100 protein-coding genes, 2 tRNA genes, 2 pseudogenes and 1 riboswitch (1 of these 105 only partly in view) are annotated in these 115,343 nt (G+C 60.6%); of the genes and pseudogenes, 49 read left to right on the top strand and 55 right to left on the bottom strand.

The genetic code is table 11. The features are described 5' to 3' along the window. Positions 1–1,977 precede the first annotated feature (1,977 nt). Together QKE19_RS03300 and QKE19_RS03295 are read right to left on the bottom strand one after the other, a co-directional pair. Positions 1,978–3,051 (bottom strand): trypsin-like serine protease, encoded by a 1,074-nt coding sequence (locus tag QKE19_RS03300; protein ID WP_101687433.1) that lies wholly within the window; start codon positions 3,049–3,051, stop codon positions 1,978–1,980. Positions 3,052–3,053: 2 nt separating this feature from the next. After that, positions 3,054–4,010, bottom strand: coding sequence for a DUF418 domain-containing protein (locus tag QKE19_RS03295; protein ID WP_069359292.1), 957 nt, complete (start codon positions 4,008–4,010; stop codon positions 3,054–3,056). 211 nt (positions 4,011–4,221) lie between these two features. Between QKE19_RS03295 and QKE19_RS03290 the strand changes: the two genes are divergently transcribed. Beyond that, positions 4,222–4,728 carry a hypothetical protein gene (locus QKE19_RS03290; protein ID WP_048733884.1) on the top strand — a complete coding sequence of 169 codons (507 nt, stop codon included), beginning with the start codon at positions 4,222–4,224 and terminating at the stop codon, positions 4,726–4,728. Here the strand turns inward: QKE19_RS03290 and QKE19_RS03285 are convergent. Further along, positions 4,725–5,153 (bottom strand): low molecular weight phosphatase family protein, encoded by a 429-nt coding sequence (locus QKE19_RS03285; RefSeq protein ID WP_347890360.1) that lies wholly within the window; start codon positions 5,151–5,153, stop codon positions 4,725–4,727. The genes QKE19_RS03290 and QKE19_RS03285 overlap by 4 nt on opposite strands. 15 nt (positions 5,154–5,168) lie before the next feature. Further along, positions 5,169–6,236 carry an ACR3 family arsenite efflux transporter gene (gene arsB / locus QKE19_RS03280; RefSeq protein WP_347890359.1) on the bottom strand — a complete coding sequence of 356 codons (1,068 nt, stop codon included), beginning with the start codon at positions 6,234–6,236 and terminating at the stop codon, positions 5,169–5,171. Positions 6,237–6,306: 70 nt separating this feature from the next. Between arsB and QKE19_RS03275 the strand changes: the two genes are divergently transcribed. Next, positions 6,307–6,645, top strand: coding sequence for a metalloregulator ArsR/SmtB family transcription factor (locus QKE19_RS03275; protein ID WP_016423238.1), 339 nt, complete (start codon positions 6,307–6,309; stop codon positions 6,643–6,645). A 42-nt stretch (positions 6,646–6,687) separates the two neighbouring features. Here QKE19_RS03275 and hisN read toward each other — a convergent pair whose 3' ends face one another. Continuing rightward, positions 6,688–7,488, bottom strand: a complete 801-nt coding sequence (hisN, locus tag QKE19_RS03270; protein WP_049172187.1) for a histidinol-phosphatase — start codon at positions 7,486–7,488, stop codon at positions 6,688–6,690. 10 nt (positions 7,489–7,498) lie between these two features. After that, a complete protein-coding gene (locus QKE19_RS03265; protein WP_070549407.1) occupies positions 7,499–8,359 on the bottom strand; it encodes an inositol monophosphatase in 861 nt (286 codons plus the stop codon). A 47-nt stretch (positions 8,360–8,406) separates the two neighbouring features. On the opposite strand from QKE19_RS03265, the gene prfB reads away from it, so the two are divergent. After that, on the top strand, positions 8,407–9,519 hold the full coding sequence (prfB, locus tag QKE19_RS03260; protein ID WP_038626269.1) for a peptide chain release factor 2: 1,113 nt from the start codon (positions 8,407–8,409) through the stop codon (positions 9,517–9,519). A 2-nt stretch (positions 9,520–9,521) separates the two neighbouring features. On the opposite strand, the gene QKE19_RS03255 is transcribed toward prfB, so the two are convergent. Then, positions 9,522–10,877, bottom strand: coding sequence for an HNH endonuclease signature motif containing protein (locus QKE19_RS03255; protein WP_347890357.1), 1,356 nt, complete (start codon positions 10,875–10,877; stop codon positions 9,522–9,524). Between the two features lie 421 nt (positions 10,878–11,298). Between QKE19_RS03255 and ftsE the strand changes: the two genes are divergently transcribed. The 4 genes from ftsE (at position 11,299) to QKE19_RS03235 (ending at position 15,156) form a co-directional block, all read left to right on the top strand. Then, positions 11,299–11,988 (top strand): cell division ATP-binding protein FtsE, encoded by a 690-nt coding sequence (gene ftsE, locus QKE19_RS03250; protein WP_016423233.1) that lies wholly within the window; start codon positions 11,299–11,301, stop codon positions 11,986–11,988. A 48-nt stretch (positions 11,989–12,036) separates the two neighbouring features. After that, a complete protein-coding gene (gene ftsX / locus QKE19_RS03245; protein ID WP_016423232.1) occupies positions 12,037–12,939 on the top strand; it encodes a permease-like cell division protein FtsX in 903 nt (300 codons plus the stop codon). Between the two features lie 83 nt (positions 12,940–13,022). After that, positions 13,023–13,928: a polyphosphate kinase 2 gene (gene ppk2 / locus QKE19_RS03240; protein ID WP_049172194.1), complete on the top strand. Its 906-nt coding sequence runs from the start codon at positions 13,023–13,025 to the stop codon at positions 13,926–13,928. A gap of 100 nt (positions 13,929–14,028) precedes the next feature. Further along, positions 14,029–15,156 (top strand): 3-hydroxyisobutyryl-CoA hydrolase, encoded by a 1,128-nt coding sequence (locus tag QKE19_RS03235; RefSeq protein ID WP_070595379.1) that lies wholly within the window; start codon positions 14,029–14,031, stop codon positions 15,154–15,156. 11 nt (positions 15,157–15,167) lie between these two features. On the opposite strand, the gene QKE19_RS03230 is transcribed toward QKE19_RS03235, so the two are convergent. Together QKE19_RS03230 and QKE19_RS03225 are read right to left on the bottom strand one after the other, a co-directional pair. Continuing rightward, a complete protein-coding gene (locus QKE19_RS03230) occupies positions 15,168–16,124 on the bottom strand; it encodes a MinD/ParA family protein (RefSeq protein ID WP_347890354.1) in 957 nt (318 codons plus the stop codon). 51 nt (positions 16,125–16,175) lie between these two features. Beyond that, positions 16,176–16,970, bottom strand: coding sequence for a YwiC-like family protein (locus QKE19_RS03225; RefSeq protein ID WP_065419938.1), 795 nt, complete (start codon positions 16,968–16,970; stop codon positions 16,176–16,178). 109 nt (positions 16,971–17,079) lie between these two features. After that, positions 17,080–17,249, top strand: a riboswitch (FMN riboswitch). 19 nt (positions 17,250–17,268) lie between these two features. Between QKE19_RS03225 and pnuC the strand changes: the two genes are divergently transcribed. Together pnuC and QKE19_RS03215 are read left to right on the top strand one after the other, a co-directional pair. Beyond that, on the top strand, positions 17,269–17,979 hold the full coding sequence (pnuC, locus tag QKE19_RS03220) for a nicotinamide riboside transporter PnuC (RefSeq protein WP_224783741.1): 711 nt from the start codon (positions 17,269–17,271) through the stop codon (positions 17,977–17,979). A 10-nt stretch (positions 17,980–17,989) separates the two neighbouring features. Next, entirely contained in the window at positions 17,990–18,649 is a 660-nt protein-coding gene (locus QKE19_RS03215; protein WP_016423226.1) for a hypothetical protein, read from the top strand. On the opposite strand, the gene QKE19_RS03210 is transcribed toward QKE19_RS03215, so the two are convergent. The 3 genes from QKE19_RS03210 to QKE19_RS03200 form a co-directional block, all read right to left on the bottom strand. Next, positions 18,646–20,346, bottom strand: a complete 1,701-nt coding sequence (locus tag QKE19_RS03210) for an FUSC family protein (protein ID WP_070642137.1) — start codon at positions 20,344–20,346, stop codon at positions 18,646–18,648. The genes QKE19_RS03215 and QKE19_RS03210 overlap by 4 nt on opposite strands. 24 nt (positions 20,347–20,370) lie before the next feature. Next, a complete protein-coding gene (locus QKE19_RS03205) occupies positions 20,371–22,017 on the bottom strand; it encodes a peptide chain release factor 3 (RefSeq protein ID WP_147719308.1) in 1,647 nt (548 codons plus the stop codon). Positions 22,018–22,115: 98 nt separating this feature from the next. Then, positions 22,116–23,009: an HAD family hydrolase gene (locus tag QKE19_RS03200; protein ID WP_049172207.1), complete on the bottom strand. Its 894-nt coding sequence runs from the start codon at positions 23,007–23,009 to the stop codon at positions 22,116–22,118. A 183-nt stretch (positions 23,010–23,192) separates the two neighbouring features. Between QKE19_RS03200 and QKE19_RS03195 the strand changes: the two genes are divergently transcribed. Continuing rightward, positions 23,193–24,644: a glyceraldehyde-3-phosphate dehydrogenase gene (locus QKE19_RS03195; RefSeq protein ID WP_049172209.1), complete on the top strand. Its 1,452-nt coding sequence runs from the start codon at positions 23,193–23,195 to the stop codon at positions 24,642–24,644. Between the two features lie 77 nt (positions 24,645–24,721). Beyond that, positions 24,722–25,033, top strand: coding sequence for a hypothetical protein (locus QKE19_RS03190; protein ID WP_070605756.1), 312 nt, complete (start codon positions 24,722–24,724; stop codon positions 25,031–25,033). A 96-nt stretch (positions 25,034–25,129) separates the two neighbouring features. Here QKE19_RS03190 and QKE19_RS03185 read toward each other — a convergent pair. After that, positions 25,130–25,886: pseudogene (locus QKE19_RS03185) on the bottom strand (transposase); the annotation flags it as partial. 183 nt (positions 25,887–26,069) lie between these two features. Between QKE19_RS03185 and QKE19_RS03180 the strand changes: the two are divergent. The 11 genes from QKE19_RS03180 to QKE19_RS03130 all read left to right on the top strand — a co-directional run bounded on the left by QKE19_RS03180 (position 26,070) and on the right by QKE19_RS03130 (position 45,239). Further along, positions 26,070–26,651 carry an ECF transporter S component gene (locus QKE19_RS03180; protein ID WP_187400548.1) on the top strand — a complete coding sequence of 194 codons (582 nt, stop codon included), beginning with the start codon at positions 26,070–26,072 and terminating at the stop codon, positions 26,649–26,651. A gap of 107 nt (positions 26,652–26,758) precedes the next feature. Continuing rightward, positions 26,759–28,960 carry an ATP-binding cassette domain-containing protein gene (locus tag QKE19_RS03175; RefSeq protein WP_347890349.1) on the top strand — a complete coding sequence of 734 codons (2,202 nt, stop codon included), beginning with the start codon at positions 26,759–26,761 and terminating at the stop codon, positions 28,958–28,960. A 174-nt stretch (positions 28,961–29,134) separates the two neighbouring features. After that, a complete protein-coding gene (locus QKE19_RS03170) occupies positions 29,135–30,907 on the top strand; it encodes an AMP-binding protein (RefSeq protein WP_347890347.1) in 1,773 nt (590 codons plus the stop codon). A 10-nt stretch (positions 30,908–30,917) separates the two neighbouring features. Further along, the gene (locus QKE19_RS03165; RefSeq protein ID WP_347890345.1) at positions 30,918–37,250 is read left to right on the top strand and encodes an amino acid adenylation domain-containing protein; all 6,333 of its coding nucleotides are present in this window, start codon (positions 30,918–30,920) and stop codon (positions 37,248–37,250) included. Beyond that, the gene (locus QKE19_RS03160) at positions 37,243–38,421 is read left to right on the top strand and encodes a saccharopine dehydrogenase (protein ID WP_239660040.1); all 1,179 of its coding nucleotides are present in this window, start codon (positions 37,243–37,245) and stop codon (positions 38,419–38,421) included. The genes QKE19_RS03165 and QKE19_RS03160 overlap by 8 nt, the downstream gene beginning before the upstream one ends. Further along, a complete protein-coding gene (locus QKE19_RS03155) occupies positions 38,418–39,461 on the top strand; it encodes an ATP-binding cassette domain-containing protein (RefSeq protein ID WP_049172221.1) in 1,044 nt (347 codons plus the stop codon). The genes QKE19_RS03160 and QKE19_RS03155 overlap by 4 nt, the downstream gene beginning before the upstream one ends. Continuing rightward, positions 39,458–40,210, top strand: a complete 753-nt coding sequence (locus QKE19_RS03150) for an ABC transporter permease (protein ID WP_016423213.1) — start codon at positions 39,458–39,460, stop codon at positions 40,208–40,210. The genes QKE19_RS03155 and QKE19_RS03150 overlap by 4 nt, the downstream gene beginning before the upstream one ends. Further along, positions 40,207–40,944, top strand: coding sequence for an ABC transporter permease (locus QKE19_RS03145; RefSeq protein WP_048733945.1), 738 nt, complete (start codon positions 40,207–40,209; stop codon positions 40,942–40,944). The genes QKE19_RS03150 and QKE19_RS03145 overlap by 4 nt, the downstream gene beginning before the upstream one ends. Positions 40,945–41,050: 106 nt before the next feature. Then, positions 41,051–41,734, top strand: a complete 684-nt coding sequence (locus QKE19_RS03140) for a class I SAM-dependent methyltransferase (RefSeq protein ID WP_069359276.1) — start codon at positions 41,051–41,053, stop codon at positions 41,732–41,734. Next, complete coding sequence (locus QKE19_RS03135) at positions 41,731–43,509, top strand: ABC transporter ATP-binding protein (protein WP_347890342.1); 1,779 nt, start codon at positions 41,731–41,733, stop codon at positions 43,507–43,509. Before QKE19_RS03140 ends, QKE19_RS03135 begins: the two co-directional genes overlap by 4 nt. Next, entirely contained in the window at positions 43,506–45,239 is a 1,734-nt protein-coding gene (locus tag QKE19_RS03130; protein WP_016423209.1) for an ABC transporter ATP-binding protein, read from the top strand. The genes QKE19_RS03135 and QKE19_RS03130 overlap by 4 nt, the downstream gene beginning before the upstream one ends. 179 nt (positions 45,240–45,418) lie before the next feature. Here the strand turns inward: QKE19_RS03130 and pth are convergent, their stop codons facing one another. The 5 genes from pth to QKE19_RS03105 form a co-directional block, all read right to left on the bottom strand. Beyond that, complete coding sequence (gene pth, locus QKE19_RS03125) at positions 45,419–46,027, bottom strand: aminoacyl-tRNA hydrolase (protein ID WP_049172234.1); 609 nt, start codon at positions 46,025–46,027, stop codon at positions 45,419–45,421. 128 nt (positions 46,028–46,155) lie between these two features. Then, a complete protein-coding gene (locus QKE19_RS03120; protein ID WP_038626221.1) occupies positions 46,156–46,797 on the bottom strand; it encodes a 50S ribosomal protein L25/general stress protein Ctc in 642 nt (213 codons plus the stop codon). Positions 46,798–47,047: 250 nt separating this feature from the next. Then, the gene (locus QKE19_RS03115; RefSeq protein WP_016423206.1) at positions 47,048–48,025 is read right to left on the bottom strand and encodes a ribose-phosphate diphosphokinase; all 978 of its coding nucleotides are present in this window, start codon (positions 48,023–48,025) and stop codon (positions 47,048–47,050) included. A gap of 7 nt (positions 48,026–48,032) precedes the next feature. After that, entirely contained in the window at positions 48,033–49,523 is a 1,491-nt protein-coding gene (glmU, locus tag QKE19_RS03110; RefSeq protein WP_049172238.1) for a bifunctional UDP-N-acetylglucosamine diphosphorylase/glucosamine-1-phosphate N-acetyltransferase GlmU, read from the bottom strand. A gap of 87 nt (positions 49,524–49,610) precedes the next feature. Continuing rightward, positions 49,611–49,681: transfer RNA gene (locus QKE19_RS03105), tRNA-Gln, on the bottom strand. A 110-nt stretch (positions 49,682–49,791) separates the two neighbouring features. Here QKE19_RS03105 and QKE19_RS03100 point away from each other — a divergent pair. The 9 genes from QKE19_RS03100 (at position 49,792) to QKE19_RS03060 (ending at position 59,898) form a co-directional block, all read left to right on the top strand. Further along, entirely contained in the window at positions 49,792–50,484 is a 693-nt protein-coding gene (locus QKE19_RS03100; RefSeq protein WP_101687444.1) for a TetR/AcrR family transcriptional regulator, read from the top strand. A gap of 44 nt (positions 50,485–50,528) precedes the next feature. Further along, positions 50,529–54,155: a transcription-repair coupling factor gene (gene mfd / locus QKE19_RS03095; RefSeq protein WP_347890341.1), complete on the top strand. Its 3,627-nt coding sequence runs from the start codon at positions 50,529–50,531 to the stop codon at positions 54,153–54,155. A gap of 7 nt (positions 54,156–54,162) precedes the next feature. Then, the gene (locus QKE19_RS03090; protein ID WP_049182369.1) at positions 54,163–55,203 is read left to right on the top strand and encodes a MazG nucleotide pyrophosphohydrolase domain-containing protein; all 1,041 of its coding nucleotides are present in this window, start codon (positions 54,163–54,165) and stop codon (positions 55,201–55,203) included. A 71-nt stretch (positions 55,204–55,274) separates the two neighbouring features. After that, positions 55,275–56,135: a lytic murein transglycosylase gene (locus QKE19_RS03085; RefSeq protein ID WP_049172246.1), complete on the top strand. Its 861-nt coding sequence runs from the start codon at positions 55,275–55,277 to the stop codon at positions 56,133–56,135. An 85-nt stretch (positions 56,136–56,220) separates the two neighbouring features. After that, complete coding sequence (gene eno, locus QKE19_RS03080; protein ID WP_048733955.1) at positions 56,221–57,495, top strand: phosphopyruvate hydratase; 1,275 nt, start codon at positions 56,221–56,223, stop codon at positions 57,493–57,495. Between the two features lie 112 nt (positions 57,496–57,607). Then, on the top strand, positions 57,608–58,144 hold the full coding sequence (locus QKE19_RS03075; protein ID WP_048733957.1) for a septum formation initiator family protein: 537 nt from the start codon (positions 57,608–57,610) through the stop codon (positions 58,142–58,144). 138 nt (positions 58,145–58,282) lie between these two features. Beyond that, complete coding sequence (locus QKE19_RS03070; RefSeq protein ID WP_049182367.1) at positions 58,283–58,819, top strand: DUF501 domain-containing protein; 537 nt, start codon at positions 58,283–58,285, stop codon at positions 58,817–58,819. Beyond that, positions 58,820–59,809, top strand: coding sequence for a Ppx/GppA phosphatase family protein (locus QKE19_RS03065; RefSeq protein ID WP_049172251.1), 990 nt, complete (start codon positions 58,820–58,822; stop codon positions 59,807–59,809). Positions 59,810–59,821: 12 nt separating this feature from the next. After that, positions 59,822–59,898 (top strand) — tRNA-Leu (locus QKE19_RS03060). A gap of 62 nt (positions 59,899–59,960) precedes the next feature. Here QKE19_RS03060 and QKE19_RS03055 read toward each other — a convergent pair. Next, entirely contained in the window at positions 59,961–61,544 is a 1,584-nt protein-coding gene (locus tag QKE19_RS03055; RefSeq protein ID WP_049190697.1) for a succinic semialdehyde dehydrogenase, read from the bottom strand. Positions 61,545–61,615: 71 nt separating this feature from the next. Then, a complete protein-coding gene (locus QKE19_RS03050) occupies positions 61,616–61,948 on the bottom strand; it encodes a hypothetical protein (RefSeq protein ID WP_048733964.1) in 333 nt (110 codons plus the stop codon). Between the two features lie 235 nt (positions 61,949–62,183). Between QKE19_RS03050 and QKE19_RS03045 the strand changes: the two genes are divergently transcribed. Then, complete coding sequence (locus QKE19_RS03045; protein WP_048733966.1) at positions 62,184–63,011, top strand: Bax inhibitor-1/YccA family protein; 828 nt, start codon at positions 62,184–62,186, stop codon at positions 63,009–63,011. A 249-nt stretch (positions 63,012–63,260) separates the two neighbouring features. On the opposite strand, the gene greA is transcribed toward QKE19_RS03045, so the two are convergent. Continuing rightward, positions 63,261–63,773, bottom strand: a complete 513-nt coding sequence (greA, locus tag QKE19_RS03040; protein WP_049192847.1) for a transcription elongation factor GreA — start codon at positions 63,771–63,773, stop codon at positions 63,261–63,263. 173 nt (positions 63,774–63,946) lie between these two features. Then, positions 63,947–64,414: a DUF4307 domain-containing protein gene (locus QKE19_RS03035; RefSeq protein WP_048733970.1), complete on the bottom strand. Its 468-nt coding sequence runs from the start codon at positions 64,412–64,414 to the stop codon at positions 63,947–63,949. A gap of 261 nt (positions 64,415–64,675) precedes the next feature. On the opposite strand from QKE19_RS03035, the gene mca reads away from it, so the two are divergent. The 4 genes from mca to QKE19_RS03015 all read left to right on the top strand — a co-directional run bounded on the left by mca (position 64,676) and on the right by QKE19_RS03015 (position 68,071). After that, positions 64,676–65,530: a mycothiol conjugate amidase Mca gene (gene mca / locus QKE19_RS03030; protein WP_347890340.1), complete on the top strand. Its 855-nt coding sequence runs from the start codon at positions 64,676–64,678 to the stop codon at positions 65,528–65,530. A gap of 27 nt (positions 65,531–65,557) precedes the next feature. Further along, positions 65,558–65,842: a hypothetical protein gene (locus tag QKE19_RS03025; protein ID WP_048733974.1), complete on the top strand. Its 285-nt coding sequence runs from the start codon at positions 65,558–65,560 to the stop codon at positions 65,840–65,842. Between the two features lie 313 nt (positions 65,843–66,155). Further along, positions 66,156–67,247 (top strand): 3-deoxy-7-phosphoheptulonate synthase, encoded by a 1,092-nt coding sequence (locus QKE19_RS03020; RefSeq protein WP_101687446.1) that lies wholly within the window; start codon positions 66,156–66,158, stop codon positions 67,245–67,247. Between the two features lie 38 nt (positions 67,248–67,285). After that, a complete protein-coding gene (locus QKE19_RS03015) occupies positions 67,286–68,071 on the top strand; it encodes an isoprenyl transferase (RefSeq protein WP_016423188.1) in 786 nt (261 codons plus the stop codon). Positions 68,072–68,101: 30 nt separating this feature from the next. Here QKE19_RS03015 and coaA read toward each other — a convergent pair whose 3' ends face one another. Beyond that, positions 68,102–69,037, bottom strand: coding sequence for a type I pantothenate kinase (coaA, locus tag QKE19_RS03010; RefSeq protein ID WP_042388837.1), 936 nt, complete (start codon positions 69,035–69,037; stop codon positions 68,102–68,104). 150 nt (positions 69,038–69,187) lie between these two features. Between coaA and glyA the strand changes: the two genes are divergently transcribed. Beyond that, positions 69,188–70,489: a serine hydroxymethyltransferase gene (gene glyA / locus QKE19_RS03005; RefSeq protein ID WP_016423186.1), complete on the top strand. Its 1,302-nt coding sequence runs from the start codon at positions 69,188–69,190 to the stop codon at positions 70,487–70,489. A gap of 71 nt (positions 70,490–70,560) precedes the next feature. Here the strand turns inward: glyA and QKE19_RS03000 are convergent, their stop codons facing one another. Then, positions 70,561–71,778 carry an HNH endonuclease signature motif containing protein gene (locus tag QKE19_RS03000; protein ID WP_246815947.1) on the bottom strand — a complete coding sequence of 406 codons (1,218 nt, stop codon included), beginning with the start codon at positions 71,776–71,778 and terminating at the stop codon, positions 70,561–70,563. A 158-nt stretch (positions 71,779–71,936) separates the two neighbouring features. Further along, positions 71,937–72,518 (bottom strand): GNAT family N-acetyltransferase, encoded by a 582-nt coding sequence (locus QKE19_RS02995; RefSeq protein ID WP_347890339.1) that lies wholly within the window; start codon positions 72,516–72,518, stop codon positions 71,937–71,939. Between the two features lie 80 nt (positions 72,519–72,598). Between QKE19_RS02995 and QKE19_RS02990 the strand changes: the two genes are divergently transcribed. Next, positions 72,599–73,357 carry an enoyl-CoA hydratase-related protein gene (locus QKE19_RS02990; RefSeq protein WP_048733985.1) on the top strand — a complete coding sequence of 253 codons (759 nt, stop codon included), beginning with the start codon at positions 72,599–72,601 and terminating at the stop codon, positions 73,355–73,357. A gap of 42 nt (positions 73,358–73,399) precedes the next feature. Here QKE19_RS02990 and metS read toward each other — a convergent pair whose 3' ends face one another. From metS to QKE19_RS02965, 5 genes are all read right to left on the bottom strand, one after another. Further along, a complete protein-coding gene (gene metS / locus QKE19_RS02985) occupies positions 73,400–73,567 on the bottom strand; it encodes a methionine/alanine import NSS transporter subunit MetS (protein WP_048733989.1) in 168 nt (55 codons plus the stop codon). Positions 73,568–73,572: 5 nt separating this feature from the next. Then, complete coding sequence (locus QKE19_RS02980) at positions 73,573–75,183, bottom strand: sodium-dependent transporter (protein ID WP_070438236.1); 1,611 nt, start codon at positions 75,181–75,183, stop codon at positions 73,573–73,575. 295 nt (positions 75,184–75,478) lie between these two features. After that, positions 75,479–76,651, bottom strand: coding sequence for an acyl-CoA dehydrogenase family protein (locus QKE19_RS02975; RefSeq protein WP_005510658.1), 1,173 nt, complete (start codon positions 76,649–76,651; stop codon positions 75,479–75,481). 634 nt (positions 76,652–77,285) lie between these two features. Then, on the bottom strand, positions 77,286–78,059 hold the full coding sequence (locus QKE19_RS02970) for an alpha/beta fold hydrolase (protein ID WP_016423180.1): 774 nt from the start codon (positions 78,057–78,059) through the stop codon (positions 77,286–77,288). 50 nt (positions 78,060–78,109) lie between these two features. After that, positions 78,110–78,502: a DUF5997 family protein gene (locus QKE19_RS02965; RefSeq protein WP_042389451.1), complete on the bottom strand. Its 393-nt coding sequence runs from the start codon at positions 78,500–78,502 to the stop codon at positions 78,110–78,112. A gap of 40 nt (positions 78,503–78,542) precedes the next feature. Here QKE19_RS02965 and QKE19_RS02960 point away from each other — a divergent pair, with 40 nt between their 5' ends. Together QKE19_RS02960 and QKE19_RS02955 are read left to right on the top strand one after the other, a co-directional pair. After that, on the top strand, positions 78,543–79,295 hold the full coding sequence (locus tag QKE19_RS02960; RefSeq protein ID WP_070605738.1) for a LysR family transcriptional regulator: 753 nt from the start codon (positions 78,543–78,545) through the stop codon (positions 79,293–79,295). Positions 79,296–79,359: 64 nt separating this feature from the next. Further along, the gene (locus QKE19_RS02955; protein WP_016423177.1) at positions 79,360–79,992 is read left to right on the top strand and encodes a GNAT family N-acetyltransferase; all 633 of its coding nucleotides are present in this window, start codon (positions 79,360–79,362) and stop codon (positions 79,990–79,992) included. A gap of 31 nt (positions 79,993–80,023) precedes the next feature. Here the strand turns inward: QKE19_RS02955 and QKE19_RS02950 are convergent, their stop codons facing one another. The 5 genes from QKE19_RS02950 to glpX form a co-directional block, all read right to left on the bottom strand. After that, positions 80,024–81,622: an MDR family MFS transporter gene (locus QKE19_RS02950; RefSeq protein ID WP_049172271.1), complete on the bottom strand. Its 1,599-nt coding sequence runs from the start codon at positions 81,620–81,622 to the stop codon at positions 80,024–80,026. Then, complete coding sequence (locus QKE19_RS02945; protein ID WP_049172273.1) at positions 81,612–82,307, bottom strand: TetR/AcrR family transcriptional regulator; 696 nt, start codon at positions 82,305–82,307, stop codon at positions 81,612–81,614. The genes QKE19_RS02950 and QKE19_RS02945 overlap by 11 nt, the downstream gene beginning before the upstream one ends. A 192-nt stretch (positions 82,308–82,499) precedes the next feature. Further along, a complete protein-coding gene (locus QKE19_RS02940; protein ID WP_224783732.1) occupies positions 82,500–83,795 on the bottom strand; it encodes a TIGR01777 family oxidoreductase in 1,296 nt (431 codons plus the stop codon). A gap of 227 nt (positions 83,796–84,022) precedes the next feature. After that, positions 84,023–85,423, bottom strand: coding sequence for a class II fumarate hydratase (locus QKE19_RS02935; protein ID WP_016423173.1), 1,401 nt, complete (start codon positions 85,421–85,423; stop codon positions 84,023–84,025). A gap of 163 nt (positions 85,424–85,586) precedes the next feature. Further along, positions 85,587–86,612 (bottom strand): class II fructose-bisphosphatase, encoded by a 1,026-nt coding sequence (glpX, locus tag QKE19_RS02930; RefSeq protein ID WP_005510610.1) that lies wholly within the window; start codon positions 86,610–86,612, stop codon positions 85,587–85,589. Between the two features lie 370 nt (positions 86,613–86,982). Here glpX and QKE19_RS02925 point away from each other — a divergent pair, with 370 nt between their 5' ends. After that, positions 86,983–87,612 carry a DUF4245 domain-containing protein gene (locus QKE19_RS02925; protein WP_005510716.1) on the top strand — a complete coding sequence of 210 codons (630 nt, stop codon included), beginning with the start codon at positions 86,983–86,985 and terminating at the stop codon, positions 87,610–87,612. A gap of 118 nt (positions 87,613–87,730) precedes the next feature. Here QKE19_RS02925 and QKE19_RS02920 read toward each other — a convergent pair whose 3' ends face one another. From QKE19_RS02920 to QKE19_RS02905, 4 genes are all read right to left on the bottom strand, one after another. Next, a complete protein-coding gene (locus QKE19_RS02920) occupies positions 87,731–88,021 on the bottom strand; it encodes an exodeoxyribonuclease VII small subunit (RefSeq protein ID WP_005510689.1) in 291 nt (96 codons plus the stop codon). A gap of 61 nt (positions 88,022–88,082) precedes the next feature. Continuing rightward, a complete protein-coding gene (gene xseA, locus QKE19_RS02915) occupies positions 88,083–89,318 on the bottom strand; it encodes an exodeoxyribonuclease VII large subunit (protein WP_016423170.1) in 1,236 nt (411 codons plus the stop codon). Between the two features lie 106 nt (positions 89,319–89,424). Further along, complete coding sequence (locus tag QKE19_RS02910; RefSeq protein ID WP_256881192.1) at positions 89,425–90,513, bottom strand: DUF6542 domain-containing protein; 1,089 nt, start codon at positions 90,511–90,513, stop codon at positions 89,425–89,427. Between the two features lie 146 nt (positions 90,514–90,659). Beyond that, positions 90,660–92,210 (bottom strand): AI-2E family transporter, encoded by a 1,551-nt coding sequence (locus QKE19_RS02905; protein WP_070595525.1) that lies wholly within the window; start codon positions 92,208–92,210, stop codon positions 90,660–90,662. A gap of 93 nt (positions 92,211–92,303) precedes the next feature. Here QKE19_RS02905 and ychF point away from each other — a divergent pair, with 93 nt between their 5' ends. Then, positions 92,304–93,383 carry a redox-regulated ATPase YchF gene (gene ychF / locus QKE19_RS02900; protein ID WP_042389448.1) on the top strand — a complete coding sequence of 360 codons (1,080 nt, stop codon included), beginning with the start codon at positions 92,304–92,306 and terminating at the stop codon, positions 93,381–93,383. A gap of 92 nt (positions 93,384–93,475) precedes the next feature. Here the strand turns inward: ychF and QKE19_RS02895 are convergent, their stop codons facing one another. Further along, positions 93,476–94,117: a DUF998 domain-containing protein gene (locus tag QKE19_RS02895; protein ID WP_070834065.1), complete on the bottom strand. Its 642-nt coding sequence runs from the start codon at positions 94,115–94,117 to the stop codon at positions 93,476–93,478. Positions 94,118–94,143: 26 nt separating this feature from the next. Here QKE19_RS02895 and QKE19_RS02890 point away from each other — a divergent pair, with 26 nt between their 5' ends. After that, entirely contained in the window at positions 94,144–94,773 is a 630-nt protein-coding gene (locus QKE19_RS02890; RefSeq protein ID WP_083321929.1) for a TetR/AcrR family transcriptional regulator, read from the top strand. A gap of 26 nt (positions 94,774–94,799) precedes the next feature. On the opposite strand, the gene QKE19_RS02885 is transcribed toward QKE19_RS02890, so the two are convergent. Further along, positions 94,800–95,012, bottom strand: coding sequence for a hypothetical protein (locus QKE19_RS02885; protein ID WP_347890338.1), 213 nt, complete (start codon positions 95,010–95,012; stop codon positions 94,800–94,802). A gap of 508 nt (positions 95,013–95,520) precedes the next feature. Further along, complete coding sequence (locus QKE19_RS02880; RefSeq protein WP_347890337.1) at positions 95,521–95,868, bottom strand: VOC family protein; 348 nt, start codon at positions 95,866–95,868, stop codon at positions 95,521–95,523. A 206-nt stretch (positions 95,869–96,074) separates the two neighbouring features. On the opposite strand from QKE19_RS02880, the gene QKE19_RS02875 reads away from it, so the two are divergent. After that, a complete protein-coding gene (locus QKE19_RS02875) occupies positions 96,075–97,049 on the top strand; it encodes an NAD-dependent epimerase/dehydratase family protein (RefSeq protein WP_347890336.1) in 975 nt (324 codons plus the stop codon). Between the two features lie 265 nt (positions 97,050–97,314). Here QKE19_RS02875 and QKE19_RS02870 read toward each other — a convergent pair whose 3' ends face one another. Next, a complete protein-coding gene (locus QKE19_RS02870; RefSeq protein WP_347890335.1) occupies positions 97,315–97,665 on the bottom strand; it encodes a VOC family protein in 351 nt (116 codons plus the stop codon). A gap of 113 nt (positions 97,666–97,778) precedes the next feature. Between QKE19_RS02870 and QKE19_RS02865 the strand changes: the two genes are divergently transcribed. The 4 genes from QKE19_RS02865 to QKE19_RS02850 all read left to right on the top strand — a co-directional run bounded on the left by QKE19_RS02865 (position 97,779) and on the right by QKE19_RS02850 (position 104,078). Further along, positions 97,779–98,504 (top strand): TIGR02391 family protein, encoded by a 726-nt coding sequence (locus QKE19_RS02865; protein WP_347890334.1) that lies wholly within the window; start codon positions 97,779–97,781, stop codon positions 98,502–98,504. 498 nt (positions 98,505–99,002) lie between these two features. Continuing rightward, positions 99,003–103,358 carry an ATP-binding protein gene (locus QKE19_RS02860; protein WP_347890333.1) on the top strand — a complete coding sequence of 1,452 codons (4,356 nt, stop codon included), beginning with the start codon at positions 99,003–99,005 and terminating at the stop codon, positions 103,356–103,358. Between the two features lie 143 nt (positions 103,359–103,501). Then, positions 103,502–103,783: a type II toxin-antitoxin system RelE/ParE family toxin gene (locus QKE19_RS02855; protein WP_049189367.1), complete on the top strand. Its 282-nt coding sequence runs from the start codon at positions 103,502–103,504 to the stop codon at positions 103,781–103,783. 34 nt (positions 103,784–103,817) lie between these two features. Then, positions 103,818–104,078, top strand: coding sequence for a HigA family addiction module antitoxin (locus QKE19_RS02850; RefSeq protein ID WP_049189394.1), 261 nt, complete (start codon positions 103,818–103,820; stop codon positions 104,076–104,078). A 54-nt stretch (positions 104,079–104,132) separates the two neighbouring features. Here QKE19_RS02850 and arfB read toward each other — a convergent pair whose 3' ends face one another. The 10 genes and pseudogenes from arfB to QKE19_RS02800 all read right to left on the bottom strand — a co-directional run bounded on the left by arfB (position 104,133) and on the right by QKE19_RS02800 (position 113,059). Beyond that, complete coding sequence (gene arfB, locus QKE19_RS02845) at positions 104,133–104,576, bottom strand: alternative ribosome rescue aminoacyl-tRNA hydrolase ArfB (protein ID WP_010187974.1); 444 nt, start codon at positions 104,574–104,576, stop codon at positions 104,133–104,135. 31 nt (positions 104,577–104,607) lie between these two features. After that, a complete protein-coding gene (locus tag QKE19_RS02840) occupies positions 104,608–105,198 on the bottom strand; it encodes a putative glycolipid-binding domain-containing protein (protein ID WP_180950653.1) in 591 nt (196 codons plus the stop codon). A 157-nt stretch (positions 105,199–105,355) separates the two neighbouring features. Beyond that, a complete protein-coding gene (locus tag QKE19_RS02835) occupies positions 105,356–105,520 on the bottom strand; it encodes a hypothetical protein (RefSeq protein WP_160310014.1) in 165 nt (54 codons plus the stop codon). A 205-nt stretch (positions 105,521–105,725) separates the two neighbouring features. Next, positions 105,726–107,618, bottom strand: coding sequence for a cation-translocating P-type ATPase (locus QKE19_RS02830; protein WP_049189368.1), 1,893 nt, complete (start codon positions 107,616–107,618; stop codon positions 105,726–105,728). Then, positions 107,615–107,974, bottom strand: coding sequence for a metalloregulator ArsR/SmtB family transcription factor (locus QKE19_RS02825; protein ID WP_347890332.1), 360 nt, complete (start codon positions 107,972–107,974; stop codon positions 107,615–107,617). The genes QKE19_RS02830 and QKE19_RS02825 overlap by 4 nt, the downstream gene beginning before the upstream one ends. A gap of 82 nt (positions 107,975–108,056) precedes the next feature. Further along, positions 108,057–109,123 (bottom strand): annotated as a pseudogene (locus QKE19_RS02820) (LLM class flavin-dependent oxidoreductase). Positions 109,124–109,482: 359 nt separating this feature from the next. Beyond that, complete coding sequence (locus QKE19_RS02815) at positions 109,483–110,025, bottom strand: DUF488 domain-containing protein (RefSeq protein WP_347890331.1); 543 nt, start codon at positions 110,023–110,025, stop codon at positions 109,483–109,485. Between the two features lie 192 nt (positions 110,026–110,217). Further along, positions 110,218–111,927 carry a SulP family inorganic anion transporter gene (locus QKE19_RS02810; RefSeq protein ID WP_347890330.1) on the bottom strand — a complete coding sequence of 570 codons (1,710 nt, stop codon included), beginning with the start codon at positions 111,925–111,927 and terminating at the stop codon, positions 110,218–110,220. Between the two features lie 287 nt (positions 111,928–112,214). Next, entirely contained in the window at positions 112,215–112,523 is a 309-nt protein-coding gene (locus QKE19_RS02805) for a hypothetical protein (RefSeq protein WP_347890329.1), read from the bottom strand. Between the two features lie 260 nt (positions 112,524–112,783). After that, complete coding sequence (locus QKE19_RS02800; protein ID WP_347890328.1) at positions 112,784–113,059, bottom strand: amphi-Trp domain-containing protein; 276 nt, start codon at positions 113,057–113,059, stop codon at positions 112,784–112,786. Between the two features lie 371 nt (positions 113,060–113,430). On the opposite strand from QKE19_RS02800, the gene QKE19_RS02795 reads away from it, so the two are divergent. Further along, complete coding sequence (locus QKE19_RS02795; protein ID WP_347890327.1) at positions 113,431–113,925, top strand: 2'-5' RNA ligase family protein; 495 nt, start codon at positions 113,431–113,433, stop codon at positions 113,923–113,925. Between the two features lie 47 nt (positions 113,926–113,972). On the opposite strand, the gene QKE19_RS02790 is transcribed toward QKE19_RS02795, so the two are convergent. Together QKE19_RS02790 and QKE19_RS02785 are read right to left on the bottom strand one after the other, a co-directional pair. Next, positions 113,973–114,857 carry a hypothetical protein gene (locus tag QKE19_RS02790; protein ID WP_347890325.1) on the bottom strand — a complete coding sequence of 295 codons (885 nt, stop codon included), beginning with the start codon at positions 114,855–114,857 and terminating at the stop codon, positions 113,973–113,975. 146 nt (positions 114,858–115,003) lie between these two features. Then, on the bottom strand, positions 115,004–115,343 hold the end of the coding sequence (locus tag QKE19_RS02785) for an MFS transporter (RefSeq protein WP_224783735.1). It continues 833 nt past the right edge of the window; 340 of the gene's 1,173 nt are visible here — the last part of the coding sequence; the start codon falls outside the window, past its right edge — the gene reads right to left on this strand; its stop codon occupies positions 115,004–115,006.

The raw sequence follows: 115,343 nt of genomic DNA, 5'->3' as shown, positions 1-115,343 counted from the left end.
AATTGCGTTGCGCGTGTAATTGAGATCAGTCCAGTTGTGTCTGACGCGGTGTAGCGTGTGGTGGTTTGCACGCTGGCGTGGCCTAGCGCCTGTCGAATGGAGAGCAGGTCATGGGAGGCCTGATATCCGACGGTGGCGAACCTGTGCCGCAGTGGGTGAAGCGTCCAGGTGCCGGGAAGCGCTCGTGAGGCGAGTTTGCTGATGTACCGGGAAGATAAGTGCCCATCGATTCGGCCTGGGAAAAACCAGTATGAATTGACTTGGTGGGATCTTCGGCGCAGCATTGCAGCCAGCTTGGCGGGAACAGGAAGGATTCGCTCTCTGCCACCTTTGCCCTCGACGGTGAGGTTCCAAATGCCCGAGGGGGAGGCAGCAAAGCGGTCTGTGCGTAGTCGTGCGATTTCTCCTGCTCGAAGTCCAAGCTCAGCAGCCAGCCGTAGGATAAGTTCGGTGCGGTCAGTAACCTCAGCAAGTACTTCGGCGAGGATTTCCTCGGGGATCGGACGCGGAGGGGGAACTGGGCGTTTAACACTTGGCAGCGTTGGCAACTCCGGACAGTGAGAGTCCGTTGCAAACCAGCGCAGAAACGTCCGTACGCTCGCGTGATATGCGTGCCTGGTTTCCGGATGCCAGTTTTTCTCACCGCTCCAGGCAGTGAGGGCTGATTCAGTAACTGTGCTTGGTGTTGGCGCGTGAAGTTCACGGGCCAAACGTCGAACATGGCGGATACGGGTATCGATTGTGGCCGGTCGCATTCCTTGCGCTCGTAAGTGAATTTCCCAGTTTCGGAGAGGTAATTCCCACCCAGCGGGAATAGGTGCAAGGTTCGCGCGATCACTGATAAGCATGAGTTCATTGAATTCTTTTGTTTCCTTTAGTGTTATATAACAGTAATCTTTAGGAAATCTAGCGTTCAGTTAGGGGCTGTCTTGTGGTCGTGCGGTCATATTTGCGTTACCGCATGTGGTCGCGCGGTCATGCCTACATGCGGCCGTCCTGCTGGCGCTGTATCGAGCGTGATTGCTTGTTTAAGCGCGATACTCTGTTTGCCGCTCGCAAGTCCAGCAATGCGGGCATGTCCTCATGCGGGCATGACCGCAATTGGGTATGCGGGTGTGCGGTCTTGGGGGTCAAAAAAATATGTTGTGCCTGCCACGAGCCATTTTTGTAGCGCCAAAGCGAACCATGCCAGGTGTTAATCTTGGCTACTGACCCAGAGGTCGTTGGTTCGAATCCAGCCCCCGCCACTAAGAAGAGACCCCTACCGGTGTAAACGCTGGTAGGGGTCTTCGTTATTCGGGGGTCAAATCACCGTTTGGGGGTTAAGCCGTTGGGCAGTCGTTGGGTCTGACGAACTCGCGCACTTCACAACCGGGCATTGAAGGACGGTCGTCAAAATGCAGCGTGAGGCGCTGCTCGATTAGTCGGCCTGAAGGTACTTAGCTTGAGGAGGTGCTGGGTTGATTCTGGTCGATTTGCCTCAGCTCATGTACGCGCTGCTAGCTTTCGGTTTCACATATCGATGAGTTATTCACTTATGGATACGCTGGAGCGCATCGATGGGTGAATCATGCATCGATAAGTGAGCGCAATACTGGCAAAACGGTGGGCAGACAGCTGGCAGACAGCTGCCAGACAGGCTTGGACTCCCACGGTGGGCTCGAAATGTGGGCGGATGTGGAGTGACTCGTTCCTTTTTTCGCCCCTTCATAAAGAACTCTACGAAGTCTTGGCTTTCGATTTTTTCAGCCAGATCATTGGCGGAATCAACAGAGCCAGGCCACCGATAGGTGCGACCCCACCGAATCGTCGATTCTTAGAAAAATTGGAATAAAACCATAGGATTACCTCACGATTGTACGTCAGTTACCGAGAGATTTTGTGGCTTCGGTCACGATTAAGTTCCTCGCATGCACGATAAAAGCCGCCTACCCAGTACTTTCCGGGGAGGCGGCTTGTGGTTGTGGTTAGACGGTTCTACTGTCGGCCATTCCTAATGCGCGGCCAGGCTGCTGCGACAACCAGGCCAACGCACGCGATGGCGAGGTAACCCCACATGTGATCGGCGCTGGTCTGAATGGTCTTTGGCGGAGCAGGAGTGTTCTCCGCGGTCAGCACGCTTTCTGTGTCTCGGCCAGAGGTGATGTCATCGATCCAGTCAGCCGTGCCAGCGAGGGTGGTGATAGCTGCGCTGGGGGAGGGTAGGTCAGGATCGCCATTGGAGGTTCCGGCAGTAGCCAGGCCCGCGAGCTTGCCGTCGACGAAGAACGGGCCGCCGGAGTCACCGCCCTGCATACCCGCGCCAGAGACGGAATGTGCGTCCAGGATGGCGCTTTGAATCATTGGCATCATGGCAGCGTCGGCTGGGATGCTTTCCGTTCCTGCGGGGATCGACTCGGTTTTGGAGTCATCTGGCTTTACTACATCCGGCTTAACTGCACCCGGCATTGCTCCGCCTGGCTGCATCTCCATTGATTCCATGGCATCGCCCGGAACAGCTTCGCCTGGAGTAGCGTCACCCGGAACAGCACCACCAGGCGCAGCCTCACCTGGAGTTCCTTCAGTCGGCCCGCCGCCCAGCAGCTCATTGACGACCATCTTGGTCATCGGAAGCTGCCCGGATCGTGCCATGGACGAGCTGCTGCTCCAGCCGTAGAGAGTTCCCGTCTGTCCAGGTGTGGGGATATCGCGGGAGACCTTCGCCGGGGTTGCGTCGGTGACCTTTTCGGTCAGGTGAAGCAATCCCGCATCAGACATTGGAGAAAGCGCCCAAGAATCGGCATCGTAGACCTTTCCACCGATGCGGGCCTGGGTCCCTTCGTTGTTCACAGACTCCAGGCAGTGGCGTGCGGTGAGCACCCACTGGTCGGCAACCAGCGTGCCGGTGCAGTCACCGAAATTACCGATTTTGCCAATCTTTAGCGCGGCCACAGAACTGCTTTCAGCATTGGCGGGTGCGGGTTCGCCGTTTTCCAATGCAAGAGCTGGAGTCGCAGATAGAAGCAGGGTGCTGCTAACAATTGCTGCGATGGAAAAAGATGTTTTCTTCACGGTTATTTCCCTTTCCCAGAAGGAACAATGCCCTTGATTGCGGTGGCAACGAGTTTTTCGGCAGGGCCCTGTCCGACAAATTTCTTCCAGAGGCTAGCGATGACGAGGAAGAATACGATGAAACCTGCTGCAGACAACGTGGAATGCAATGCAACATTCTGCTGCCAATAAAACGCGGTGAGAACGTGCAGGATGTAGATTGTCAGCGACATTGTTCCCATAGCCGCGAATGGGTAAACCACAGCTGGGAAGCGATCGCCTATGAAAAGGCACAAGTGCAGGACAATGGCGGCAACTGCGACGGAGAGAATGATTTCTCCGAAGACGCCAGTGTGTCCGGTAAAACGGAGCCAGCCAGCAATCTCGGGATCAAATCGGAAGTACATGCCGACGGCCGTGATGACAGCACTGACAGCGGTGACAATCCAGCTCAACCGAGCATTGGCGCTGTTCTCAGAGGTGGAAGTGTCTTGCAGGCGACGGCGTAGGTAGACGTCGTAAAGCAGCATGCCGCCGATGAAATATGCGATCCACGCGAGTAGCGGATAGATCTGCGGCAGCGTCATAGGCGCGTACTTAATTGTGGCGGCGATGGTGGCGGCGATGAAGAAGCCGACTCGCCACCAGGTTCCGAGCGCTGGCATCCAGGAAACCAGCATCATGACCAGGCCCATGATGACGAGGACCACCTGAATTTCTCCACCCACCGGCAATAGCGCCAGGCCGATGAGAATGATCAGGGCACCGCGAGTGATCAGGCGCAAGAAGGTAGTGCTGCTGTAATTGCGGCCGATAATCATCATTGTGGCGCCGGCGATAATGGCGAACAGTGATGAGGGTAGGCCAGAGAGCACAACCTTTGTGCTCCAAAGTAGTGAGGCCATATGGACAATGATCATGCCGATGATGGCGAGTGAGCGCGCTATATCGAGCCCCACAATTCGGGTAGGTTTATTCACCCCGGATTTCTCCTTTACTACAACTTATAGGGAGGTGCTCTTTGGTAAAAAGCACTCTCTACAAACGGCGTATTGAAAACGACTTTTTAGTTGTAGCAACCGAACCTGACAATACATTAAGTGACTATGTGTAAATCATGGTGTTTCGTCTGTGTTTTTACTGGGAAACTAGCGCGCTCAAAAAGCTAAGAGGCAGGCGTAACCTGGTGGCATGACATCGATGCTGACGAGTTTCACCTGGGCAGAGGTGCCAGGCGTCTTCCTCGCGTACCTATTAATCATTGCCATCCCCACCGCTCTCGCATGGGTGGGTGCCGCATGGTTGGCCAAAAAATACGGCGAGCGTATCGCATTTGGGCACACGATTTTCGTCTTTGTCGCAGCATTCCTAATCTGCTTTTGTACGCTCGCGTGGACACTTGAGGGCGAATACGACTACTCGCCGTGGCAGGTTTTCTGCAGCGGCTTTGCGATGGTCATCCTCACTGCCTCTGCCATGATGCGCGTGCCCGCCCCAACTCTGAACCTGCTGCCCACCTGGTGGGCTGCCGTCGCCGGCTACGCCCTGTGCTGGAGCATCATTGCCGGCACCGACGACACCACCGGGCTCTGGGCAGTCGGCCTGATGTTCCTGCTCCTCGGTCTCATCGCAGGCGTCGGCGCAGTCGTGTGGCTTACGCTGGCGATAAGGCGGCTTTTGTTGGATTCTGCCGCTTAGGGATTCTTAGTGGAACGGAGTTCGACAGCTAACTCGTCGATACGGCGCTCGAGGTCATCGCGAATCAGGTCCATGCGTTCTTTTCCGTCGATGCCTCGTTTTGAGGGCTCGTCAGTAAGCCAACGCTCGAGTGAGCCTTGAGCGTCCGAGGGGAGCTCTACATGAGCGGCATCGCCGATGATGACAACACGATCTGCAGTCCGGAGAAGCGTGGGGGCAATGGGCTTTGGTGATGCACTGTCCATAGAGGCGCCGATTTCTGCAACTGATTTGGCTGCAAGCGCATTGGTAGTAGTTTTGGGGTTCGTTCCTGCTGAAAGGGCGATGAACTGCGTGGCATATTTTGCACGCGCAATGGCCTCGGCCATCTGGGATTTACCGGCATTTGCCACGCAGATGAAAAGTACCTTCGGGATTTCCTTCATTTCAGAATCCTTTTTCTATAGTTTGTCCGGTACGGAAAGGTCATTAGGGAAAAGGCGCGGCCCGAGCCAGCGGGTGACGTAGACAAGTGCAACGAGTACGGGTACTTCAATAAGTGGTCCAATCGTTCCCGCAAGTGCTTGCTGGGACAATGGGCCGAAGGTGCCAATCGCAACCGCAATTGCCAACTCGAAGTTATTTCCGGCGGCCGTAAAGGCAATCGATGCGGAGGTTGCGTAGTTCATGCCCGCGGCCTTGGCCGAAGTGAGAGCGATCGCGAACATGGCGAGGAAGTAGATCACTAGTGGTAGTGCCACTTTCGCAACGGTCCAGGGATTCTCAAGAATCTGCTGTGACTGAAGCGCAAAGAGCAACACGATTGTGTATAGAAGGCCGGCAAGTGCCAATGGTGAGATTTTGGGCAAGTACTCATTTTCATCCCAGTCGCGACCACGGGTGCGTTCACCAATTATGCGTGATGCCGCGCCAGCCAGAAGCGGAATACCGAGGAATACCACTACAGATAGTGCGATTGCCCAAAAAGAAAAGGTGGCGGAAGTGGTTTCCAGTCCCAACCAGGAGGGCAGAATCTGCAGGTAGAACCACCCTAGAGCGCCGAACATGAAAATTTGAAATAGCGAGTTGACGGCCACCAATACGGCAGCGACTTCAGTATCGCCGCAAGATAGGTCGTTCCAGACCAAAACCATTGCAATGCAGCGGGCGAGACCGACGATAATCACGCCAGTGCGCAGTTCTGGACTATCGCTGAGGAATATCCAGGCAAGGATGAACATCAGTGCGGGGCCGAGAATCCAATTGAGGAAGACTGTGATGCCCATCAGCTTCCTTGATGTCAAAATTTCGCCCGTTTTGTCGTATCGAACCTTTGCGAGCGGTGGGTACATCATGACCAGCAAGCCGATGGCGATTGGTACGGAAATTGTCGCAATTTTTGCCTCTGCCAGCCAGTTCACAAATGACGGTGCAATTTTTCCGAGAATGAGGCCAATTGCCATTGCAGCTGCAATCCATAGCGGCAAGAAGCGATCTAGGAAGCTGAGTGACTTTGTAGTCTGTGTCATAGTTTCCGGTGTAATCAATATATCGATGATTGTCAATATATTTAGGGGGGGGCGTGTAGCCTCAACAGGTATGGACGAAATCTCAGAATGCTGTGCACTTGGCGGTCGGCCTCTCGACGCGGCGGAAGCGCAGGCTGCGGCAACGCTCTTCAAAGCGCTGGCGCAACCGGCGCGCCTGCAAATTTTGTCTCAGCTCGCTGCCGCTGGCTGTAGTCCGATGACCGTAGGGGAGCTGGCCGCTGTTTCTGGGCTTAGTCAGCCGACGGTGTCGCATCATTTAAAGACCATGGCGGATGCCGGGCTGCTAACTAGGTCTAAGAGTGGACGGGTGGTAACCCATGAGGTACGCCCTGAGGTATTTGCTGAGCTGCGACGTATCCTGGATATCGGTCACGCGGACGGGAGATAGTGAGCCGCTCGTCGCAAATTGCGATAGGTTGGAAAACCCTGTTTACCCGCCCAGGCGCTTGACGACGGCGTCGTGAAGCACCCCATTCGTCGCAACTGCGTCCCCGCCGTGCGGCCCGTCGACTCCCACTAGGGAAGTGAAGTGGCCGCCAGCTTCCTCCACCAGGATCGCAAGCGCTGCCAGGTCCCACAGGGAAACCTCCGGCTCTGCGGCGACATCGACCGCACCCTCGGCTACCAGGCAGTAGGAGAAGAAGTCGCCATAGCCACGCAGGCGCCAGGCGTCATCGGTGAGACCGATGAAGTTGTCGCGCAGGTCGCGCTCGGCCCAGCCGGTGAGCGAAGAGTTGGAAATTGAGCAGTCCGCGATGTCTGCCACCTTCGAGACCTCAATGCGGCGCTGAGCGGCTTCCCGGCCACCGACGTGGGTGCGCTTGAATGCGCCGTCGCCCTTGGATGCCCACCAGCGACGGCCCAGTGCTGGGGCAGAGACTACGCCGACAACCGGCTTGCCGTCCTCCAGCAGGGCAATCAAGGTGGCCCAGACCGGGACATTGCGCACGAAGTTCTTGGTGCCGTCGATGGGGTCGATGACCCACTGACGGCCCTCAAACACAGCTTCGCCGCCGAATTCTTCGCCGAGAACTTCATCGCTCGGGCGCTTGTCCGACAGAATCTCGCGGAGCAGCTTCTCGCACGCGATATCGGCATCGGAGACCGGAGTCAGGTCGGGCTTGGACTCGACGATTAGATTGGCCGCCTCGAAGCGGGACATCGTGAGGTCGTCGGCTGCGTCGGCAAGCGAGAGTGCGAGGGCGAGATCTTCGGAGTAAGAGGTGGTCATGGCCGAAATTCTAGCGCAGAACCTCACTCAGCTCTGCGACCTGGCCACTCGAGCCCGCAAGCTTCCAGCGCCCCACCGACGTACATTCGCCGCCTGCGCCCGAGATAAGCGCATACCCAGGCAGCCAGTCCCAGGCTGCGACGTCGCGCTGGAACCATACGCCGATGCGGCCGTCGGCAACGCCTGCCATATCCACCGACGCTGAGCCCAGCATGCGCCAGGTAGCGCTGCGGGACACCGCATCCAGCCAGGACTTTGTAGCCGTGGCCTCGGATTCCTCGCTCGAGCTCACCACCGTGGTGTGGAGGTAGGTCGCTGCGCAGACTTCCGAGAGGGGGCGGTCAGTGACCCGGAGGTCATCAACAGTGCCATCGAGGTTGATACGAGTGGTCGGGAGATTGGGGCCACCAATCCAGCTCTCGCCCGTTGCCGGGCGGTGCACCGCGCCGAGGACGACCTCATCCGGATTGTTCGCATCGCCCATAACCAGCGCCAATGCGCTGCACCAGTAGTCCGAACCAGTGGTGAAGTTGTAGGTGCCATCGACAGGATCGATCACCCACGTGCGACCAGACTGGGACTCCTTCGCGGACCCTTCCTCGCCAAGAATGCCGTCCTCCGGGCGGAGCGCGGCCAAAGCCTCGACGACGAATTTCTCCGCTGCGCGGTCGGCCGCGGTGACGACGTCGGAAATCGATGTCTTGTACTCCGTGACCAGGCCTTCGTCGCGCATACGAGCGGCAATGGTAGCGGCACGCTTCACGATGGCAACCGCAACGCTGGTATCCGATGCCACAATCGACTCGGATACTTGGGAGAGAAAGAGTTCTAGGTCTTGGCTGGAATCTTGGCTGGCGGTGGATTCAGACATACGTCCTATTGTGCACCGAAACAGGCGGTATAGCTAAGGTAGTACCCGTGAACCCGGATCTGAATGCTGACCTCAAAGAACTCGACGCGACGCTGACCACCATTGAGAAGGTGGTCGATGTCGACGAGCTTTCCGACCGGATCAGGGAGTTGGAAGCCCAGGCCGCCGACCCGTCGCTGTGGGATGACCCCGACCACGCGCAGCAGGTCACCAGCGCACTATCGCAGGCGCAGGCGAAGAAGAAAAAGATCGACTCGCTGCGCGGGCGCCTCGACGATCTCTCTGTGATGTACGAACTCGCGGAAGAGGAGGGCGACCCCGACGCCGTCGAGATGGCCGATGCCGAACGCGCTGAGCTGCGTGCCGACATCGAATCCCTCGAGGTCACTACGATGCTTTCGGGGCCTTACGACGAGCGCGAGGCGGTCATCAACATCCGCTCCGGTGCCGGTGGCGTGGATGCCGCTGACTGGGCCGAGATGCTCATGCGCATGTACCTGCGCTGGGCCGACAAGCATGGGCATAAGGTCGAGGTTTACGACACGTCCTACGCTGAAGAGGCCGGCATCAAGTCCGCTACTTTCGTCGTCCATGGCGAGTACATGTACGGCACCCTCTCGGTCGAGCAGGGTGCGCACCGTCTGGTTCGTATTAGTCCTTTTGATAACCAAGGGCGCCGCCAGACTTCCTTCGCTGAGGTCGAGGTGCTGCCAGTTGTGGAGGAAACGGATCACATCGACATCCCCGAGTCAGATTTGCGTATCGACGTCTACCGCTCCTCCGGCCCAGGTGGGCAGTCGGTGAACACCACGGACTCCGCGGTCCGACTTACGCACGTCCCAACCGGCATCGTGGTGACCTGTCAGAACGAGAAGTCGCAGCACCAGAACAAGGCATCTGCCATGCGTGTTCTGCAGGCGAAGTTGCTGGAGAAGAAGCGCCAGGAAGAGCGCGCGGAGCTGGACGCTCTCGGCGCAGGCGGCAATGCCTCGTGGGGTAACCAGATGCGCTCCTATGTGCTGCACCCGTACCAGATGGTCAAGGATCTGCGTACCGAATACGAAGTCAACAACCCACAGTCGGTCCTCGACGGTGACCTCGACGGTTTCATTGAGGCCGGTATTCGCTGGCGCATGGCTCAGCAGTCCGAAGGGGAGTAGCCCTAGAAGGGCGGTTCGTCTTCGAGTGCTTCCGGTGTGGTGGGCTCGTCGGCTTCTGATTTTCTCTTGTTTTTGTTCATTCCCAGTTCTTCGCGAGCCTGATTTGTCAGCTCCTGTGATTCGCGGAGGTTTTCCAACCTCTGCTCGTTGTACTCCTTGAGTGTCTGTGCTTTCTTTGTCTTGCGCAGGTCGAAGGAGTAGCGACCGTGGCCGGAGAGCGGCCCTGATTCTGTGCTGATTAGGGCAGCTTTTTCAGCGCTCTGATCAGTGGCGGAGGTCCAGTACTCCACGCCGTCGATATCGCGCACGACATTCCAAAGACCGGCCGTTTTTAGATTGTGGTGGCGACGGCATAGGCAATGGAGGTTGGGCGTCTCGGTTTGGCCACCTTCGTCGGGATTCTCGTGGTTATACGGCTGAATGTGGTCGATGTCGCACTTCGTCGCATCGACATCACATCCGGGAAAGCGACAGGTGCCGTCTCTACCTTGGATGTAAGTACGCTGTCGCTCTGTTGGCGAGTACTTTTCCGTTTTCTCGTCCGCTAGTAGCCGGATGCTAGTGACCCGATCGAGCCAGGATTCAGCGGCGATTTTGTTGATCCACCCTAGGCCGCCAATCCAGGCTTCTTGGGGCTTGTCTTGGGTAAGCGGGCAGTACAGATTCAGTGTGGCGGTGACCTGAGCAGTCCCGTGCAGAAGGTGTGAAAAAGCCTCGACGAAGTCGCAGTCTTGATCAGCGGTGATTTCTTCCAAGACCTTCTGAAACTCAATTGCCCGCTCAGGCATCAGTTCCATGGTGACTTCAGTGAGGGTGTCCTTTAACTCGAACTTTATAGATTCGCCAGCTTTTTGTTCGATGCCTTTTTGAAACGAAGTGATCGGCGGGTCGTACTCATTCTTCGGGCGCAATAGCGGGCTGACTTCATCAATAAGTCGCTGAATATTCTGTTGAAGGCTCCGAACTCCGCGAAGAACTTCACCATTGACTCTCGGCGTGATCAGCTCAAGGAGATGGTCTTCGAAATATCTCACAGCCGAGGGGTCATCCAATGGGAGGATGGCCGTGGCAATGACCCGCATGTGGGGAAGCGGTAGCTGTGCGCGTTTGAGCAGAAGCTCTTTTAACCGCGGGAGTCGCTCTAGTTGCATTCCGACATCGATGTACTGGAGTGTTCTCCCACGTGACATGCCAAGAGCTGGAGCGATTTTGGCGATGTAATCTTCGACATCTTTTGTTGAAGAACAGGGAACACAAGCAAGGGCAAGCTTCAAGTCAGCTCGATTGCGGTCAATTCCAAGACGTGCTGGTGCTGTTTGAGAAATCTCATGGTGAAAGCGTGGCGCTGTTGCTTCCATCGCCGCAGTGTAAGTGCGTTTGCGTGGTATATTTTCCCCGCTGGCCATTGTTGAATCCCCCTGAAAGATAAGGCCTGGACGTTGAAATGTTGGAATAGGGAAGAGGTAGGGAAAGTATTTTCGACTAGCTCTGAGTGTTAACTTTCCGAGCTTCAAGCAGCTCGGCGATGCTATTCGGTGTTTTTAATCCTCGTGTTTAATCTTTCATGGCTCATTGTAATCGAACAGGCAAGCGAATTAAAGGGGTATTTAAAGATTTTTGGGGAAAATAATTTCGAATGCCGCTATGGCGTGAGCTTTCGTGCAGTCGCGCGCTCTGGGGTAGCGTTCGACGCCGCCTGTTCCCGCAATCCCGTCACGGCGACCAATTCCACGCATTCCAGAGTGACTTGAGTGGCTTAAGTGATTAGAGTGTCTACTTATGATCACTTTCGACGGGGTTACCAAGTCCTACTCGACTTCTAGCCGACCAGCTCTCGACGACGTTTCAGTCCACATAGATAAAGGTGAGTTTGTCTTTCTCATTGGACCGTCGGGCTCTGGTAAGTCGACCTTCCTGCGCCTTATGGTGCGTGAAGAGAAAGTGGATTCAGGAAAACTGACGGTTGCAGACCAGGATCTAACCAAGATTTCTCGTCGCAACATCCCTAAATTGCGTCAAAAAGTGGGGTATGTCTTCCAGGACTTCCGCCTGCTGCCAAAGAAGACGGTGTACGAAAATGTCGCGTTCGCGTTGCAGGTAATTGGCAAGCCGAAGGCGAAAATCGACAAGGCAGTTCCGGAAACGCTCGAAATGGTCGGGCTCTCGGGCAAGGAAAACCGCTACCCGCACGAGTTGTCTGGTGGTGAGCAGCAGCGCGTCGCCATTGCTCGCGCCTTCGTCAACCGCCCGCTCATCTTGCTTGCCGACGAGCCCACCGGCAACCTCGACCCAAGCACCTCCGGTGACATCATGCTCCTGCTTGACCGCATCAATCGCATGGGCACGACCGTTATTGTGTCGACTCACGACAACGATGCCGTGGACTCCATGCGTCGCCGCGTGCTGGAGCTGGAGCTGGGGCGTCTCGTGCGTGACGACGCCACGGGTGTTTACGGCCTGAACAACTAGCAGACAGTCCATCGGTAGAAGAACTCATTCGAAAGGTATTACTGACCTATGAAGACTCGCTTTGTCCTCGGTGAGGCTTTCTCCTCCTTGGGCCGAAACATCACGATGACCATCGCGATGATTATTACGACTGCGGTGTCGTTGGCGCTGCTTGCGACGGGCATCCTGGTTACTGAGCAGACCAGCCGCACGAAGGATCTCTATCTCGATCGAGTAGAAGTGCAGATTGAGCTGAATGAACAAATCTCCGCCGAAGACCAAACTTGCTCCTCGCCGGAGTGCGCTGACGTCGTCGGCAAGCTTGAAGAGGCTGACGGCATTGATTCGGTGACCTTCCGAAATCGTCAGCAAAACTTTGACCACTTCGTGGAGATGTTCAAGGACAGTGACCCCGTGCTCGTGGAAAATGCGACGCCGGAGTCGCTGCCGGCTGTCGTGATGGTGCGTTTGAGCGATCCGACCGATGTCAGCCCGCTCGATCCGATTCGGGAGCTGCCACAGGTCGACCACGTTACTGACCAGCATGAAGAGATCGGTACTGCAGCTCAGAACTTGGATTCGGTGCGAAATGCGACCTTCCTGCTGGCTGCGGTGCAGGCCGTTGCCGCTGTGTTCCTGATTGCGAACATGGTGCAGATTGCGGCGTTCTCGCGTCGTAAGGAAGTTGAGATTATGCGCATGGTCGGTGCCAGCCGTTGGTTCACGCAGGCGCCGTTCGTCCTCGAGGCTGTGATTGCGTCGCTGATTGGTGGTGTGCTGGCCATTGGTGCGCTGTTCCTGGGCAAGGCGACGGTCATCGATCCGGCGCTGAGTAACCTGTACAAGGCACAGCTCCTGGCGCCGCTGACCAACGGCGATATCGGTGTGGTGGCGCCGATCGTGGTCGTTATTGGCATGGTCTTCGCTGGGCTTGTTGCGCAGGTCACGCTGCGTCTTTACTCACGCGACTAGGGTTGCAAAAAGGTTAGCTATTAGGCCCCGCGGTTAAACCCGGCGAATAGGGTCGTCGCGCCCTGCCGGGTAAACTGTGGACTATGAATAATGACGACGTCCAGCGCCCACCGAAGCTCGACAAGAAGGCTTATGAGGCCGAGCTTAAAAAGCTCCAGGCAGAGCTCGTCGAAATGCAGCAGTGGGTAGTAGAAACCGGTGCCCGAATTGTCATCGTGATGGAGGGGCGTGACGCTGCCGGCAAGGGGTCGGCCATTAAGCGCATCACGCAGTACCTGAACCCCCGTACCTGCCGTGTTGAGGCTCTGCCGGCCCCAACTAGCCGTGAGCAGGGTCAGTGGTACTTCCAGCGGTACGTCGAAAAGCTGCCGACTGCTGGTGAAATCGTGATTTTCGACCGCTCCTGGTACAACCGTGCCGGCGTTGAGCGGGTCATGGGCTTCTGCACCTCCCAGGAGTACCGTCGCTTCTTGCATCAGGCGCCGATTTTTGAGCGTCTGCTGGTCGAAGATGGCATTATCCTGCGTAAGTACTGGTTCTCTGTGTCGGACGAGGAGCAGGTTGCCCGCTTCAAGTCCCGCCGTGAGGATCCGCTGCGCCGCTGGAAGCTCTCGCCGATGGATTTGGAGTCCATCACCCGCTGGGAGGATTACTCCCGTGCAAAGGATGAGATGTTCATCCACACCGATATCCCGTCCGCACCGTGGTTCACGGTTGAGTCTGAGGATAAGAAGCGTTCGCGTATCAATGTCATCAACCACCTGTTGACGACCATTCCGTACGAGCGCATTCACCGCGATGTTCCGGAAATCCCGGAGCGTCCGGAGTCGGAGGGAAGCTACGAGCGTCCGCCGCGCACGGAGTTCCGCTATGTGCCGGACGTTGCCGCCAATCTCGAGGCTGACCGCGTAAAGGGCGCAGGCAAGTCCGATAAGAAGGGCAAGAAGCACAAGAAGGGCAAAAAGGACAAGAAGAGCAAGAAGAAGTAGCTCCTTAGTCTCAGTGAGGTTCTGGTCGTCAGAACCTTCGCAGCAGAACCTTCCTGTTAGGACCTTTCCCTGGTTAGTTATCTGTGTCACACTGGGTGACATGACTGCTACTGATAACGGTTCTGGCACTGCACGCACCGAGGTCGATGAGCCGAAGGTGCTGCGAGAAGTCCACGGGCGATCTGGTCACCTTCGGCTGAATAGGCCGAAGGCACTTAATTCGCTCGATTTGGATATGGTCACCGAGGTCGTCGAGGGGCTCCGCGCATGGCGTGACGACGACTCGGTGGACCACATTGTTGTTTCATCCGGTCACCCCAAGGCGTTTTGTGCCGGTGGTGATGTGCGCGCAGTTCGGCAGGCTGTGCTCGATGGCGTTCCGGAGCAGGGGGAGGAGTTTTTCCGGGATGAGTACGAGATGAACGCGATGATTGCGGAATTCGCGCAGTCCAAGCCATATATCGCGATTATTGATGGCATCGCTATGGGCGGTGGCCTTGGTGTTTCCATGCACGGCTCCCACCGAATCGTGACCGAGCGTGCCAGCGCTTCCATGCCAGAAATGGCAATCGGCTTTATTCCCGACGTTGGCATTACCCACTTTTCGCAGCATGTGAACACGCGGTTAGGAGGGCCCTCGTCGGCAATCGCGAGGTTTACCGGGCTGACCGGTTACCGCCTAACTGCGGCGGACATGCTGTGGTCTGGATGGGCGACACATGCGGTGCCATCCGCGCAGCTGGACGAGTTTGTTGCGGCTCTGGACCGCGATGGAATTGATTCGGCGCTCGCGGAGTATGCGCTCGATGTGGACTCAGCTGAGGCTCGTGATCTGCTCGGGGATCCGCAGTTGGCCGAGTGGAGCGACTGCATTGAGGCTTGCTTTGGGGCTGATACCTGGGCGGAGATTGAGCGAGCTCTCAACGAAGCCGCTGAGGCGGGCTCTTGTGCATCGTCAACAGTGGAGACTTTTCGCGACCTGCTGGCACCCGCCAACCCGGAAAGTCTCGTAGCGGCCGTGGAACTCTATGCGGCTAACTCGGCCCACGAGGTCACCTTGCAGGAGGCGCTAGACCGGGAGATGAAGCTTGGCGCTTACATGCGTCAGCACCCCAATTTTGCCGAGGGCGTGCGGGCAGTGTTGGTGGATAAGGACCGCGACGCCGCCTTTAAGCCCGCTACCGTGCAGGAAGTTGATGTCGAAGAGATTCGACAGCACCTTCGTTAGCTGGCTATGCGTTAGACAAAGCTGTGGCGGCCAGTCGTCGGCGCGAAATCATCGGCAATCATGGCCGCCAATTCGAGATAACTCTGGGTGGTGGCGGGCTGGAGATTGTCCAGCTCGATATTGGCACCATTCGCGATATGCGGATCGTAGGGGATGACCTGTACTGCGCGGCAGCGCTGGGCAAATAACTCGTGCACGGTCTCTGTGGACAGTCCCTGTTTATTTAGCTCGTTGACCACCACGACAGTGGTAGAGACCAGCCGTTCGAAGCCGTGCGCTGAAAGCCAGTCCAATGTCGTCCAGGCGCTTTTCACGCCGTCCAGTGCAGGCGTGGTGACCAGCACCAGACAATTGGCCGCAGACAGAATCGAAGCGGAGATGGGCTGCGTCAGGCCGGTACCGCAGTCTGTCAGACTCACGTTGTAATGCCGCCGAAGGATGTCGAGGGCCGCGCAGTATTCGCCGTCGGAAAGCGCGATCGTCGATGTCGGATTTTGGTCGCTGCCGACAACCTCCAGCCGTGACGGCGTGTGTGATGTATATGCGCGGACCTGCGCATATTTGTCCGTATCCGGGGCTCGGAGCAGATCGCGAATTGATGCGGGATTGGCCGCGGTGACGCGTGCGCCGAGGGTACCAAAGTCCGGATTCGCGTCGATTGCGACGATTCGGTCACTGCGCAGGCTTGCAAGCGTGGCGCCCAGGCACATGGTTGTCGACGTCTTGCCGACGCCACCTTTCACGCTGACAATAGCGATGTTGTAGTCACCGTAGATAGGCTGTCGCACCCGCTCTATCAGCTCGCGTTGCTTGCGTGCCGACGATGATTCCCGCGGCGAAATTGCGCCCCAGGTGGCCTTATGAACCCAGCTGCGCCAGCCCGACTGTGGTGCCTGCCGCGAGTTCAGGCTAACCGCCAAGTCTGAGACGGAAACTGCGTGATTGACTGCGTGTTTGGTGGAAGCCATAGACTTCATCCCCTCCCCAAAAATCCCCAAAGTATGTCCCCGCCGTCGTTTTTACCACGCAGCCAGGACGACGGCGACTCCAAAGAAGGCATCGAGAATTCCGACCTGTTTCGGAGTCCACGGCCGAGCGCGGCGAGCGCCGGAGATTGGCATGGTAAAAGACCTGATGAGAAGCCCAATTGCGACGATGGGCACACCGATGCTGATGAGGTTCCGGTCGTGGAGGAGGAGCCACCCGATGATGGCCACGGCGGTAATGAGAACGTGATACGTGACCGAGCCAATGAGCCACTGGCGGTTGCCGCGCTTGCGAATCATAGTTTTTACATAGGGCACGGTGCCGACGAAATATCCAGCGTAGATAGCCGCAATTGCCCAAGCTTTCGGGGTTGGTCCGGCGATGATAGGCACCATGAGGCTAGCGGCCAGAACGGTGGAGACACCAGAGAGAAGTGAGCGCGGTCGGCGGCGGTAGGTCTCCCAAATAGCGATAGCGGCAAGAGGGGCAATGAGGGCGACCCAGGTGAGGAGGGAAACGTCGGCAAGCAGTGTGATGCAGCCGGCGACGGCAGTGAGCGCGGTGTACGTGGCGGCGGGTGCGAGGTGGCGGCGTTGGCGACGAGAGCGGAGCCAGACGCTCACGGCGAAGAATGCGAAGTAGCCGAGCAGCCAGGTCGCGGTGACGGCAAGGCCTGTCCATGTGGGGGTGAGGGCGAGAGCGGTCAGCGGGGGAATGGTGACCATGAACCAGGCGCCGTGCTGGTCCGGAACCCAGCCAGCGGAGCGCTTGTGATGGGAGCGGCGGGCGGGGCGGGGAGGACGTGGTTGGCGGGGCTTTTGGCTCATACTACGCATTGTAGATGCGTAATTATGTCGGGGCTGTATTAGAACCTCATATTGAAACCTCATTGAATAAAATGCACATGCGCGCAAGGCGACAGTGCTAACGTTGAACTCGCATTCTCAGGGCGAGGTGAAATTCCTCACCGGTGGTGATGCTGCGGCTGACGCAGACAAGTCCACGAGCGCCCTACCTGTGGCCAGAAGGGTCGTCAGGTAGGGGACAAGCAGATTTCGGTTGGAATCCGAAACCGACGGTCATAGTCCGGATGAAAGAGAAGGAGTTGAATAATTCGTGGAATACGTGTCGGATTTTTTGGTGGGTTTCCTCACTGCACAGCTCAGTGTGGCGGGAGCACCAATCTTGATTCGTGAAATTGTCGGTAACCTCTTTGGCCTGGCGTGTGCCTTCCTAGGTATGAAACGGAAGGTATGGGCTTGGCCGGTCGGCATTATCGGAAATGCCTTGCTGTTTACCGTCTTCCTCGGCGGAGTTTTCCACACGCCACAAAATCTTGATCTCTATGGCCAGGCTGGGCGTCAGGTCATGTTTATCGTCGTCAGTCTCTACGGGTGGTTCAGCTGGGTCAAGAGCCGCAATCAGAGCGGTGACGAGGTCGCAATTGAGCCGCGGTGGGCGACGGCATCGGAACGCATTGGGATGATTACCGTGGCTATCTTCGCCACTGTGATTTGTGCCAATATCTTTGAGATGCTGGGCTCGTGGGGGCCATGGGCCGATGCCTGGATTTTCGTCGGTTCGATGTTGGCGACCTGGGGTATGGCCCGCGGGTGGAACGAATTCTGGCTAATTTGGATTGCCGTTGACGCCGTGGGAGTGCCGTTGCTGCTCAAGGGTGGCTACTACCCGTCGGCGGCGCTGTACCTCTTCTACGGATGCTTCGTTATTTGGGGCTTTGTCTCCTGGGTTCGCCTCGAGCACCAGAGCGACAATGACCAGCAGAAGAGCTCCGCGACCGACCAAGTACCGGCTTTGGCAGCAGCCGAGCGGTAGGATAGTCCAGGTGAGCTTCCGACCAGATAACTCCCGTACCAACCGCGCCCATCAAGCCGAAGAGCGTGCCCGCAGTCTCGTGCAGGACGTCCTCGACCGCGAGGAGCGGGTACGCAACAATCTGGCCAGCGCTGATGTCGACCCGTGGACGATGCGCTTCGTCGTCGATGAGTCGATTTCTGAGGGCGCAATCATCACCTGGCGCAATGAGGCCACTCGTGCCCGCCGCATCATGCGCCGCTATGACATTCAGCGGGGCTACCGCGAGAAGTTGCGCGAAGTTGAAAAGCGCATCGATGCCATGTTGCACCTCGCGGAATCGCTGGAGGAGTCGTGGGACGCCGCGGCACACGCCTCGAAGAGGCTTTCCGACGCGGAGGCCCGCGATGTCGCCGCCTTTGAACGCGAGCGCGAGCGGCAAAATGACGCGGCAGAGACTAAGCGGCAGCGTGAGGAGAAGGTCCGCAAGTTCCGTCGGAAAGCGGAGAATATTGCTACCGACGCGTGGGACGCGGGCCGTGACGCGCTGGAGAAGCTGCCGCCGCTGTCGTCTTCGCTGAAGGACATCGCGGCTAAGTTCCGTTCGCGGGGCTCGGAGGAGGAACCGCGCGAGGTACGGCGGGCAACAGCCCGCGACCTGCGCAAGGAGCCCCCGCTGCCGGAGGACTAGCGCTCCTCAGCTTTAGCTGCCTGGACTACCTCAACGAGCTTGGAAATCTCCTCGTGAGAGGGGCGGATATCCGGATGCGTGCGACAGTAGTCCAGCAACAAATAGCCAGCTGTGCGAATGCGACGATGCCCATCCCAGTGTGGAGTGGCGATTTCGGGGTCGTTGGTGGCCAAAGACGAGATGGCCTGGCGCTCACTGAGCAGCTCGTACTGGAGATCTCGACGAATATCGAGCGCCTGATTCGGAGTACCGGTTAGCAGCGCGCCGAGAAGAGCGCCCATCTGTCGATAGCAGCGCGGAATATGACGCAGGTAGTGCTTTTCAATGCTCTCGGTTGGCCAGAAGTGCAGGACAGCGAGAGCCAGCGCGCAGGCGATACCGACTTCCAAGACACGATCGGTCACAATCGGTGCGAGTTCGCCAGCGACGTTTCCGCCCAGCAGCAGAGCCAGCGGAGTGGTGACGATTGTCGTCAGCGCATAGTTCTTCACCACGAGAACCTCCGCGCCGAATTGGCAGGCTGCAAGCGCGATAAGTAGCGTCCAGCTGTCCAGGCCAAAGGAAAAGAGCAGCGCATAGAGGAAAATGCCGATAATCGAGCCCACCATGCGGTGAATCCCTCGGATCGAACCAGCGGTGCGGTCGGGACCCCACTGCAGAGTCATCAATGCGCTGACCACCGCCCAGTCAGGCCGGTCGAGACCGATTAGCACGCTGATGAGGCCGGCTAAGCCACCGGTAATAGCAACCTTTGCCGCAGTCATCGACGCATGGGAATAGCGATCGAAAGAGCGGAAGATTCGGTAACTCACGCTTGGTCGCGCGAGTGGAATGGTTGTCTGCGTCTCGTCGAAGAGGTTAGGTGTGTCCACGATGTCCACAGCGCTGCCGTGCACGCCCAAGCGTCCGCGGATAGCAATCAGCCGCTGATGAGCAGCAATGACACGGTTGACCAGTTCCGTGTGGGAGGGCTTAACGATTTTGCTGCCACGGATGATGCCTGCGTCGGCAAGCGATTCCCATGCGTCGGTGAGTGCAGTTTGCGCCTGGTGATGAACGGCGAACGATGTCGAGTCTGACTTTTCCATCGCGTCGATGGCTGATTCAAGGGATTCGACAGCCGCCATCTCGGGGCCATGCGGATTCCACAACCGCGGTGCCATTCCGATGACTATCGCGGAAAGCACACCAACGGTAGCCCACATGGCGGTTTCCACCGGGTTGAAGCCGAGGCGGGCGACCATTGTTGTGCCGCCGGAGACCATCACAATGAAGAATGAACCTGGCGGTGGCAGGCGCAGTGCGTTTTGAATAAAAGCGCCGATGGTGGCCAACGCCGTGGTAAAAAGTGCGATGAGCAGCAGCCATAGATTGCTGCCGCCGGAAGCGATCTCACCGTGGACCACTGATCCGACAAAACTGCCGGACATAACTCCGGCGATCAGGCATAGCCCGGCGATGGCCATCACGCGCAGACGACTGCGGTAGGGGTGGCCTTCGCCATAGATGACCACGCACCCACCAGCGGCGATAAGGAGCATCTCCGAGCCATGTCCGGTGAGAAGTGCCACGGCACCCGGCAGGAATAGCGCGAGTGCTGCGCGGAGGGCACCTGGCCATCTCTGCGCACGGGAGTGGAAGGCAGTAAAAAGTTGCCATGCACTTGGTTGTGGAGGAAGCTCAACCGTTTGGCTCAATGTTGGTGAAATCTCCTTAAAACTCTAGTCAGCGACCAGCGTCTCGAGCGTGAACTCCGGGTGCTCCTTCTCAATGAAGGACAGCTTCCACTTGTCGCCGAAGAGGGCGATGAGGGCGCCGTCGGAACGCGTGAAGATCTCCACGCCGCGCTGCTTTGCCAGCTCAGGCGCGGTCTCTTCGTCCGTGCGGCGGGCGACGGAGTAGGGGATGGGCTCGGCGATGGTCTCGACGTTGTACTCGTTTTCCATGCGTGCCATCATGACCTCGAACTGCATCGGGCCGACCGCGGCCATCACCGGGGCGGCATCGCCGCGGGTATCGTTGCGCAGAATCTGCACCACGCCCTCGGCATCGAGCTGATCGACAGCCTTACGGAACTGCTTGTACTTGCCCAGGCTCTTGGCGCGCAGAGTGCGGAAGTGCTCGGGCGCGAACTGCGGCATCGGCTTGAATTGAACCTTGCGGCCCTCGTAGATCGTGTCACCCGGTGCCAGTGAACCCGCATTGACCAGGCCGACAATGTCGCCCGGGTAAGCCGTCTCCACAGTCGAACGTGTCCGGCCGAAAACGGTCAAAGCATACTTTGTGGAGAAACTACGTCCCGACTGCGCATGCGTGACCTGCATGCCGCGGTCAAACTCGCCAGAGACAACGCGCATGAATGCCAGCTTGTCGCGGTGGTGCGTATCCATACCCGCCTGCACCTTGAACACGACGCCCGAAAAATCATCCGTCGGTTCGCGCTTTTCGACGATAGCCCCCTGGCCGCCAGCCGCTGCAGCGGCAACGGCAGCCGGGTCGGACTCGCGGGCACCAGGTGCCGGAGCCAGCTCGCAGAGAGTGTCCAGGATCTGGTGGACACCCCAGTTCAGCATGGCGGAGGCGAAAATCACCGGAGAGGTGTCGCCAGCGAGGTACATCTCCTGGTCGTGGTCAGCGCTATCGGCGGAGAGTAGCTCGGACTCCTCGGCTGCCGTCTCCCAGGCGTCGCCCTGCTCTGCGGAGGCCTCATCTGGGGTGAGGTGACGCTCAGCGGCGATAGTGGCGCCACCGGCAGTGCGCTCGAAGCCAATGAACTGCTTGGCCTGGCCGTCCTCACCACGCTCCAACAGACCGCGGAAGTCGCCGGCCTCACCAACTGGCCAGTACAGCGGAGTCGGTTGCAGACCAATCTCCGCGACAATCTCATCCATCAACTCCAGGGGAGCCTTACCCGGGCGGTCCCACTTGTTGATGACGGTGACGATGGGAATTCCGTTGGACTTACAAACCCGGAACAGTTTCAACGTCTGAGGCTCGAGACCCTTGGCACCGTCGACAAGCATGACAGCGGCGTCGACAGCGGTGAGCACACGGTAGGTGTCCTCGGAGAAGTCAGCGTGACCAGGCGTATCGACGAGATTGATCATGTACGGCTCGCCGTCGTGCCCCTCTGGCTGGTACTCGAACTGCAGCGCGGAAGAGGCAATCGAGATGCCGCGATCCTTCTCCATGTCCATCCAGTCGGACACAGTCGACTTACGGCCGGCCTTGCCGTGGACAGCACCGGCTTCGTTAATGACATGAGCATGCAGCGCCAGCGCCTCGGTGAGCGTGGACTTACCGGCATCCGGGTGTGCGATGACGGCGAATGTGCGGCGGCGTGCGGCTTCTTCGGCGAGAGTGGTCACAGGGAAACTACGCTTTCCTTAAAAAGAAAATCGGAATAAGGGAATCGGGTTCAACCTTTCTAACTTACCGCTCCAGTGGGGTAAGGGGTCAATTGCAGTTAGAGGTTGAACAGCTCGCGCAGCGTCGTGATGACGCCTTCCTCCGCGTTCGACGGTGAGATGTCGGTGGCGCGGCGTTTGATTTCCGGGTGACCGTTGGACATGGCAAACGAACGGCCTGCGTGGTCGATGAGCTCGAGATCATTCAGGTAGTCAACGAAGCAGACAGTTTCGGCAGGAGAGACACCTAGGGCCTCCTGCAGGGCGGCGAGTGCCGTGCCCTTGTTGGTGTTGGCATCGATGAGGTCGACCCAGTGGGCACCGGAGACTACCGCGCGCAAGTGCGAGCTTTGGGAACGCAGGTAATCGGCCGATTCCTCTTCGACGGAGTAAGGATCAAAGGCGGCAATTTTGACGATGCCGTCCTCGGCGGCAGCGGCGATGACATCATCGACCTTCTGCAGCTTCAGGTAGTACTTGGCGGCCTCGTTGAACTGCAGCTGCTGAACTTCCTCCGGAATATTGAAATGCGGCGGGAAAAACTCCACGTATGCGCTGGCAGCGCCGCAGATAATAACCGACAGGGGAGTACGGCCCGCCGCCACACGGTTGTCGTTGAACTGGCGGATCGCGTGTACCAACTGAGTGACGATGTCGTGGTCGATACTGGTAACCGAAACCACCTCGCCCGCATCCGCGACATAGTTGCCGTTTTCCGCAATGATTGGGATGCGGTGTGCAATGGGGGCGAACTGGTCGGCCAGAGTTGCGTACTGGCGGCCCGACGCGGGAGCGAAGTGGACACCGCGGTCGAGCAGCTCCGTGACTACCGGCCAAAAGGACTCCGGGATTTCCTTGTCTTCATTTAGTAGAGTCCCGTCCATATCCGTGACTACAAGGCGGTATGGCGGCTGGGCGGGAGATTGCTGCTGGATATCCAGGGGTTCCGTCATGGCTCTTATTCTAACGGGTAAGTAGGGTTCAATTTTCTTCCTTGAGGTGTCTCCCGGTGTCTCCCCCGATTGGGTGAAAGCTGGGCCACAATACGGGGTACCCAGTTGAGGGCGATAGCCGGTGAATAGCGTGTGCGGGGTATTTTGAGGGGGAACTCATACTCATTTAAGCCAGGAGGATTTATGTCGGATTCGGCCCCCATCAAGCGCAATGACTGGAATGAGCGCATCAGCCTTGCAGAGCAGATGATCCCCCTCCTGGGACAACTGCGCCGCAACAATGATGTCGTGACTTCAATCTTCGGCCGCCGACTGGAAAACGTTACCGAGACCGGCATCATTAAGTCGCACCGCTACGCCCGTCGCATCACCTCGCAGGAGCTGCCCCTGAGTCAGACCCTGCCGATTCTGCAGGAACTGGTGAAGATGGATCTCGGCACCGCCTCCATTGACCTGGGCGCCCTGGCTACCAGCTTCGAAGAGGAAGGCGGCGATCTGCGCGCATTCCTCGAGCGTGAGCTTGCCGACGTCATCGGTGCCGGGACACAGACCCCGAAGACCGACATTGTCCTCTACGGTTTCGGCCGCATCGGCCGTCTGCTGGCTCGCATTCTGCTGGCTCGTGAGGCACTGTTCAACGGCCCGCGCCTGCGCGCTATTGTGGTTCGCCAGAATGGTGAGGACGACATTGTCAAGCGTGCTTCGCTGCTGCGCCGTGACTCCGTCCACGGTGCATTCGACGGCACCATCTCGGTTGACCGCGAAAACAACATTATTTGGGCAAATGGCACCCCGATTCAGGTCATTTACTCCAATGACCCGGCAACTGTTGACTACACCGCCTACGACATTAACGATGCGATTGTCATCGACAACACCGGTCGTTGGCGTGACCGCGAGGGACTGTCACAGCACCTTCAGTCCAAGGGTGTTTCCAAGGTTCTGCTTACCGCGCCGGGCAAGGGCGATGTGAAGAACATTGTCTACGGAATCAACCACAACATCATCGAGGAATCTGACAACATTTTGTCGGCAGCTTCGTGTACTACCAACGGCATCACCCCGGTGCTGAAGGTCGTCAATGACAAGTGGGGTGTCGAGTTCGGTCACGTCGAGACCGTCCACTCCTTCACCAATGACCAGAACCTGATTGACAACTTCCACAAGGGTTCCCGCCGTGGTCGCGCAGCCACCCTGAACATGGTTCTCACTGAGACTGGTGCCGCAAAGGCCGTCGCCAAGGCTCTGCCGGAGTTCGAGGGCAAGCTGACCGGTAACGCCATCCGCGTTCCCACCCCGGACGTTTCCATGGCGGTGCTGAACCTGACCCTCGACACTGAGGTCGACCGCGACGAAGTCAACAACTACCTGCGTGAGGTTTCCCTCAAGTCCGTTCTGCGCCAGCAGATTGACTACATCCACTCCCCGGAAGTGGTTTCCACCGACTTCGTCGGCTCCACCCATGCTGGCATCGTCGATGGTCTGGCTACCATCGCCAACGGTAAGCACCTGGTGCTCTACGTCTGGTACGACAACGAGTTCGGTTACTCCAACCAGGTCATCCGCATTGCTGAGGAGATCGCAGGCGCTCGTCCGCGGGTCTACCCGAAGCGCAAGCACATCGACGAGCTCTAAGGCGGCGGACCTGAGCTTGAGCTGCTGAGCCCTCGAACGCCCTCTTCCCCCCCTCCAAAACCACGGGGGTTGAGGCGATGGGGAGGGCAGGGGAGGGGGACGGGGAGATTTTTCTGTCCATCGACGACGACCTGGATTCCGCGTATGAGCCGTTCGAGTTGGTGAGGATTGTGATCCTGCCGGAACTGAGCGACGAGGATCTGGTTTTCGGCCTCCAATTCCGGGCCTCCGGCGACATCGAGCACGGGCGGGGGATGAAGATTCGGGAAAGTGATTTCGGGATCGTCGAATACGGCTCGGCGGAAGTGGCCCTGTTCGGCGCCTTGGTGGCGGCGTCCGGCCGCCACTCGGTTCCAATCCGCGTGGGGCCCTATGTGGATTGTCAATAGTCAGGCGAGACTTTCACGTACATCGTATGGGAGGGGTGTAGCCATGACTGATCGCCGGGCCGCATCGTGCGGGCCGGCGGTGATCAGCGCAGCGGCCTACGCAGCCGTGGCGATGGTTCTAGCAGGGATTTCTCGGAAGAACTCACGCCGAGTCAACAGGGCATAGATGTCGTTGCAGCGGCTTCGGGCAAGCCACATCACCGCGGCGTTGTGCTTCTGTCCTTCAGCCCGTTTACGCAGGTAGTAGTCGCGCGATGCGGGATGGCAGTGCGACGCGATCCACGCCGATCGAAACATCGCGTTTTTCAACTGTTTATTGCCGGCCCTGGTGGGAAACTCGCCGCGGACCGACGTACCCGACTGCCGGGTGGTCGGCGTAAGCGGCTAAGTGTGCGGCGTCGGCGAAGTCCTGGCAATCGCCGATGGACAACACGATGTTAGAGGCGGTCTTGATGCCTACGCCGGGCATCGACATCAAGACCTGGGCAAGAGGGAACGATTCGAGCATCTCCTCGACTTGTCCGGCAATCGTGTCGCGCTGTGCTTGAAGCGCTTTGATGTTCGCCGCCAGCTGGGGAATGACCAATTCTGCTGCCGCAGTGCCGGGTACCGTGACAGTTCGCTCGGCAAGGGCGGCGAAAATTGCGTCAACCAAGGCAGCAGGGTCCTTCTTGGCGCGGTTGCGCATCCACTTCAGGCCCCGGCCTCGACCTGCGGCGGCCAGTTTTGTCGGACCTTCGTAGTGGATGAGCGAGTCCAGCACCAGCGTGCGGGAGAGAATCTCGCCTGCAAAGACGCGCTCGAGTACGGGGCGAATCTCTGTGAGCACGCTGGGAAGGCGGTTTTTCGTTCGGGGGGGGGCGGGGGTAATTTCAGTAAATTGAGCCTGGCGTAATCCGATAAGCATTGCCTAACCTAATACTGTTTCAGGTGGTGTTCCCGATCGGGAATCGGCAACGGAAGCGAGGCGGCGACGATGAACGGAAAACGTGGATCGACCGGAGAACCCCTCTCCGGAGGGGGAGCCGGGGACGCGGTGGCGTCGCAGACGGATGACGGGCGGTTGGTGCACGTCGCACCGGTCGCAGCTGGTGGCCGACCATCCACCCGCGACATGCTCGTCGCCGCCGCGATCGGCGTCGCGGGGTCTCTCATCATCGTGCCCCTGACCTACCTGCAGGTGTTCGCCGGCATCGCCCACGTTTATCTCGTCGCGGCGACGCTCGGGCTGTGGTTCCTGCAGTGCGTTGTTCCCCTCATCGTCGTCCGCAAGCCTGGCGCGAGCCTTATCGCGTGCCTTGCCATGGGCGTCGTGTCCGCGGCGACCACCCCGTTCGGCGTCGCCGCAATCGGGGCGCTGACTATGGAAGGATTGCTCATCGAGCTTCCGTTCATGGTCACCCTGTACCGGCGGTGGACGCGTCCCCAGTTCGTGGCGTCGGCGATGTTGTTCTCCGCGCTGATGGGAACGATGGCCCCGCGCGCAGTCGGCGTCGACTCGCCGACCACGCCCATGACCCTGATTAGCTTCGCCGTAGCCTTGGCATCGAGCCTGGTGTTTTTGGTCCTGGGCTTTGCCGTCGCAAAGGGGCTTCGCAGCCGCGGAGTCACCCGGTGACCGGCGGAGCACCCGCGTGCGCCGGTGCGACACGCGGGACGGCCCCGGCCCGGTTACGGGTTAGTGGCGCGGGCGTCCGGCACGCCGATGGGCGATGGGCACCCGACATGGTGGATCTCTCCTTCGATTTCGGCACGATCAACGCCATCACGGGACCCGTGGGATGCGGAAAGACGAGCCTGGCCCACCTCATCGCTGGACTGATCCCCTCGCACATCCCCATCGACCATGCCGGATTCGTGCACATCGTCGATGCCGACGGCACCGAACGCTCCGTGGACGGGGACCGGGTCACCTTCGTCGGGCAAGACCCGTCGACGCAGGTGCTCACGCTCCGAGTCGTCGATGACGTGTCGATGGCCCTCGAGTTTTCCCTCGTGGAAGCCGGCATCGTCGCCAAGCAATCAGCCGAGGCCCTATCGGAGCTCGGGCTGTCAGAGCTCGCGGAGAAGGATCCGTGGGCTTTGTCGGGTGGGCAACGCCAGCGGATGGCCATCGCCGGTGCTGTGGCCAGGGCGCCGGAGGTCATGATCTTCGACGAGCCCGCGGCCCACGTTGACGAGGACGGTCGTCGGTCGCTGTTCGCCGCCATCCGTGATTTGCGGGCCCCGGGGCGCGTTATCCTGCTCATCGAGCACGACCTCCGCCCGTTCGACGGGTGGGTCGACACGGTGACAATCCTCGATGCGGACGGGAGCGTCGCCGCGCACGGAGCACCGGAGGGCATCGCGGTGAAGGGCATTGCGACGTCGGCCGCGCCCGCCGGAGCGCCGGACGCCAGTACGCCGGGCACGGGGGCACCGGACCGTCCCGATTTGGAATCGGAGGCGGATGCCGTTCCACTGCTGGCCTTGACCGGAACCCACGTGGCCCGAGGCGGGGAGAGGATTCTGGACGGGGCCGATCTGACACTGGAACGGGGCGAGATTCATGCCCTAGTCGGCGCCAACGGAGCCGGTAAGTCCACCTTGCTGGCGGTGCTGTCAGGCCAGATGAAGGCGGGAGCGAACTTCCGGATCGACGGCGCGTCCGCCCGGCGCGTCCCCGACGCCTTCGCGTCGTGGGCGTTCCAGAACCCCGAGCACCAGTTCACCCGCGCGACCGTCGCCGCGGAAATCGACTCCGCGCTGGCCGGCACGGACCCGCACGGACCACTCGGCGCCGATGAGCTGCGGAAACTGCGGGAAGCCCTGTGCCCCAGGGCACTTGACCCCGTCTCGCCGTTCGTCCTGTCGGGCGGACAGAAAAGACGGTTGGGCATCTTCCTGGCGGTGGCGGCCAATCGCCGTTTGCTGCTTCTCGACGAGCCGTTGGCGCACCTGGATTCGCCGAGCTCGCGCATCGTACTGGATGCGCTAGCGGAATACGCCGGGGCCGGCGGAACCGTTGTGTTCACGTGCCACGACCGCCGTGTCGCGCGAACGTGGGCAGATAGGGCGAGCATCGTCGCCGAAGGGAAGGTCGCCTGGTCCGGTCCCGCAGCCGACCTGCCGGCTTCCCCGGAGTCGTCCCGGCGGGATCGCCCACTGCCCGCGGCCGGCGCACGGACGTCCTTGGACGAAAGCCCCTGGACCAGTGAATCCGCCGCTCGAAGGCGCGCGGGGTTGAACGCCATCACGATTGTCGCGGCGGTGATGTTCGTCCTCGTCGCCGCGCTGCTCTCCGGCGGAGACGCCGTTCTCGCCCTGACGGTGGTCGCGTTCCTCGCACTCGCTGCGATCGCGGAACGCGACGTTCGGGCGACGGCGGGGAAGGTCCTTCTTGTCCTGTTAATCGGGGTGTTCTTCGGCCTGCTCGGGTGGCGCTCCGAGTTCTACGGAGGTGGGGATGCGTCGGAAGCCGTCCGCCACGGCATCCATCACGGACTGCTGTTGATGGCCGTGTTCGCGGGGACGGTCCTGGTCTCCGCGTGCATGCGCGTCGAGGAGCTTTTCGACGCCATGGTGCAACGCCTCCGGGTGCCTTACACATGGTGCACCATAGCGATTTCCGGGGTGAGCATCGCAGCGTTCCTGCGCAGTGAAATCCCCCAGCTGACATGGGCGATTAGATTGCGCTCGATGCGACCGGAGCAGTCTTTCCGCTCCGGTTTCATTCGCGCGACGACGCCCGCGCGCATCGCTTTCCCGTTGTTCGTCAGCGCCGTGCGCTGCGCCGAAAAGCTGTCCCTGACCCTGGCGATGCGCAACTTCGGCCTCTATCCGCGGCGTACCTTCCGCACCGATCACCCCTGGCGAGTGCGTGACGGGTTCGCGGCCGTAGCGTCCGCCGCGGTCTTCGTCGCCGCCCTGGTGTTCGCAGTGACTTGACGGGCGCCTGGAACCGGCGGGTCCCGGGCCCGCGAGCGTTTCTGAGCTTGTGCGGAGACGCGCCCCACCCAGTTGCTTCACCCTTTCAACCCTTCAGACACATCCTCCGGGTCACGCCATGCGGGCCCGGTCCGCCTGGCACCGGCATGGCGCCGACAACCGAAAGAGGTACCAATGAACACGATCCGGACCATCAGCGACGTGCTTCGGGACAAGGCCGATGAGACGAAAAAGGGGATCACCTTCGTCGAGAATCGGCGGGACGTCTTCGTCCCGTATGGCCGGGTCCATGCGGAGGCGGTGGCGGCTGCGACTCGGTTGGCCGAAGCCGGCATCGGCCCCGGCGATCGCGTGATCTTCCAGGTTTCAGAGAACCGTGGGCTCATCCGGGCGTTCTGGGGCTGCGTCTACGCCGGCGCGGTTCCGGCGCTTGCGCCGCCGGTGTCGGGCCCGGTTGACGTCGACAGGGTGCGGACGCTCTCGGACATGATGCCCGGGGCCCCGATTCTGGTCGACGAACGCAGTCACACGCTGCTCACCGGCGCAAACGGTGCCGTGGTCGTGGGCGAGGACCGGCTGCTCGACGTGTCCATCGTCAATGACGCTGCCGCGGAACCGAGTGCGGCGATGCCGGGTGATGTTGAATCGGACTTCTCTCAGGCGGGGGACGTGGATTCCGGGGATGGCGCCGGGGCGGTCCCCGCGTTCCCGGTGCGAGGTGGGACGGCCGGCGAAGCCCTCATCCAGTTTTCGTCCGGCTCCACGGGGTCGCCAAAGGGCGTCATCGTAACCAACGAGTCCGTGCTGAACGGGCTGCGCGCGACAATCCCACGCCACGCGCACCGGTACGAGAACAAGATGCTCACGTGGCTGCCGTTGACCCACAACCTTTCGCTGATCGGCTTCCACGTCTATGCCCTTTTTCGTGGGTACGACCAGGTGTTGCTGCCGGTTTCCGAGGTGGTCGCCGATCCCCCGAGGTGGTTCGAGGCCGTGACCAGGCACCGGCCGACGGTGACAGTGTGCCCGAACTTCGCGTTCAAGCATTTCCTGCGCCATCTCGAGCGCCGGCCCCTCGGGGATGACCACGGTTACGACTTCTCCAACGTCCAGAAGCTGATGAGCGGTTCTGAGCCCATCGACGCTCCATTGGCCCGGAGGTTCCTCGCGGCGATGTCCGCCGTGGGCCTCCGGGAGGATGCCCTGACCTCCGCCTACGGAATGTCCGAAGCTTGCCTGCTGGTCACGACCCGGGATATCTACTCGGGTCTGTCCACGGTGCGACTTGACCGGACGGGCATCGCCACGGGGCAGCGTTTCGAGGACATCGAGAGCGAGTCCGGAGCTGAGTTCGTCGCCTTGGGCAAGGCCGTCCCGGGGATTTCCTTGACCATCCGCGATGACGGGGGCGGGGTCCTCGGCGACGGCACCGTCGGTGAAATCCACATCGCCGGCGCTCCGATGACCCGCGCCGCGATCACAGCAGAGGGGATCGTGGAGCACGAGCTCACCGATGATGGGGCGTTCGCAACGGGGGACATGGGCATTCTCCGCGACGGCGAGTTGTTCGTCCTCGGCCGGAAGAAGGACATCATCTTCGTCAACGGCCGGAATTACTATTCGGCTGATTTGGAAGCCGTGCTGGAGAATGTGCTTGACCGCGATGTTGCCGTTCTCGGCCGGAGCAACCCAGCCACGGGCGAAGAGGAGATCGCCGTGTTCTTGGCCAGGCGGACCCCGACCGATCGTAAGGCCGACGATGCGACCGGTGCCGGGCAATCGGACGGGGATGAGCCTCCGATCGATGAACAGGCGGTGGCCCGGTCCGCGACGACCGAGCTGATGCGCGTCGCCGGGGTGCCCGTCTCCAGGGTTCTGTGGGTCGACGAGCTGCCCGTCGCGTCGAACGGCAAGAAGCTCCGCCGCAAGCTCGAGGCTCTGCTCTGAGGCGATGACGATGACCAATGAAACGATCGCGCCGGCCGTCGCATCTACCGCCGTGGGAAGAGCCCGCACCGGGGCTCGAGTCGCCCCCGAACGGCTGTCGGAGTCCATCGCCGACGCCATCGGCGTGCACCTGGATTCGGCGGACGTGAAACTCCGCGACCACATCCCGAACTCCCTGACTTTCCTCCAGATGCTGCTGGCGCTGGAGGACGAGTACGGGGTCACCATCGATTACGCGGCGATGGACACCGGGGTCACGGTCGCTGATTTGGCGGCCGTCATCGACGCCGCCCGGGGTGGCGCTGATGCCGGATCTGCCGCAGGCGCCGCTGCCGGGGCCGATCCCGCTGTAGCGACGGGTGAGTCGGATGACGGCTGTGCCGGCAAAAATGGGGCTGGTCCCGCGGATGCGGTCCCGCTCAATCCAATCCAGACCGCCTACCTGCTCGGCGCGGACGAGGACATCGAGCTTGGTGGCCAAGCGACGTACATCTACGCGGAATCCCGGCACGACTATTCGTTGCCGCAGGTGGAGGAGGCCGTGCGGGCGGTCTTCGGGCGTCACGACGTGCTGTTCCATCGGCTCGACGTCGATGCCGGGGTCTTGAGCCCGACCGGCGTGTGCCTCGCCACCGTCGAGGTAGTCGGGTCCGGCGACGATATCGACGCGGCGGTGGGGGAGATCCGTCGGGACATGCGAACCGCGGCGCGATCGTCGAACGAGGACGGCCCCATGGTCGCCGCGAGGCTGCTCGCAGATGCGGGCGGGTGCAGGATGTTCATCTACTTCAACATGATCGTCATGGATGCGGGTTCGGTGTACCTGTTCTTCGACGAGCTCGAATCCCTGCTGGCCGGGGAGCCGCCGGCTCCGGCTTCCAGATATGGGGATGCCCTGGCGGCAATCTCTGCGCGCCGGCGCGACGGGAAACGGGCCGAGGACCTCGCCTACTGGGAGAAGAAGGCCGCAGATCTGCCGCGGCGTCCGGAGTTCCCGGCGGCCGTGGGGGGTGGCGACGATTGGTCGACCCGGCGCTTGGGCACGGTGCTCGACGCGGAGGTCACCGCCAAGCTCAGCGAACGTGCCCGCCGCATTGGAGTTACCCTGTCGTCGCTGGTGATGGCCGTCAACGCCGCCGTCGTCTGCAGGTGGCTGCCCGAATCCGCGTTGACGGTCAACGTGACTGTCAGCGAACGCAGCGGCCTCGCCGCGGGCACGAGGGTGATGGGAGATTTCACTTCATCGATGCTTGTCGGCGTCGACGCCGGGAGAGCCGCGACCATCGACGGGTTGGCGGAGGCGATCGACCTGGACATCCGCGAAGGGCTGTCCCACCGCTGCGTTTCCGGTGTGGAGGTGCTACAGCGATTCCTCCGGGACGCGGCCAATCAGTCCCAGGCCACCGCTCCGGTGGTGTTCACCAGCTACCTCGGCGGCGAGCGGGGAAGCGGGCGCAGCCCGGTCATCGAACGCGTCTACACGCAAACCGCGCAGGTGTGCCTCGACATCCAGGTGATGCCGGCATCGGGCGGGATGGCGTTGTCGTGGGACGTGGTCGACGATTACTTCCCTGCGGTAGATGCGATGTTCGGAGCCGTTGCGGAGGCCCTGGACGTGGTGGCGGAGGGGGGAGAGGCTCTGCCCATCCGTCATGCGGAGACGGAGAGGGCCGTCGCCCGCTACAACGACGCTGCGGGCCCGATCCACGATGACACCCTGGTTTCGCTTGTCGAAGCCGCATGCGCGGCGACTCCGGATGCGCCGGCCGTGCGCCTCGCCGCCCGTGGCATCTCGTACACCTACGCCGAGGTCTGGGCCAGGGCCGGACGCATCGCCCGCCAACTCTCGGATTCCGGCGTCGGGGCGGGGGATGCGGTGATCGTGCGCTACACCAAGCATCCCGACGACGTCGTCAACATGGTCGGCGCATTGCGTGCGGGAGCCGCATTCGTGCCTGTCGACGCGGGCATGCCGGCCCAGCGACAAGAATACGTAGTGGAAGCCTCAGGTGCGGCGGGCCCGATTCTGGACACCGGCGTGATCGATGAACTGGACCAAAGCGGAGTAGCGGGCGTCGGCAAGCCCGCAGCCGCGGAAGTCTGCGACCGCGCGAGCAGCGCAGGTGCGCACTCTTCGCCCGGCACTGCCCCTGACGACCTTGCCTACGTCATCTTCACCTCGGGGACCACGGGCCGGCCAAAGGGTGTGCGGATCAGTCATCGCAACTGTATCAACACCATCCTCGACGTGAACCGGCAGTATGGGGTCACCTCCGCCGATTGCATCATCGGATTGTCGTCGCTGGGCTTCGACCTGTCGGTCTACGACGTGTTCGGTGCGTTCGCGGCAGGCGCGACGGTGACGATGGTCGGAGACGAACGCGACGCCGATGAAATCCTCAACGTCTTGCGGGAAGAGCGGGTCACGCTGTGGAACTCCGCGCCCGCCCTGTTGGAGCTCGCCCTGGTCCGGGCGGCGGACGACGACGTGTTCCCGGATGTGCGCACCGTATTGCTCAGCGGCGATCGCATCGCAGCGGGGCTTCCGGCTCGCGCCATGTCCATGTTCCCGAACGCGTCGATCAATAGCCTGGGCGGTGCGACCGAAGGAAGCATTTGGTCCATCCACTACCCGTTGCAACGCGATAGCCTGGAAAACCGCATTCCCTACGGGTACCCGCTGGCGAACCAGGGCATCCACGTGCTCGCGCCCGACGGGGTGCATTGCCCTGTCGGGGTGCCGGGGGAAATCCACATCAGCGGTCTCGGCGTCGCGCAGGGGTATGCGGCCGATCCGGAGCGGACCGCTGCCGCCTTCGGGTATGTCCCAGGCATCGGTCGCTGCTACCGGACCGGAGACGTGGGCGTGTTCAACGCGGAGGGTTTTGTGGAATTTCTCGGCCGCCGCGATCGACAGGTGAAAATCGCGGGCTTCCGCGTCGAACTCGGAGAAATCGAGTCGGTCCTCGAGCGGTCCGGCCTGGTGACCGCGTCGATGGCGGCGGTCGTCGAATCGGGCGATCGGGGACTACTGGCGTGCCTCTACGTTCCGGTGGACGATATGACCGGCTCGCGGGATGCCGTCCGGGCCGAGCTTGCCCGATGCTTGCCAGCGTACATGGTACCGACGGTCCTGCTGCCGGTGGCGCACCTGCCCGTTACCGTCAACGGGAAACTGGACCAGGAGGAAATTCGTAGGCACGTCGGCGCCGCGGGCGGCGGGGCAACGGCCGATGGCGAGGTCGCCGGGGCGGGGGCCGGAGCCGTGGGCTCGGCTGGTTCCGTCGCCGACCCCGGGGCGATCGAGTTGGTGTCCGGAGTCTTCGACGAGATTCTCGGGGAAGCCCCGTCGACGGGTGCCGCGGATTCGGCGTGCGGCGCGGGAGAGTCCTTCTTCCGCCGCGGCGGCGATTCCCTGCAATTCCAGGTTATGATTCGCGCAATCCGGCAGAAGACGGGAGTCCGGCTCCGTTTCCGCGACGTCATCGTCGACCCGACCATCGCGCACATCGCCGGCCTTGTATCGGAGGCCATGCGGGAGTCCGGGGCCGAGTCTGAAGCCGTCGCCGAGGCAGTGCCTTCCCCCGATTGTGCCGTCGGTGCCGGTTCAGCCGCAGGAGGCGCCCGAGAATGCTCCGCGAGTGCCCACGGAAAGGATCCGGTGGAACAATTCGGGGATGACCCCCACGCGCCGTTCCCCTTGACTGACATGCAGAAGGCCTACTACGTTGGCCGGAACTCTGGGTTCGAGCTGGGCGGCGTCACCGAGCACTACTACATCGAATCCGTCACCGAACCCGGTACCGACATCGATCGCCTGGAAGACGCCCTCGACAAGCTAATCCGCAGGCATCCGATGCTGCGCGTCGTGTTCACCGCACAAGCCACGCAGCGGATCCTGCCGGAGGTTCCGCGCTACCGTATTGATGTCGCCGACTACCGGACCGCCGATGAGGCGACCGTGGTCGAGGCGGTGCGGCGCAAGCGCGATGAGCTGAGCCACCAGGTATTCGATCTGGGCAGCTGGCCCTTGTTCCATCTGTCGGCGTTCGCGCTCCCGGACGGGCGGCACCGCCTGTTCTTCAGCGTGGACATGATCATCGGAGACGGGGCGAGCCAGCGGATTTTCATCGACGACCTGGACAAGCTGTACCGAGGAACGGAGCTTCCGCCCGTCACTGGCGACTACCGCACGTACGTCTTGGAGATGAAGCGTCGGGAAGCTTCGGCGGTCGGGCGGGGCGAAGAGACGTTGACTCGGACGGTGGTCGAGGAATTCCCGCCCGGCAACACCCTTCCATCAAGCGGTGCGGCCGCGGACGTGGATGTGCCGCGGATGCGTCGCCTGTCGTACACGTTCACCGCTGAGGAAACCGCACTGTTGCGGGAAAGGGCCAGCGCCGCCGACGGCAGCGTGTCCGCACTGCTTCTCGCCTGCTATGCGACGAGCCTGTCGCTGTGGTCGAAGGGGGATTCGGTCGGCATCAACATCACCACGTACAACCGTGATTCCGAAATCGCCGACGTCGCCGGCGTCTTCGGTGATTTCACCGGCGTCATTCTGATGCCTGTAAAAGCGGCCGCCGACCATGATCTCCGTTGGTGGACGGCGGAACTGCGCAACCGGCTGCTCGGGCACATGGCGGCCGGGTACTCCGGGGTGTCGTTGCTCGGCACCATCGCGCGCCACCGGGGTCTGCCCGTCGGACAGGCCATAGCGCCGTTCGTGTACACCTCGTTGCTGTTCGGCGAGGGGGCCGCGGCAGGCGATGGCTCGGGCAAGGATGCCCACGTCCTGGGAGACGTCGATTACGCCATCTCCCAGACTCCGCAGGTGCTGTTGGACAACCAGGTGATGGAGGTCGACGGGCGTATCAACGTCGCCTGGGATTTCGTCGAGCAGATCCTGAAACCGGAACTGGTGGAGGACATCTTCGACCATTACATCAGGTCGGTGTCGGGCTTCGCCGGGGGCTGCTCCGAAGCGGCGCCGCTGAGCGTCGGCCAGGTTCGGCACCTGCGCCTGGCGGTCGGGGGCACTTCTTCCGGCGGTGGGGTGATCGACGACGGCGTCGCGGGCGTGTTATCGGCAGAGCGCGACAGGGCGGGCGCGATCTCGAGGATCGCATCCGGGGACCTGATGGGCCGAGTTCGCGGATACCTGACGGTCATCACTGGGATAGTCCGGGCCGACCTCGGCGGCGCCGAAGCCGGCGCGGACGACAACCTGTTCCTCCTCGGCTACGACTCCCTGGGATTCGTGAAACTGATGCAGCGGATCCAGGACATCACCGGGGCGTCGGTGCCGCTCGCGGAAGCGCTGGCCAAGCCGACGCCACGTGGCGTGGCAGAGCTCGTCGGCCAGTCGACGGCCACGCCGACCGACCGGCGGGACGCGGATGACCCCGGCGCGTCGGCCACGGACCGTTCGCTGGTTCTATTGCGCAGCGGTGATGAGGCGCGCCCGATCTTCCTCGTCCACGGCGGATTCGGCACCGTCGACATCTACCGAGACCTGGCACTCGCGATCCCCGGTGGCGGGCAGGTGTGGGGTGTCGGCTTCGCGGAGTTCGAGAGACCATTCCCCCACGCTATCGGCATCGGCGATATCGCGGCCCACTACTCGGGCCGGGTCCGCGAGGTGCTCGTCGACGGTGCCGCCCCTGCGATCGTTGGATGGAGCCTCGGCGGCACCATCGCGGCCGAGATGGCGCTCCGTTTGGCCGATCTCGATCCTGCGCTGGTGTTTCTCGACAGCCTGGCTCCGGGGATCGCGGTCGACGTCGGGGATTTCGACGCGGAATCCGAAAAGGGGCTGCTGTCCCGGGTGATGCCCTCGATCGCCGATCTCCCGCACGGAACGCCGGTTGCCCGCCTCTGGGCGGAGTTCGGCGGGGTCGACGAGACCGATGAGGAACGAGGGGCCCGCCTGCGTGCCCTGGCCGCAGCGGTCGCACCGACGCTCCTGGAGGACCTTGGGCTTTCCGGCGACCGGGTGACAGCGACGGAGTTCAACTCGCTGCGCTCGCTCATCGATGCCCGCACTCGGTACCGGCCCGAGGGGCGGGTGAGGGAGGCGCTGTTCGTTTTCCCCGATGACGGCGAGGCTCACAACCACGACCAGTGGCGGGACCACCTCGTCGATGACCTCTGCGTCGCCGGCGTCGCGGGAAACCACTATTCGTTCGTCCTCGGAGAGGATGCCGCGCTGACTGGGGCTCTCATCGGGGAGTACATCGAACACCGGCGCCGGGCGCCGGAAACGGACGACAGGGCAGTGGACCCGTCGTCCGATGGAATCGACCGGTCGCGGGACCGGGGAAACGAGATGGAAAGTGACTGATCGACGAAACGGCGGGGAAGCACGGGACCGCGACGCGGGCGAACCTGTGAAAGTGCTGGTGGCCGGAGGTACCGGCGTCACCGGACGGCTCGTCCGGGGGATGCTCGGCGCCGTCGACGGGATCGAGCTGGCCTACACTTCCCGAAAGAAACCGGACGATGGCCCGGGGCGGCACTTCCCGCTGAGGATCGCCGCCGGCCACAACGAGATCTGCAGGGTATTCCGCAAACACGATTGGGTGGTCAACTGCACCGGCCCGTTCGAGGTGCACGCAGACTCACTCGCCCGTGCTTGCATTGACTCAGGCACCGGATACATCGACGTCAACGATTCGATCGACGCCCGCCGCGCAATCATGGCCCTCGACGGGGATGCCCGGCGGGAGGGGGTTCCCGTGCTCACCGGGTTCGGCCTGTGCCCGGGCTTGTCGACGGCACTGTTGATTCTCGGGGCCCGCGCTGCGGGGGTCGAAGAGGTCCGCGATGTGCGGGTCGATCTGAGAATCGGCGCCGACCAGGAATCCGGGGCCGCGTCGGTCGAGTCGATGTTCCGGACCATTCGCGGCGGATACCGCGCGATGCTCGGCGGCGCCATTGTCGAAGTGCGGCGCAACCCGGTGTCGTCGCAAAGCGGAATCGGCTACGAATGCCCGGACGTCGACGTCGTACGCGAGGTGTGCCCCTCGATCCGTGGATATTCCTACCACGTCGCCTTCGATGCCCTCCCCGATGCGTTGGTGGAGAAGATCTGCACGTCGAGACTGTACGCGATGCCCGTTGTCTCCGGTCTGCTCGCCCGTCTCGGGGCGGCCGTGACATCGCGGAAGGCGCGGGCGAAGGGCACTCCGCAACCCGCCGAGCTGGTCGCCGCACTGTCGTCCGCCGGCGCGGGCGATGCGGGGCCGTCGGCCGAGACGACCGTCGTCCGGGCGACCGGCCCAGGTTCCTACAAAATGACCGCGGCGATTGCTGCCGCCACCGTTGTGGCGGTGGCGGGGAAGCCGGTCACGCCGGGGTGCCGGGATCTCGTCGGCCACCCCCGGCTCCTCGAACCGGTCCTCGCCTTCGCCCGCGATGCGGGCATCCATATCGAGGTGCCGCATGACAACCCGACCACGGGGCCGCTGCCGACAGCGGCCCACTGCGATACCAAAGAAAAGGGGAAACGATGACGGAGAAAGCTGAACGAGGTGCGGCGATCGTCGTCCGCAACCTCACGAAGAGCTACCCGATTGCGGGCAAAGCGGGCACCGCGCCCGAAGGCGGTGCAGGTGCCCCGCCGGACGGCGGGCGTAAGGGAAAGCGCGGTGCCCGGATGCGCAAGCATGTGCTCGACGGCGTGAGTTTCACCGTGCCCGCCGGGGCGATTGTGTCGTTCCTCGGCCACAACGGCGCAGGCAAGACCACTCTCATCCGAATCCTGTCGACGCTCATCACCGCAGACTCCGGCGAGGTGAGCATCTTCTCGCGCGATGTGAAAGAGGATCCGGTGGGCGTGCGCGCCGACATTGCCACCACCGGCCAATTCGCGGCGATCGACGAGAACCTCACCGGCCGGGAGAACCTGGAGTTCTTCGGGCGGCTGCGCGGACTCGACCGCGCCGACGCGGCCGCCCGCGCGACGGAACTACTCGCGCAATTCTCGCTCGCAGACAGTGCCTCGACGTTGGTGTCGGCCTATTCGGGTGGCATGCGGCGGCGCCTCGACATCGCCGCGTCGCTGTGCGTCGTGCCCAGGCTGCTGTTCCTCGACGAACCCACGACGGGGTTGGACCCGGTCAGCCGCGAAGAGCTGTGGGGCTTCATCCGGCAGCTGCGGGACGACGGAATGACCCTGGTGCTGACCACCCAGTACCTGGAAGAGGCGGAGGCGCTGGCAGACCACGTCCATCTGCTCAAGGACCGCCGCATCGTCGCCAGCGGAACGCCGGAGGAATTGCGCCGCGACTTCGGGTCGCACGTGCTCCGCGTGTCCTTCGCCACCGCCGCCGGGGCGGAGGCGTTCGCCCGCTGCCTCGGGGGAACGTGCCTGGACCGCGCCCGCGTCGCGGGGAAGTCGGTGTCCCTCGACGTCGACCCCGGGCCACGGATCCTCGAGGCGGTGGCGCGGGCGATGGAGGCCTCGGAAGCGTTGCCGGATTCGCTGAGCGTGTCGCCGCCCACCCTCAACGAGGTGTTCATATCGATGAACGCAGGGGGTGCGGCGCGATGAGTGCGACGTCGGTCGCGGCGTTTCTCCGTCGGGATCTGCTGCTGTTGCGACGCAACACCGCGTCGCTGATCTCCATGTTCGTAGTTCCGCCCCTCTTCCTGCTGTGCCTGTACGCGGTGTTTGGGTACTCGGCGGGGCAATCCGGCTTCGGGTACCTGCGTTTCGTGCTCGGCGGCTGCCTGTTCCAGGCGGCGATGTTCACCGCCGCGGCGTCGGCGATGGCGGTGGGACAGGACGTCGAATCCGGGCTTGTTGACCGCGTGCGCGTGTTGCCCGGGGCCACAGGCGGCTATGTCGCCGGCAGGCTCGCCACCGATTTGCTGCGGATGTCCGCGTCGATCGCGGCGCTGCTGGTCGTCGCGTGGGCCTGTGGACTCGACATGGCTGTCGGTGACGTCGCGTGGACTGTCCTGTGGTCGCTGCTCGCCGCGGCGGTCCTGTCCCTGGTCACGGACGGGGTGATCCTGATGGTGCCCGCCCCGGTGTCGACGGCCTCATCGATCCAGGCGCTGGAAATGCTGCTGCTTATGTTCTCCACCGCGTTCATTCCGGCGACCGCTTTGGACGGCTCCCTGCGCGACGTCGTACGTCACATGCCGTTTTCGCCGATGATCGAGGTGATCAGGGCGGCGTCCCCGGACGCCTTCCCGGATAGCGCCGGGGAAGAGGCAGCCCTGTGGCTCGGCGTCGCGGTGGTCGCCGGAATCGTCCTGTTCATCCGCCGGTTCACCTCGAGGAGCGAATCATGATCGACGCCGTCTCCGTGCATCTGCGGCGCATCGTCCACATTTGGCTGCGGCGCTCCGACTTCTGGTTCATGACGTTCATTGCTCCGCTCGTGTACCTGTTCATCGTCAACCGCATGTTCGGTGGCCTGGTCAGGCAGCTCACCGGAGAGTTCGAACTCCGGAACGCGGTCATCCTGGTCGTGACGGCGTGGGCGTTCATCCTGGCCATCACGGGATCGTCCACCGTGTTCGTTGAACGCAGCAATGGCTTCCACGAGCGGTTAATCACCATGCCGTCACCGTACGCGGCCGTGCCGGCCGCACGGATTATTGCCGAGTTCATCCGGATCATGGCGATGACGGTCGTCGTCGCGGCGGTGGCCGCCTTGCTGTCCGACGGCCTCCCGGAGGTGTCCTGGTGGTGGAGGATCGCGGTGACCGGCGCGATGGTTGCCGCGGCGGCCGCATGCACCGGCACGTACATCGCGTTCTCCATCACCAGCCCCCAGGGTTCCGTGGCTCTCATCCCGTTAATCATCGTTGCGATGTTCGTCAACACGGTGCTCATGCCCGCCGACCACTTCCGTCCTCTCCTGCGCGGAATCGCCGGGCACACCCCCGTATCCGCGGCCGGCGAGGCCGTCAACGGCACCGGGGCTGCGGGTCTGGTGGTCTGCGCGGCCTGGTTCTTAGGCATCGCCGTGCTCGCGGCGTGGGGCATCGCCGTGAAAATCAGGCCGGGGGAGTCTGCATGACGGGCACGTCCACGGGGGCGGCGCCGCCGATGACGGCCCGCGAACCCGAGCACCTAACCCGAAACCGCCGCGTGGACGCGGCCCACACACCCGGAGACAGAACCAGATGAAGTCGATTGCCCAGATCGTCCAGAACAACCGCAGACTCCTCGCGGCCTACGAGGACAAGGTCCAGCCGAGGTTCCTCAGCCGCTATGCGCGTGAACCGATGGACGCCGCCGCCGTGTATCGGAAGCTCCGTGCGCTGGATCCCGGGCCGGATGCGCCAGCCCGGGTTCTCGACCTCGGTTGCGGAACCGGGTGGCTCGCTCGCATGCTTGCCGCCGAGCCTCGCTATCGCAGGGCGAACATCGTCGGCTACGACCTGTCGCCCAATGCGATCCGCATCGCCCGCGAACGCGCCGCCGTCGAAGGGCTCGGGGCCCGGACGGAATTCCACGTCGCCGACGTCCTCGCGCCGCTCGCGGGAGAGCCCGGCGGGACCGATGAAATCTGGGTGTGCGGCGCGCTCCACCAAATGAAGGATGCGGGTGCTGTGCTCGGCAGGGTCGCCGGGCTGCTCGCCGACGGCGGCATCGCTTACGTGCAGACGTTCGCCGAGGATCCCGACGTGAACGAGCGGGTCGACATGGCCGTCATGGCGAAGATGGGCCACCGGGTGTTCCGGGGCAGCGAGCTCGAGGACCTCGCCGAAGCCAACGGGCTGAAGCTGGGCGGAGCCTCACGCGCCGGCATGGTGTACTTCTGCACTCTCACGAAGAAAAGCACGATCGGGGAGGCGGGCAAGTGAGCGCCGTGGACGGGACCGTAAGCCCGTGGTCGCTGCTCGCCCCGATCCGGACCCGGATGCGTGCGGTGGTCGCGTTATCCGTCCTGTCGTCGGTGGCTACCGTCGCTTCGCTGGTCGGCATCATCGACATCGCGATGACGTACCCGGAGGCCCCGGAGCATCGGACGTGGTTGGCCGTGGCTGTCATCGTCGTCGCCGCAACGGTGCGCATGGCCGCGGACGGCGCCGCCGGTATGCTCTCGCACCGGGCGGATAACGACCTGCAGCTCCACCTCCGGCGCCAGCTGGTCGCCCAAATCCGGAAGTTGCCGCTGGGCTGGCTGGACGCCCGGCGCTCGTCGGGAATCATCGGGTCGGTTGAGAAGGACGTCGCGGCTGTCCACCAGCTCATGGGCCACACCGTCGGTGAGACCGTGGTGGCGGTGCTGGTTCCTATGCTTTCCCTCATCGCGCTCGTTGCGGTGGATTGGCGGATTGCGGCGGTGGCGGTCGTCCCGGTGCTGGTCACCTTCGCCCTGATGGGCGTGATGATTTCACGCGGAGCCGGTCTTCAGCGCGACTACGAGCGAGCCTCCGAAGGAGTGACGGCCGCGGTCATCGAGTTGGTGCGCGGTATCCCAGTGATGAAGTCCTTCGGACGCGCCAACCAGGGCGCGGGTCGCTACGATGCCGCGGCGCTGTCGTTCGTCCGCGCGTGGTCTGCCTGGTCCCGGCAGTCGAACATCTATCTCGGGGTCATCGACGTGGTGACGTCCCCGATCACAGTCCTCGCAGTGGTGTGCGGGGCCGGCCTCGCTCTGACGGACGCCGCGGGAGGTCTACCGGAGGGGCTCGTTGCCGGGCTGGTTCTCGGCCTTGGACTCTCCGCGGCGATCGTGCGGGTGGCCATGAACTCCGAACCCATCATCGCGGGGATCGCTGCCCTGAAGTCCATCGCGGAGGTGCTGGGCACGCCGCCGATCGTCGAGCCCGCCGATCCGGTGCCCGTGCGCGGAGGCGCGCTCGAGGCCCGGAACCTGGTCTTCGCCTACGGCGATGGGCCGCGGGTCCTCGACGGGATGTCCGCGACGTTCGAACCGGGGACCCTCACTGCGCTGGTGGGGTCCTCCGGTTCCGGAAAGTCCACCGTCGCCCGGCTGTTGGCGCGTTTCTACGACCCCGTTGAAGGCTCGGTGCTGCTGGGCGGCGCCGATCTTCGCGACATTGCCGTGCGCGACGTGCACCGCTCGGTGTCGGTGGTGTTCCAAGATCCGCAGTTGCTCACGCTGCCGTTGCGGGAGAACATCCGGCTGGCCAGGAGAGACGCCACCGACGGCGAAATCATGGCGGCCGCGAAGCTCGCGAACCTCGATGCGGTCATCGCGGCGCTGCCGAAGGGCCTGGATTCGGTGGTCAACGTCGACGTGACCTTTTCCGGTGGTGAGGCGCAGCGCGTGGCCATCGCGAGGTCGATCGTCACGGACGCGCCGGTGCTCATCTTCGACGAGGCAACCGCTTACGCGGATCCGGCTTCCGAGGCCCTCATCCAGTCCGCAATCGAGCGTTTGGCCCGTTCACGGACGGTGATTGTGATCGCGCACAGGTTGAGCACGATCCGCAACGCCGACCGCATCCTCGTTCTCGACGGGGGAGCGGTTGCGGAGGCGGGTACTCACGACGAGTTGCTTGCGCGCGGTGGCCGCTACCGGGATTTGTGGCGCGCGTTCGCGCTCGACGACGAACCATCCGCCCCGCGGGGCACTGAATTAGACGATGAAAAGGCGGGGAACCGATGATTCGGGACTTGTGGTCGATGACGGATCGGCGCTCGAGAATGACGCTGGCGTGGCTCATTGCGTTGGCCGCGCTTGCCGCGCTGGCTCAGGGAGCGGCGTTCGTCGCGCTGCTGCCGCTGCTGTCGGCTCTGGCCGAGGGAGATGATGCGACGGCGTGGCGTTTCACCGGCGTCATCGCCGGCCTCGCGGCCGCCCATGCGGTGCTGTCTCTCGCCGCGGGGACGGTCGGCAGGGCGAATTCCGCAGCGGTGCTGTCGTCCCTACTGCGTTCTCTGGGCGAACGCGTGCTGACGTTGCCACTCGGGTACGTCACCAAGTCCACGGCCGGCCGCTTTTCGGAGATGGCATCGTCGGGTATCGCGTTCGCGGCGTCCGTGCCGCACGTGATCCTGCGGCCTGTCATCGCCGCGGCGGTTGCGCCGACCGTCATCGCCTTCGGAATTCTGGCGGTGGATTGGCGCGTCGGTTTGGTTCTCGTCGCGTCGGCGCCGGTGATCTTCTTCGCCTACCGGGCCATTGGTCGCGTCGGCGGGGAGTCGGACGAAGCGCATGCTGACGCCGTCGCTGCCGTCTCCGGCAGGCTGATCGAGTTCACCCGCTGCCAGCAGGCGATTCGCGCCGCGGGCGACGGTTCGGCGGCGGACGCGATGGTGGATGAGGCAATCCGGGCCCAACACGATGCGTTCGCGAAGGCGACGTCGACGCAGGGGGCGGCCATCGGACGGCTGGGTTCGGTCGTCCATGCGGTGTTCACGGCGGCGGTGATAGTCGCCGTGGCAGTCGCCGCGACGGGCGGGATGGCGCCGGCGCATTTGGCGCCGATGCTCATCGTGGTCGTCCAGTTCACCGGACCGATCACCACGGCGGGAGCGTTGTCCGGCGGTTTCGGTGCGGGCCGCAACACGTTGGCTGCGTTGCGTGACCTGCGGGCAATCCCCGCCCTTCCCGAACCTGCCGCACCGGAGCTGCCCGACGGGCATGACGTGGAGTTCCGCGACGTGAGCTTCGGGTACGGGGATAAGAAGGTTCTCGACGGCGTCAGCTTCCGTGCCCCTCAGGGAGCGCTGGTTGCCGTAGTGGGACCGTCGGGGGCGGGCAAGACGACGGTCATGCGGCTGCTGTCGCGTTTTCATGATCCGGACTCGGGGGAGGTCCTCATCGGCGGGGTACCCTTGCCTCGGATTGGCACCGACGGCGTGAACTCGCTGGTGACCCCGGTGTTCCAGGAGACGTTCCTTTTCGACGCGTCCGTGCGGGACAACGTGGTCTTCGCCGATCCCGGATTCGGTTCCGAGCCCGGTGACGGGGATCGCTTGCGCGAGGCCGCCCGGCGTTCCGGGGTGGACCGCATCGTGGAGCTGCTGCCTTCCGGGTGGGATACCCCGGTGGGGGAGGAGGGGACGCTGCTGTCGGGAGGCGAGCGGCAGCGCCTCGCCATCGCCCGGGCGCTTCTGAAGGATTCCCCGGTGGTGCTTCTCGACGAGCCGACGTCCTCGCTGGATGCGGCCACTGAGCGGGCGATCGTCGGCACGATGGAGGCGTTGCGCGGCGATCGCACCGTGATTGTCGTCGCCCATCGCCTGCACACCGTTCGCGATGCCGACCTCATCGTCGTGCTTTCGGAGGACGGGACGGTCGCAGAACGGGGCACGCACGATGAATTGCTGGCGAAGGGCGGCCGCTACGCCGAGTCGTGGGCGTGCCGGACGGGGAGCTCCTCGGGCGCCTGATCCTCATCACCTGGTCGATGCCCTCACGGGCGCCCTGCCGCAGCTTCCTGAATCCCACCGCCAGGCGCTCGGTGGACAGAGCGAAAACGCCGACGAAAACGCCGAGCAGCACGAACACCGACGAGCTGTAAAGACTGAAGCTCCCGGGAACGTGAAAATAGCCCCCCCTCCCGCTTCTGCTACCGCCCGTGAATCTGGTTCTGCGCAATCTCCAGCCCGTGGCTGGCGATTAGCTCCACCGCCTCCGCCGCAGTGGGCAGAGTGAAAGCGAGCTCCTCGCGTTCCTTAGCATTGAAGTTACGCAGCACGTAGTCCGCCGGATCTTGGCGGCCCGGAGGACGGCCAATGCCAATGCGCACGCGCATGTAGTCCTTCGTGCCCAACGACTTCGTGGTCGAGCGCAGGCCATTGTGGCCATTCTCGCCCCCGCCGCGCTTGAGGCGCACCACGCCCGGGTCCAGGTCCAGCTCATCGTGGACTACCACGACGTCGGTAGGTGCGACGTTGAAGAACTTTGTCAGCGCCGCGACCGGTCCACCCGACAGGTTCATGTACGTCCGGGGCTTAGCCAGAATCACCTGCCGCTCGCCACCGTCGGAAGTCTTGAACCGAGTCTGGACTATCTCAGCATTCGACTTCTTGTGCACGCTAAACGACGACGGCATCGGAGAAGTGCGGCTGGCTAGTTCATCTAGCACCAGATGCCCGACGTTATGGCGGGTGAGTTCATATTTGGGCCCAGGGTTGCCGAGCCCCACGACAAGCAAAGGTGTGGTGGAGGCGTTCATGAGTTCAATCTTGGCACACAGCGCGCGGTCTGTTGGCTTCGGGGAGTTTCAAGAACAAAAAAGGGACGGACCAGAGTGTCCGTCCCTTTTTTTACTTAGCTGTGGTAGCTAGGCCTGCGAGTTCATAATTACTCAGCGGATTCCTCAGCTGGCTCATCCGGGGTCTCAGCCTCGCCCATGCCCTCGATGTCGGCATCGACGTCACCAGCCGGCTCTTCCTCCGGCTCGACAATGTTGAAGATGAGCAGGTCAGCGTCGTCGGTGAGGACCAGGCCCTCCGGCAGGGTAACGTCGCCGGCGTGAACCATGGTGCCGACCTCTGCGCCCTCGACGGAGACCTCGATCTCTTCCGGAATAGCCAGAACCGGTGCGTTGACCAGAATGGTTTCGGCATCCTGCATGAGCAGGGCGCCCGGAGCGAGCTCGCCAGTCGGAACGACCGGAACCTCAACCTCAACCTTCTCGTCACGGTGAATGGCGAGCAGGTCAGCGTGGTCGATGTCGAGGGTCAGCGGGTTCTGGTCAACAGCCTTGACCATGGACAGCTGGGACTCGCCCTCGATGTTGACGTCCAGAACAGCATTGACACCGTGGTTACGGATGACAGCGTGGAAATCCAGAGTGTCAACGAGGATGTGCTTCGGGGCATCCAGGTCAGCGCCGTAGATGACAACCGGGATGTCGCCAGCAACGCGGGCACGGCGAGCGGCACCCTTGCCGAACTCGGTGCGGTTACGGGCATCAATCTTGATGATGTTGGGCTTTGCCATGAAAATGGACTCCTAAACGATTCGATATTGAGTCGTCGAGTCGAGCACGTGCCGCATCCATGCCACCGTGGGCGCAAAAGTTGGGCTGCGAGCGTCGCGTCGATAACGGCAACCACCTACTGTGGCCGCCCTCGCCGAGACTTACCGGAGAAATTGTAGTGGACTAACAGGTCAAACAGCAAACCCCGCCACCACCAGCAAAACTAGGTTGCTGGTCGCGGCGGGGTGCCCGTCGGCAAGCGGAAAGAACTTATGCCTGACCCTCGAAGAGGGTGGTGACGGAACCGTTTTCGAAGATCTCGTGGATCGTCTTAGCCAGCAGTGGTGCGATTGGCAGGACGGTCAGGTTGTCCCAGCCCTCGGTGGACTGCGGCAAGGTATCGGTGGTGATGACCTCGCGGGCACCGCACTTCGACAGGCGCTCGCGAGCTGGGTCGGAGAAGACGCCGTGCGTGGTAGCGATGATGACATCCTCAGCGCCAGCCTCACGCAGCACCTTGACAGCGCCGGCGATGGTGCCGCCGGTGTCAATCATGTCGTCGATGAGCAGACAGGTCTTACCGGAGACCTCGCCGACCACGCGGTTGGCGACAACCTGGTTTGCGACATCGACGGAACGGGTCTTGTGAATGAAGGCCAGCGGGGCGTCGCCCAGGGTGTTGGCCCACTTCTCGGAAACCTTCACACGGCCGGCGTCAGGGGAGACCACGACCAGGTTGTCCAGGGAGTAGTTCTTCTTGATGTACTCCGACAGAATCGGCATGGCGTGCATGTGATCGACCGGGCCGTCGAAGAAGCCCTGAATCTGGTCGGTGTGGAGGTCCACGGAGACGATGCGGTCAGCGCCTGCGGTCTTGAGCAGGTCAGCGACCAGGCGAGCGGAAATCGGCTCACGGCCACGGTGCTTCTTGTCCTGGCGGGCGTAGGGGAAGAACGGCAGGATAGCGGTGATGCGCTTGGCTGAACCGCGCTTGAGCGCGTCAATCATAATCAGCTGCTCGATGAGCCACTTGTTCAGCGGTGCCGGGTGCGCCTGCAGTACGAAGGCATCGGAACCGCGGACGGATTCCTCGTAGCGCACGAAGATTTCGCCGTTGGCAAAATCACGAGCGGTCATCGGAGTCAGCTCTGTGCCGAGCTCCTTGGCAACTGCCTCGCCCAATTCCGGGTGTGCCCTTCCGGAGAAGAGCATGAGGTTCTTTTGGTTATCGATCCACTGGCCGGTCATCTGCCGTCTAGCCTTCCTGGTCTTCCTTGTTGTTGTCAGCGTTGTCAGCTACCTGCGCCGCCTGCGCTGCCTCAGCAGCAGCGGTACCTGGACGCTTCCGCTCGACCCATCCCTCGATGTTGCGCTGACGGCCACCACTGACCGCCAATGCTCCCGGAGGAACGTCGTCCTTAATAACAGTACCTGCACCTGAGTACGCACCATCACCCACGGTCACCGGAGCGATGAACATGGTGTCGGAGCCGGTGCGAACATGCGAGCCGATAACGGTGCGGTGCTTGTTGACGCCGTCGTAGTTCACGAACACGCTGGAGGCACCAATGTTGGAGTGCTCGCCAATCTCCGCATCGCCGACGTAGGTCAGGTGCGGAACCTTCGAACCGTTTCCAATCTGCGCGTTCTTCGCTTCTACGAAGCCGCCGAGCTTCGCGCCGACACCGAGTTTGGTGTTCGGGCGAATGTAGGTGAACGGTCCGACCGTCGCATCCTCGCCGATCTCCGAATCGGAACCGTGTGTACGTACGACGCTGGCGCGCTTGCCGACGACCATGTTGGTCAGCGTCGTGTCCGGTCCCACGGTGGCCCCGTCGCCAATCACGGTCTTGCCGTGCAGCTGCGTGCCCGGCAGAATCGTGACGTCGCGGCCGATTTCCACCTCAACGTCAATCCACGTGGTGTCCGGATCGACGATAGTGGCGCCCCCGCGCATAGCTGCCTCGCAGGTGCGACGGTTGAGCTCGCGGCCAAGGGTAGCCAGCTGGACGCGGTCATTGACACCGGCGACGACGGTGGCGTCGGCGAGGCGGTGACCGCGTACTGAGCGGTCGGCCTCACGGGCGATGCCGATGACATCGGTGAGGTAGAGCTCGCCCTGGGCATTGTTGGTGTCCAGCTGCTTGAGAGCGTTTGCCAGGGTCTCGGCATCAAATGCGTAGACACCGGAGTTGACCTCGGTAATCTCGCGTTCCTCGTCGGAGGCATCCTTTTCCTCCACGATGCGCAGAACTTCGCCGTCGGCGTTGCGAACGATGCGGCCGTAGCCGTGCGGGTTGTCAGCAGTGGAGGTCAGCACAGTCACGGCAGCGCGTGGCTTGCGGTTGTGCTCTTCGAGCAGTGCCTGGAGCGCTTCGGAATCCAGCAGCGGAACATCGGAAGTGGTTACCAGGATGGTGCCATCGAAGTTCTGCAGCTCGGGGTGCTCCAGCGCGCACTGAACAGCGTGGCCGGTACCGTTTTGCTCGTCCTGGTGGGCAATGACGACACCGTTGGAGTGCTCGGTATCCGAAGCCCAAGTCCCGATGGCGTCGATTACCTTTTCGCGCTGGTGGCCAACGACAACAGCAATCTCATCCGGATTAATGCCCTTGGCGGCATAGAGCGCGTGCTCCAACATGGTACGACCGCCGATAGCGTGCAGCATTTTCGGCGTATCGGATTTCATTCGGGTGCCTTGACCCGCGGCGAGAATGACCACAGCGGTGGCCGAACCGTTTGACATGAAACTTGCTACTCCTCGGTCAGGGTGCATCACGGTCACGGCGGGGCGAAAAGTCACTTCTTAATTAAGGGGCCGGCCCCCCGCTTGCTCTCCCACCAGGACTCGAACCTAGAATGCCGGTACCAAAAACCGGAGTGTTGCCATTACACCATGGGAGAATGGGGCAAACGCGAAAAATTGCATGGCTGATTCGACGCTGATTCGACTCAGCCAACTCGCTTGCGCCTGCGATATACGATAGCAAGACTTTAGCCACTAATCTAAAAGCATGGCCTCCAATTCTCCGAGACGACGTATGACCGGTCCACAGCGCAAAGCTCAGCTGACAGAAGTCAGCCGTGGAATCTTTGCCGCCAAGGGGCTTGATGCCGCCTCAATGGAGGAGATCGCTGCCGCAGCTGGGGTATCAAAGCCGGTTGTCTACGAGCATTTCGGTACCAAAGAGCGGCTCTACCAGGCAGTCGTCGACCAGGAGATGAAGACCCTGGAGGCCACGATTAGGGAAGCGTTGTCCCTGGGACGCTCGCGTTACCGCATCGAACAGGCGGTGTTGGCACTGCTGACTTATGTGGAGGAAAACCCGGAGGGATTCTCCATTATTTCTCGCGACCCCGGCGTGGCGGGTGGCTATGAGACGCTGCTGAATAATGCCACTGAGTCGATTACGCCTATCCTTGCCGAGGCTTTCAAACGCGCCGGCTTCGACCCGGCCATGTCGGTGCTCTACGGAAACTGCATGGTCGGTATGGTTTCGCAGACCGCTCGCTGGTGGATGGAGAAGCGCAGTCCGGATAAGGAGACGGTGGCGGCGCACATCGTGAACCTGTGTTGGAACGGGCTGGCCGGCATGGAGGGTTCTCCGACTCTGCATGGTTCCGCTGATGTGCCAGCGGCCGCTGAGGGCGCGAAGTTTGGAGCAGGTGCTGCAGCGGACCCGATGCAGGTGGCGGAGAACGGCTAACCAGCACGCAGGGTGGATCCGGGGTGCATGGTTATATTGGGGCTATGCCAACTTCTGCGTCTTCCTCGGCGAAAGCCACACCCAGCATTCTGCCGAACCCGCTGTCGGGGCTGGAAAGCCTCGTTGTCACGGATCCTCAATTTGTCGGCGTGCTCGGGCGCATCGGCGAAGACGAGCTGGCGCTCACGGGTGCGGACGCGGTGCGTTCGCACCTTATTTACGCCATGTCTACGAAGGTGCCGGTGCTGGTCGTCACGGCTACCGGCCGTGAGGCGGAGGACCTGACTGCCGAGGTCAAGTCGATGATCGGCGACCGTGTAGCTATGTTCCCCTCGTGGGAGACGCTCCCGCATGAGAAGCTTTCGCCAGCGGTGGATACCGTGGCGCAGCGTCGTAAGGCGCTTTACGACGTTCGCCGGGGCAAAGTCGACGTTCTGATTGCGGCGGTGCGCTCGTTGGTGCAGCCGATTGTGGACGACCTCGAGGCTGAAGCCAGCGCCCCCATTCACGTCCAACTGGACCGGGACTGCGAGAACCTGGTTGAGCGGCTGGTGCATCACGGCTATTCGCATGTGGACATGGTCGGCAGGCGTGGCCAGTTTGCCGTGCGTGGCGGCATCGTCGATGTTTTCCCTGCGACCGAAGAGCTGCCGGTACGTATCGAGCTCTGGGGTGACGAGGTCACCGACCTGCGCGCCTTTTCCGTCGCTGACCAGCGCACGATCTCTGAGGTAGAGGTCGACCAGCTGGATATCTTCCCGTGTCGTGCACTGCTTATCGACGACGACGTGAAGGCCGCCGCGGAGAAACTCGCCACCACGCGCTCTGGCCAGGTCCAAGAAATGCTCACCCGCATCGGCGATGGCCAGTGGGTGGAGGGCATGGAATCGCTGATTCCACTGATTAGTCAGCATCCTATGAAGATGCTCACCGAGGTCATGCCGGAGAAAACGCATGTGCTCATGTGCGGGCCGGAGCGCATTCGCTCTCGCGCACAGGACCTTATCAGTGCAGGCGAGGAGTTTATGGCCGCAGCGTGGGAAACTGCTGCGATGGGTGGCTCGGCGCCAATCGCCACGGATGGGCTGGAGCCCAGCGCGTACCGCAGCTTGGCCTCTATCCCGATGCCCACTTCGTGGCATATTTCCCCGCCCGGCATGTTGGAGGCGGGAGTCACCGAAGATGATGTACTGCCGCTGACCTTTGAGCCTGGGCCCGCGCCACGCGGCGACTTAAAGGAAATTGGTCACCTGATGAAGCAGCTGCGCGATGCCACGGTCGCGGGGGAGCGAGTGGCGTACGTGGCGGCGACGCCCGCGGGGGCGCGTCGGCAAGCGGAAAAGTTTAGGGAAGCCGGAATTGCGACGCGCATGGCGGCAGGCCCGGAGTATCCCGAGTCCGGAAGAATTACGGTCTACCAGGGTGTTTTGCACGGTGGCCTGGTGTTCCCGCGAATCCCCGGTGGCGCGCTGACTCTGATTACCGAGCAGGACATCACAGGTAACCGTATCGCGGAAGGCGCGCTTGGTGGGCGCCGCAAGCCAGCGAAGCGCCGTGGTCGGGTGGATCCGCTGGCGCTGAAGGCCGGTGACTATGTCGTGCACGACACGCATGGCATTGGTCGGTTTGTGAAGCTCACTGAGCGCACCATCGGCACGGGCGAGGATCAGGCTCGCCGCGAGTACGTGGTGCTCGAGTACGCACCGAGCAAGCGCGGAGGCCCCTCGGACCAGCTCTACGTGCCGATGGAGAGCCTGGATCTGCTGTCGCGCTATGTCGGCGGCGAAAAGCCCACCCTGTCGAAGATGGGCGGGTCGGACTGGAAGTCCACCAAGCGCAAGGCCCGTGGCGCTGTCCGCGAGATTGCGGAAGAGCTGGTCAAGCTCTACGCCGAGCGCCAAGCCGCGCCGGGCCACGCGTTCGCGCCGGATACGCCATGGCAGCAGGAGATGGAGGATAACTTCCCCTTCACCGAGACCGAAGATCAACTGCAGGCCATCGACGAAATTAAGTCCGACATGGAAAAGCCGGTGCCGATGGATCGCGTGCTCATCGGCGATGTCGGCTACGGCAAGACCGAGGTGGCACTGCGTGCTGCCTTCAAGGCTGTTCAAGATGGCCGTCAGGTGGCAGTGTTGGTGCCGACCACACTTCTGGCGCAGCAGCACTTGACCACTTTCACCCAACGTATGGAGGGCTTCCCGGTCACCATCCGTGGACTGTCCCGCTTCACCTCGCCGAAGGACTCCAAGGAGGTCCTCGAAGGGTTGAAGAACGGGACGGTCGACATTGTTATCGGCACGCATCGTCTCCTGCAGACCGGCGTGCAGTGGAAAGAACTCGGCCTGGTCATCGTTGACGAGGAGCAGCGTTTCGGCGTCGAACACAAGGAACACATCAAGGCGCTACGGCACCACGTCGACGTACTCACCATGTCCGCAACGCCAATTCCGCGCACGCTCGAAATGTCGATTGCTGGCATCCGCGAGATGAGCCAGATTCTCACCCCGCCGCAGGACCGTCACCCGGTGCTGACATACGTCGGCGCGCAGTCCGACAAGCAGGTCGCCGCTGCTATCAGGCGAGAGCTGCTTCGCGACGGCCAGGTGTTCTACCTGCATAATAAGGTGGAAACCATTGACAAAGTCGCCCAGACTATCCGCAATTTGGTGCCCGAGGCCCGCGTGGTAGTGGCCCACGGTCAGATGGGGGAGGAGCAGCTGGAGCGCACGGTCGATGGCTTCTGGCAGCGCGAGTACGACGTGCTGGTGTGTACCACCATCGTGGAGACCGGCCTGGATATTGCCAACGCCAATACGTTGATTGTGGAAAACGCGCACCATATGGGCCTTTCCCAGCTGCACCAGCTGCGTGGTCGTGTGGGCCGTTCCCGTGAGCGCGCCTATGCCTACTTCCTCTACCCGGAAAATCAGACGCTGACGGAGACTTCCTACGACCGTCTGTCCACGATCGCGCAGAACAATGACTTGGGTGCCGGTATGGCTGTGGCCATGAAGGACCTGGAAATGCGCGGTGCCGGAAATATCCTCGGTGCGGAGCAGTCCGGTCACATTGCCGGTGTCGGCTTTGATATGTACGTCCGACTGGTTGGCGAGGCCGTGGCCGCGCTGAAGGCAGTGGCCGATGGTGAAACTCCGGATGCTTCCGATAACGAACCGAAGGAAGTGCGGATCGATTTGCCGGTCGATGCGAATATTCCGGCCGAATATGTGTCGTCGGAACGCCTACGTCTAGAGGCGTACCGCAAATTTGCTGCCGCCAGTGCGCTGGACGATATCGACGTAGTGCTCGAAGAGCTTGTTGACCGTTACGGAACCCCACCCATTGAGGTGGAGAGACTGGCGGTTATTTCACGACTTCGAATTATTTGCCGGGAATTCGGCGTGCATGAAGTTCAAGCCATGGGTGCGCACATTAGAATAACCCCTATGGAGCTTGCTGACTCCAAGCAGGTGCGTCTCAAGCGCCTGTATCCACAGGCGACCTATCGTGCGGCAACGCGCACGGTTTCCGTCGGAATGCCGAAGGAAGGGCGAGGGTTGCGGGCAAAACCTGTCCGCGATATTGCATTGGTGCAGTGGGTAGCAGACTTCTTGACATCGATGGCGGGAATTCCACGTATGGATATCTCGCACATGGGAAAGGACTAGAAACCGTATGACTATCATCAAGCTCGATAGCCGCTTTCCAACAGCGATTCCGCTGGAAGCCGCTAGCCTGCTGACCGGTGAAGTCAGCTACACCGAAGAAGTCCCGATCCGTGTGCGCTGGGCAATCGCCGACGCCGGTGGGCACTCGGTGTCCCAGGCGGAGATTCTGGTCACCACCGATATGGAAAACGACGAGGTACTCGATCGCCTCGATGCGGGCGAGAAGGTCTACTCGGTCGAGCTGGATGATGCGCAGGACCCAGCAGCTCCGGCAGCTCAGGTTGCGGCGGCTCCCCAGCAGGACTCGGTGAAAGAACCTGAGTCAGAACCGGTTGCAGAGCCAGGGGCAGAGCCTGTTGCAGAACCGCTGACTCCGCAGGAACAGCTTGCCGCAGCTCGTCTGCCCCACGTCGTCGAGGCCGTGGACATCATGGCGGCAGCACGGCGCACGGGGCAGTGGGAAGCTCGCCAGACGCACAAGAGCCTGCTGCCGTATCTCATTGAAGAGACCTACGAGTTTGTCGACGCAGTCAACGAGGGCGGTGACATTCGTAGCGAGCTGTCAGATCTGCTGCTGCAGATCCTCTTCCACGCTGAAATCGCGGAGGACTTCGACTTCGACGATGTGGCGACCGACTTTATTTTGAAGATGCGCGCTCGTCAGCCGTACCTCTTCGACGGCACTGTGGCCGAGGGAGAGATGGTGTCGGAGGAAGAACAGGAGCGACTGTGGGCTTACGGCCGCGGACGTCCGCGCTCGAACCCGGCCACACAGCTGCCAGCTCTGACTTTGGCTGAGGAAGCCATCCGCCGCGCACGTGCACTGGGACTGTCCGATGCAGACATTCCAGTGGAGATTCTGGTCCCGACCCCGGGGCTGGAGACTGAGTCCGGTGCGGAAGAACGGACCCGACAGGCTTCACGCGCATTCCTGACTGAGCTGGCCCAGATGGAGAATCAGCAGGCCGGCAGTGCTGAGCAGTGGGCAGCGGGCAGCGAAGATAACGAAGAGGCTGAGGACTTCGGCCCGTCGGAAAGCGACAGCTAGTTTCCAGCAAAAGTGATTTCTGTCCTCGAGTTTGAGTGATTTTTACGGTCTACCCCGTAGAGTAATTCCCCATGCCTTCTAATTCTCCCTTTGATGAATACGCGCACCCCGCACCCCGCGGGGCGAAGCCGCGTGGCCGCAGTAAGGGGAAAAAGAAGTCCTCGCGAGGATGTGGCTGCCTCGGTCTAACCTCCCTGGCGGTGCTGATTATCATTGGCACGGTTGGGGCGTTGGCGATGTTCACTGGACCCGTTATCCCGTCGTTGACCAAGAAGCCGATTCCGGATAATGTGCCGCCTGCTGCGGCTGAGCCACCGCCGATGATTGATGTCAACGCGCCCGGGCGCACCTCGGAACAGCTCCGACAGTGGGCGCAGCAGATTTCCCCGAAGACTGGTATTTCTGAGGACGCTCTCCGCGCCTACGGCAACGCATATGTGATTGCGGCAGAACAGTTCCCGAACTGCCACCTGGAGTGGAACACGCTTGCAGGACTGGGCAAAGTGGAGACTAATCACGGCACGTACTCGGGCAATTGGCTCAAGCCGGCTCATATCGGCGCCGATGGGGTAGTCAGTCCGACGATTATCGGTCCGCCGCTGGACGGCACGAGTGGGTTTGCTGAGGTTCTCGATACTGACAACGGTGAACTCGACGGTGACACAGAGTATGACCGCGCTGTGGGGCCGATGCAGTTTATTCCCGAGACCTGGCATCGTTTTGCGATGGATGCTTCTGGTGATGGCGTCGCCGACCCCAACAACATCGACGACGCAACTGCGACCACGGCACGGATGCTCTGCAGTGGGGAACGCGACCTCGCCACCCCGGAAGGGTGGGCATCTGCAATTCGCTCGTATAACCAGTCTGAGCAGTATCTTCGCGATGTTCGGGATGCTGCGGCGAACTATGCGCTGAATCAGCCCGCATAGGGTGAAAAGGATTTAAGGCGAAGGTTGGCAAACCGTGCCACAATTGGAGTCATGTGCCGGAACGGTTCCGGCGGAAAGGTGACCTATGGCTGCAATCATCGAGTTGAACGCACGCGAAATTCTGGACTCCCGTGGTAACCCGACCGTTGAGGTTGAGGTGCTGTTGGAAGACGGCGCTGTGGGCCGCGCTGCGGTTCCGTCCGGTGCCTCCACCGGCGTTCATGAGGCACACGAGCTCCGCGATGGCGGAGACCGTTACCTGGGCAAGGGGGTCGAGAAGGCTGTCCGCGCTGTGCTCGAGGAGATTGAGGACGCAATTATTGGCCTCGAGGCTGAGGACCAGCGTCTGGTTGACAAGACCATGATTGAGCTGGACGGCACCGACAACAAGTCCCGCCTGGGTGCTAACGCAATCCTGGGTGTTTCCATGGCTGTTGCCAAGGCTGCTGCTGAGTCCGCTGGCCTGGATCTGTTCCGCTACGTCGGCGGCCCGAACGGTCACGTTCTGCCGGTTCCGATGATGAACATCCTCAACGGTGGCGCACACGCTGACTCCGGCGTTGACGTCCAGGAGTTCATGATTGCTCCGATTGGCGCCCCGACCTTCAAGGAAGCACTGCGCGTCGGTGCTGAGGTCTACCACGCACTCAAGAAGGTCATTAAGGACAAGGGCCTGTCCACTGGCCTCGGTGATGAGGGCGGCTTCGCTCCGTCGGTTGACTCCACCAAGGCTGCTCTTGACCTGATTGTTGAGGCAATTGAGGCTGCAGGCTACAAGTTGGGCGACGATGTCGCTCTGGCTCTCGACGTTGCTTCTTCCGAGTTCTTCAAGGACGGCAAGTACCACTTCGAGGGCGGCGAGCACACCGCTGAGGAGATGGCAGCTGTCTACGCTGACCTGGTTGAGAACTACGCCATCGTCTCCATCGAGGATCCGCTGCAGGAGGATGACTGGGAGGGCTACACCACCCTGACTGCTCAGCTTGGTGACAAGGTCCAGATCGTCGGCGACGACTTCTTCGTCACCAACCCGAAGCGTCTGGCAGAGGGCATTGAGAAGAAGGCCGCTAACGCTCTGCTGGTCAAGGTCAACCAGATTGGTACCCTGTCCGAGACCTTCGAGGCCGTCGCAATGGCTCACAACGCCGGCTACAAGTCCATGATGTCCCACCGCTCCGGTGAGACTGAGGACACCACCATCGCTGACCTGGCTGTCGGCCTGAACTGTGGCCAGATCAAGACCGGTGCTCCGGCTCGCTCCGAGCGCGTTGCTAAGTACAACCAGCTGCTGCGCATCGAGGAGTACCTGGGTGACGCTGCTGTCTACGCTGGTCGCAGCGCATTCCCGCGTTTCAAGTAAAGAGCTGAGGCGCTGCGAAAGCTGCGTCTAGCACTGCCCGTCCGCACCACGCACGTGGTTGTGGGCGGGTTTTTGTTATTTCATCGGCTGGCGGTCGGGTAGAGTGTGGGGCATGAGTGCATCGGACCGATCTCGCCGCGGAACACAGTCGCGCCCTGCAGGGGCGGGGCAGCGTTCGGCAGCGGCAATCGCATCGGGAATGCGCTCGCTGAGCACGGCACAGAAGATCGGTATTGGTCTGCTGGTGCTTTTCTTAGTATCTGTTCTCGCAATTCCGCTGCGGACTTTTGCACAACAGCAGGCGGATGTAGCCGCAACGCAGGACAATATTGCTCGCATGGAACAGCGAATTAAGCAGTTAGAGGATGAAAAGGAGCTGTACTCCAACCCCGCCTATGTTAAGGAGCAGGCACGTCTGCGCCTGGGGCTGGTAGAGCCGGGGGAGACCCCATTCCGTATCCTCGATCCGGCCGTGGGCGAACAGCCTGTGACGCAGCCGGAGGAAATTCCGCAGCACCAGGCCAAGAAGTGGTACGAGACGCTGTGGGATTCTATTTCCATCCCGCCCGAACCCGAAGAGACTCGCCCTAATCCGGGGCGCGATCAGGCAACGAGGCCAGAGAGCTTGCCGACGGTACCGGAGTCCTAAACCTCCGTAGGGCTACCTGGGGCCTCTCGGTGAGGTTGCATGCGCGGCGGAGTGTGCCGTCGTAAAGCGAAACAACGCGCTTGTAAGGCGACTGTGAGATTATGTGTCAGTAAAACGGAAGCAAAAGGAGTGTGACCGATGTCTGTGGATACCGCAGATTTGGAAGTGATAGCGGAGCAGCTCGGACGTGAACCGCGGGGTGTAGTGGACATCTCTTACCGCAGCCCCGACGGCACTCCTGGTGTGGTCAAGACGAAGCCGCGCTTGGACGATGGCACTCCGTTTCCCACGCTCTTTTACCTAACTGATCCGCGACTCACCGCCGAGGCCTCTCGGTTGGAGACGACTGGCGTGATGAAGGAAATGACCGCGCGTCTGGAAAGCGACGAAGAGCTCGCCGCCGATTACCAGCGTGCACATGAGGCGTTTCTGGCAGAGCGCAATGAGATGGAAGACCTGGGCACGGACTTCTCCGGTGGCGGCATGCCGACGCGCGTGAAGTGCCTACACGTTCTTATTGCCTACGCGCTGGCCAAGGGGCCGGATCACTTCCGACTGGGTACTGAGTCGGTGGCGCTGGCGGCGGAGAACGAGAAGCTGCGCGGCACCGCGATTCCCGCAGATTGGCCCACGATTGCCGAGCTCGGTATTGCGTATCCGGGGGTGGAGGGATAAATGACGACCCTCGCTGCCGTCGACTGCGGCACTAATTCGCTTCGCCTGCTTATCAGCCGGGTCGAGGTTGTCGATGGAGTTCTCGAAATCACAGAACTGCACCGACTGATGGAAATCGTCCGCCTTGGCCAGGGCGTGGATGCCACTGGCATGCTGGCTCCAGAGGCGCTGGAGCGCGTGCGGGAGGCTCTGACGAAGTATGCGGAGCTGATGCAGGTCGAAAAAGTGCAAGCAGTCCGAATGGTGGCGACATCGGCGACACGCGACGCAAGCAACCGCGACGATTTCTTCGCCATGACCCGCGAGATTCTCGCTCCGTGGGGTGCAGAGGCCGAGGTTATTTCCGGCGACGAGGAAGCCGCGCTGTCCTTCCGCGGTGCAGTCGATGACTTGGAGCCCGAGCTCGGTCCGTATTGCGTCATCGACGTCGGTGGCGGCTCCACCGAGGTAATTGTCGGTGACCACGATGGTACGGTAGCCGGTTCTGATTCCGTGGCTATGGGCAGTGTGCGCTTGACCGAACGGTTCCTGCAGGCCTCGCCACCGACGGCGGAACAGGTCCAGGAGGCGCGTTCGTATGTTGCGGAGCTGGCCGACGAGATTGTTGCGAAGGTGCCTGTCGACAAGGCTCGCACCATCGTCGGCTGCGCCGGGACCTTCACCACGCTGTCGGCGCTGGCACAGGGGCTAGAAACCTACGACCCGGAGGCAATCCACCTGTCGCAGCTGCGCTTTGCGGCGTTGCGTGCGCTGACCGCGTCCGTGATTGAGACCGACGCGGAGTCCCTCGCTGCCAATCCCGTGATGCATCCGAAGCGCGCGGATGTCTTCGCCGGCGGTTCCATCATTGTGGACGGTCTGATGGACATGTTTGAGGCGCTGCCACTTTCCGAGGCAGCGAAGGAAGAGCAGCGCTTTTTCTACATCAGCGAGAAGGATATCCTCGACGGAATTGTGGCGAGTTTGGTAGACACCCATATCGCCCATTAATCTTTCTTAGGGGCCCCTATAGCCCAATTGGCAGAGGCAGAGGACTTAAAATCCTTTCAGTGTGGGTTCGAGTCCCACTGGGGGCACCAAAAGGCCAGGTCAGAGAGTTTTCTGACCTGGCCTTTTGCTATCTGTGCGCGCTGCACACGTATTACGGCAGGACGTTGAACTTCTTGCCGAGGACAAGTGCCGTATTGAACACCTTCGAGTACAGCTCACGCGGCATCTGCGGCATCGACACCGGGGAAAGACGCTGCACGGTCACTGTCTGCTCATCGGTGTACTTCAGCAGGCCGCCCGCTGCTTGACGACGGCCCACACCCGAATCCTTGAAACCACCCATCGGGGCATCGACAGACGCGAAGGCCGCAGCAAAACCATCGTTGACATTGACGGTACCGGCCTCAAGCTGTGGAGCCAGCTCCTTTGCGCGACGCGGGGAGGTCCACAGCGAAGCGTTGAGGCCATAACGGGAATCGTTGGACTTGGCGATAGCCTCATGGACGTCCGAGACACGCTGGAGGACTACCACCGGGCCGAATACCTCTTCGGTCAGCAGGGCGACGCCCTCCGGGACGTCGGTAAGCACGGTCGGTTCGTAGAACAGCGGTCCCAGATCCGGGCGAGGACGACCGCCGGCCAGCACGGTGGCGCCGGCCTCGATGGCCTCGTCGACCATGGACTTGACGATGTCGAACTGGCCCTGCGACTGCAGACAGCCCATCTCGGTTTCCCATTCGTAGCCAGCGCCGATGGACATTGCCTTCACGCGGTCGGTGAATGCCGGGACGAATTCGTCCCAGACGGAGTCCACGACATAGATTCGCTCAATGGACACGCACAGGTGACCGGAGTTGGTGAAACAGCCGATGCGTGCGCCCTCGACCGCGCGGTTGATGTTGGCATCTTCGGCGACAATCAACGGGTTCTTGCCGCCGAGCTCCGCGGAGAAACTAATCAGGCGCTCGCCGCACTGCTGCGCCAGCGAGCGGCCGGTCTCGGAGGAGCCGGTGAACATCAGGAAGTCACACTGGCCGACAATGCCCTGGCCGACAACGCGACCGGGACCTGGAATGACCTGGAAGAGATCCTCCGGAAGGCCAGCGCGGTAGAGCAAATCGACAGCGAAGAGAGCAGTAAACGGAGTGGTGCTGTCCGGCTTGAGCACGATGGCGTTACCGGCCATCAGTGCAGCCAGCGCATCGGAAACCGCGAGGGTCAGCGGGTAGTTCCACGGAGCAATAACACCGACGACGCCCTTTGGGTGGTGGTAGACGGTGGTCTTGGAAAGTACCGGGACCGCGCCGTGCGCTCGCTTCGGCTCAAGCAGTTTCGGGCCCTGATTGCCGTAGTAGCGGGCGGTGATAGCGGTGTGTACGAGCTCCTCGTGGGCACTGGCGCGGTTTTTACCGGTCTCGGCCTGCAGCAGGTCCAGCACCTGGTCGCAGTGGGTAAAGAGCAGGTCGTGGAAGTGGTGCAGCACTTCGCCGCGCTTTTCCGGCGCCATGCGGGCCCACTTCTTCTGCGCGGCACGGGCACGCTTGAAGGCCTCGTCGACATCGGCCTGGGTACCGACAGGAATCTGCGCCAGCTCCTGGCCGGTAAATGGTGCCGAGATAGTGGCGGTCTTCGACTTATCAGCTACCGTGACGCGCTGAAGAAGGCGGGCAACGAGCTCGTCGTTAAGCGGATTGCGGATGGTAGTTCGGTTTGTCGTAGCAGTAGATGCTGTCATGGCACAGATACTACTGTTGCGCGGCGCCCCGAGATAGTAAATTTGGCAAAACTACAAAAACTTAGAAAACTTTAGTAAGTAGTCCAGCCCATCCGACGGTTGCGGTCCGGGTCGCGCGGGCCATCGTTGCCGAACTCGAACGGTTCGTGGCCGTCGACATCGCCGTAACGCATCTCCGGGTCATCATCCAGATCGTCGTCGACGTCGATGTCCGGCTTTTCCTCGGCCAACCGCTTGCCGAGAGTGTCATGCGGAGAAGCGCCCCGCCAGCGGTCCGGCGGATCCATTACATAATTCTCGCCATCACCGGTGAGGAAGTCGCCATCGAGTCCCTCTGAGCCATCGAGCGTGGTCTCGTCGAAATCACCAGTGGTATCCGGATCGTAGTCAAGGCCATCAGACATCTTGACCAACCTCCTGTTTCGTAATCACTCATGTGGTGCCCACGCCTGGCGACTGTGAGTTTTTCCGCGATTACAAAATCACCGCCAGCAGGCGAGGAATTACCTTGATACTAACTGTTTTTCAGGGTTGGGAACAATACCTTTACATCGCCCGTTGTAGAAAGTGTAGGCAAACGTAAGCGCGTGTGCCTGAATACAAAACGTAAGAAAAACTGAGAAAAGAAAGAAGGACGACGTGCGCGAAAGCAGCAATCCTGCATTCAGTTCACTTACTAAGACCGTCGCCCGCGGACAGGCGGGCGCACATCACTACGGCCAAGGTCAGATGGGCGCTGGCTACGGGGATAACCCGTACCAGTCGCAGGTTGCCGCCGACTACCGTCCGATGACGGTCGACGATGTCGTTTCCAAGACCGGCATCACGCTGGCAACCATCATCGTTTTGGCTGCGGTCAATTTCTTCATTGCCGTCAGTGTCTCCACCAGCCTGGCCATGATTCTGACCATTGTCGGCGCCATCGGTGGTCTGATTACTGTTTTGGTTTCCACCTTCGGCAAGAAGTACGGCTCCGCGCCGGTTACCCTCACCTACGCGGCCTTCGAGGGCCTCTTCGTCGGTGGCATCAGCTTCATGTTCACCGCTCCAATTCAGGGCGTTGCCGCTGGTGCGCTGATTATGCAGGCAGTGCTGGCCACCCTGGGTGTCTTCATCGGTATGCTCTTCGTCTACAAGTCGGGCGCTATCCGCGTGACCCCGAAGTTCACCCGTTTTATGAGCGCGGCTCTGATCGGTGTGCTGGTCCTCATGCTGGGCAACCTGGTGCTCTCCCTGTTCGGCCTGGGCTTCCCGCTGCGTGACGGCGGCATGCTGTCGATCATCTTCTCGCTGGTCTGCATCGGCCTGGCAGCCTTCAGCTTCCTGATTGACTTCGATCAGGCTGACCGCCTGGTCCGCGCTGGCGCTCCGGCTCAGTACGCCTGGGGTGTCGCCCTCGGCCTGGCTGTGACCCTGGTCTGGCTCTACACCGAGATTCTGCGTCTGCTGTCCTACTTCAGGGACTAAACGCTAGAAAACTAACTAACGCACAAGCGCCGGTTAGCCCGTTATTACGGGTTGGCCGGCGCTTTGTTGTTGGCAGTCGACGTATTGACCGATAGGGCTGTGCAGTGTGACGTCGTAAAGCGCGATATCGAAGCGGGAGAGGGCACAAAAAATGGACCGATAGGCCATATGGGCTTCTATCGGTCCAAGAATCGGGCACTGTGGCCCGAAGTTGCCGCCTGGGTTGAGGCGGTCTAACGCCGGGAGCGCTTAGGCGTCCATCTCCGGGTCGTACGGCTCAGCCTTGACCACAGTGACAGACACTTCGTCGCCGCTCGGGGAAGCGTAAGTGCGGGTCTCGCCCTCCTTAGCGCCGACCAGAGCCTTGCCCAGCGGGGAATCGGTGGAGTAGGTCTCCAGGTTCGGGTTGGAGGAGTCAGCGCCACGGGTACCGATGAGGAAGGTCTCGGTGTCGTCTTCGTCGCCGTCGTAGTAGACGTGGACCACGGTGCCGACCAGAGCCACACCGGACTCCTGCGGAATCTCGCCGACGGTGGCGCGCTGGAGCAGGTCTTCGAGGTAGCGGATGCGTGCCTCTTCCTGTCCCTGCTGCTCACGAGCGGCATCGTAGCCGGCGTTTTCCTTCAAGTCGCCCTCTTCGCGGCGCTCGTTAATCTCGGCGGCGATGACCGGGCGGTTTTCATATAGCGCCTCAAGCTCGCCCTTGAGCTTGTCGTAGGACTCCTGGGTGAGCCATGGGCTATTGTTCTTTGCCTCAGTCATGGTTCCTCCTGTGTTTTGGCTATTTAATACAAAAGCGGCCCCGCTTGGGGCCGTCGGCTGCGTCACAGGATAGCACTGTCACGCCACATGGCAATAACAGGCGCGTCGGAGTGTTGTCGCGCACGCTTTACGACGTGCCGTGGAAGCGCATAATCCTCAGTTGCGAAAGGAGGTTACTTCGCAGGTGCGAGGAACTCCGGAATGTCGGTGGAGCAGCCGTAGACATCGCCTGCGACGGCCAGCTCGCGGGTGGCAATGGGGACGTCCATACGCACCGTAGCGGGGCCGCCGCCCGGAATGAATACGTCGCGACGGCCGACCTCTGCCACGTCATAGTTCAGCGCGTAGATAATGCAGTAGCTATCCAGCTCCGGCTTTTCGCGGGTGACGTCCAGCGTGAAGATGAACTGCTCATCTTCCTTACCTGGAGTGCGGCTCCAGCCCGCTTGCGTTGCAGAGACATCCGGGGCGGAGACGCGGTTCATCTGAACGAAGATGTATGCGCCGGCGATGACGAGCATGCCAACAATAGCGATAACAACCAATTTTGCGGGGAGAGTGCGACTGTTATCCCCATAGCGCTCGCGCTGCCCGTTAGGCGCTGCGGTATTTCGGGTGTTTCGCTCCGAACTTTCAGCCATGCTTTTTAGCCTATCGGAGTTCTTGGTCGACGTGGTAAAATGTTGACAGTTAAACAATCTTTCTGGTGTGGCGCGGTGTCCTGCTGCTATGTCGTTCCACCGAGTAGCGATGCTGCGTGGTCATATGATGGTGCAGCGCTATAGTGGGGCGGTATTGAAACGGTGCTGTAGTAGCATCGTTGCGGTCGAAGGGCCCCGGCCTCGGCCAGAAAACATGGACTGAGATAGTAGCGGGAGTGACTTCAATTGGCACTTCGTCTGATGGCGATTCACGCTCATCCTGATGACGAATCGAGCAAGGGCGCCGCAACAATGGCCCGATATGTGGCGGAAGGGCATCGCGTCAAAGTGGTGACCTGCACCGGCGGTGAGGCCGGTAGCATTCTCAACCCGGCGATGGATCGGCCGGAGGTGCGGGAGAATATCGCCTCGGTGCGCGTTAACGAAATGGCTGCAGCCGCTGAGATTCTCGGTGTTGAACATGAGTGGCTCGGCTTTACCGACTCCGGTCTGCCTGCGGGTAACCCGGTGCCGGTGCTGTCGCACGGTGTGTTTGCGCGCCAATCGGTCGAGGATGCGACCAAGCCTCTCATTCGGACCATCCGGGAATTCCGCCCGCACGTTGTCATTACTTACGACGAAAACGGTGGTTACCCGCACCCGGACCACATCATGACCCACATCGTGTCCATGCGCGCTTGGCTGGAGTCCGGAACGGATAAGTACCCCGAACTCGGTGAACCATGGGAGATTTCCAAGCTCTACTACACCCACGGTTTCATCAAGGCGCGCCTCATCGCGCTGGATAACTACTACCGTGACAACGGCTTGGAAAGTCCGCTGGCCGAGTCCTTCCGTCGTTGGACTAAGACTCCCGGCGACATCATGACCCGCGTGACCACGCAGGTCGAGTGCGGCGATTACTTCCAGCAGCGGGATCAGGCGCTGCTGGCGCACGCCACGCAGATCGATCCGAACGGGCCATTCTTCGCCGTGCCGGTAGACATTCAGCAGCGCGTTTGGCCGACCGAAGAGTTTGAGCTCGCCCGCACTCGCGGGCAGACTGAGCTGCCAGAGACCGATCTCTTCGCCGGTATCGACCCCGACGCGGAATAGTCCGGAATTAACGCTAAGCTGGAACTCATGATTGAAAGCTTCGATGCCTTGGCGGCTCGCACGACAATTTTCCTGGCGCAGAACCCCACTGGTCCGCGGGGTGCTGACTTCGGTAAGGCCTCTCCTATTGGCCTGCTCATCATTGTCGTTTTGCTCATCGTCATCCTGGCTCTCGGCTGGGATCTCTCGCGGCGCGCGAAGCGCATGGCCGCCCGCCGGAAGTTTGCCGAGGCGCACGGTATGGATCCCTTTGATTCCGAGGCCGTGGATAAAGCGATGGCTGCAGCAGAGCAGCGTCGTGAAGCGGAGTAGTTAGCGTCAAGGCATGTGCGCGCCGCTTGACGACGGGCAATGTGTGCACCCCTGATTGTTTCCCATGTGGCGGGATTTGGAGTTCGAATTGCGGGATTCTAGGCAGTGCGCTACAGTCAAGCACATGCGTATGTGGCGATTTTATTTTTCGAAGGCTCCGGAGGCAGTGACGACATAGTCACAGCCGGCGGCTAATCGTCACGTCGCCACCAACCGGAGCCAAAGGCAGCAGCCCCAACCAATCGGGGCGCTGCCTTTTGTCGTATCTACAGCCAAAATGCGCAACTAATCACCCAGAGAAAAGAGACCTCAGATGACCCCTCCAACTTCCCTCGAAGCCCCCGCCTCGACCGCGAACCGCCGCGTCGTAGCCTTCCACGACCTGCCCTCCCCAGAAGAGGTCATGGCCAAACAGCCACTGACCCCAAACCTGGTTAACGAGGTAGAGCAGTCGCGACTCGACGTCGCCCGCGTCATCGCCCGTGAAGACGATCGTCTGCTGGTCGTTGTCGGCCCGTGCTCCATTCACGACCCTGAGGCCGCCATCGACTACGCCCGCCGCCTGAAGGCCACCGCCGATGAGCTCGACGAGGACCTGCTGGTCGTCATGCGCGTCTACTTCGAAAAGCCGCGCACCACCGTCGGCTGGAAGGGACTCATCAACGACCCCGACCTGGATAGCTCCTTCAAAATCAACAAGGGCCTGCACATGGCCCGCGAGGTACTCATCGAGGTCCTGCGCACCGGCCTGCCCGCCGGCGCCGAATTCCTCGAGCCCAACAGCCCGCAGTACATTTCCGACGCCGTCTCCTGGGGTGCGATTGGTGCGCGTACCACGGAGTCGCAGGTCCACCGCCAGCTCGCTTCCGGACTTTCCGTGCCCATCGGCTTCAAGAACGGCACCGACGGCAATGTCCAGGTCGCCGTGGACTCGCTGGTCTCCGCAGCAAACCCGCACTTCTTCTTCGGCATGAACGACCAAGGCCGCGCCGCCGTCGTCGAAACCGCCGGCAACCACAACTGCCACATCATCCTCCGCGGTGGCACCTCCGGCCCGAACTGGGACGAGGCATCGCTTAACGACGCCGAAGCCCGCCTGAACAAGGCCGAGCAAACCGTCAGCATTATGGTGGACGCCTCCCACGCCAATTCCGGAAAATCCGAGGTGCGCCAGGCCGAGGTCGTTGAGGAACTCGGCAAGCTCATCGGGGGCGGCGACGAGCGCATCACCGGCATCATGATGGAGTCCTTCCTCGAAGCCGGCGCGCAAAAAATTACCGATGGTCGTAAGGGCCTCGTATACGGCAAGTCCGTCACCGATGCGTGCATGGATTGGGAAACCACCGACCGGTTGCTGCGTACGCTTGCGGCAGAAGTTCGGAAGCGTCGGCAGGCACGCGACTAAGCACAAAGTGGCCGTGCCCATTGGGTAGGGTTACATATGTGAAAGAAAACCAGCCGTCCTCACTCCGGCGGATCGCCTATCCGCTCTACGAGCGCAAACTAGCCCAAGAGCTAGAAGGAAAACCTCGCCCCAAGCACGTTGCCATCATGGCCGATGGCAACCGCCGCTGGGCGAGGGAGGCTGGATTCACCGACGTCAGCCACGGCCACCGCGTCGGCTCCCGCAAAATCGCAGAATTCGTCGGCTGGTGCGCCGAGCAGGAAATCGAGCTGGTCACCATCTACCTGCTCTCCACCGAAAACCTCGGGCGAGACCCCGAAGAGCTGGAATTACTGTTCGACATCATCGCCGACGTCGTCGACGAATTGGCGCAATCGCCTAACGACGTGCGCCTGCGCATGGTCGGCCACCTCGAGCTCCTTCCGGAAAGAATGACCGCCCGGCTGCGTCACGACGAAGAAGTCACCGCGAACAACACCGGCATCCAGGTCAACATTGCCGTTGGCTACGGCGGCCGGCAGGAAATCGTCGACGCAGTACGCAGAATCATCCGGGAATCAGTCGCCGAGGGAATCGATGCTTCCGAGCTTGAGGAGCGCATCACCACCGATGCCATTTCTCGCCGCCTCTACACATCCGGACAACCGGACCCCGATCTAGTCATCCGCACTTCCGGAGAACAGCGGCTCAGCGGCTTCCTCCTCTGGCAAACCGCCTACTCCGAGATTTGGTTCACCGATACCTACTGGCCCGAGTTCCGCCGCATCGACTTCCTCCGCGCACTTCGAGACTTTTCGCAGCGCTCACGCCGCTTCGGCAAATAACCTCCCTACATCCGGAAAAATTTCCGGATGTTAGAGTTTGCGCATCCGGACCCTCGAAACCTTGTGGTCCCGAGACTTCGTCAGAACTAATGACGCACGCACTCGAGTGGGCAAAATATTTTCCGTAAGGTTCGGCAAGTTCACCTGCTGCCAAATGCGTCGGGCCACCTCGGCCGCAGCTTCGTCGTCAAGCGTGGCGTAATCCGCGAAGTGCGCGCCCGGAGCGCGAAACGCCGTCTGGCGGAGACGGAGGAAACGGCTGATGTACCAACGCTCGATGTCCGCGCGCGGGGCATCGACGTAGACACTGAAATCGAAAAGATCGGAAATCATCAGCGTCGGGCCCGTCTGCAAAACGTTGAGCCCCTCGAGAATGAGAATGTCCGGACGGTCAACATCGACGAACTCATCCGGCACCCGGTCATAGAGCGTGTGTGAATACACCGGCGCCTTCACATGCCGCGCCCCCGACTTCACCGCCGTGACAAACCGCATCAACGCACGCTGATCATACGACTCCGGATACCCCTTGCGCTGCATAATCCCACGGCGATTCAATTCCTCAGAAGGGTAGAGGAAGCCATCAGTAGTAACCAAGTCCACCCGCGGATTAGTCTCCCAGCGCTCGAGCAGCACCTGCAGCAAACGCGCCGTCGTTGACTTGCCGACCGCCACCGAACCCGCGACGCCGATAATAAACGGCACCGACGCCCCCTTCGAAGGATTTTCCCCAAGGAAGTTCGACGTTACGGCGTTCAGCTCCCGATGCGCCGCCACACGCATGTGAATCAGACGAGAAAGCGGAAGATAGACCTCGGCGACTTCGTCCAGGTCGATGTTTTCACCGATACCGGAAAGTCGTTCAGCTTCCTCTTCCGTCAGCACCAGAGGCATATTCTTGCGCATTTCGCGCCACTGCTCGCGTTTGAACTCGACGTACGGGCTGGGGGATGTTGCGCGCGTCATACTTCCAATTGTGCCAAGGGGGTGCCGAAAACCGGAAAACGAGTCAATAAAGGGGGCATACCTGAATGGTGCTGCTTTCGTGGTTTGCCCCATAAAGGGCTAGCATGGCCTGTGGCATTGAAGTTTCATTGAAAGGTCGAAAACCTACTCATGACCGGGTCTAACAATAACGATGTCCGCTACCAATCGCTGCGTGAACTCGATCCCGACCTCGCAGAGGCAATGGCAGGGGAGCTCTCTCGTCAGCGTGACATGCTCGAAATGATTGCTAGTGAGAACTTTGTTCCACGTGCAGTGCTGCAAGCTCAGGGCTCGGTTCTGACCAACAAGTACGCCGAAGGCTACCCGGGTCGTCGTTACTACGGTGGCTGCGAATACGTCGACGTCGTCGAGGACATGGCTCGCGACCGCGCCAAGGAGCTCTTCGGCGCTGAGTTCGCCAACGTTCAGCCACACGCAGGTGCGCAGGCAAACGCTGCCGTTCTGCATGCGCTGATCAACGCCGGTGACAAGATTATGGGCCTCGACCTGGCACACGGCGGTCACCTGACCCACGGCATGAAGCTGAACTTCTCCGGCAAGCTCTACCACGTCGCCGCATACGGTGTGGACAAGGACACCATGCGGATCGATATGGACAAGGTGCGTGAGCAGGCGCTCGCAGAAAAGCCGGATGTTCTCATCGCAGGTTGGTCGGCGTACCCGCGCCACCTCGACTTCGAAGCTTTCCGTTCCATCGCCGATGAGGTCGGTGCGAAGCTGTGGACGGACATGGCGCACTTCGCAGGTCTGGTTGCCGCCGGTCTGCACCCGTCGCCGGTTCCGCATTCTGACGTTGTGTCGACCACCGTTCACAAAACCCTCGGTGGTCCACGTTCGGGCATGATTTTGGCCAAGCAGGAGTACGCCAAGAAGCTGAACTCCGCTGTTTTCCCGGGGCAGCAGGGTGGCCCGCTGATGCACGCCATCGCCGGCAAGGCCGTGGCGCTGAAGATTGCTGGTACCGAGGAGTTCAAGGAGCGCCAGGAGCGCACTCTGGCTGGTGCCCGCATTCTGGCTGAGCGTCTCACCGCTTCCGACTGCGCCGAGGCTGGCGTCGATGTTCTCACTGGCGGCACCGATGTCCACCTGGTTCTGGCGGATCTGCGCAATTCTGAGATGAACGGCCAGGAGGCCGAGGATCTGCTCCACGCTGTTGGCATTACCGTCAACCGCAATGCTGTTCCGTTTGACCCGCGTCCTCCGATGGTTACATCCGGACTTCGTATCGGTACTCCGGCGCTGGCCACCCGTGGTCTCGACGAGAAGGCCTTCACCGAGGTCGCCGATGTCATCGGTACTGCTCTCGCCGCCGGCAAGAATGCGGATGTTGACTCCCTGCGTGCTCGTGTTTCGAAGATTGCTCAGGAATTCCCGCTTTACGACGGTATCGAGGACTGGAACCTCATCTAAATCTGCGTTTTTGCAGCGCAAGTACCCGTTCTAGCAGTGCGCTAGGACGGGTTTTTGCTTTCATCCGGGTTTTAGTCCGGAGGTGGTGGCTCCGGCCCGAGCTGTTTCGTCGTGCCCGCCCGGTATCCGGCGTAGGACCTCCCGGACATTGATGTCACAAATGAGTTGCTAAACAGCGGCGGCCGAGTTTTATCCGGCGGGCGCCATCGAATATGTCCGGATGTGGGGATACGTTCGAGGTGGCCGTTGCGTCCTTCCCGGTCGTCGTCGTTAAGCCCGTTGTGTTCGCGGCAGACCATGGTGAGGTTGTCCAGCGTGGTTGTGCCGCCGTGTTTGTGGGCGACTAGGTGGTGCGCTTGTCCGCTATAGGCGGGGCGTTCACAGCCGGGCCAGGCGCAGATGGGGTTGTCGATGAGCATCGCGATGCGCTGCTCTTCAGTCGCCAGGCGGGGGTTGCCGATGGGAAATAAGTCCGTAATGGCGCTGTGTTCGTCGTAAAGCACGGCCCACCCGGTGTCGGCGAGTAGGGCGTTAAGGAAGACGTCGGGGGCGAGCGCGGAGCCGTTGGTGGTGGCGGCGAATCGCGGGCTGTAGTCGATGAGGTCTTGTGCGGTGATGATGATGGCGGGTTGGTAGCGCATTTCATCGAGCTTGTCGACGGGCGTTGCGGCATCGGCATGCTCGAGGCGCTCGGCAAGCGCTTGGCCGACGCAGCGGTCGTGGGAAAACTCCGGATGGGACTTCCGGATTTCTGCGGCACGGATGGTAAGCGGCGACAGGAGATTGTCGAGCATATCCGAGGGACCGGAGATGTGGAAGTGCTTCATTCCCCGGATGTCTACCTTCCGGGAAAATCGGGCGCGTAGGTGCTGGGGTGGCTCGTCTTCGGTGTTGAGCTCGGTGAGAGTTTCCCGCATGTAGAGATCGAGTTCTTCGAAGCCGAGGCGTTCGGCGGCAGCGACGAATGTGAGGCGGAGGTTGTCGTGGAGTTCGGCGTTGTTGGCTTGGCGGCTGCGCTTGTCGATAAGCACGCAGGTGTCCAGGCTGAGGCCGAGCTGGCGCGCAAGGGCGGTGGCGTCTTCGCGGGCTTTGGTGTTTTCTTCGGTGTCAGCGGGTTGGAGATAGTGGGCGGCGACGCGTAGCAAAAGCCGGAGGCGCGCCGGGTCAAGGCCGAGGGTTGCCGCCAGGTGGGAGGTGGCGTCGTGGCCGTCGGGACGCGCGGCGTGGAGTTCCGCTAGCGTGTCCATTCCGCGCGAGGCCAGTGCGGCGAGCGTCCCAAGAACTGTCATGCCTTTGAAGGTAAAAGTCCGGATGTAGGGGGACAACGCCTATGGGGGCAGGCTGTGGATAAGTCAGCCGGTTTAGCAGTTATCCACATCCGGACTTTTCACCGCGCAAACGCACCGCAGCTGCACCGCCGTATCGCCGCACCACGCGCTGCCGTCTGTTACGCCCCGAAGTCAGCGAGCGGCTGTCCGGTGAGGCGGAAGGTGTCCCATTCGTCCATGGGGAAGGCGCCGAGGGAGCGGTAGAAATCGATGGAGGGTTGATTCCACTTCAGGACGCACCACTCGACACGTGAGTAGCCTCGCTCCACGGCAATTCGCGCGAGGTTCTGCAGCAGTGCTTTGCCCTTGCCGGTGCCGCGTGCCTCGGGGCGGACGTAGAGGTCTTCGAGGTAGATGCCGTGGGTGCCTTCCCAGGTGGAGTAGTTGAGGAACCACAGTGCAATGCCGTCGAGGCGCGGGCTGCCGCCACCAACACCACCAACACCGCCATCACCGCCACCAACACCGCCATCACCGCCACCAACACCGCCATCACCGCCACCGGCGCCGTCGTCCAAATTTCCGGATGTGGAGTCGACGACGTGGCAGAAAATCGCAGGGTTGTCCCCGAAGAGCTGTTCGCGCAGGCGCTCGGGGGTCAGTCGGACGGCATCGGGTTCTTTTTCGTAGGCCGCCAGGTCTTTGATGAGGTCGACGATCTCGTGGACGTCGTCAGGCGTGGCGGGGCGTGGAAGTGTCATGTGTCCCTTGTTACTCGCGGCGAGTGATTTGGTGCAAAAGTGCGTCCGAGGCGGGGGAGATTGCGATAACCTGCGAGGTTATGAGCAACGTTACTCAAGACTTTTCCGACGGCATTCTAGCCATCACCATCGACCGCCCGGATGCCTATAACTCCCTGGATAAGAATCTCCGCTTGGAGCTGAAAGCCGCTTTTGAGCGTGCGCAGGAGCCGGATGTGCGCGCTGTTATCCTGCTCGGCGGGCCGAAGGCGTTTTGTACGGGCCAGGATTTGAAGGAGCACATTTCTGACCTGCAGTCCGGCGCCGGCATGGGCAAGGTTGTCGAGGAGTACAACCCGATGGTCGCGGAGCTGACCGCGATTAACGTTCCGGTTATTGCAGCTATCGAAGGTGCTGCGGCGGGTGCCGGCTGGTCGTTGGCGCTGCACTGTGATTTCCGTATCGCGGGCCCGAAGGCGTCGTTCAAGGCGGCGTTCCCGTCGATTGGCCTGGCCACGGACTGTGGCATGTCGGCGCTGCTGCCGCGCATGGTCAGTGACGCGAAGGCGCGTGAGCTGTTGTTCTTCGATAAGAAGGTGCTTGCCGACGAAGCCCTGAGCCTCGGCCTGGTCACTGAAGTGGTGGATAATCCAGCGACTCGGGCACGTGAGTTGGCTGCCCAGTTTGCGGCGGGGCCGACGGCCGCGCTGAAGGAGATTAAGGCTCTGCTGCGCCGGGATACCTTGTCTGCCGCTGCGGCGGAGGCGGACGCGCAGGCTCGTTTGGCGGTCTCGGCCGACCATAAGGAAGCGGTGGCCGCGTTCTTGGAGAAGCGACCACCGCATTTCGTAGGTGAGTAAGGCAGATACCTGGAGTGGCAGGGGAGAGATAGTAGTGAAGAACTACTGCTCTTCCTGTGCTCCTAGTACTTCACTGGTGAGCTCTGGGTGATCTCCCAGCTCACCGGAAACCTCGTCAGGGTGCTTGGATAGGCTGACCAGCGAGACCGCCAGACCGCCCCAGATGACGATGATGAACAGTGCCATCATGACAATTGCGATACCGGACATTTGGCTTAAACCTCCTCGGTTTCCGGAGTGTGCTTGCGTGGCAGGTGTGAGGACCGCTTGAAATCTGGCGTCACACCGAAGTCCGAGCCCGGAGGGCCATCGAGACGGTGTTGGCCGCGCCAAGGCAGGATGGCCATAATCAGAGCGCCGATGAGAATCACGCCGATGACACCCCAGCCAAAGATGTCGATTTGGGTGTCGGAGTAGCCTTCGTAGTTTTCCTGGAAAAGTCCAATGAGCTCCTGGAACAGGATGACGGCGAGAATGACCGGCGTGATGTTTCCGACGAAGATCTGCCACATGGTGCCGACCTTGAACGAGGACACGGCGTTGAGGTGCATGGCGAACTCGTTGGTGCGGCGCAGGATCCAGTCGATTGCGATGATGGTCAGCAGTGCAACCAGGACGATACCGACGTTGTTGGTGAACTTATCTACGATGTCGAGGGTTACCAGACCTGAGGTGGTCGGGAAGGCCAGCAGCGAGATGACGGCCATGGCGCCACCGACGGTGAGGGTGGCCTGGACGCGGCCGAGGTTCAGCTTGTCCTTGACTGCGGAGACGACGACCTCGAGCAGCGACATCAGGGAGGTCACACCGGCGATTGCCAGGGAGAGGAAGAACAACAGGCCGAAGACGGAGCCGATGAGCTTTGGCATCTCAGAGATGACCGTCGGGAAGGCGATGAAGGCAAGACCAATACCGGAGGTTGCGACCTCGTCAACGGCCTGACCCGACTGCGCTGCCATGAAGCCCAGGGTGGCGAAGACACCGATACCGGCGAGAACCTCGAAGGAGGAGTTTGCGAACGCGGTGACCAGGCCGGAACCGGTGAGGTTCGTGCGTGGCTTCAGGTAGGAGGCGTAGGTCAGCATAATGCCGAAGGCCACGGACAGGGAGAAGAAGATTTGGCCGTAGGCGGCAATCCATACGCTGGAGTCAGTGAGTGCGGACCAGTCTGGGGTGAAGAATGCGTCCAGGCCCTTTGCAGCGCCGTCGAGCGTCAGGGAGTAGATGACCACTGCGACGAAGAGGATGGTCAACAGTGGGATGAAGATAATCGAGACCTTGCCGATGCCCTTGTCCACACCAGCGGCCAGAATGCCGATGACGAGTACCCAGACAATGAGCAGGACGATGGAAATCGAGGGGACGAAGTCCAGAGAGAAGACGCTCTCGGTGTCTACTTGGAGGAAGTCCTTCATGAAGTGGGTCTCGGCATCTGGGCCCCAGCTCTTGCGGATGGACTTCCAGGCGTAGATGAAGGACCACGCGATAATAACGGCGTAGTAGACGGTAATGAAGAAGGCGATACCGACCTGGATCCAGCCGATTGGCTCAGCCCAGGGCTTGATGCGACGCATCGACTTCGGTGCGGACCCTCGGAAGCGGTGGCCGATGGCGAAGTCGAGGAAGAGCAGTGGGATACCCGCGGTCAGAAGTGCGACCAGGTAGGGGATAAGGAAAGCGCCACCGCCGGAGTCATACGCGACATAGGGGAAACGCCAGATGTTTCCAAGCCCGACTGCCGAGCCGATAGCGGCGAAAATGAAGGCTGCTCGGGTGGAAAACACCTCCCTTCGCTGAGGGGTAGCGGTCGAGTTGGTTGTGCTCATACCTCTGGAACTCCAATCCTTCATCTCCGGTCACGCGCTCGCGCGGCCTAGGAGGGAATTTGGTGAAGTGCATCACCATTACCTAACAGAATCTTAGTATATGAGATGGGTATCTCATTGTATAGTTTCGGTTTTGTAGGGGGTAATGTTTTTGGTGAGGGGTATGGCACAGGGGAAGGGAACTCTAATCCAGCCTCGTAAATAATCGCCAGCCACCTACTTTGAGGTATGCAAAAACCCCGCCAGGAAGACCTGACGGGGTTTGGGGCGAATCGGCTAGACCGACGTGCGCTGTTTACTCTGCGCCGCCCTTGGCGATACGACGGAAGATGATCTCCTTCATGATCTCGTTGGTGCCACCGTAAATGGTCTGGACCTTGGAGTCGAGGTAGTGAGTGGAGATTGGGTACTCGAGCATGAAGCCGTAGCCACCGAACATCTGCAGGCAGCGGGTAACGATGTCCTGCTGCTCCTCGGTGGTCCAGTACTTGGCCATGGAAGCACCGGTCTCGTCCAGCTGACCAGCGTTGTGGGCCATAACGGCCTGGTCAACGAAAGCCTGCAGGGCGGTGACGCGGGTGGCGATGTCAGCCAGGTAGTGGCCGTGGACCTGGTGCTGGATGATCGGGCGACCGAATGCCTCGCGCTCCTGGGCGTACTTGTAAGCCAGGGTCCAGGCGCGGCGGGAAGTTGCGACAGAGCCGCAAGCCAGGGTCAGGCGCTCGTGAGCGAGGTTGGTGCGCAGGTAGCCGAAGGCAGCGCCCTCTTCGCCGAGCAGGTTCTCAGCCGGAACGCGGACGTTATCGAAGTTGAGCTCAGCGGTGTCCTGAGCCTTCAGGCCGACCTTCTGCAGCGGGCCAGCCTTGGTGAAGCCCTCGAGGTCAGCGTCGACGATGAACATGGAGACGCCAGCGCGGCCCTTGGATGGGTCGGTGATAGCTGCGACGAGAGCGAAGTCGGCCATCATGCCGTTGGAGATGAAGATCTTGGTGCCGTTGAGGACGTAGTGGTCGCCGTCCTTCTTGGCGAAGGTGCGCATACCTGCCAGGTCAGAACCGGCGCCCGGCTCGGTCATAGCGAGGCAGCCGATGGTGTCGCCGGCGTTCATGGAAGCCAGGTACTTCTGCTTCTGCTCTTCGTTACCGAACTTGGCCAGGTATGGAGCGACCAGGTCGTTGAGAACGCCGAAGGAAACGACGATGGAACCACAGTCAGCGTTGGAGAGCTCCTCGTTCAGGACCTGGTTGTAGCGGAAGTCCATCTCTCCGCCGCCGCCGTATGCCTCCGGAGTGGACATACCAATCAGGCCCAGCTCACCGGCCTTCTTGAAAATCTCGCGGTCCGGCTGACCTTCCTTGTGCCAGCGCTCTACGTTCGGGGTGATTTCCTTCTCGACGAAGCCGCGAACCATGTCGCGGAACATGTTGTGCTCTTCTTCGAAGTGAGTACGGGGCAGAAAGTCCTTCATGACATGCTCCTAGAAATATTGTCGTGGAATTTTTGTCTTAAGGCCTTTTCGTACGTCGCAGATAAACGCTGCAGATAAACGCGATGGCCTCGGTTCATCGTCATAGTGACTATGACTGTTGTACCCCATTATGCATGAGTGTGATGAGAGACACTTGTTTTTTTAAAAGTTTTTTCCCGATTGATGACGTGAAATCGCTTGACGACGGATATTGCGCCCAGCCTTCCCGGAAAACTACCCCCGTTGCGGTTGGGGGTTGCTATTGAATCCAGACTATCCCCGACAGTCGGCAATGTTAGGTAATGCTAACCTACAAAGCCAGGTGAATGGCTATTTTTGTCATATCTGACAGGCGGGACCCTGGGGCTTTGGGGTCGATAGGGTAGGCGTTTTGGATGGTCATCATGGGGGTGATTAACGAAACATTCTCGTTTTCTTATTCCCATTAGTGCTGGTGGTAGTTAGTATGAGCATCAGGTGGAGACCGGTTCCCTTGATTATCCGAGCTTCTTCCACTGGAGTCATAGCAACCTCCAATTGCACTCGAAAAAATGACGCGACCTGTGCGCCGTCCCCGTGGAATGGACAGCGAGCAGGTCGCGTTATTTTTATTTTTTATTGCTGCGATTAGGCGCTAGTCGGCAATCCCATCAATGTGCGCCAGCAGAGCAGAGTTGTAGTACTCCGGGGTCTCCTGGTTAAGCAGGTGCTTGGCCGGCGAAATGACGACCATGGTCGAGCCCGCGATGCCGTCGTGAAGCGAAGTGACGACGTCGAGAGACGTAGAGGTGTCCTGCTTGCCGGCGATGACCAGCGTCGGAGCGGTGATCTCGGCGAGGCGCTCACGGGTGTCGAAGCGAGAGAGTGCTCCGCAGGCGCCGATGTAGCCGTCATCGGGGCAATCTGCGATCATGTCGCGGAAGCGGGCGGGGAGCTCAGGGGTAGTGTCGAAGCACTCGTCGGTAAACCAGTTGCGGACGACAGTGTCCGCGAGCGCGCCTGTGCCCTTGTCACGCACGAGCTGGGCCTTTTCCTGCCAGGCCTCGGGTGTGCCGAATTTCGGCGCCGTCGACGACAGTGTCAGACTGACCACGCGATCGGCGTGTTCTAGTGCGATGGTCTGGGCGATAGCGCCGCCGAGAGATAGTCCCACAAAATGTGCACGGTCAACATCCTCCTCATCGAGGACCTCGATGATGTCGGCGGCCAAGTGGCTCATGTCCCACTCACCCTCGGGGATAGGGGAATCGCCATGGCCGCGGACATCTGGCGTGATGACCTGGTACTTTTCGCTCAAAGCGGCTACCTGGGGCTCCCACATCTCCTGTGTGGTGCCCAGCGAGCCAATCAGGACAACCGTACCGTTGTCCTTGTGGTTGATTGCATGTGCGGTGTAGTCGATGGCCACGAGATCCTCCTTGAAGGTGTTGGCTGTGTCAGCTGTGCCAGCTGTGTCTGCTAATTCTCGGCGTTGCGAGCAGCTTCAGCGGCAGCCCGACCAGGGCCGTCGTCCTTCTTGGCCTCTGCCTCAGCGGCTTCCACGCGCTGCTTCGCCATGGACTCACGAGCGGCCTCCAGCCACTCCGGCATCTGCTCGAGCAAATCCTTAATCTCCGCCGTTGTCAGCGGCTTGTCCATGTCGTTCTTCTTCAACGCCGTGATAGTGATGCCCAGCTTGCGGGCAACTTCTGGACGCGGGTGCGGTCCGTTGCGGCGTAGCTCAGCGAGCCATTCCGGCGGATTGGATTGCAGTTCGGCAAACTGCGCGTGCGAAATCTCACCAGTGCGAAATTCCTCGGGTGTGGCCGGGAGGAAAATGCCAAGTTTTTTGGCTGCGGTTAGGGGTTTCATGGGTTCAACGCTAGCACCCATTCGAGTAACCTTGCGGAGTATGTCGACTCCTGAACCCGCCGTCCTGCGCATCGTGTTCGCCACCGGCACCAGTCCCGAGAAGTGGTTTCGCCGCTTTAGGGATCGAATTCCGGCAACACTGCACACCCACGCCGCCGACGATCCGATGTCCGACCTGGTCGGCGGCGCCGCTGACATGGCGCTGGTTCGGTTAGAGTCCGAAAGCTCGCTGCCCGAGTCGCTCCATCGCATCCGGCTTTACGACGAAGCCTGGGGCGTGGCCTTCGAGAAAGAGCACGTGTTCTCCCTCACAGAGTCCGTGCCGGAGGAGCTGTTGGCGGACGAAACTGTGCTGTTGACCTCCGTGGATCCGGATGAGCTGCGACAGATGCTGCCCGTTGCGGCCACTGGTGCAGGTGTCGTGGTGGGACCTCGCACGATTTTGAAGGCGCTGTCGAAGAAGGCGGTGGCCTCATCGAACTTGGTGGCCGAGGAAGGCGCCACGGAACCGCTGTCTCGGACAGCTATTTGGTTGGTGTGGCCGAAAGTAGAGGACGACGAGCTCCGGCAGGAGTTCGTCGGCATTGTCCAGGGGCGCAGGGAGGGCTCGACACGCACGCAGTTGGGGCGCAAGAAGGCTGACGAGCAGCCGAAGAAGTTGTCGGCCAGAGAAAAGACGCTTGCTAAGCAAGCCCGCCGGCAGCGCGCTGGGACCGTCGTAAAGCATGCGCGCAGTGGTCGTGGTGGACGTCGAAGCAGCGGCGGAAACGGGCGACCGCGCAGGCGAAAGTAATCTTTTTACAATATTTTTGCCGTTTCGTTCGACGTGCGCGGAAAAATTAGCCACACTTGTAGTTATGGCTGAAAAGAAGCGCGATTTCACGATTCGAATGATGCGTGAAGAGGACTATCCACAGATCCAAGAGATCTACGAGATTGGCCTGGATACGGGGCACGCGTCCTGGGAGCACTCCGCTCCCGAGTGGGACGAATTCATCGCACTCAAACGAGTGGATTTGTGTTACGTCGCCGTCGACGCAGAAAACCCGGACAAGATTCTGGCTTGGGCATCGGCAGCGCCGGTATCCAAGCGCCCGATTTTCAATGGCGTCATCGAAGACTCCATCTACGTCCACCCTGACGGGCAGGGCATGGGGCTGGCGGCGACGCTGCTGCAGAAGCTTATCGACGATGCCACGGAGCTCGACTGCTGGTCGATTCACTCGTGGGTCTTCCCGGAGAATGTGGGATCGTTAAAGCTGCATCGAAAGCTTGGCTTCCGTGAAGTGGGGATTTACCACCACATGGCAAAGATGACCTACGGCCCAATGGCGGGGCAGTGGCGCGATGTCATTATTTTGGAAAAGCTCCTGGAAAAGCCAGAGGAGCGCGCACTGAAGCGCGTCCAGGAAGAAGCAGAAGCCGCCGGTGAGCCGAACCGTCCGATTCTGGACAAGCTCGACCGCGCCGACGGCCAGGTGGGGGCATAGCTGCCGGGAGCTGAGGCTCCCTTTGAATCAATTACTCGACGGTTTCCTTCAACGGATCCTCGCGAACAAAGAACACAATGATTGCTGCCAGAATAATCACTGGCATTAGTACCAAGAAGATCGGCGTCAAACCATCGTTGTAGCTGGAGATCAGCGCTTCATGGATTGGCGCCGGCATGCTATCCAGCACATGCGGCGTCAGTGAACCAATCGACTTAGAGGAAAAGCCCTCCGGGCCCATCTGCTTTGCGAACTCTGCTGCAGCCTCCGGTGATGCGGCCTTGATCTGTTCGACAGCAGCCGGAACGCGTTCGCCTGCCAGGTCCTTCATGCGGTGGATGAAAATCGAACCCACAATGGAGGAACCGACCGCACCACCAATCTGGCGGAAGAAGTTATTCGCAGCGGTAGCGGTACCGACCATCGCGACCGGGAAGGAGTTCTGCACGATGAGAACTAGAACCTGCATGCCGGTGCCCAGGCCGAAGCCCATGATGAACAGGTACACACCAACCTGCCACAGCGGGGTGGTGGTCTCCAGCGTGGACAGCAAGTAGAGGGAGACAGCCATAATCATCAGGCCGACGAAGGGGTAGAAGCGATACTTACCAGTCCGCGAAATAATCTGGCCAACGCCAATTGAGGTGAGCAGCATGCCGACCATCATCGGCGTCATCATCAAACCTGCAGCGGTCGGTGACATTGAGTGCACCATCTGCAGGTAGGTCGGAATATAGGCCATAGTGCCGAACATCGCGATACCCAGAATGAGACCCGACACAGTCGTGAGCACGAAGTTCCGGTTATTAAACAAGTGCGTCGGAATCAGTGGGTTGGAAACGCGAGTCTCGGTGAGGAAGAACAGCACCCAGGAAACGACAGAGGCAACGATAAGCGAGATGATGACCCCGGAGTTCCAGTCGTACTGTGTACCGCCCCACGTGGTGGTGAGAATTAGCGTCGAGGCAGCGGCAGTCAAGAACATCGTGCCGATGTAGTCGAAGTTTCCTTCACTCTGGCGTCGGGGCAGCTTCAGGAAGGCCGCAGCTGCCGATAGTGCAACCACGCCCATCGGGACGTTGATCCACAGGCCCCAGCGCCAGCCCGGGCCGTCGGTGAACCAGCCTCCCAGCACTGGTCCCAGCACGGAACTCAGACCGAACACAGCACCCATGATGCCCATGTACTTACCGCGCTGGCGTGCGGGAATAACCTCGGCCAGGATGGCCTGTGAGGAAACCATCAATGTACCGCCAGCAAATCCCTGAAAAGCGCGGGCGGCGATGAGCAGGCTCATGGAGTTGGTGATTGCACCCATGACGGAACCGACCATGAACAGCGCGATGCCCATCATGAACAGGCCCTTGCGCCCAATCATGTCACCGAGCTTGCCGACAATCGGCATTGCCACAGTCTGTGCCAACAGGAATGCAGAAATAACCCACGACATGTGGTCAACTCCGCCGAGCTCGCCGACGATGGTCGGCAGGGCAGTGGCGAAAATCATCTGCCCCAGCGAGCTCATCAGCATAGTGAGAATGAGCGCGAAGAAAATGATTCCCAAGTGGGACTTGTTGTCAGAAACCGTGGTGTCGGTTTGATCTTGAGCAGTGGTGTTGCTAGCTGTCACTATTCCTCCTCCAGAAATTTTTAACGACGTCGGCGGCGTCGTGAAGCGGTGTATCTGTTGTGAATTCGTCCCGATGAGCCGATGAGTACAGCACGCATTCGCGGACGAAACCGACCGACAGTGCTACCTCGTGCCCGACGGGCAGCTCGGGGTGCGTGCGCGACTGTGGATTCATCTCGAAATAGCGCTCAAAGGCAGAACGGACGCGGCGCATTGAGTTGCCAAAATTCGAAATGACAACCGTCGATAGCTTTGGCTCATTGCGCAAAATCTCGCGGATACGCTCCTTGAGCAGACGGTGAAACTCTTCGGTTGCCCCCAGCTCTTTATATCGGAGTAGCTGGGATTGCTGCTTTTTCTCGATGAAATCGAGCATGTCCGCGATGGGGTCTTGGTGAATTTGGGCGAGGAATACCTCTTCATCGTCAGCATCGAATGACATGATGCCGTTGCCGAAGATGGCTTGATCCTTGGAGTCGAAGTAATTGAAGAATGTGCGTCGACTGATATTGACCCGCTGACAGATGTCTTCGATGTTGACTTGGTCGTATCCGCGATCCAACACAAGGGCGGTCGCGGCATCGGCCAAAGCGCAGTGTGTTTGAAACCTTTTGAGCTCCCGGAGACCGCACTCGGGGTGTTGGCCCGGATCCAATCTGTGATAGGTATTCTCATCAATTTGCACGAGGTGCAAAGTTACACCGAGTGCAATGTGATGGCAAGTTGATGAGTCAACAGGTGTTTAAGTACCTATGCAGAGAGCATCTTTGGGTTGTTCAGGATGCCGTGGACTCAGGCGCAGGGGTCGGGTTGTTGATAGTCGCAACGCGCCATTCAATTACACAACCTTCGTGTTTTGTGTAGGCACGGTGGAAGGCTACCTCTCCTTCAATAGCTCGTGGCGCAGGGCGTCGTTAAGCGAAGTGAAGCGGAACCTGTGCCCCGCCTTTTGCAGCGCTGCTGCCTCTACTCTCTGATTCGCGAGAGCCAACTCCGCAGCACCGCGTTTGCCCAGCAGTACTGCAGGCCCCAGTGAAGGAATCGGAACCGCCGTCGGGCGGTGCAAGACCTCTCCCAATACCCTCGTGAACTCCGCATTATTCACTCCGAAAGCCAGTGGCACCACCGCATTGACAGGTCCGGCAAGGCCGGAATCTGCCAACGACCGGTGATAGATGTCCAACAGGTCGTCCAAAGCAATCCACGGGAACCACTGCTCGCCCGACCCCAATCTGCCTCCAAGCCCGGTGAACACCACGCCCGCTAGTAGCGGCAAGAGACCGCCGCCACCAGCAAGCACGAGACCAGTGCGGACGTTTACGACCCGCTTGCCTGCATCGCGAGCGGGATCCCATGCATTTTCCCAATCGCGCACAATAGCCGAGAGACTGTCCGCGGCGGCGCTGCCGTCGTAACGCTGCGCTTCCGCGCCAGGGCCAGCGTCCTCGGTGAGCACCTCTGGGCCACGATCCGCACCGTAGAACCCCACCGCCGACGCTCCAACCGCGACCTTCACGCTGTCAGTAGATGCAACGAGCTTTGCCAGAGCTCGCGTTGGTTCGACACGGGAATGGCGAACCTTTCGAAGATGCGCCTCCGTGAAGCGCCCCGCAATCGGTGCGCCGGCCAGATGGATGACCGCGTCGACTCCCTCCAGCAAGTCAGCTGCGGGTGCCGCAGTATCCCAATATCGCTTGTCCACACCCGTCTGTTCACGTGAGCGCACCAGCAAAATCACCTCATGTCCGGCCGTGGTCAGTAGCGCGCGCAGCTGCGTTCCGACGGTCCCCGTAGCTCCACTGATCGCCACTGTCAGCGGCTCCGGCACATGCCCCAAATACTCCGAAAGCCTATCGACGGCCGCAAGGTCGCCAGCAACCTTCGTAGCACGGTAGGCGAACATCGAATCCAACCCGGGTACCGGAACCTTGGTGTCAACGGTGTCCTCTAAAACCGTGCCAGCGCTGCCGTCGCCAAGCGGAGTATCGGAGAGAACGTGGGTGTGCTTCCACCCCGTGATGCGGCGAAAGGGCTCGCTGGTGACTTCGTCAATGAATCTCTGGCCGGGGAGGAAACCGGCCGGGTCGTGACGTGCAATCCATTTGAGGCCAGCCGGCATGGAGAATACGGTCGTGCCGTCGGCGAGGTTGGCGGATTCGGATTTCGGTGACATCGGGAGAAGCCCCGGTGTTAGGCGGGTGACAGCGCCTGGGCGGGAGAACCACTCGGCGACGCAACGGCGAGGAAATGCGATGGTGTGGCGATAGGTGGGAATAGTTAGTCACTCTCTGAAACTTGTCCGACGTTAAGGAAAAATAGTAGACCCCGAAGTCTTTCAGCGAAGTGAGACTACGGGGTCTTATGCGTAAGGTGCTCTCACACCTTCGAGTTCAGAAAGAACTAGTCACGATCAGTGTTGGCCATTGCCAGCACGTCGAGGCGCTTGTCCAGCTCTTCCTCGGTCAGCTTCTCGCCGTCGACGAAGCCCATGTCGATAACAGTCTGACGGATGGTCTTACCTTCCTTCAGAGCAGTCTTAGCGACCTTAGCTGCGTTCTCGTAGCCGATGGCGGAGTTCAGCGGGGTCACAATCGACGGGGAGGACTCAGCCAGAGTCTTCATACGCTCAACGTTCGGCTCGATGCCGTCCACCAGCTTCTCGGCGAAGACGCGTGCGGTGTTCGCCAGCAGCTTAGCGGACTCCAGCACGTTACGTGCCATGACCGGGATGAAGACGTTCAGCTCGAATGCGCCGTTAGCGCCAGCAAACTCAACAGCGGTGTCGTTGCCCAGAACCTGCGCTGCGACCTGGGTGGCAGTCTCGCACAGAACCGGGTTGACCTTACCCGGCATGATGGAGGAACCCGGCTGCAGATCCGGCAGGTGAATCTCAGCAAGGCCGGTCAGCGGGCCGGAGCCCATCCAGCGAATGTCGTTAGCGATCTTGTTCAGGGAGACTGCGACGGTGCGCATAGCGCCGGAGAATTCGACCAGGGCATCGCGGTTAGCCTGAGCCTCGAAGTGGTTCTGAGCCTCGCGCAGCTCCTTGATGCCGGTCAGTTCGACGAGCTCAGCGGTGACCTTGGCACCGAAGTCCGCCGGGGTGTTCAGGCCGGTGCCAACAGCGGTACCACCGATTGGCAGCTCGCCCAGACGCGGCAGGGTGGCCTCGATGCGCTCAATGCCAGCCTCAATCTGGCGAGCGTAACCCGAGAACTCCTGACCCAGGGTCACCGGGACAGCGTCCATCAGGTGAGTGCGGCCGGACTTAACAACGGTCTCCCATTCCTTGGCCTTCTTAGCCAGGGACTCCTGCAGAACCTTCAGTCCCGGGACGAGGTCCTTGACAGCTGCCTCGGTTGCTGCGACGTGAGTGGCAGTCGGGAAGGTGTCGTTGGAAGACTGACCCATGTTGACGTGGTCATTCGGGTGAACCTCAACGCCGTTGGCCTTTGCGATGGACGCAATGACTTCGTTGGTGTTCATGTTGGAAGAAGTGCCCGAACCGGTCTGGAAGACGTCAATCGGGAACTCAGCATCGTGCTTGCCTTCGGCAATTTCCTTGGCAGCGGCGACGATGGCATCTGCCTGCTCAGCAGACAGCAGGCCGCGCTCCTTGTTGACGATGGCGCAAGCTGCCTTCAGCAGACCCATAGCGCGAATCTGTGCAGACTCCAGCGGACGGCCGGAAATCGGGAAGTTCTCAACTGCACGCTGAGTCTGTGCGCGCCACAGGGCGTTAACCGGAACCTTAACCTCGCCCATGGTGTCGTGCTCGATGCGGAACTGCTGCTCTGTCATTCGTTGCCTCTTTCAGTTAGGGGAACTTGAGTGCGCGCAGAACGACCCCTCATTGCGCATGCAATTTTCATGCGATGCAGAACCGTTAGCGCATTCGTCTTCAAGTATGAATCAGTTTGTTAAAAAAGTGGTGCCCTGAGGGCACCACTAAAGGGGTAGTTACTTACAGATCGATGTCAGGCATCTCGCCCTTGCCGTAGTCGATGCTGGCGTACTTGCGCAGCTTCTCCAGGGAGTGGAAAGCCTCGATGCGACGAATGGTGCCGGACTTGGAGCGCATAACCAGCGAGCGGGTCCACGCGCCGTTACCGCGGTAAGCGACACCGCGCAGCATGTCACCGTTGGTGACACCAGTGGCAACGAAGTAGCAGTTGTCGGATGCGACCAGGTCATCGGTGGTCAGAACACGAGAAAGATCGTGCCCAGCGTCGAGAGCCTTCTTAATTTCGGCCTCATCGCGCGGGTGCAGTTTGCCCTGGATTTCGCCGCCCATACACTTCATGGCGCATGCGGTGATGACACCTTCTGGGGTGCCGCCGACGCCCATCATGATATCGACCGAGTTCGTGTTCTGAGCTGCGGCAACAGCGCCAGCAACGTCACCATCGCCAATCAGTCGAACCTTGGCGCCAGCTTCGCGGATGTCACGAATCATGTCAGCGTGGCGCGGGCGATCCAGCACGACAACAGTGACATCTTCCGGACGCAGCCCCTTGGCCTTAGCAACGACCTTGATGTTGTGCTCAACTGGAGCCTCGATGTCAATCTTGCCGGCAGCCTCCGGGCCAACAGCAATCTTATCCATGTAGAACACAGCCGACGGGTCGTACATGGAGCCGCGGTCTGCAGCAGCAAGAACAGCGATAGAGTTCGGGCGGCCCTCTGCCATCAGAGTCGTGCCGTCAATCGGGTCAACCGCGATGTCAACGGCCGGGCCTTGGCCGTTGCCGACCTTTTCGCCGTTGAACAGCATCGGGGCTTCGTCCTTTTCGCCCTCGCCAATAACAACGACACCGTTCATAGCCACGGTGTTGATGAGCTGACGCATGGCATCGACGGCAGCGCCGTCGCCCTTTTCCTTCTGACCACGACCGACCCACTGACCAGCTGCCAGTGCAGCGGACTCAGTAACTCGGACGAGCTCCATCGCAAGGTTGCGATCTGGTGCTTCAGGATTCGAGGCGTTCATTGACTTCTGGCCCTTCCGTGGTTTTTGAGAACTCTTTTGAGGTTTGAGAATGTGCTGGGAGACGCCACGCCAGGAAACTGGGGTTTAGCGTTGCAACAATTTCTATTGATTGATGTTTGGCGCATCAGTTTTAGCGCCTTTGCATCTGTTACTAGTGTTCCACCTTTTTGGTGTTCGGGGGTGGACGCAGCGCCAAAGTGGGGGGAGTTTCAGGGCTAAACCCCCACATCACGCGGTTATCAAAAGTTTGTTCCGGTGTCAGTTCGCTTGACGACGTCGACAGCGTCCGTCATCAAGTATTGCTAGCTGCAGCTGTGCGGGTGCGAATGATGACTAGGTTCGTTGCGGGGCCTTTGGCATACTTGAGCGCGTGGCGAATGAGAAACCTAGGATTTTGCAGGACAGTCGAGACATGATTCTCACCCTCGTGGTGATGTTTCTTGCGGTGGCTGTCACCATTGGCTTTACCGGCCTGTGCAGTTTTAACCCCGGGAAGCCGGAAAACGGTCCGGTGCACGAAGTCGATGCTGCCCCATTCGTGAACGTGGAGGCTCGGCGCGTGGACTATCCAGTTCGCCTGCCGAAGGTGCCTGAGGGCTGGACTTCAAACTCGACCCGCGCGGGTATGGCGGCGGGGAAGCAGACGACCATTATTGGCTATGTCACCGCTAGCGGAGCATTCATTCAGGTCACGCAAACAGATGCGGAAGCAGGTCAGCTGCCGGATGATGGTAAGAACCGTCTCCGGGACGGTACTACTGACGTGGAAGGTACAACCTGGACTAAGTATGAGCCGGCTGAGGACAACGTGCGTCGCGTATGGGTTGGGGACCTCGGTGACTCCCGCGCAATTATCGAGGGCACTGCCAACGACGAGGAGTTCACACAGTTGGCGGCGGCTATGCAGAAGGCCGAGCCAATCGATCCGGACGCGACAATGCCGGATTCGTCACAGCCGCAGCCGACTGCGTCCGAGATGCCGTCGGCACCAGCAAAGTAGGCCGAGTCGAGCACTCACCTGGAGTGGTAATCCCGACTAGAGCCATAAAATAGCTGAACTCAGCTATCAGCGAAGAGACGAGAAACGATATGAACCGACGATCGTTTCTCGTCTCTTTTTAGTCCTCATCGCCCACATTCTCGGCAGAAGCCGAGACATCCTGATTCTTGCTGGCCAAGGCGGCTTCAACCTTTGCCCGGGCGCCAGCCAAATGCTCCTCGCAGCGGCGGGCCAGCGCCTCGCCTCGCTCCCACAGCGCCAGGGATTCATCCAGGCTCATCTGTCCGAGTTCTAGGAGCTTGACGGTCTCGACCAGCGCATCTCGAGCCTGCTCGTAGCTCAGGTTCTCCACCGGTACCTGTTCCTCCGAAGAGGGAGCCTGACCCGCGCCGAAAACATTGTCATTCATTAGCGAATACGTCCTTCACATTTAGTAGTTAAAGCTTCAAGGTTGGAAAAGTCATTGCTTACTAATTCGCCGGCTTCGTAGCTAGCGTCGCTGCAGAGATGGAGCCGTCACTGACGCGAATTCGCAGTTGGGAACCCATCGGAGCATCTGCAATAGAGGTCACAATCTGTGGTTCCGGCTGAGTAGCCGATTGTGCCTGCACGATGGCATAGCCGCGAGCGAGTGTGGCAGAGGGGCCAAGTGCTGAAACCTTGCCGCGCAATCCCGATACCACTGCCTCCTCGCGTTCCAGACTGCGGTGGATGAGAAAACGCAGCCGATCCACTTGCGCCGTGACAAACTCTTCACGCACGCGGATGGGAGTGAGCGGATCGCGCAGTACCGGCCGCGACGTTAAATCCCTCAGAGTAGCTACTTCACGGTCAACCCATCGCCGCAGGGATGCCGAGGAGCGCTCACGAAGCTGTGCAATGAGGCGGCGTTCCTCAGCAGCATCGGGCACTGTTTTCTTGGCTGCATCCGTCGGTGTGGCAGCACGTAAATCAGCGACGTAATCCAACAGCGGAGTATCCGGCTCGTGCCCGATTGCAGAAACCACCGGTGTTGTCGCCTTACTCACCGCACGAATCAGCGCCTCATCTGAAAAAGGCAGCAAATCTTCGACACTGCCACCGCCACGGGCGACGATGATGACATCGACCTCCGGGTCGGCGTCGAGCTGTGCCAGCGCTTCAATAATCTCCGGAACAGCCTTGGCGCCCTGCACAATTGTGTTGATTACCCGGAAATCCACTTCGGGCCAGCGGGCACCCGCGACCGAAAGCACATCGCGTTCAGCTGCCGAACCGCGACCGGTAATCAACCCGATCTTGTTGGGGAGGTAGGGCAGAGGGCGTTTCAGCCGTGGATCAAAGAGGCCTTCCGCCGCTAGTGCCTGGCGCAGCTGCTCCAACCGTGCCAACAGTTGCCCCAAACCTACGGGCCTCCACTCCGTAGCCCACAGGGAAAACTGCCCCCGCCCGGCATAAAACGCAGGCTTGCCCAAAACCACTACGCGGTCGCCGTTGCGCAACGGATTATTGCGGAGAGCCGCCGTAGAACAAGTCACCGATACCGAAAACTCCGCGGAGGTGTCACGCAGAGTGATGTAGGAGAGCTTCCAGCTCGGCTTGGAGTTGACCTGGGCGATTTCCCCCTCGACCCAAATCTGTCCAAGGCGCTCAATATAGTCCTTGACTAACTGGTTCAGGCGCCGAACCTGAACCGGTTTCTCGGCCGACGTTTCCAATTTCGACATACATCAACACTTACACGATGGGGCGGATCGTCCTGCTTATAAACGCACGTTGCCCACAGGCTAAATCTGCCTGTGGGCAACTGTGACGGTAAGGTGCAAGCCCGAGCTACTTGCGGTAACGAGACCTGCTATCGCGCCCGGTTATGCGCTCCTGGCGAGGGCGCTGCTGTCGCGGTGGCCACTCCTCGGTGCGGCGGTGGTTGCCTACTTGGCGTGCGGGGCTCTGTCGAGGCTTTTCGGACCGGGACTCCGGCGAAGACTGTTCTCCCCACATCCGTGCCGTTCCTGCCGCTTGACGACGGGGAAACTCCTGCTTCGGCCGCTGCGGTGCGTTTGGCCGTTCAATCGGACGATGAGGCTGCTGTCTGGTCGAGTTTGGCGAAGTGGAATCCTGAGTGAACTGCGCCTGGCCCGGATGCGGGCGAGACTGCCAACGGGATGTTGGCTGCTGGACCCGCTGTGCGAAATTCGAGCGCTGCTGGGCACGCTCCCTAGAGCGGTCAACTGGTCGCTCACGCAGTTGCTCGGCGTTGCGCGATGCCGAGCTGGCGCTCGCTGCCGGTCGGGCACCAGAACGAGAAGTCTCCTGCCGAGAGCGTGCAGCCTGCTGGCGCGCCTGGCGGCGAGCTTCGGCATCTCGGATAATGTCCGCAGCGGGACGTCGTGAAGCAGGACGTTCCTGAGAGCGAGAGGCGACGCGGCGATCAGATTCGGCGAGACGACGGCGAACCTGAGAGCTGGATTCGACAGCGACTTCGTCACGGTGCTGGCGTTGTTTAGCGGCCTTGCGCTGGGTGTTGAGGGATTTCTCCTGGGTGCGGGTGATTTCGAGGTAACGCCACACTGCGATGATGACACAGATAATCATCAAGATCAGCAGCCACGGGAACTGCTGGATGATGGGATATGCGGAGGTCACCAGGCGAGCGCGTTTAGAGGTCGTCGCGGTCGCGCCACCATTTTCGGGATCGGCGAGAGAACCGGTAAACCACGCTGTGAAAAAGGTGACAAGCGCGAACAAAATAGGGATTTGAGCGACGGTAACTACCAGACCGCGAGGAACCACCAACAGTGTTCCGGCCACAGCAGCCACGGCAAAAGCAATGAAGTAGGGCTTGCCAAGCGAACCGTTGGGAACAGAAAAGAGCAAACCAAAAACGCCGGCCAGAAGCATCAGCAACGGCGGCACAAACATTGGCACGCGTGGAAGCAGGGGTTTGTTCCCACTGCCTTTACGGGTTATTGCTGATCTGTTCGACACGAATGCGTATCCTACCGGTTATTAGTGATAAAAACGGGCAAGCCCGGTATAAGAGCCTGCCCGTGTCTTGGAATCTCGCCCTACTTGTTTTTCTTAGAGAAAGGCCCGGAGACGACTTCAGTGACCTTGTGGAAGGCCTTGGTCATCGCTCCCTCTTCCTGCTTGGTCGGACCAGCATCGGGGGAAACTTTACCGGCGGTGCGAGCATCTGCCTTCACAGCGCTCTCCGCGGAGCTGTCGGAGTCATCACTGCCCAGACGGAACGAAGCCAGTCGGTCGCGCATCGCACGGCCGGCAGCTTCAATCTGAATGCCGGAGATTGATCCGGCATCCGTGGCGAACTCGATGTCCTTTGCGGTCTTGTCACCCGTTCGCAAATCCGTGAGGTCGCCGAGGTAGCGGAACCAGACCGCGACGACTGCAGTGACTGGCACAGCCAGGAAAGCGCCGATGATGCCGAAGATACCGCCACCGAGCAGAACCACCAACAGGACGATTGCGGCGTGCAGGTCCATAGCCTTGGACTGCAGAATCGGCGAGAGGATGTTGCCCTCAATCTGCTGGACGGCAATGATGATGAGCAAGACAAAGATTGCTGTGGTCAGGCCGTTGGCAACAAGTGCGACAACCACCGCAATGAAGCCGGCGGTGAACGCGCCGACAATAGGAATGAAGCCAGCGAAGAAAGTCACCACGGCCAGGACCATTGCCAGCGGCACATTCAAAATCGCAAGACCGGCACCGATGAAGACCGCGTCGATAAGCGAAACGATAGCCTGCGTGCGGATGTAGCCCGACAGCGTGTTCCAGGAGCGGGTGAGTACCTCCGTGAGATGCCAGCCGAGGCGACGTCCGGTCAGGCGGCGGAGCCATGGCAGGAAGTCCTGGCCGTCCTTGATGAAGAAGAACGTCAGCACCAGCATTGCCATCAAGGTTACGGCGACCGAAGAGACCACCGAGATGCCTTGGAAGACTGTGTTGGCGATATCGCCGGAGCGCTCCTGGAGCCATTGGGAACCCTGGTCCAGAGCGTCGAGGATTTGTTCATCCTTGACGTTAAATGGCGGTGCCTGAATGATGTTCTGGACTTCTTGAATGCCGTCGGTGAACTGGCGACGCAATTCTGGGAACTGCGACTGCACAGTCGGTGCGAGGAACGCGACGACGCCGCCAAGCAGCGCCAGCGCGCCTAGGATGACCGTCAGTGCGGAGAGTGCGCGGGGCCAGCGGTGTTTCATCAGGAACACGGCGGGCGGAGCCAGCACCGTGGAGACAATCAGAGCCAGCAGAATCGGCAGAACGCCAGCCCAAATCTTTCCCAGAATCATAGCGCTGACATACAGCGCCGCTGCGGTGATGAGGAAACGCAGGCACCAACCTGCGAACCATCGGGCGCCCTCGCCAATGACGTCGGCGCGGTCGATGGACTCGGAGTCATTTTCGCTCATAAGCTCATCGAGGTTTTCAGCATCTTCCGGCAGATCCGGTTGCGTTGCCGCTGACTTATGGGCGTCGGAGGGGATAGACAGAGACTGTTCTATACGCAGAGGCTCCGATCCCATTACGTGATCGATAGCGTCTTTTTCGGACTGCGCAGTCCACTCTTCGCCTTCATTGGGTTTATTGCTCACGTATTCATTATGGGGGTTCGGAGGGGATAGGGGGCAACTTCACGAAGTTAGGGCGAGTTCAAATCTTTCTCCCCGAGCCGTAAGATGAGCAATGTGAGTCTTACACTTGGAATCGTCGGTCTGCCCAATGTCGGAAAGTCAACCCTGTTTAACGCCTTGACACGCAACGATGTGCTGGCTGCGAATTATCCGTTCGCCACCATCGAGCCGAACGTCGGCGTTGTGGAGCTTCCCGATCCCCGTTTGAATAAGCTCGCCGAAATTTACGGCTCCGAGCGTATTCTTCCGGCTACGGTGTCGTTTGTGGACATCGCCGGCATCGTCAAGGGTGCATCGGAGGGCGAAGGTCTTGGTAACAAGTTCCTCGCCAACATCCGCGAGGCTGACGCTATCTGTCAGGTCGTCCGTGTCTTCAATGATGATGACGTTGTGCATGTCGACGGCAAGGTTGACCCGGCCTCTGACATCGGTGTGATTGAAACCGAGCTCATCCTGGCTGATATCCAGACTATTGAGAAGGCGCTGCCGCGTCTGGAAAAGGAAGCCAAGAAGGATAAGGAAAAGGTCGGTGAGGTTGAAGCCGTCAAGCAGGCTCTCGCTGTGCTGGAAGAGGGACGCACTCTCTTCGCTGCTTCCGATGATGTGAAGCTCTCCGCTCTGCGCGAGCTGCACTTGCTCACCGCAAAGCCGTTCCTCTACGTCTTCAACGCTGACGAGGAAGTGCTTGCCGACGAGAACCGCCGCGCGGATCTGGCCGCTGCTGTGGAACCGGCGGACTGTGTGTTCCTCGACGCCAAGGCTGAGTCGGACCTTCTGGAGCTGGATGAGGAATCCCGCAATGAGCTCCTGGCTGAAATTGGCCAGACCGAGCCGGGTCTGCATTCGCTTGCTCGCGCTGGTTTCCGCACTCTTGGTCTGCAGACTTACCTGACCGCTGGCCCGAAGGAGTCTCGCGCCTGGACCATTCCGAAGGGTGCTACGGCCCCGCAGGCTGCCGGCGTGATTCACACTGATTTCGAGCGTGGCTTCATTAAGGCTGAAATTGTGTCCTTCAATGACTTGGTTGAGGCCGGCTCAATCGCTGAAGCGAAGGCCAAGGGCAAGGTCCGCCAGGAGGGCAAGGACTACATCATGCACGACGGTGACGTGGTGGAGTTTAAGTTTAACGTTTAGCCGAAAGCTCATGTCCGGTTCTCAGCGGAGGGCCCACACATCGAGACAGCAGTGCTGTCGCATGGCCGTCGCAGAGAGGCCCGCTCCCGCACCTAAGCGGACGGCTTGTGAGCCCTCATGAGCGCAACGCCGGTCAGCGCGGTCCAGAGCGTCAGCGAGTCGAAGGAGAGCCGCTCGGCACCGCCGAGCCCGATCCAAGGCATCTCGTACCCATCCAGTGCTGCGACGAACATGATGAAGCTTGCGACGGAGAGGATCACGACCGCGGCCGTGACCTTCCGGAAACTGCCCGGCCCGGCGGCGACGGCGATGAGCGCCATGGCGATCCACTGCGCGGCGGCTTGAAGCAGGGCGAAGCCGTCGTGGGCTGCGGGCGACACGTCCCAGGGGAGAAGGCCGACGCCGATGACCGAGGCTCCGGCGATCGCCATCAGGATGGTTCCGGCCTGGCCGGCGAGCCGAGCCCAGTATCCATGCAGGACAACCGCGCCGAGCAGGACCAGAGCCCCGGATGCGACCATGCCGATGTTGAAGACCGCGTGTTCCGGCGAGCACACCTGACGTATCTGCTGACCGAGTTCGGAGTACTCCCCGCAGGTGGTCACACCGAGATCGCTGATTGTGTTGCGAGAGAGCGAGTAGCGATCTGGCCAGCCCAGCGCCACGAACAACTGAATCGGAATCACCAGTGCGCTGAGCGCCCAGGCCATCGCGCCGACGCGGTACCGCTTCATACGAGCCTCCTCTAAAATACGATCGTATGGTAGATGCTAGCAGCGATCGTCGACGTGTTCGACGTGCACAGGCAGTCGGCGCCCAGCTCGTGGTGGATGCGGCGGTGCGCGTCCTCGTGCGGGATGGCTTGGATGGGTTGTCGGTGCGCAAGGTGGCGTCGGAGGCCGGGCTCTCCATCGGTGCGGTTCAGCATCATTACGCGACGAAGAATGCACTGCTCGTCGCGGCGTCTGAGCGCGTGACGGAACAGTTCACGGCACGCGCTGATGCCCTCACCCACCGAGCTCTCGTCGAGGGCGGAACGTTCGCGGCATTCGTCGCCTTCTGCGAGCTCTTGGCGAACGCGTCGCCGCCACCGGAGGGGACCGGGGACGATACGACGGCGTCCACCGTGTGGCTCTGGTACGCGGCGAAGGCGACGCGGCCCGGGCCCGTGGCCGATGCCTTCGCCGTGGCGTGGTCCCGAACGGAGGAGTATCTCGCGGATGTCATCGCTGAGCTGTACCCCACGCTCAATCCGGTAGACGAGGCGTCTCATCTCCTCGCTGTTCTCGACGGCATCGCCGTCGCGCGAGCCGCGGAACCTCAGCGGATGCCGCTCGCGCGGGCACGGATGCTGGTGCGGCGGCATCTGGACTGCTTGTCGCGGCGATGATGCACGGGGTTGTTAGCAGGCCAAGCTCAGCGCTCCTGTGCTCGGTTCAGCGTTGCTGATGGCAAGCACTGCTGCGCGGCGGCGCGGTGCTGCTGTCTCGGTAAAGCCGTAACACGGCCTGTGTCGGTGTAGAGGAAGACGGCGTGAGGCTCGGGCGTGCCGTCGAGGAAGATCGTCATGTCCTCCGGGAGCCCGCGCGGGGCACAGCCTGCCTCCGGGAGGGTCCTTGGGGAAGCCAATGACGGCAAGCTTGGGCGTGCTCCATGCGGAGATGCGCTCGCCGGCCTACTTGATGCCTTCCAGCGCTTCCCAAGAAGCCTGTCCTCCCTCTGCGTATCCTGTACGTGTCGTCGGCGACGACCCAGCTCGGACGGGGGCTTGAGACCGGCCCGCCCGAGGACGTTCTTGAGCCGGGGCGCTCACGTTCCCGCGCGTGGTCAGACCCCGGTCGTCCTGGGCATGCTTGCCCTCCCATGTCTCGCGATCCTCGAGGAGCGCAAAAGACGGCCGTAGTGCCGAGGCAGTCGAAGGCCTCGACATCGGCCTCGGTGGTGAAGCCATCGGTGGCCACCGAATTAGGGCGACCTCGGTGGCCACCCCGGGCAGGAGCGTGCGGACGAGGCTGGTGATCAGCGCTGTGTGGCAGGGGATCTGGGGCGCTGATTTAAAGTCCATCCGCAGGTTGCCGCGATCACTGCGTTGCGCGTCGCGTGACTACGATTAGTCGCCTTCGTACGACGACGATGCTCAGTGAGAATGCATGCCGACATTGATGACGTTGCCTGATCCGTCGCGGTAGAAGAAGCGCGTTACGCCCCACTCTTCGGTCGTGAGAGGGTGCACGATCTCGCAACCTGCCTCGACAGCTTGACCGTAGGCGGCTTCGACATCGTTGACGAAGACTGAGACATCGGGATTCTCGCGGGCTGTGGCATCTTTCGCGAGGAGATTCAGCTGACAGCCTCTGGAATCGGCGAGTGTGACGATCCAGCCGTGATCCATGACCACCTCGAGACCGAGGACCGCAGCGTGTTCGTCGACGCTTCTGCGGAGGTCTGCCACCGTGAGGTTGGGGACGATGCGTTCGATATCCATTCCTTCATGCTTCCCGCTGGAGGAGTGCCAGTCAAGAGGTTATTCGGCTACGGAACGTGGTCGAGTTCAAATTCAACGTGTAGCTGGGCCGAATAAAAGGCCCTGGCAGATAGTGGGGTAGCCCTGTTCTGACATTTTAATCTAGCTTGGATGCGCTGGGATTAAGTCTGGTCACGTGTGAGAAAGTTTCGTGTACAACTAGGGTCATGAACTTTTTATTGCTCGGTGGTACCGGTTTCCTTGGAGGACACATTGCGGCTGCAGCAGTCGAGCGAGGACATCAAGTTACTTGCCTTGCACGGGGTAACGGGAAGGTTCCCAACGGAGCTGAGTTTGTGAGTTCGGACCGTGACCGTGACGGTGCGTATGATGAGGTTGCGGGGAAAACTTGGGACACCATTGTGGATCTGACGAGTCAGCCGATGCATGCGCGGGATGCGGCGGCGAAACTCCAGGCCAAGCATCGTATATTTGTGTCTTCGAGCAGCGTATATGAGGATCAGGGAAGTATTTCTTCCGAGTCTGATTCCGTAGTCGCTCCGCTTGAAATTGACTACATGGAGAACATGGGGCAGTACCCAGCCGCAAAGTCTGCTTGCGAAACGATTTATCGCAGCACAAATCGGTCGGTAATGGTAGTTCGACCCGGTCTGATTGCCGGCTACGGCGACGAAACAGGGCGCAGTGGTTACTATCCGTGGCGCTTCGCGCATCCCACGGGTGAGAACGTGATCGTTCCAGACCCGGCGTTTCCCGTCGCTATGATTGATGTGAAAGACCTTGCAGGCTGGATAGTTGAGTCTGCAGAAGTTGGGACTTTCGGAACCTTTAATGCTACGGGGTTTGCTACCTCCTTGTCCGATGTGTTCAAGATTTCGCGTGAGTTAACCGCATCGGAGGCTACTGAGCGACCTTGCTCTGATGAACTGCTTCTCGCTAATGATGTAACCCCGTGGATGGGCCCAAAATCGTTGCCGTTGTGGGTACCAGGTGAACAGTTTCGCAACATCGCGCTACTCGATTGCACCGCAGCCTACGAAGCGGGCCTGCAGATTCGCCCGTTGAAAGAGACATTGGCGGATGCGCTGCGATTCGAAGAAGAACAGCAGGGTGAAAGACTCGCTGGGCTCAGCGATGAAGAGGAAGTCGTGCTTCGCCAGCGGTTAGAAGGTGGCATTTAGTTTCGGCAGGAACAGTTTTAGTTGCAGTCGGGACCGTGCTGAGTTGATTTTCGTTTCGCGACTGACTGGGAGAATGAGCCAGAATCTGGCTTGAGGGCAACTTCGGCGGTGCCAGCTCTTCGTGACGGGGAGCGATCTGGCCTTCGGAGGTCGCCCTTCCGAGCAGAAAACGCCGTGTGGCACACTTTTTAGCTTCTTGAATCGCTTGCAACTGAGTGAGGTAGCCTTCTTTCGCCACTTCGTTGAATTTAAGTTCAATGTGTAGCTAGGCCTCGGGGCCGCCCACGCAGAACTCGTTGCCCTCTGGGTCCTGCATGACAGTCCACACCAATCCCGGTGCTTCGTGGGTGTCTAGTGTGGTAGCGCCCAAGCCTTTGAGACGCTCCACTAAGGTTTCGCGTTTCGCCCCGCCAACGTCGATGTGCATGCGGTTTTTGCCGCGCGTCGGTTCCTCAACGCGCTGAAATCCCAGCGCCGGGGTGGAATCAACCATCACGAAATCGCCGTAATCCGCGGCGATTTCGCAACCGGTTGCGGCCGACCAGAACTCGGCGAGCTTTGAGGGATCGTGGCAGTCGAAGGTGATTTGGCGAATCGTGAAGTTGGGATCGCTCATGGTTTCCATTGTGGGCGCGCGTCAGCGCGCCTGCAACAACGCGGGGTGTTTCTGGTTGGGGTATCAGAACAGTTCTCTCCGGCTATGTCAGCTCCATACGTCATAATGGAGGCATGGCCGAGCTGGACCCCGAGTGGGCGATTAATGAGATAGACGCGTTCCTGCAAGTCACAGCGAAGGTAGTCCCCGACATGGGCCCGGGCATCGCCTACCTTGGAACCGTTATGAGCGGATCGCCGACTGAGGCTGCGGCACGCGCCCATGTCGTTGAAATGATCCTTGACCGAGTGCTTCCCGCGTGGAGACAAGGACTCCCGGTCCAAGACAAGGAGTATAGCTGGCTGAGGGGTCAAGCGGCCCGGGCCAAAACAGCGCTTGAACGTAGGTCTGAACTCGCTGAAAAGCTCGGAGAGAACACGCCAGACTTAGACGCAGCCAATCTGCATCCGTGGGCGTGGGAAAATGGCAAGGGTTACTGGAATCACGGGCACTACCATCAAGCCGTGATGCAGGCTGCCATCCGCGTCAATGCAGAGACCCAAGCGAAACTGAATCGCCTAGACATATCTGAAACAGCACTTTTCAACGAAGCGTTTTCACTCCACGATCCGAAGCGTAATGTGCCGCGCCTTCGGCTTATGGAAAATGATGGCAGTAAGACGTTTGAGAACCTGCATCGGGGCGCCCGCGCCTTTGCAGAGGGCTTGTACGCGGCTATTCGCAATCCCGGGATGCATGTTCCACACGACGGTGGTGAGGAGCAAGTCGCGTTGGAGCAGCTCGCGGCTTTCAGTCTATTGGCTCGCTGGGTTGATAAGGCTACCGTCCTGGAGGGGTGACAACATCGGTTTACGGAATAGCAGTCCGCTTGAGCGAAGGATATGGGGAGCACGAACGCCTGTGATGGAGGTGCCGGGTGCTCAGTCGGCAAGGCCGTCTAGGACCATCGCCGTGGCTGTGTGCAAGGTTCATGCCAGCGAGTGGGGTGGGGTCCAGAAATGATCCTCGCACACGTTAAATAGCGACGACACTCCGTTGAATTCAAGTTCAACGTGTAGTTCCTGGACAGGGTTACTTTTAGTTGTAATCGCATTTTGGCCCGTAGTCGTTTGAGTGTACTTAAATAGACGCAAGTGCCTCACACTCGGTGCCCACACTCGGCCGAGCCTGCACTAGTCTGCTATGAGTGTCGCCATACGGCATCCCACGTTGAAAGTAATCTCGGAGGTCTGATGTCGCCTAGACCTGGTGGAGAAACAGACAAGCTTGGAAATAGGTACGAGCTCGCATGGGCTATCCGCCATGCCTTATATTGCATCGTCGACGATAGACGGGCGTTGACTGCGGAAGACATCGACGCCGAGCTAAATCGAGGTTCCGAGTTCACTTACGACGACGGTCTCGTTACCGAAGTGCACCAGTTAAAACGACAGAACGGCACTAGTAACAGTTGGACAGTCAAGGCTCTCGCCGATCAAAAGATCTTCGAGGCGGCTGCGGAGCATGTGGCGGCGGGCCGAAGTTACCATTTTGTCTCCCTGGTGCCGTGCCGGCCCTTACAAGAATTGTCCGATCGTGCTCGCAAGTCAGATGATCTAACGAGATTCACCGACTGCTGGCTTTCTAAAGAGCTAACACCGGTCTTTAACCAATTGGCGGCGGCCGAAATCCTGGGCAATCCCCAAGTGGCCTGGAACACACTTCGCGGAATGCGGTTCTTAGTTCAAGATGAACTCGACATCGTCCGCACGAACAGTATGCTTGCTGTGTGCAGTCTGAGGGGAGCTAGCGGCGACCTCATATCTCTTGCTATAGGGGATATCCTTCTCGACAACCTCGGTAAGCGGTTGACTCGAACTGAACTTTTTGCTCTTCTCGCTCAAAGGGGCATCAAGCCACTGGAACCTGGGTCGCATCTGACGTCGCACCAGCAGGTGTTTAAGATCACGAAAAGCTGGCGTCAGTCCGTTGAACGTGAACTCTTGCAACCACCGATTAAGCGTGCAGAGGTCGCCCACCTAGTGGAGGCGCTTGATAAATATCGGATCGGGCTCGTCGCAGGTACGGCGGGAGGTGGGAAGAGTTCCGTTCTCGAACAAACTGCTGCCGCTCTTGAATCGGCTGGTGCCGAGGTGCTGGCGCTACGATTGGACCGATGTGGTCCGTTCGCGTCGACTGTCGAGTTGGGGCATCAGTTCGGGTTCGAAGTCTCTCCCGCAGCCGCTTTGGCGAGGGCGGCTGATGATCGCGACGCCTTCCTGATTATCGACCAACTCGACGCGGTGAGTCTTGCCTCCGGACGTATGCCGGAGAGTTTCGATGTCGTTATGGATCTCATCGACGAAGCACTGTCAGTGTGCGGAATCCGTGTTGTTATGGCATGTCGCCAGTTCGACATCGATAATGATCACCGTATCCGCGCATTTGCGTCTCGTACCGACGTAACAACGGTGGAAGTCGACCGATTGTCGAAGGGGGAAGTCGAAGCGGCAGTGACAAGAATGGGACTCGACCCAGCGCGGTTAAATCCATCACAACTAGCCCTTCTGCAGACGCCGCTGCACCTTGTACTCCTGCAAACGATTTCGACTCAGGCTGACGCGCTGGCCTTCCATTCGCGCGGATCGCTCTTTGAAGCGTTTTGGGAGCGCAAGCGACAAGCAGTGCGTTCGCGGCGAGTGAATGTCAGATTCAACGACGTGGTCAGTCGGATCGCCAACGCTGCAAGCGATCTGCAAGCGCTGTCTGTCCCAATCGAGATTCTGGACGATGAGGACCTTATTGAAGACGCCAACGTCCTCGTTTCAGAACACTTGCTTGCGCAAGACGGCGGTCGCATCGCGTTCTTCCATGAAACGTTTTTCGACTACGCCTTCGCACGTCTGTGGGTGTCACGCGGGGAGTCACTCGTTGAATTCCTTCTCCGTGACGAGCAGGCACTTTTTCGACGTGCCCAGGTTCGCCAGGTCCTGCAACATCTTTACGAGCGAGCGCCGGATCGTTTCCATACCGAGGTCGAATCAGTACTTACCGCTAACGACATCCGATTTCACATAAAGGAGACAGTCCTTGCCGTCGTAGCTAATCTTCTTGCGCCGACGACTGCCGATGCCGAAGTGATGGTCCGGATCGCCGCGGGACATCCGGGCTTTGAAGACCGGCTCTGGCAGCAGTTGAGTAGACCACAGTGGTTCAGGCGATTCCTTGAGGATGGTCAGATTGCTGCTTGGCTCGATGGCCCGAACGAGGGTATGCGGAATCACGCGTTGAATATGATGGCTAGTGCGGTCAAAGAGCATCCGGTATCGATCGCAAAGCTGTTAGGGGACCGCAAGGCCCAGCCGGAATATCACCGCTGGTTGCGTTGGGTCAGCCGTTTTTCGGATGTCTTTCAGAACCGAGATTTGTTCGATTTGGTGCTCGAAGGAGTTCGCGAAGGCGCCTACGATGGGGCACAGCATGAACTTTGGCTAACGATGCACAACCTGCCTAAGCACGAACCACTTTGGGCGATCGAGTTGTTGCAGGCTCGGCTGATCGATCACGGGGATGCCCTGACGCTTAACGAGGAAGGCAAGGTGACTGTGCTCGGCATGCGAGAGTACAGCGCCGCCGAACTCGTTAGGTATACCGCACATGCTGAACCGTTGGCATTCGTGCTGGTCACGGTGCCTTATCTCCGACGAGTCATGGCGAGGACCGCGATCGAGCCTGGCGTCGACGGCCTGATTCGCGATCTGCACTTCAGCTTTCGCATCAAGGACGATGACCTCGGCAGCTACCGGCTTGATGGCATCCTGCTGGCGGCGTCGGTCCGAGCGCTGGAGTGTGTGGCAAAGAGCGCCCCTGAGGAGATCCGGTTCCTTCTCGAGGAACTGGCTTTCGATCCCTACGACGGATCGCAATTCTTGCTCTACCGAGCATTGTCAGCGGGCGCAGAGCATTTTGCCGGGTGGGCGGCGAGTCTCTTGCTCGAAGGCGGACGTCGTCTCCGTTGCGGCTATATCTCCGATTCCCTATGGGTTGCACGGGAGCTTGTCCTGGCGATTGCACCACACGTGTCCGACGAAATTCACCAGCGGCTCGAGAAGTTGTTTCGAGATTTGCCCTGCGAGTGGGGGAGTAACTGCGGCTCGGGACGCTCGGCTTTCACGTTTCTATCCGCCCTGGAAGAAGCGCGGCTTACTACGGTCGGTCAACGACTCCTCGGGGAATATCGACGGAAGTTTGGGGAGGACGCCCCCGCAGAGCCGCAGGGAATTACCGGTGGTTCCATCGGTTCGCCGATCGGCCTTGGTGCCGCAAAGAAAATGAGCGATTCACAGTGGCTGAGGGCTATGTCAAAGTATGACACTGACAAGACGAATTGGGCGACCTTGACCGGCGGAGCCCATGAATTGTCCAGCGTGCTGGGCAATCAAGTAGCCGCAAACCCCGAGCGCTTCGCTAGGCTGGCGCTGCGGCTGTCCCCAGAGTTCAATGCGGCTTACTCCGGTGCGATGCTTAGGGGTTTTGGCGAGGCCGATGCGAGCGATAGCACCGCGCCGCTGATCTTCGACGCTGTCCGTCACATTGCTTCGCTGGGACAGGCAGAAAATGATCGGTGGCTTGGGATGGCGCTACAAAAATACTACCGCGAAGTGCCGCTTGACCTGGTCGAACTGATTAGAGACAGCGCTGTGCACGCGCTGGATCCGGCCGATTGTTCTCCTGTGATCGTTCGGGATGGAACGGACGCACCAAGTGCCGTGGATATGCAATTGAACGGCATCAACACGGCACGAGGGAGTTTGGCCGAAGCTCTCGGCGATCTTTTGGTCACCGACAGTGACGGCAAGAGAACTGCACTGGTCGCGCCATATCTCAACGCGATGGCCGGCGATCCGGTACTCAGTGTCCGTTCGTGCGTTGCCTACACCCTCGCCGCCGCGCTACGGCATGCTCGCCCAGAGGTCATGAGGGCGTTCTCAACCCTGATCAATACTGACGATCGTCTCCTCGCCGCCGGATCTGTTCAGCATTTGATGGTCTACATCGGCAACGTGAATCCCGAGGTTATAGATCCGGTAATTCAGCGCATGTTGGCATCGGATGATGCCGAAGCTCGTGAGGCTGGTGGCGCCGTCGCGGCGTTCGCGGCGATGGAATGGGACCGCCCCGATCTTATGAAACAAGCGCTGTCGGGAGACTTTCACGCCCGAAAGGGCATCGCTGAAACCTGTGTTCAGTGTGTCGATCGCACTTCGAATGTCGAACTGGCCACGGCGACCCTAACCCGGCTTATGAACGACGAGGCGGATGGGGTGCGTAAGGAAGCGGCTACTGTGGCGCTTCACCTCCGCGAGCAACCGCTCCAGCCATTCGTTAAACTACTCGCGGCTTTGATCGACTCGCCGGCTTACGAACACGCCACGCCCCAGTTGCTGGTCACGCTACAGTACGCGCCGGATAAGGTCGATGAACTGGTCTTGAGAGCTGCAAAACGGTTCGTCGATGTCTTCGGGCACGATACCGCGGACATGCGCACCGGCGCAGCGGGAGATGCGCATTACATCAGTGAACTGGTGGTGCGTGGGCTAGCGCAGTGCCGGGATCGTACCCACCGAGCGGAGTTGCTCGACGTTTTGGACTCTCTCTTAGAGCTTGGCGCGTACGGCATCAGTGAGGCCATAACGGATTCAGAGCGGTTATAACCGATAGCGCTCGAAAGGGCCGCGGGTTTCATTGGAGCCAATGTCTCCTGGCGGGAGAGGTTGATCCGATTCGTAACGTGGTGGAGTTCAAATTTAACGTGTAGCGTTATTGACGCTTCGCGTTATGGGGGATAGGGTGAAGCATGATCCAGTCGTTCGCTGACAAGGACACTGAGCGTTTGTGGAATCGAGAGCGAGTTCGCTCGATCGATTCCCGCATTCACTCAGTAGCGCTGCGCAAGCTTCGCCAGCTTGGGTACACGCAGACTCTTGATGAGTTACGGATTCCCCCGGGAAACCGGCTCGAGGCGTTGAAAGGTGATCGGCGGGGTCAGTTCAGCATTCGAATCAACGACCAGTGGCGGATCTGTTTTCGTTGGTCCGCCGCGGGGCCAGAGGAGGTTGAGATCGTTGACTACCACTGACAAGCTCCCTCCGGTTCACCCCGGTGAGATCCTCATGGAGGACTTTCTCAAGGAAATGGGGATCACCCAGCACAAGCTCGCAGTCTCCATCGGCGTTCCGCCCCGCCGGATCAACGAAATTGTTCACGGTAAGCGGGCTGTAACCGCGGACACTGCTCTTCGCTTGGCTAAGTTCTTCGGAATGAGCCCCCAGTTCTGGCTCGGGTTACAGACTCAATATGACTTGGACGTTGCGGAAGACAAGATCCTCTCGGAAATCGAGCGGATTCAACCGGTCCAAGCTGTCTCAGCGTAGCGGTTACCCGAACCAGGTCCGTCAGCGTGAGGATATGCATGCGGATGGTTCGAACTAGGGAATTTGGGGCCGCCGTCGCGTGGACTTGAGTTCCGAGCGCCGCTTTTTCGCTTCGAGACGGCGTCGCACCGAGCTCCGCGTCGGCTTGGTCCTGCGCCGCGGGGGAGGAGGCGGAGCGAGCGCCTCGCGCAAGAGGGCGGCCATGCGTTCGCGTGCCTCGGCGCGGTTGCGTACCTGCAATCGCTGGGTCGATGCGGTAACGGTAAGGACGGTGCCGTCTAGGCGGTGCTCGTGGTTGTGGAGGACGCGGCGACGCTGGGCGTCGGAAAGCGATGAGCACGTAGCGATATCGACGGAAAGCTGCACTTTGCTGTCCGTAGTATTGACGCCTTGGCCGCCTGGTCCCGACGACTTCGCGAACCGCTCCGTCAGGTCGGCGGCGACGATGACCAGACCCCCGGGGATCCCTGGGCCAGGCGCGATGGTCAGGTCGTTCATACCGCCCAGCTTAGTTAGAGTTGTTTCCGGATCAGACCCGCCGTGCGAGATCAGGGTAGTGTACGACCACGCCGTCACCGTCGACCTCCAACTCGACGTCGACTCCCCGTGTTCCGCTTTTGTATCGGACAGTTTCAGCATCGACGGAGCTGTAGTACTGGTCTGATGCGATCACCTGGAGGGACGGTATATCAATCCAAGCCATGATCAGCTGCGTTTTCGGGACCTGAGTCTCAAGCAGCGTCAAGCGACGAATAGGCATTGTGTTGGTGAGAGGGCACAGACCGAGATCGCAATCGAGTGCGGCTTTCAGGTCGGCTGACTGGACGATACCGGGGGAGGGCAGATCTTCAGGCTGGGCGCCCTCTTCATTGGTTTCCGCCGACCACACGCCTTGCTCGGACCTAAACAGCTCGAGGCTTCGCCCCCATCCGTCGCCTTCAACGTTCACCGACACACGTTCGGTCACCCAGTTCTCCGCGGCGCGCAGCTCCCACGTGGCCTTGTATCCATCGCCGTATTGCACTCCGGAAGCGGTCAAACCGGCTCCTAAAAAATGAACTGCGGCCTCGTTCCGGATGAGGGGAGTCTTGACATGCTCCCACTTATACGTGCGCTCCATGGTGAGGATTTTACCACGCTTGATGGTGCGAAAAGGCAGGTAGCTTTCGACTGAAACTCGGTCGAGTTCAAATTCAACGTTTAACGCGGGCAGCCGCCGCCGGATTCTCGGTGGCGATTCCGGCCCGAACCTCGGGGACATTCTCGCGCTTCCTCATCTACGTGAGCTCCGCGATTCCGGCCAGCTCACCGCTGCCCCCATCTTCGATAGTTTGAGCGAGCTCGACCACGACCATCTGATCTGGTGCACTGGTTTCCGTCCGGCCCTCGGCCCATTCCGCCACCTCATGCGCGACCGCGAAACCGCGGTGAAGAATCTCCATCTAGTTGGTTACGGCAACTGGACCGGCGACGGTTCGGCAACCCTGATAGGTGTCGGGTCCTTTTGCTAAATACGCTGCCTAGGTAGTCGCGGGTCGTGTCGATGAAGCGCGGCATCAAAAGTTTTGAGACGACGCTTGGTCCCTGAGCAGCTCGATCCTTCAAAGATCCGCGCTGGAGAGCCAGCGCGCTGGGCGAAGGTGCGCCTCAGCGCTTCGCTCGCGCAGCCCGCAGGCCGTTCAAGATCACGATAACTTCAGCGACCTCGTGAACCAATACGACGGCGGCCAGACCCAGCACGCCGCTGATCGCCAGCGGCATCAACACGATGATGATGGCCAGAGACAGCACGATGTTCTGGTTAATAATCCTGCTGCCTCGACGGGCGTGCTGCAGCGCCTGCGGGATCAACCGGAGGTCGTGGCCGGTGAAGGCGACGTCAGCGGACTCGATTGCGGCATCAGAGCCGGTCGCTCCCATTGCTATGCCCACCGTCGCGCCCGCCAGCGCAGGAGCGTCGTTGATGCCGTCGCCAATCATCGCCGTCGGCGTCTTGGAGGAGAGCTCGGCGACGATGCTTGCCTTGTCCTCCGGGCGCAGCTCAGCGCGCACATCGTCGATTCGGGCGATTTCAGCCAGAGCCCGGGCGGTGCGAGCGTTATCGCCGGTGAGCATGCTCACTTCCACGCCGTTGGCGTGCAGGGTCTGCACAGCTTCGGGTACCTCGGGCCGCAGCTCGTCGCGGACCCCGATCGCCCCGGCGAGAGCGTCATCGACGGTGACAAGGACGCAGGTCTGGCCCTCGGACTCCATGCGCTCAACGTCTGCCTTCAGTGGCCCGGCGTCGATCCACCGGGGACTGCCCACAAGTACCCGTCGACCTTCGACGGTGCCGCCGATGCCATGCCCGGCTTCCTCGCTGATGTCCAAGGCAGCGGGCGCTTCGGGCCCCGCTGCCGCGATCGCAGCGGCGAGGGGGTGCGTCGATTGCTGCTCAACTGCCGCCGCGAAAGCAAGCACCTGAGCCCGATCGAATCCGTCTGCCGGGACCACGTCGGTAACCTCGGGCTGGTTGCGGGTAAGGGTTCCGGTCTTGTCCACCGCCAGGTGGCGGATGCCGCCGAGTCGCTCGAACGCCGCGCCGGATTTGATGACCACGCCGAACTGGCTGGCCGCGCCGATCGCGGCCACGACCGTCAGCGGCACCGAGATTGCCAGCGCACACGGCGATGCTGCGACCAGGACCACCAACGCGCGGGTGATCCACGTCTCGGGGTCGCCCAGCAGCGAGCCAATCACGCCGACCAGCACCGCCAGGATCATCACCCCGGGCACTAGGGGTTGGGCAATCCGGTCGGCGATCCGGGCGCGGTCGCCCTTTTCCGCCTGCGCCTGCTCGACCAGGTCCACGAGTGTGGTCAGCGAGTTGTCCGTTCCAGCTGCGGTCGTCTCGACCTCCAGCACGCCGGCGGAGTTGATTGCTCCCGCGGGCACCTCGTCGCCGGGCGCAACCTCCTCCGGAATGGATTCTCCGGTGATCGCTGAGGTGTCAAGGCTGGAGCGCCCAGACCGAATGATGCCGTCCGTGGCGATCCGCTCTCCGGGGCGCACGAGCATCAGCTCGCCAGCCACGAGATCCTTCGCTGCGACCTCGACCGTCGTACCGTCGCGCAGCACCGTCGCGGTCTGCGGTACCAATTTCAACAGTGCCCGCAGTCCGCCCTGGGCCCGGTCCATCGCCTTGTCTTCCAGTGCCTCGGCGATCGAGTACAGGAACGCTAGCGCCGCCGCCTCTCCGACGTAACCGAGGATTACCGCGCCGACCGCGCTGATCGTCATCAGCAAACCAATGCCGAGCTTGCGCTTCGTGGCAAGGTTCCGGATAGCGCCGGGCGTGAACGTATACGCCCCTAGCAGCAGGCCGATCCAGAACAGAACTGTCGCGGGTGTCTCTAGTCCGGACCAGTCCAGCGCCAGACCTATGCAGAGGGCTACGCCGGAGAAGATCGGCAGTAGCAACTCGGGGTCCTTCCACCATGGCCGATCGAGATCTTCGATCTCCGTGGCTGGTTCGTGTTCGCATCCACATGCTGAACTCATGCGTCCGCTCCTTTTCCGTCGCAGCCGGGCACCGAGCACTCAGGGTCGATGCACGGGGCGTTTTCGTCGACAGCCAACGTCGCGTTCACTAGTGCGTTGAGCGCTGTCGCGAGGTGCGGATCGGCGATTTCGTAGCGTGTCTTGCGGCCCTCCGGCTCGGCGACGACGATGCCGCAGTCACGCAAGCAGGTCAGGTGGTTCGAGACGTTCGAGCGGGTCAGGTCCAGGTCGCGCGAAAGCACGGCCGGGTAGCTCGGGCTGTCGAGTAGGGTGATCAGGATTCTGGAGCGCGTCGGATCCGCCATGGCCCGGCCGAGCCGGTTCATGACGTCGAGGCGTGAAGCAATAGTCAGCATATACTGAACTATACAGCAATTACTGAACTATTCAACACGCACTGAACTGACATTGAAGCGAAGAGCTTGCGAACTGCAGGAATTAGTCGATGAGATAGCCGGTAACTGGGCCTTCGTGATTCGGCTGCCAACCCAACGCGGGGGCGACATGCGTGGCGAAGTTGTCCAAGATCTTCACGTTGACGTCGACGCCATCCCGGTGGGGATGGTGATGAGCAGGGTGTCGGCGGACATGACGGCGGCGTCGGCTTTGAGCTGCTCAATGAGTTTGTCCGGCTCGGCGGCATAGGTGCGGCCGAAGGTGGAGGCGCCGACGTCGGGAAGCATGCCCACCTGATCGGAGCCGGAGGCCTGCATGCCGAACAACTGCATGTCCGCGCCGTCGACGATGGGGAAGATAGAGCGGGACACCGACACGCGCGGCGTCCAATCGTGGCCCGCCTTCTTCCACGCGGCGCGATAGCGGCTGATCTGATCCGCCTGGATTTCGCCCAGAGTCTCGGCGGTGGTCTCGGAGACCAGGGTGGAGGACATCAGGTTGAGCCCGTCCTTGGCGGTTTGCTCGGCAGAAGCGTGGGTGCCGGAGCCGTAGAAAATATGCTTACGCAGCTCGGGCGCCATGGGGAAGACCGGCAGGGCGGAGCCGGGTTGGAATATGTTGGGGTACTGCCGGTCCAGCGGTGCGGCGGTGGCGAATCCGTTGCCGTCCACTGCAGCCATGAACGCCTCGAGGTGGGCTCGCGCCACGTCCGCGCCGTTGGGCGCTTTACCCCAGTAGTCGAAGGCCTCCCAGCCGCGGTCAGCCACCTCGGGGGCGCCGCGCGAGATGCCCAGGGCCACGCGGCCACCGGAAATTTGGTACAGCGACGCGGCCTCTTCGGCGAGGTAGAGCGGGTTTTCATAGCGCATGTCGATGACACCGGTGCCCACCTCGATGTGTTTGGTAGTGGCCGCGACAGCACCCAGCAGCGGCATCGGGGCGGAGGCCTGCGGCGCGAAGTGGTGGACACGAAAGGACGCGTTGTTCACGCCGATTTCGTCCGCAGCCTGGGCGATCTCCAGATGAGTCTTGGCGATCTTTTCCGCAGATGGCCCGCGCTGGCCACCGAAGGCGTAATGCCCGAAGCTTAAGAACCCGAACGCTTTCATTGGATACCACTCCTTTTGATGGTGCTAACGAGAAAGTAACTTTGCAACGAGATACCGTGGACTTCAAGCTCGACGTCTAGGGCCGTGGCAAGTCGGTAGTACGTTTTTCGATTCGACGCTTTGGGGCACACTACCGGGGTTGCCGGTGCTCTTCTTAGATTGCGCGGTTCAGATTTCCTAACCTAAAGCTCGTTTGAGCGTGCTATCCGCTGGTGTGCCTCCGATGCCGCTGCTCATAAGGTGGTGGGCGCTCCATGAATACAAGGCGTAAGTCGCGCCTTAGGTCAGGCCGAGGAGGATGCCGTGGCTCACTGGGTCGTAGTCCGAGTTTCCGCACCCACTGGCCTCTGGTGTACGCGCTAGCCCCGCTCGGGGTAGCGCACGAGGATGTCGTTGCCGATGACTGCGCCGTCGTTGAGCGTTGCCTCGCTCACCTTCGCCCCGGCTGCACCCAGACCCATAATGTGGCCAACCTCGTCACCTTGGGCGATGAGGTGGTCGGCGATGATACGCCGGTGGCAGCGCCACCACACCGCCTCGGCGCACATGATTGCGGTGGGGGTTTCGGCGGCGTTCGCCCGTAGCTGCGAGATTGCGTCGGAGAACTCCTCGCCCAGCGCATGGTCGGCGTAATTGTGGAAGCTGCGGTTACGCCAGTTGCCGTTAACCTCAAACGGCACCGAGTGGGACACGTTGCGCCGCCCGGTGAGGCCCTCGCTTCTGCTGTAAGTGATGCCACATGTAGGAAGGTGTTCGGCAAGGTAGTCGCCGTTGAACCACGGGTACTTCCTGGATCCGGGCAGCTTGCGCACATCCACGATGGATGCCACACCGGCAGCTTTGATCATTTCAGCGAAGTCCTCGAACTCGAGGTTGGAGTGGCCCACGGTGAAAATGCGCATGTCGCCAATGCTACGCGCCAAGCGGTTACACCCACATCGGCTTCACGAATGAGAAGGTGACTTTGCAACGACACGTCGTGGAGTTTAAGTGCAACGTGTAAAGGTTTTTCAAGCATCGCGCGATGGGGACGTGGACCCACGATTGCGGGGTCGACTGCGACGGAGTGACCATTGTCTGGCTCAGCCAAGCTATTAACTCTGCGAAGCAGCGTGTTCGCCACCAAACTCTTCGTGCTGAATGCGTGAGGCATGCAGTCGGGCGTGGGCGATGGCGTCAGGGGTGTTGTCGAAGACGTGATTCTCGTGCGCAAGCTGGTCGAATACGCCGAGTTCGCGCAACACCGGAATATGTTCGGGTTTCGTGGCTGCGAGTAAGACCGTGGTGCCGCGGCGTTCGAGGCGCCCAATCGTGTCGGCGAGCATCTGGGCGCCGGTGGCGTCGATTGTCGTGACGTAGCGCATGCGGAGTACGACAACCTTGACCGACGAGGCATCAGCGAGCTCGAGGAGGAAATCGTGCGCTGCACCAAAGAAGAGGGGGCCTTCCATACGGAAGGCGGCGATGTGCTCGTCGAGGAGCTCGCGTTCCTTGTCGCGGTGGTCTCCCTCGTCTAGTGGGGCGGCTTCCAACACCGCAGTGCGGGCGGTCTCGCGCAGTGCGAAGAAGCCCGCCATTACAAGGCCGATGAGTACGGCGACGACAAGGTCGAACACGACGGTGGCGGCAGCTGTGATGAGCAGGGTCGCCCCGTCACCCTTGGTGGCGCGTATCACCGAGCGGAGGTTCCGCGGGTGGATCATCTGAATCGCAGTGGCGATGAGCACGCCGGCGAGTGCGGCGAGAGGAATCTCGCCCACCCACCGGGCCGCGACGAGCACGGCTATGAGCAGGAGTAGCGAATGGAACACCGCTGCCAGGCGTGTGCCTGCGCCTGCCCGCACATTGACGGCAGTTCGGGCGATCGCGGCGGTCGCGGGAATCCCGCCGAACAGGGGCGCGACGACGTTGGCCACGCCCTGCCCGAAGAGTTCGCGGTCGGGATCGTGCCGGTCGCCGACAGTCATTGCGTCGGCAACCGTCGCAGACAGCAACGATTCCAGCGCACCGAGAGCTGCGACGGCGACCGCTGCAAACAGCAAGGAATCCAGGTGCTCCCACGGAATCTCTGGCCAGCGCGGAGCAGGCAATGTCGACGGGATGTAGCCGATTGTCTTCAGGCCGCTGTCTGCCAGCATGTTGATGGCTGTCGCTGCAGCTACCAACACTAGCGCCGCGGGGAAGCCACTACGGACGCGCGCAGCAAGCACGATTCCAGCCGCTACTGCAAGGGTCATCACGGGCGCCTGCCATGCCGGAGCATCTAACCAAGCATTGATTGAGCCCCACGCCAACCCGAGGACTTTCTCGCCCTCCACGTCAACACCAAGTGCTGCAGGCAGCTGTTGTAAGCCGATGATTAACGCAATACCGGCGGTGAAACCTTCGACGACAGGTAGTGGCATGTACTTCATCGCGCGGCCAGCGCCGGTGAACGCCAGTACGAGCAGCATGAGCCCTGCCAGCACGCCGACGACGAGAACCCCATCGGCACCATGGTTGGCCACGATGGGGATTAACACGACGGTCATTGCGCCGGTCGGGCCGCTTACTTGGACGTTACTACCGCCGAAGATCGCGGCCAGGATACCCGCAACGATGGCCGTCGTAATTCCGGCCGCCGCGCCGACACCGGACGCAACGCCGAAGCCGAGCGCGAGAGGGAGTGCGACGAGGGCCACCATGAGGCCTGCCGAGAGGTCGCGCCCAATCGTCGCGCGGGACCAGTCCGAGCGGCGCGGTGCGAAACGCAGGGCACGAGATTGGAAGCCCACCGTAGAGGCGGCGGAGGAGGGGCGGGTCATGCTACTTTCTTGCTCCTTCAGGGCTCAATGACACTCAAAGGATACACAAGGTGTCATCCTCCGACGGCCGCATTCCCGGTTCTGGCCGAGGCCTCATGTCGACGGAATAAAACTTCCTGACCTGGCGGGAGTTCGCTGGAGCGTTGTCGCGGTGCTTGGAGTGACGCGTGTGAGCCGGTGTCCGAAGAGCAGACAGCCCGGGAGAATCGGTACCAGTGCCATACAGTGCGCGACACCGCTGCTCATAGGACGGGCCCGACGGCGGGCTGGGGGGGGGCGAGGGCCGGCTACCGGATCCGGGCTTTCGCGGCGACGAGCAGCAGGGCGGCGTGGTCGACTTCGCCGTTTTTGATCTCGCGATTGAGCTTGTGTAGCACCACGGGGCAGCGCAGGCAGCGGATGCCGGATTTGCAGCACTTCTTCTTCGGCGTCATTGCGGCCAGTTTGAAGGGGTCCTTGCCGGCGAGCTTTTTCGCGGCCTTGGCCTCGGCCTTCGAGTATTCGGGCAGGCGTAGCGAGGTCGTTGCCGCAGCTTTTTTCTTGGCTTTGGCGGCGTGCTTCTTCTTGCCCTTGTCGCCTTTCTTGCCCTTGGCCATGCGCGTTCCCTTCGTCGCGGATTTTCCCGAATTAGGTTAGCGTCGCCTCATGCGATGTGGGTAGGCGTGGGTGTATGGCGGGTGTATTCGGCGAGGTGCATGACGACCGACCAGGTTGTAGAGATTCTGCGCTATGTGCTCAAGGCGTAAAGCCTGCAGAATTAGAAGCCAAGACAAAAGGCGACTCCGGAAGACACTTCCGAAGTCGCCTTTTGCTCAGTCAATACTGCGCGGAACAAAACCGGGCAGCAGCAAGCCTGCTAGGAGATTGTGAAGCCAGATGCTGGTCCGGGTTTTTCAACGGGCTCGCCAGCCTCGTCGACCATCCAGTCGATTTCCAGCTCCAGCTCGCGCTCGATGCCAGCACGCTTTCGGGAATCGACGACTTCCATCGTGGTATTAAACGATGTCGGCATGGTCATCGTCACCGCGGACTCGCCAGTGCCGAGAGTCATTTCCCCGGCGCGGATGCGAGCTGCCAGCGTCTCCAGTAGATCCGCGAGCTCATCGCGGCTGAAGCTTGCCTTGCTCTTCACCAGCTTTTGATTCTTCGGGGGTGTAATTTTTTTAGGTTTCGGTGCCATGTCTTTACTTACCTTTCCAGCCGTGTAGGTATTTGTGCAGTGTGGAGAATCGGCCGTCACTCCACACTGTCTTTGAAGATGGTCTAGAAAGCTTTCAGGAAGCCTGTCTATCCCCATTATCCCAATAAAAAGTGGTTTTTACCGGGCTAAATAACAAGAGGCTAGAAATTTCTATAGGTAGGTTATAAATTGTGGAAAATCCCTACGCTATGCTCTGGGGTGCAAGGTCCTAAGTGCCTTAGGTGAGGAGCTCTAGTAACGGCGCCCTTGGGTAGCGCCTCAAACGTGTCGACCGACAGCAATAGGGGAGGAGTAAACGTCACATGGTGTCACCCGACAACATCCTGATGTACCTTCTGCCTGAGCAAGAGGCGCAGGTTAAAGAGATATTTGTGCAACTGGCAGAGCGTGGATTCCCGCAGCAGAATCAAAAGCCCCACATCACTGTCACCTTCGCACCGACCATGAGCCCGGAGGTAATCCAACGAGCAGCCGAAATTCTCCCACCGCTGATGCCTGCGGAATTCCGCAGGGTAGGAACGGTAGTGTTCGGCACAAAGAGTAAACAGACTGTCGCATGGTTATTAGAAACAAGCGATGAGCTGGAAGAAGCCGCTCGTGAGATCAGTCGTCTTAACCCTGAAGGTCGCGGCTCCCGCTGGATTCCGCACCTGACTATGGGGCTGCGAATCCCGCGGGATATGGTTCCCGGTTACGTCCGGGCTCTTGATGAACTAACAAGCCCGCACTTCAAAACTCTTAATGCACCACGCGCTGCGTTCTGGAGCCCCAAAGTGCAGGAATTAACGGAGTTTTAGCGCGCCGCACGCCGCAACTTTTCAAAAGCAGCGCAGCCAAGCGGCCACTAAGCGGCGTCCATAATCTTCTTTGCCTGGGCATCGAAGACCTCCAAGGCGCGCTTCTTTGCCGCTTCCTTGGACTCTGGGGTCGCCTGTGCAAGTTCCATCGGTTGTGTCGCATTTTCCGCGCCGGTTGATGGAACGTCTGGAATCGGGGCAGCGGACACCATCACCATCACGCCATTGACAACGCCGACAATGTCGTAGCTGGTGGCATCAGTATTAGTGCCACCGGAGCTAATGTCCACAACTGTCGCGTGTGCAGTGAGCTCATCTGGCTTGACGGAAAGATCCGGCTCCCACTTTTCCCGGTGCATTTTCATGGTGGTTGTCATATCCATGTCATTGAGCATCTCCTGCGCCTCAGGAGGAAGTTCCTGGCCTTCCATGGATTCGTTTACGAGGTCGGAAGCATCCATCGAAGCGGTCACCTCAGAGCACTTGTTAAGAACATCTGTGTACTCCTGGTAGGTCTGAGGGTTCTTCAATACTGAGACAGCGATGGTGACCTTTTCCGCGTCCAAATTAGCGAAAGAACTGACAGCTCGCTCCAATTCTTCCGTTGGCTTGATGAAAGTGGCACATTCGGCCGGCTCTATATCTAAAGAATCCTCCGAAAACATCTCCATTGCGTCCTTGTACCCATTAATCCTGTTGTTGGAGAAGTCCACACCTTGAACTTCATTAGTGAGCAGGAGGTGATCTTCGGCTGCAGCTGGAGCTGACCCGTCTGCCTTCGTCATCTTGCTGGTCGACTCTTTGCCTGCCTCGCCACCGGCATTGCTGCTTTCTTCCCCCGAGCCGCATGCGGTGAGCAGGGCGGCGCTTGTACAACCTGCGACGACGGTTGTCGCAATTTTCTTCCACATTCCAGAGCTGCGCTGCTTCATGATTCCTCATTCCATCGAGCTGAATTTCAACAACCTATGCAACCTGCTCAGATGTCCTGAGCCGGAGCCAATATTTTGTGAAAGAAAGAATACAAGAGCTCGCCTCGGCACGCTTCCCAAAAACAAGAATTTCAGTCGCGTCTGCTTTACGACGCTCCGTCGGACCTCACCGCAGACTGTGCAACCTTTGCCACGGGATACGTGGATACCAACGCAACAATCGCACCGAAGATGAAAACGGGCACGAATCCGAATTTCGGTGCTGCGAAAGAAATAACAAAAGGGGCGAAGAAACCAACATAGGTCAGCGAATAGTAAATAGCGGTGGCAGCACCCAACTCGGCTGGCGGTGCGATAATTTGCACTTCGCGGAGGCCGGAGACCATCATCACGCCGTACGCGGCACCGAGAGCCAGGGCAGCGGGGAAAACGCTCCACACATTCTGGGTGAGTGCGACGATGAGGCTGAGCAGCATTCCGACCGTC

It is taken from the genome of Corynebacterium sp. c8Ua_99 (assembly GCF_039907185.1).
GTDB classification, from domain to species: domain Bacteria; phylum Actinomycetota; class Actinomycetes; order Mycobacteriales; family Mycobacteriaceae; genus Corynebacterium; species Corynebacterium jeikeium_D.
The sequence above is the reverse complement of the archived record's forward strand: the minus strand, read 5'-3'. Positions and strand labels throughout refer to the sequence as shown.

Excerpts from the sequence above, each read along its gene's own strand:
- pth (WP_049172234.1), bottom strand. The coding sequence starts at position 46,027 with ATGAACGCCTCCACCACACCTTTGCTTGTCGTGGGGCTCGGCAACCCT.
- coaA (WP_042388837.1), bottom strand. The coding sequence starts at position 69,037 with ATGACGCGCGCAACATCCCCCAGCCCGTACGTCGAGTTCAAACGCGAG.
- QKE19_RS02795 (WP_347890327.1), top strand. The coding sequence starts at position 113,431 with ATGGTGTCACCCGACAACATCCTGATGTACCTTCTGCCTGAGCAAGAG.
- QKE19_RS03090 (WP_049182369.1), top strand. The coding sequence starts at position 54,163 with ATGACTATCATCAAGCTCGATAGCCGCTTTCCAACAGCGATTCCGCTG.
- QKE19_RS02895 (WP_070834065.1), bottom strand. The coding sequence starts at position 94,117 with ATGAAGCGGTACCGCGTCGGCGCGATGGCCTGGGCGCTCAGCGCACTG.
- QKE19_RS03285 (WP_347890360.1), bottom strand. The coding sequence starts at position 5,153 with ATGAAGGAAATCCCGAAGGTACTTTTCATCTGCGTGGCAAATGCCGGT.
- QKE19_RS03055 (WP_049190697.1), bottom strand. The coding sequence starts at position 61,544 with ATGACAGCATCTACTGCTACGACAAACCGAACTACCATCCGCAATCCG.
- eno (WP_048733955.1), top strand. The coding sequence starts at position 56,221 with ATGGCTGCAATCATCGAGTTGAACGCACGCGAAATTCTGGACTCCCGT.
- QKE19_RS03230 (WP_347890354.1), bottom strand. The coding sequence starts at position 16,124 with ATGGCTTCCACCAAACACGCAGTCAATCACGCAGTTTCCGTCTCAGAC.
- QKE19_RS02865 (WP_347890334.1), top strand. The coding sequence starts at position 97,779 with ATGGCCGAGCTGGACCCCGAGTGGGCGATTAATGAGATAGACGCGTTC.
- glmU (WP_049172238.1), bottom strand. The coding sequence starts at position 49,523 with ATGTCAAACGGTTCGGCCACCGCTGTGGTCATTCTCGCCGCGGGTCAA.
- arsB (WP_347890359.1), bottom strand. The coding sequence starts at position 6,236 with ATGACACAGACTACAAAGTCACTCAGCTTCCTAGATCGCTTCTTGCCG.
- QKE19_RS03070 (WP_049182367.1), top strand. The coding sequence starts at position 58,283 with ATGTCTGTGGATACCGCAGATTTGGAAGTGATAGCGGAGCAGCTCGGA.
- QKE19_RS02810 (WP_347890330.1), bottom strand. The coding sequence starts at position 111,927 with ATGACCCGCCCCTCCTCCGCCGCCTCTACGGTGGGCTTCCAATCTCGT.
- QKE19_RS02870 (WP_347890335.1), bottom strand. The coding sequence starts at position 97,665 with ATGAGCGATCCCAACTTCACGATTCGCCAAATCACCTTCGACTGCCAC.
- QKE19_RS02935 (WP_016423173.1), bottom strand. The coding sequence starts at position 85,423 with ATGACAGAGCAGCAGTTCCGCATCGAGCACGACACCATGGGCGAGGTT.
- QKE19_RS03170 (WP_347890347.1), top strand. The coding sequence starts at position 29,135 with ATGAACACGATCCGGACCATCAGCGACGTGCTTCGGGACAAGGCCGAT.
- QKE19_RS02830 (WP_049189368.1), bottom strand. The coding sequence starts at position 107,618 with ATGAGTTCAGCATGTGGATGCGAACACGAACCAGCCACGGAGATCGAA.
- QKE19_RS02920 (WP_005510689.1), bottom strand. The coding sequence starts at position 88,021 with ATGAATGACAATGTTTTCGGCGCGGGTCAGGCTCCCTCTTCGGAGGAA.
- ftsE (WP_016423233.1), top strand. The coding sequence starts at position 11,299 with ATGATCACTTTCGACGGGGTTACCAAGTCCTACTCGACTTCTAGCCGA.
- QKE19_RS03020 (WP_101687446.1), top strand. The coding sequence starts at position 66,156 with ATGACCCCTCCAACTTCCCTCGAAGCCCCCGCCTCGACCGCGAACCGC.
- arfB (WP_010187974.1), bottom strand. The coding sequence starts at position 104,576 with ATGAACGACCTGACCATCGCGCCTGGCCCAGGGATCCCCGGGGGTCTG.
- QKE19_RS03190 (WP_070605756.1), top strand. The coding sequence starts at position 24,722 with ATGGGGAGGGCAGGGGAGGGGGACGGGGAGATTTTTCTGTCCATCGAC.
- QKE19_RS03150 (WP_016423213.1), top strand. The coding sequence starts at position 39,458 with ATGAGTGCGACGTCGGTCGCGGCGTTTCTCCGTCGGGATCTGCTGCTG.
- QKE19_RS03155 (WP_049172221.1), top strand. The coding sequence starts at position 38,418 with ATGACGGAGAAAGCTGAACGAGGTGCGGCGATCGTCGTCCGCAACCTC.
- QKE19_RS02980 (WP_070438236.1), bottom strand. The coding sequence starts at position 75,183 with ATGAGCACAACCAACTCGACCGCTACCCCTCAGCGAAGGGAGGTGTTT.
- QKE19_RS03175 (WP_347890349.1), top strand. The coding sequence starts at position 26,759 with ATGGTGGATCTCTCCTTCGATTTCGGCACGATCAACGCCATCACGGGA.
- QKE19_RS03120 (WP_038626221.1), bottom strand. The coding sequence starts at position 46,797 with ATGGCAAAGCCCAACATCATCAAGATTGATGCCCGTAACCGCACCGAG.
- glpX (WP_005510610.1), bottom strand. The coding sequence starts at position 86,612 with ATGAACGCCTCGAATCCTGAAGCACCAGATCGCAACCTTGCGATGGAG.
- QKE19_RS03275 (WP_016423238.1), top strand. The coding sequence starts at position 6,307 with ATGGACGAAATCTCAGAATGCTGTGCACTTGGCGGTCGGCCTCTCGAC.
- QKE19_RS03290 (WP_048733884.1), top strand. The coding sequence starts at position 4,222 with ATGACATCGATGCTGACGAGTTTCACCTGGGCAGAGGTGCCAGGCGTC.
- mca (WP_347890340.1), top strand. The coding sequence starts at position 64,676 with ATGGCGATTCACGCTCATCCTGATGACGAATCGAGCAAGGGCGCCGCA.
- ftsX (WP_016423232.1), top strand. The coding sequence starts at position 12,037 with ATGAAGACTCGCTTTGTCCTCGGTGAGGCTTTCTCCTCCTTGGGCCGA.
- QKE19_RS03265 (WP_070549407.1), bottom strand. The coding sequence starts at position 8,359 with ATGTCTGAATCCACCGCCAGCCAAGATTCCAGCCAAGACCTAGAACTC.
- QKE19_RS02890 (WP_083321929.1), top strand. The coding sequence starts at position 94,144 with ATGGTAGATGCTAGCAGCGATCGTCGACGTGTTCGACGTGCACAGGCA.
- glyA (WP_016423186.1), top strand. The coding sequence starts at position 69,188 with ATGACCGGGTCTAACAATAACGATGTCCGCTACCAATCGCTGCGTGAA.
- QKE19_RS03050 (WP_048733964.1), bottom strand. The coding sequence starts at position 61,948 with ATGTCTGATGGCCTTGACTACGATCCGGATACCACTGGTGATTTCGAC.
- QKE19_RS03035 (WP_048733970.1), bottom strand. The coding sequence starts at position 64,414 with ATGGCTGAAAGTTCGGAGCGAAACACCCGAAATACCGCAGCGCCTAAC.
- QKE19_RS03255 (WP_347890357.1), bottom strand. The coding sequence starts at position 10,877 with ATGGAAGCAACAGCGCCACGCTTTCACCATGAGATTTCTCAAACAGCA.
- ppk2 (WP_049172194.1), top strand. The coding sequence starts at position 13,023 with ATGAATAATGACGACGTCCAGCGCCCACCGAAGCTCGACAAGAAGGCT.
- QKE19_RS02940 (WP_224783732.1), bottom strand. The coding sequence starts at position 83,795 with ATGTCACCGAAATCCGAATCCGCCAACCTCGCCGACGGCACGACCGTA.
- QKE19_RS03130 (WP_016423209.1), top strand. The coding sequence starts at position 43,506 with ATGATTCGGGACTTGTGGTCGATGACGGATCGGCGCTCGAGAATGACG.
- QKE19_RS03075 (WP_048733957.1), top strand. The coding sequence starts at position 57,608 with ATGAGTGCATCGGACCGATCTCGCCGCGGAACACAGTCGCGCCCTGCA.
- QKE19_RS02855 (WP_049189367.1), top strand. The coding sequence starts at position 103,502 with ATGATCCAGTCGTTCGCTGACAAGGACACTGAGCGTTTGTGGAATCGA.
- QKE19_RS02990 (WP_048733985.1), top strand. The coding sequence starts at position 72,599 with ATGAGCAACGTTACTCAAGACTTTTCCGACGGCATTCTAGCCATCACC.
- QKE19_RS02815 (WP_347890331.1), bottom strand. The coding sequence starts at position 110,025 with ATGCGCATTTTCACCGTGGGCCACTCCAACCTCGAGTTCGAGGACTTC.
- QKE19_RS02875 (WP_347890336.1), top strand. The coding sequence starts at position 96,075 with ATGAACTTTTTATTGCTCGGTGGTACCGGTTTCCTTGGAGGACACATT.
- QKE19_RS02850 (WP_049189394.1), top strand. The coding sequence starts at position 103,818 with ATGGAGGACTTTCTCAAGGAAATGGGGATCACCCAGCACAAGCTCGCA.
- QKE19_RS03115 (WP_016423206.1), bottom strand. The coding sequence starts at position 48,025 with ATGACCGGCCAGTGGATCGATAACCAAAAGAACCTCATGCTCTTCTCC.
- QKE19_RS03235 (WP_070595379.1), top strand. The coding sequence starts at position 14,029 with ATGACTGCTACTGATAACGGTTCTGGCACTGCACGCACCGAGGTCGAT.
- QKE19_RS02825 (WP_347890332.1), bottom strand. The coding sequence starts at position 107,974 with ATGCTGACTATTGCTTCACGCCTCGACGTCATGAACCGGCTCGGCCGG.
- QKE19_RS02790 (WP_347890325.1), bottom strand. The coding sequence starts at position 114,857 with ATGAAGCAGCGCAGCTCTGGAATGTGGAAGAAAATTGCGACAACCGTC.
- greA (WP_049192847.1), bottom strand. The coding sequence starts at position 63,773 with ATGACTGAGGCAAAGAACAATAGCCCATGGCTCACCCAGGAGTCCTAC.
- QKE19_RS02805 (WP_347890329.1), bottom strand. The coding sequence starts at position 112,523 with ATGGCCAAGGGCAAGAAAGGCGACAAGGGCAAGAAGAAGCACGCCGCC.
- QKE19_RS03085 (WP_049172246.1), top strand. The coding sequence starts at position 55,275 with ATGCCTTCTAATTCTCCCTTTGATGAATACGCGCACCCCGCACCCCGC.
- mfd (WP_347890341.1), top strand. The coding sequence starts at position 50,529 with ATGCCAACTTCTGCGTCTTCCTCGGCGAAAGCCACACCCAGCATTCTG.
- QKE19_RS02975 (WP_005510658.1), bottom strand. The coding sequence starts at position 76,651 with ATGAAGGACTTTCTGCCCCGTACTCACTTCGAAGAAGAGCACAACATG.
- QKE19_RS03025 (WP_048733974.1), top strand. The coding sequence starts at position 65,558 with ATGATTGAAAGCTTCGATGCCTTGGCGGCTCGCACGACAATTTTCCTG.
- QKE19_RS02835 (WP_160310014.1), bottom strand. The coding sequence starts at position 105,520 with ATGGAGATTCTTCACCGCGGTTTCGCGGTCGCGCATGAGGTGGCGGAA.
- QKE19_RS03140 (WP_069359276.1), top strand. The coding sequence starts at position 41,051 with ATGAAGTCGATTGCCCAGATCGTCCAGAACAACCGCAGACTCCTCGCG.
- hisN (WP_049172187.1), bottom strand. The coding sequence starts at position 7,488 with ATGACCACCTCTTACTCCGAAGATCTCGCCCTCGCACTCTCGCTTGCC.
- QKE19_RS03165 (WP_347890345.1), top strand. The coding sequence starts at position 30,918 with ATGACCAATGAAACGATCGCGCCGGCCGTCGCATCTACCGCCGTGGGA.
- QKE19_RS03065 (WP_049172251.1), top strand. The coding sequence starts at position 58,820 with ATGACGACCCTCGCTGCCGTCGACTGCGGCACTAATTCGCTTCGCCTG.
- metS (WP_048733989.1), bottom strand. The coding sequence starts at position 73,567 with ATGTCCGGTATCGCAATTGTCATGATGGCACTGTTCATCATCGTCATC.
- QKE19_RS02995 (WP_347890339.1), bottom strand. The coding sequence starts at position 72,518 with ATGACACTTCCACGCCCCGCCACGCCTGACGACGTCCACGAGATCGTC.
- QKE19_RS03145 (WP_048733945.1), top strand. The coding sequence starts at position 40,207 with ATGATCGACGCCGTCTCCGTGCATCTGCGGCGCATCGTCCACATTTGG.
- QKE19_RS02955 (WP_016423177.1), top strand. The coding sequence starts at position 79,360 with ATGGCTGAAAAGAAGCGCGATTTCACGATTCGAATGATGCGTGAAGAG.
- QKE19_RS03000 (WP_246815947.1), bottom strand. The coding sequence starts at position 71,778 with ATGACAGTTCTTGGGACGCTCGCCGCACTGGCCTCGCGCGGAATGGAC.
- QKE19_RS02840 (WP_180950653.1), bottom strand. The coding sequence starts at position 105,198 with ATGGAGCGCACGTATAAGTGGGAGCATGTCAAGACTCCCCTCATCCGG.
- QKE19_RS03225 (WP_065419938.1), bottom strand. The coding sequence starts at position 16,970 with ATGAGCCAAAAGCCCCGCCAACCACGTCCTCCCCGCCCCGCCCGCCGC.
- QKE19_RS02965 (WP_042389451.1), bottom strand. The coding sequence starts at position 78,502 with ATGAAACCCCTAACCGCAGCCAAAAAACTTGGCATTTTCCTCCCGGCC.
- QKE19_RS02880 (WP_347890337.1), bottom strand. The coding sequence starts at position 95,868 with ATGGATATCGAACGCATCGTCCCCAACCTCACGGTGGCAGACCTCCGC.
- QKE19_RS03200 (WP_049172207.1), bottom strand. The coding sequence starts at position 23,009 with ATGACGGAACCCCTGGATATCCAGCAGCAATCTCCCGCCCAGCCGCCA.
- QKE19_RS02910 (WP_256881192.1), bottom strand. The coding sequence starts at position 90,513 with ATGTTTGTGCCGCCGTTGCTGATGCTTCTGGCCGGCGTTTTTGGTTTG.
- xseA (WP_016423170.1), bottom strand. The coding sequence starts at position 89,318 with ATGTCGAAATTGGAAACGTCGGCCGAGAAACCGGTTCAGGTTCGGCGC.
- QKE19_RS03195 (WP_049172209.1), top strand. The coding sequence starts at position 23,193 with ATGTCGGATTCGGCCCCCATCAAGCGCAATGACTGGAATGAGCGCATC.
- QKE19_RS03100 (WP_101687444.1), top strand. The coding sequence starts at position 49,792 with ATGGCCTCCAATTCTCCGAGACGACGTATGACCGGTCCACAGCGCAAA.
- QKE19_RS02960 (WP_070605738.1), top strand. The coding sequence starts at position 78,543 with ATGTCGACTCCTGAACCCGCCGTCCTGCGCATCGTGTTCGCCACCGGC.